This is a genomic window from Bacillus sp. FSL R5-0512, assembly GCF_038593295.1.
GTDB lineage: Bacteria > Bacillota > Bacilli > Bacillales > Bacillaceae > Bacillus > Bacillus safensis.
Genome location: NZ_CP151982.1, coordinates 1,494,054 through 1,609,396, shown reverse-complemented (window position 1 = coordinate 1,609,396; position 115,343 = coordinate 1,494,054). Strand labels below are relative to the sequence as shown.

The 115,343-nt window shown below is 41.3% G+C and carries 118 protein-coding genes (2 of these 118 cut by a window edge); 1 reads left to right on the top strand and 117 read right to left on the bottom strand.

Features of this window, described 5'->3' with window-relative positions:
• The 114 genes from NSQ25_RS08180 to NSQ25_RS07615 all read right to left on the bottom strand — a co-directional run.
• Positions 1-75, bottom strand: the beginning of a protein-coding gene (locus tag NSQ25_RS08180) for a YlzJ-like family protein (RefSeq protein ID WP_008344712.1). The gene continues 162 nt to the left of window position 1, outside the view; only the first 75 of its 237 coding nucleotides appear in the window; it begins with the start codon at positions 73-75; its stop codon lies beyond the left edge, outside the window.
• Positions 72-800: a ClpP family protease gene (locus NSQ25_RS08175; RefSeq protein WP_024424124.1), complete on the bottom strand. Its 729-nt coding sequence runs from the start codon at positions 798-800 to the stop codon at positions 72-74. Before NSQ25_RS08175 ends, NSQ25_RS08180 begins: the two co-directional genes overlap by 4 nt.
• Positions 801-919: 119 nt before the next feature.
• Complete coding sequence (rnjB, locus tag NSQ25_RS08170; RefSeq protein ID WP_034281883.1) at positions 920-2,587, bottom strand: ribonuclease J2; 1,668 nt, start codon at positions 2,585-2,587, stop codon at positions 920-922.
• 171 nt (positions 2,588-2,758) lie between these two features.
• A complete protein-coding gene (dapA, locus tag NSQ25_RS08165; RefSeq protein WP_024427012.1) occupies positions 2,759-3,625 on the bottom strand; it encodes a 4-hydroxy-tetrahydrodipicolinate synthase in 867 nt (288 codons plus the stop codon).
• 30 nt (positions 3,626-3,655) lie between these two features.
• Positions 3,656-4,870, bottom strand: coding sequence for an aspartate kinase (gene dapG / locus NSQ25_RS08160; RefSeq protein ID WP_034281880.1), 1,215 nt, complete (start codon positions 4,868-4,870; stop codon positions 3,656-3,658).
• Between the two features lie 92 nt (positions 4,871-4,962).
• Positions 4,963-5,982: an aspartate-semialdehyde dehydrogenase gene (gene asd / locus NSQ25_RS08155; RefSeq protein WP_070325839.1), complete on the bottom strand. Its 1,020-nt coding sequence runs from the start codon at positions 5,980-5,982 to the stop codon at positions 4,963-4,965.
• A 139-nt stretch (positions 5,983-6,121) separates the two neighbouring features.
• Positions 6,122-6,715, bottom strand: a complete 594-nt coding sequence (gene dpaB / locus NSQ25_RS08150) for a dipicolinate synthase subunit B (protein WP_046311007.1) — start codon at positions 6,713-6,715, stop codon at positions 6,122-6,124.
• Positions 6,712-7,614, bottom strand: a complete 903-nt coding sequence (gene dpaA / locus NSQ25_RS08145; RefSeq protein ID WP_070325838.1) for a dipicolinic acid synthetase subunit A — start codon at positions 7,612-7,614, stop codon at positions 6,712-6,714. Before dpaA ends, dpaB begins: the two co-directional genes overlap by 4 nt.
• A gap of 122 nt (positions 7,615-7,736) precedes the next feature.
• Positions 7,737-8,009 carry a YlmC/YmxH family sporulation protein gene (locus tag NSQ25_RS08140; RefSeq protein WP_326136431.1) on the bottom strand — a complete coding sequence of 91 codons (273 nt, stop codon included), beginning with the start codon at positions 8,007-8,009 and terminating at the stop codon, positions 7,737-7,739.
• A 71-nt stretch (positions 8,010-8,080) separates the two neighbouring features.
• On the bottom strand, positions 8,081-9,004 hold the full coding sequence (locus NSQ25_RS08135) for an aminoglycoside phosphotransferase family protein (RefSeq protein ID WP_070325837.1): 924 nt from the start codon (positions 9,002-9,004) through the stop codon (positions 8,081-8,083).
• A gap of 72 nt (positions 9,005-9,076) precedes the next feature.
• A complete protein-coding gene (locus NSQ25_RS08130; protein WP_070325836.1) occupies positions 9,077-10,306 on the bottom strand; it encodes a pitrilysin family protein in 1,230 nt (409 codons plus the stop codon).
• A gap of 33 nt (positions 10,307-10,339) precedes the next feature.
• A complete protein-coding gene (locus NSQ25_RS08125; protein WP_041117421.1) occupies positions 10,340-11,293 on the bottom strand; it encodes a polysaccharide deacetylase family protein in 954 nt (317 codons plus the stop codon).
• A gap of 124 nt (positions 11,294-11,417) precedes the next feature.
• Positions 11,418-13,535: a polyribonucleotide nucleotidyltransferase gene (gene pnp / locus NSQ25_RS08120; protein ID WP_024424134.1), complete on the bottom strand. Its 2,118-nt coding sequence runs from the start codon at positions 13,533-13,535 to the stop codon at positions 11,418-11,420.
• A gap of 181 nt (positions 13,536-13,716) precedes the next feature.
• Positions 13,717-13,986 (bottom strand): 30S ribosomal protein S15, encoded by a 270-nt coding sequence (gene rpsO, locus NSQ25_RS08115; protein WP_008354438.1) that lies wholly within the window; start codon positions 13,984-13,986, stop codon positions 13,717-13,719.
• A gap of 140 nt (positions 13,987-14,126) precedes the next feature.
• Positions 14,127-15,092: a bifunctional riboflavin kinase/FAD synthetase gene (gene ribF, locus NSQ25_RS08110; RefSeq protein ID WP_326136435.1), complete on the bottom strand. Its 966-nt coding sequence runs from the start codon at positions 15,090-15,092 to the stop codon at positions 14,127-14,129.
• 17 nt (positions 15,093-15,109) lie between these two features.
• A complete protein-coding gene (gene truB / locus NSQ25_RS08105; RefSeq protein ID WP_034281842.1) occupies positions 15,110-16,039 on the bottom strand; it encodes a tRNA pseudouridine(55) synthase TruB in 930 nt (309 codons plus the stop codon).
• A gap of 68 nt (positions 16,040-16,107) precedes the next feature.
• Positions 16,108-16,458 carry a 30S ribosome-binding factor RbfA gene (gene rbfA, locus NSQ25_RS08100; RefSeq protein ID WP_007499525.1) on the bottom strand — a complete coding sequence of 117 codons (351 nt, stop codon included), beginning with the start codon at positions 16,456-16,458 and terminating at the stop codon, positions 16,108-16,110.
• A gap of 17 nt (positions 16,459-16,475) precedes the next feature.
• The gene (locus NSQ25_RS08095; protein ID WP_061109857.1) at positions 16,476-16,754 is read right to left on the bottom strand and encodes a DUF503 domain-containing protein; all 279 of its coding nucleotides are present in this window, start codon (positions 16,752-16,754) and stop codon (positions 16,476-16,478) included.
• Positions 16,751-18,871: a translation initiation factor IF-2 gene (gene infB / locus NSQ25_RS08090; RefSeq protein WP_034281840.1), complete on the bottom strand. Its 2,121-nt coding sequence runs from the start codon at positions 18,869-18,871 to the stop codon at positions 16,751-16,753. The genes NSQ25_RS08095 and infB overlap by 4 nt, the downstream gene beginning before the upstream one ends.
• A gap of 19 nt (positions 18,872-18,890) precedes the next feature.
• Positions 18,891-19,193 carry a YlxQ family RNA-binding protein gene (locus tag NSQ25_RS08085; protein WP_024424138.1) on the bottom strand — a complete coding sequence of 101 codons (303 nt, stop codon included), beginning with the start codon at positions 19,191-19,193 and terminating at the stop codon, positions 18,891-18,893.
• On the bottom strand, positions 19,186-19,470 hold the full coding sequence (locus NSQ25_RS08080) for a YlxR family protein (protein WP_024424139.1): 285 nt from the start codon (positions 19,468-19,470) through the stop codon (positions 19,186-19,188). Before NSQ25_RS08080 ends, NSQ25_RS08085 begins: the two co-directional genes overlap by 8 nt.
• A gap of 15 nt (positions 19,471-19,485) precedes the next feature.
• A complete protein-coding gene (nusA, locus tag NSQ25_RS08075) occupies positions 19,486-20,601 on the bottom strand; it encodes a transcription termination factor NusA (protein ID WP_024424140.1) in 1,116 nt (371 codons plus the stop codon).
• A 32-nt stretch (positions 20,602-20,633) separates the two neighbouring features.
• Positions 20,634-21,107 (bottom strand): ribosome maturation factor RimP, encoded by a 474-nt coding sequence (gene rimP, locus NSQ25_RS08070; RefSeq protein ID WP_003211398.1) that lies wholly within the window; start codon positions 21,105-21,107, stop codon positions 20,634-20,636.
• Positions 21,108-21,808: 701 nt separating this feature from the next.
• A complete protein-coding gene (locus NSQ25_RS08065) occupies positions 21,809-22,630 on the bottom strand; it encodes a class I SAM-dependent methyltransferase (RefSeq protein ID WP_131631251.1) in 822 nt (273 codons plus the stop codon).
• A gap of 25 nt (positions 22,631-22,655) precedes the next feature.
• Positions 22,656-23,321 (bottom strand): CPBP family intramembrane glutamic endopeptidase, encoded by a 666-nt coding sequence (locus NSQ25_RS08060; RefSeq protein WP_170825839.1) that lies wholly within the window; start codon positions 23,319-23,321, stop codon positions 22,656-22,658.
• Between the two features lie 13 nt (positions 23,322-23,334).
• The gene (locus NSQ25_RS08055) at positions 23,335-24,144 is read right to left on the bottom strand and encodes a SagB/ThcOx family dehydrogenase (RefSeq protein WP_326136437.1); all 810 of its coding nucleotides are present in this window, start codon (positions 24,142-24,144) and stop codon (positions 23,335-23,337) included.
• A 24-nt stretch (positions 24,145-24,168) separates the two neighbouring features.
• Complete coding sequence (locus NSQ25_RS08050; RefSeq protein WP_034623592.1) at positions 24,169-25,515, bottom strand: YcaO-like family protein; 1,347 nt, start codon at positions 25,513-25,515, stop codon at positions 24,169-24,171.
• A gap of 2 nt (positions 25,516-25,517) precedes the next feature.
• The gene (locus NSQ25_RS08045; protein ID WP_034281831.1) at positions 25,518-26,498 is read right to left on the bottom strand and encodes a TOMM precursor leader peptide-binding protein; all 981 of its coding nucleotides are present in this window, start codon (positions 26,496-26,498) and stop codon (positions 25,518-25,520) included.
• A gap of 14 nt (positions 26,499-26,512) precedes the next feature.
• Positions 26,513-27,220 carry a protein involved in maturation gene (locus NSQ25_RS08040; protein WP_041117408.1) on the bottom strand — a complete coding sequence of 236 codons (708 nt, stop codon included), beginning with the start codon at positions 27,218-27,220 and terminating at the stop codon, positions 26,513-26,515.
• A gap of 779 nt (positions 27,221-27,999) precedes the next feature.
• On the bottom strand, positions 28,000-28,719 hold the full coding sequence (locus tag NSQ25_RS08035; protein ID WP_326136438.1) for a pentapeptide repeat-containing protein: 720 nt from the start codon (positions 28,717-28,719) through the stop codon (positions 28,000-28,002).
• A 78-nt stretch (positions 28,720-28,797) separates the two neighbouring features.
• The gene (locus NSQ25_RS08030) at positions 28,798-29,568 is read right to left on the bottom strand and encodes an ABC transporter permease (protein ID WP_227001718.1); all 771 of its coding nucleotides are present in this window, start codon (positions 29,566-29,568) and stop codon (positions 28,798-28,800) included.
• 233 nt (positions 29,569-29,801) lie between these two features.
• Positions 29,802-30,695, bottom strand: coding sequence for an ABC transporter ATP-binding protein (locus NSQ25_RS08025; RefSeq protein ID WP_034281828.1), 894 nt, complete (start codon positions 30,693-30,695; stop codon positions 29,802-29,804).
• 21 nt (positions 30,696-30,716) lie between these two features.
• A complete protein-coding gene (locus NSQ25_RS08020) occupies positions 30,717-31,010 on the bottom strand; it encodes a transcriptional regulator (RefSeq protein ID WP_041117404.1) in 294 nt (97 codons plus the stop codon).
• The gene (locus NSQ25_RS08015; protein ID WP_305933642.1) at positions 31,003-31,596 is read right to left on the bottom strand and encodes a hypothetical protein; all 594 of its coding nucleotides are present in this window, start codon (positions 31,594-31,596) and stop codon (positions 31,003-31,005) included. Before NSQ25_RS08015 ends, NSQ25_RS08020 begins: the two co-directional genes overlap by 8 nt.
• Before the next feature lie 298 nt (positions 31,597-31,894).
• Complete coding sequence (locus NSQ25_RS08010; protein WP_305933641.1) at positions 31,895-33,028, bottom strand: cellulase family glycosylhydrolase; 1,134 nt, start codon at positions 33,026-33,028, stop codon at positions 31,895-31,897.
• 24 nt (positions 33,029-33,052) lie between these two features.
• On the bottom strand, positions 33,053-34,282 hold the full coding sequence (locus NSQ25_RS08005) for an endo-1,4-beta-xylanase (protein WP_305933640.1): 1,230 nt from the start codon (positions 34,280-34,282) through the stop codon (positions 33,053-33,055).
• 80 nt (positions 34,283-34,362) lie between these two features.
• Positions 34,363-36,468: a glycoside hydrolase family 48 protein gene (locus tag NSQ25_RS08000; RefSeq protein ID WP_326136439.1), complete on the bottom strand. Its 2,106-nt coding sequence runs from the start codon at positions 36,466-36,468 to the stop codon at positions 34,363-34,365.
• Positions 36,469-36,501: 33 nt separating this feature from the next.
• A complete protein-coding gene (locus tag NSQ25_RS07995) occupies positions 36,502-38,352 on the bottom strand; it encodes a glycoside hydrolase family 9 protein (RefSeq protein ID WP_326136440.1) in 1,851 nt (616 codons plus the stop codon).
• 425 nt (positions 38,353-38,777) lie between these two features.
• The gene (locus NSQ25_RS07990) at positions 38,778-43,031 is read right to left on the bottom strand and encodes a PolC-type DNA polymerase III (protein ID WP_231293996.1); all 4,254 of its coding nucleotides are present in this window, start codon (positions 43,029-43,031) and stop codon (positions 38,778-38,780) included.
• 133 nt (positions 43,032-43,164) lie between these two features.
• Entirely contained in the window at positions 43,165-44,862 is a 1,698-nt protein-coding gene (locus NSQ25_RS07985; RefSeq protein WP_061109848.1) for a proline--tRNA ligase, read from the bottom strand.
• Positions 44,863-44,942: 80 nt separating this feature from the next.
• Positions 44,943-46,208, bottom strand: a complete 1,266-nt coding sequence (gene rseP / locus NSQ25_RS07980; RefSeq protein WP_101677204.1) for an RIP metalloprotease RseP — start codon at positions 46,206-46,208, stop codon at positions 44,943-44,945.
• A 6-nt stretch (positions 46,209-46,214) separates the two neighbouring features.
• A complete protein-coding gene (gene dxr, locus NSQ25_RS07975) occupies positions 46,215-47,366 on the bottom strand; it encodes a 1-deoxy-D-xylulose-5-phosphate reductoisomerase (RefSeq protein ID WP_326136442.1) in 1,152 nt (383 codons plus the stop codon).
• 39 nt (positions 47,367-47,405) lie between these two features.
• Positions 47,406-48,200: a phosphatidate cytidylyltransferase gene (locus tag NSQ25_RS07970; protein WP_070325822.1), complete on the bottom strand. Its 795-nt coding sequence runs from the start codon at positions 48,198-48,200 to the stop codon at positions 47,406-47,408.
• A 12-nt stretch (positions 48,201-48,212) separates the two neighbouring features.
• The gene (locus NSQ25_RS07965) at positions 48,213-48,995 is read right to left on the bottom strand and encodes an isoprenyl transferase (protein WP_034281803.1); all 783 of its coding nucleotides are present in this window, start codon (positions 48,993-48,995) and stop codon (positions 48,213-48,215) included.
• Between the two features lie 130 nt (positions 48,996-49,125).
• Positions 49,126-49,683, bottom strand: a complete 558-nt coding sequence (gene frr, locus NSQ25_RS07960; protein ID WP_024424150.1) for a ribosome recycling factor — start codon at positions 49,681-49,683, stop codon at positions 49,126-49,128.
• 1 nt (position 49,684) lies between these two features.
• On the bottom strand, positions 49,685-50,407 hold the full coding sequence (pyrH, locus tag NSQ25_RS07955; protein ID WP_008344767.1) for a UMP kinase: 723 nt from the start codon (positions 50,405-50,407) through the stop codon (positions 49,685-49,687).
• A gap of 134 nt (positions 50,408-50,541) precedes the next feature.
• On the bottom strand, positions 50,542-51,423 hold the full coding sequence (gene tsf, locus NSQ25_RS07950) for a translation elongation factor Ts (protein WP_024424151.1): 882 nt from the start codon (positions 51,421-51,423) through the stop codon (positions 50,542-50,544).
• A 91-nt stretch (positions 51,424-51,514) separates the two neighbouring features.
• The gene (gene rpsB, locus NSQ25_RS07945; RefSeq protein WP_024426991.1) at positions 51,515-52,249 is read right to left on the bottom strand and encodes a 30S ribosomal protein S2; all 735 of its coding nucleotides are present in this window, start codon (positions 52,247-52,249) and stop codon (positions 51,515-51,517) included.
• A gap of 154 nt (positions 52,250-52,403) precedes the next feature.
• Positions 52,404-52,943, bottom strand: a complete 540-nt coding sequence (locus NSQ25_RS07940; protein WP_024426990.1) for a hypothetical protein — start codon at positions 52,941-52,943, stop codon at positions 52,404-52,406.
• A gap of 21 nt (positions 52,944-52,964) precedes the next feature.
• Positions 52,965-53,732, bottom strand: coding sequence for a FliA/WhiG family RNA polymerase sigma factor (locus NSQ25_RS07935; RefSeq protein ID WP_024424154.1), 768 nt, complete (start codon positions 53,730-53,732; stop codon positions 52,965-52,967).
• 24 nt (positions 53,733-53,756) lie between these two features.
• Entirely contained in the window at positions 53,757-54,257 is a 501-nt protein-coding gene (locus NSQ25_RS07930) for a chemotaxis protein CheD (protein ID WP_024426989.1), read from the bottom strand.
• On the bottom strand, positions 54,257-54,883 hold the full coding sequence (locus NSQ25_RS07925; protein ID WP_065214356.1) for a chemotaxis protein CheC: 627 nt from the start codon (positions 54,881-54,883) through the stop codon (positions 54,257-54,259). The genes NSQ25_RS07930 and NSQ25_RS07925 overlap by 1 nt, the downstream gene beginning before the upstream one ends.
• 12 nt (positions 54,884-54,895) lie before the next feature.
• On the bottom strand, positions 54,896-55,357 hold the full coding sequence (locus NSQ25_RS07920; protein WP_024424157.1) for a chemotaxis protein CheW: 462 nt from the start codon (positions 55,355-55,357) through the stop codon (positions 54,896-54,898).
• Positions 55,358-55,381: 24 nt separating this feature from the next.
• A complete protein-coding gene (locus tag NSQ25_RS07915; RefSeq protein ID WP_041117392.1) occupies positions 55,382-57,409 on the bottom strand; it encodes a chemotaxis protein CheA in 2,028 nt (675 codons plus the stop codon).
• 5 nt (positions 57,410-57,414) lie between these two features.
• The gene (locus tag NSQ25_RS07910) at positions 57,415-58,488 is read right to left on the bottom strand and encodes a chemotaxis response regulator protein-glutamate methylesterase (RefSeq protein WP_326136444.1); all 1,074 of its coding nucleotides are present in this window, start codon (positions 58,486-58,488) and stop codon (positions 57,415-57,417) included.
• Entirely contained in the window at positions 58,485-59,390 is a 906-nt protein-coding gene (locus NSQ25_RS07905) for a MinD/ParA family protein (protein ID WP_326136663.1), read from the bottom strand. Before NSQ25_RS07905 ends, NSQ25_RS07910 begins: the two co-directional genes overlap by 4 nt.
• Positions 59,384-60,493, bottom strand: a complete 1,110-nt coding sequence (gene flhF, locus NSQ25_RS07900) for a flagellar biosynthesis protein FlhF (RefSeq protein ID WP_326136446.1) — start codon at positions 60,491-60,493, stop codon at positions 59,384-59,386. Before flhF ends, NSQ25_RS07905 begins: the two co-directional genes overlap by 7 nt.
• A complete protein-coding gene (gene flhA / locus NSQ25_RS07895; RefSeq protein WP_034281791.1) occupies positions 60,493-62,526 on the bottom strand; it encodes a flagellar biosynthesis protein FlhA in 2,034 nt (677 codons plus the stop codon). The genes flhF and flhA overlap by 1 nt, the downstream gene beginning before the upstream one ends.
• A gap of 29 nt (positions 62,527-62,555) precedes the next feature.
• Complete coding sequence (gene flhB / locus NSQ25_RS07890) at positions 62,556-63,644, bottom strand: flagellar biosynthesis protein FlhB (protein WP_029707677.1); 1,089 nt, start codon at positions 63,642-63,644, stop codon at positions 62,556-62,558.
• Positions 63,641-64,420, bottom strand: a complete 780-nt coding sequence (gene fliR, locus NSQ25_RS07885) for a flagellar biosynthetic protein FliR (protein ID WP_024426982.1) — start codon at positions 64,418-64,420, stop codon at positions 63,641-63,643. The genes flhB and fliR overlap by 4 nt, the downstream gene beginning before the upstream one ends.
• 6 nt (positions 64,421-64,426) lie before the next feature.
• Positions 64,427-64,696: a flagellar biosynthesis protein FliQ gene (gene fliQ, locus NSQ25_RS07880; RefSeq protein ID WP_003211206.1), complete on the bottom strand. Its 270-nt coding sequence runs from the start codon at positions 64,694-64,696 to the stop codon at positions 64,427-64,429.
• A 16-nt stretch (positions 64,697-64,712) separates the two neighbouring features.
• Positions 64,713-65,378, bottom strand: a complete 666-nt coding sequence (gene fliP / locus NSQ25_RS07875; protein WP_008354479.1) for a flagellar type III secretion system pore protein FliP — start codon at positions 65,376-65,378, stop codon at positions 64,713-64,715.
• Positions 65,371-65,991, bottom strand: a complete 621-nt coding sequence (gene fliZ / locus NSQ25_RS07870) for a flagella biosynthesis regulatory protein FliZ (RefSeq protein WP_231293995.1) — start codon at positions 65,989-65,991, stop codon at positions 65,371-65,373. Before fliZ ends, fliP begins: the two co-directional genes overlap by 8 nt.
• Before the next feature lie 57 nt (positions 65,992-66,048).
• The gene (locus NSQ25_RS07865; protein WP_007499584.1) at positions 66,049-66,411 is read right to left on the bottom strand and encodes a response regulator; all 363 of its coding nucleotides are present in this window, start codon (positions 66,409-66,411) and stop codon (positions 66,049-66,051) included.
• A 27-nt stretch (positions 66,412-66,438) separates the two neighbouring features.
• Positions 66,439-67,560, bottom strand: a complete 1,122-nt coding sequence (gene fliY, locus NSQ25_RS07860; protein WP_111927360.1) for a flagellar motor switch phosphatase FliY — start codon at positions 67,558-67,560, stop codon at positions 66,439-66,441.
• Positions 67,550-68,548 (bottom strand): flagellar motor switch protein FliM, encoded by a 999-nt coding sequence (gene fliM / locus NSQ25_RS07855; RefSeq protein WP_024424167.1) that lies wholly within the window; start codon positions 68,546-68,548, stop codon positions 67,550-67,552. The genes fliY and fliM overlap by 11 nt, the downstream gene beginning before the upstream one ends.
• Positions 68,549-68,580: 32 nt before the next feature.
• Positions 68,581-69,009 (bottom strand): flagellar basal body-associated protein FliL, encoded by a 429-nt coding sequence (fliL, locus tag NSQ25_RS07850; protein ID WP_111927358.1) that lies wholly within the window; start codon positions 69,007-69,009, stop codon positions 68,581-68,583.
• Positions 69,006-69,221 (bottom strand): flagellar FlbD family protein, encoded by a 216-nt coding sequence (locus tag NSQ25_RS07845; RefSeq protein ID WP_008344794.1) that lies wholly within the window; start codon positions 69,219-69,221, stop codon positions 69,006-69,008. Before NSQ25_RS07845 ends, fliL begins: the two co-directional genes overlap by 4 nt.
• Before the next feature lie 37 nt (positions 69,222-69,258).
• Positions 69,259-70,053: a flagellar basal body rod protein FlgG gene (gene flgG / locus NSQ25_RS07840; protein WP_034281786.1), complete on the bottom strand. Its 795-nt coding sequence runs from the start codon at positions 70,051-70,053 to the stop codon at positions 69,259-69,261.
• A 17-nt stretch (positions 70,054-70,070) separates the two neighbouring features.
• Entirely contained in the window at positions 70,071-70,517 is a 447-nt protein-coding gene (flgD, locus tag NSQ25_RS07835; protein WP_024426978.1) for a flagellar hook assembly protein FlgD, read from the bottom strand.
• Positions 70,517-71,842 (bottom strand): flagellar hook-length control protein FliK, encoded by a 1,326-nt coding sequence (locus tag NSQ25_RS07830; protein WP_214755214.1) that lies wholly within the window; start codon positions 71,840-71,842, stop codon positions 70,517-70,519. The genes flgD and NSQ25_RS07830 overlap by 1 nt, the downstream gene beginning before the upstream one ends.
• Positions 71,843-72,544, bottom strand: a complete 702-nt coding sequence (locus tag NSQ25_RS07825) for a MotE family protein (RefSeq protein ID WP_056766436.1) — start codon at positions 72,542-72,544, stop codon at positions 71,843-71,845.
• Between the two features lie 12 nt (positions 72,545-72,556).
• Entirely contained in the window at positions 72,557-73,000 is a 444-nt protein-coding gene (gene fliJ / locus NSQ25_RS07820) for a flagellar export protein FliJ (RefSeq protein ID WP_024424173.1), read from the bottom strand.
• An 8-nt stretch (positions 73,001-73,008) separates the two neighbouring features.
• Positions 73,009-74,325, bottom strand: coding sequence for a flagellar protein export ATPase FliI (gene fliI / locus NSQ25_RS07815; RefSeq protein WP_217008594.1), 1,317 nt, complete (start codon positions 74,323-74,325; stop codon positions 73,009-73,011).
• A complete protein-coding gene (gene fliH, locus NSQ25_RS07810; RefSeq protein WP_034281779.1) occupies positions 74,322-75,086 on the bottom strand; it encodes a flagellar assembly protein FliH in 765 nt (254 codons plus the stop codon). The genes fliI and fliH overlap by 4 nt, the downstream gene beginning before the upstream one ends.
• A complete protein-coding gene (fliG, locus tag NSQ25_RS07805) occupies positions 75,079-76,095 on the bottom strand; it encodes a flagellar motor switch protein FliG (RefSeq protein ID WP_034281776.1) in 1,017 nt (338 codons plus the stop codon). The genes fliH and fliG overlap by 8 nt, the downstream gene beginning before the upstream one ends.
• Positions 76,096-76,106: 11 nt before the next feature.
• Positions 76,107-77,699, bottom strand: a complete 1,593-nt coding sequence (gene fliF / locus NSQ25_RS07800; protein WP_024424177.1) for a flagellar basal-body MS-ring/collar protein FliF — start codon at positions 77,697-77,699, stop codon at positions 76,107-76,109.
• A gap of 49 nt (positions 77,700-77,748) precedes the next feature.
• On the bottom strand, positions 77,749-78,066 hold the full coding sequence (gene fliE, locus NSQ25_RS07795; protein ID WP_070325817.1) for a flagellar hook-basal body complex protein FliE: 318 nt from the start codon (positions 78,064-78,066) through the stop codon (positions 77,749-77,751).
• 11 nt (positions 78,067-78,077) lie between these two features.
• Positions 78,078-78,530 carry a flagellar basal body rod protein FlgC gene (gene flgC, locus NSQ25_RS07790; RefSeq protein ID WP_024424179.1) on the bottom strand — a complete coding sequence of 151 codons (453 nt, stop codon included), beginning with the start codon at positions 78,528-78,530 and terminating at the stop codon, positions 78,078-78,080.
• The gene (flgB, locus tag NSQ25_RS07785; protein ID WP_012009952.1) at positions 78,530-78,919 is read right to left on the bottom strand and encodes a flagellar basal body rod protein FlgB; all 390 of its coding nucleotides are present in this window, start codon (positions 78,917-78,919) and stop codon (positions 78,530-78,532) included. The genes flgC and flgB overlap by 1 nt, the downstream gene beginning before the upstream one ends.
• Before the next feature lie 288 nt (positions 78,920-79,207).
• Complete coding sequence (codY, locus tag NSQ25_RS07780) at positions 79,208-79,987, bottom strand: GTP-sensing pleiotropic transcriptional regulator CodY (protein WP_007499612.1); 780 nt, start codon at positions 79,985-79,987, stop codon at positions 79,208-79,210.
• Positions 79,988-80,021: 34 nt separating this feature from the next.
• The gene (hslU, locus tag NSQ25_RS07775; RefSeq protein ID WP_024424180.1) at positions 80,022-81,422 is read right to left on the bottom strand and encodes an HslU--HslV peptidase ATPase subunit; all 1,401 of its coding nucleotides are present in this window, start codon (positions 81,420-81,422) and stop codon (positions 80,022-80,024) included.
• Between the two features lie 16 nt (positions 81,423-81,438).
• The gene (gene hslV, locus NSQ25_RS07770; protein ID WP_034281773.1) at positions 81,439-81,984 is read right to left on the bottom strand and encodes an ATP-dependent protease subunit HslV; all 546 of its coding nucleotides are present in this window, start codon (positions 81,982-81,984) and stop codon (positions 81,439-81,441) included.
• Positions 81,985-81,998: 14 nt separating this feature from the next.
• Positions 81,999-82,916, bottom strand: a complete 918-nt coding sequence (gene xerC / locus NSQ25_RS07765; RefSeq protein ID WP_034281771.1) for a tyrosine recombinase XerC — start codon at positions 82,914-82,916, stop codon at positions 81,999-82,001.
• A 62-nt stretch (positions 82,917-82,978) separates the two neighbouring features.
• Positions 82,979-84,283: an FADH(2)-oxidizing methylenetetrahydrofolate--tRNA-(uracil(54)-C(5))-methyltransferase TrmFO gene (trmFO, locus tag NSQ25_RS07760; RefSeq protein ID WP_024424183.1), complete on the bottom strand. Its 1,305-nt coding sequence runs from the start codon at positions 84,281-84,283 to the stop codon at positions 82,979-82,981.
• A gap of 70 nt (positions 84,284-84,353) precedes the next feature.
• A complete protein-coding gene (gene topA, locus NSQ25_RS07755; RefSeq protein ID WP_061109839.1) occupies positions 84,354-86,429 on the bottom strand; it encodes a type I DNA topoisomerase in 2,076 nt (691 codons plus the stop codon).
• Between the two features lie 193 nt (positions 86,430-86,622).
• Entirely contained in the window at positions 86,623-87,525 is a 903-nt protein-coding gene (dprA, locus tag NSQ25_RS07750) for a DNA-processing protein DprA (protein ID WP_326136450.1), read from the bottom strand.
• A gap of 63 nt (positions 87,526-87,588) precedes the next feature.
• Positions 87,589-88,491 carry a succinate--CoA ligase subunit alpha gene (sucD, locus tag NSQ25_RS07745; RefSeq protein ID WP_007499624.1) on the bottom strand — a complete coding sequence of 301 codons (903 nt, stop codon included), beginning with the start codon at positions 88,489-88,491 and terminating at the stop codon, positions 87,589-87,591.
• Positions 88,492-88,513: 22 nt separating this feature from the next.
• Positions 88,514-89,674 (bottom strand): ADP-forming succinate--CoA ligase subunit beta, encoded by a 1,161-nt coding sequence (sucC, locus tag NSQ25_RS07740; protein WP_024426972.1) that lies wholly within the window; start codon positions 89,672-89,674, stop codon positions 88,514-88,516.
• A gap of 176 nt (positions 89,675-89,850) precedes the next feature.
• Positions 89,851-90,126 (bottom strand): FlhB-like flagellar biosynthesis protein, encoded by a 276-nt coding sequence (locus NSQ25_RS07735; protein ID WP_003211418.1) that lies wholly within the window; start codon positions 90,124-90,126, stop codon positions 89,851-89,853.
• A complete protein-coding gene (locus tag NSQ25_RS07730) occupies positions 90,123-91,862 on the bottom strand; it encodes a hypothetical protein (protein ID WP_046310920.1) in 1,740 nt (579 codons plus the stop codon). The genes NSQ25_RS07735 and NSQ25_RS07730 overlap by 4 nt, the downstream gene beginning before the upstream one ends.
• Before the next feature lie 26 nt (positions 91,863-91,888).
• Positions 91,889-92,653: a ribonuclease HII gene (locus NSQ25_RS07725; protein WP_081124370.1), complete on the bottom strand. Its 765-nt coding sequence runs from the start codon at positions 92,651-92,653 to the stop codon at positions 91,889-91,891.
• Between the two features lie 76 nt (positions 92,654-92,729).
• Positions 92,730-93,578, bottom strand: a complete 849-nt coding sequence (gene ylqF / locus NSQ25_RS07720; protein ID WP_024424188.1) for a ribosome biogenesis GTPase YlqF — start codon at positions 93,576-93,578, stop codon at positions 92,730-92,732.
• Positions 93,579-93,668: 90 nt separating this feature from the next.
• The gene (gene rplS / locus NSQ25_RS07715) at positions 93,669-94,016 is read right to left on the bottom strand and encodes a 50S ribosomal protein L19 (protein ID WP_008354510.1); all 348 of its coding nucleotides are present in this window, start codon (positions 94,014-94,016) and stop codon (positions 93,669-93,671) included.
• Positions 94,017-94,153: 137 nt separating this feature from the next.
• Complete coding sequence (gene trmD / locus NSQ25_RS07710) at positions 94,154-94,888, bottom strand: tRNA (guanosine(37)-N1)-methyltransferase TrmD (RefSeq protein ID WP_024424189.1); 735 nt, start codon at positions 94,886-94,888, stop codon at positions 94,154-94,156.
• Positions 94,885-95,409, bottom strand: a complete 525-nt coding sequence (gene rimM / locus NSQ25_RS07705) for a ribosome maturation factor RimM (protein ID WP_024424190.1) — start codon at positions 95,407-95,409, stop codon at positions 94,885-94,887. Before rimM ends, trmD begins: the two co-directional genes overlap by 4 nt.
• 8 nt (positions 95,410-95,417) lie before the next feature.
• Positions 95,418-95,804, bottom strand: coding sequence for a YlqD family protein (locus tag NSQ25_RS07700; protein ID WP_024424191.1), 387 nt, complete (start codon positions 95,802-95,804; stop codon positions 95,418-95,420).
• A gap of 103 nt (positions 95,805-95,907) precedes the next feature.
• Positions 95,908-96,153, bottom strand: a complete 246-nt coding sequence (locus tag NSQ25_RS07695; RefSeq protein ID WP_024424192.1) for a KH domain-containing protein — start codon at positions 96,151-96,153, stop codon at positions 95,908-95,910.
• On the bottom strand, positions 96,153-96,425 hold the full coding sequence (gene rpsP / locus NSQ25_RS07690) for a 30S ribosomal protein S16 (protein ID WP_008344841.1): 273 nt from the start codon (positions 96,423-96,425) through the stop codon (positions 96,153-96,155). Before rpsP ends, NSQ25_RS07695 begins: the two co-directional genes overlap by 1 nt.
• Positions 96,426-96,530: 105 nt before the next feature.
• Positions 96,531-97,871 carry a signal recognition particle protein gene (ffh, locus tag NSQ25_RS07685; RefSeq protein ID WP_034281763.1) on the bottom strand — a complete coding sequence of 447 codons (1,341 nt, stop codon included), beginning with the start codon at positions 97,869-97,871 and terminating at the stop codon, positions 96,531-96,533.
• 13 nt (positions 97,872-97,884) lie between these two features.
• Positions 97,885-98,217, bottom strand: coding sequence for a putative DNA-binding protein (locus NSQ25_RS07680; RefSeq protein WP_012009935.1), 333 nt, complete (start codon positions 98,215-98,217; stop codon positions 97,885-97,887).
• A 142-nt stretch (positions 98,218-98,359) separates the two neighbouring features.
• On the bottom strand, positions 98,360-99,346 hold the full coding sequence (gene ftsY, locus NSQ25_RS07675) for a signal recognition particle-docking protein FtsY (RefSeq protein WP_070325813.1): 987 nt from the start codon (positions 99,344-99,346) through the stop codon (positions 98,360-98,362).
• Between the two features lie 21 nt (positions 99,347-99,367).
• Positions 99,368-102,928, bottom strand: a complete 3,561-nt coding sequence (smc, locus tag NSQ25_RS07670) for a chromosome segregation protein SMC (RefSeq protein WP_070325812.1) — start codon at positions 102,926-102,928, stop codon at positions 99,368-99,370.
• Between the two features lie 105 nt (positions 102,929-103,033).
• Entirely contained in the window at positions 103,034-103,777 is a 744-nt protein-coding gene (gene rnc / locus NSQ25_RS07665) for a ribonuclease III (protein ID WP_034281759.1), read from the bottom strand.
• 181 nt (positions 103,778-103,958) lie between these two features.
• Positions 103,959-104,192 (bottom strand): acyl carrier protein, encoded by a 234-nt coding sequence (gene acpP / locus NSQ25_RS07660; RefSeq protein WP_008344853.1) that lies wholly within the window; start codon positions 104,190-104,192, stop codon positions 103,959-103,961.
• Positions 104,193-104,273: 81 nt separating this feature from the next.
• The gene (gene fabG, locus NSQ25_RS07655) at positions 104,274-105,017 is read right to left on the bottom strand and encodes a 3-oxoacyl-[acyl-carrier-protein] reductase (RefSeq protein ID WP_024424196.1); all 744 of its coding nucleotides are present in this window, start codon (positions 105,015-105,017) and stop codon (positions 104,274-104,276) included.
• Complete coding sequence (gene fabD, locus NSQ25_RS07650) at positions 105,017-105,961, bottom strand: ACP S-malonyltransferase (RefSeq protein ID WP_214755217.1); 945 nt, start codon at positions 105,959-105,961, stop codon at positions 105,017-105,019. Before fabD ends, fabG begins: the two co-directional genes overlap by 1 nt.
• A gap of 15 nt (positions 105,962-105,976) precedes the next feature.
• Positions 105,977-106,975 (bottom strand): phosphate acyltransferase PlsX, encoded by a 999-nt coding sequence (gene plsX / locus NSQ25_RS07645; protein ID WP_034281756.1) that lies wholly within the window; start codon positions 106,973-106,975, stop codon positions 105,977-105,979.
• 15 nt (positions 106,976-106,990) lie between these two features.
• Positions 106,991-107,557, bottom strand: coding sequence for a transcription factor FapR (fapR, locus tag NSQ25_RS07640; protein ID WP_024424199.1), 567 nt, complete (start codon positions 107,555-107,557; stop codon positions 106,991-106,993).
• 112 nt (positions 107,558-107,669) lie between these two features.
• Positions 107,670-109,718 carry an ATP-dependent DNA helicase RecG gene (recG, locus tag NSQ25_RS07635; RefSeq protein ID WP_070325811.1) on the bottom strand — a complete coding sequence of 683 codons (2,049 nt, stop codon included), beginning with the start codon at positions 109,716-109,718 and terminating at the stop codon, positions 107,670-107,672.
• Positions 109,696-110,598 (bottom strand): L-serine ammonia-lyase, iron-sulfur-dependent, subunit alpha, encoded by a 903-nt coding sequence (gene sdaAA, locus NSQ25_RS07630; protein WP_024424200.1) that lies wholly within the window; start codon positions 110,596-110,598, stop codon positions 109,696-109,698. Before sdaAA ends, recG begins: the two co-directional genes overlap by 23 nt.
• Before the next feature lie 20 nt (positions 110,599-110,618).
• Entirely contained in the window at positions 110,619-111,281 is a 663-nt protein-coding gene (sdaAB, locus tag NSQ25_RS07625; RefSeq protein ID WP_024424201.1) for an L-serine ammonia-lyase, iron-sulfur-dependent subunit beta, read from the bottom strand.
• A gap of 148 nt (positions 111,282-111,429) precedes the next feature.
• The gene (locus NSQ25_RS07620) at positions 111,430-113,103 is read right to left on the bottom strand and encodes a DAK2 domain-containing protein (protein WP_070325810.1); all 1,674 of its coding nucleotides are present in this window, start codon (positions 113,101-113,103) and stop codon (positions 111,430-111,432) included.
• A 15-nt stretch (positions 113,104-113,118) separates the two neighbouring features.
• Entirely contained in the window at positions 113,119-113,481 is a 363-nt protein-coding gene (locus NSQ25_RS07615) for an Asp23/Gls24 family envelope stress response protein (RefSeq protein WP_008344871.1), read from the bottom strand.
• Between the two features lie 271 nt (positions 113,482-113,752).
• Between NSQ25_RS07615 and rpmB the strand changes: the two genes are divergently transcribed.
• Entirely contained in the window at positions 113,753-113,941 is a 189-nt protein-coding gene (rpmB, locus tag NSQ25_RS07610; protein WP_003212514.1) for a 50S ribosomal protein L28, read from the top strand.
• 72 nt (positions 113,942-114,013) lie between these two features.
• Here rpmB and spoVM read toward each other — a convergent pair whose 3' ends face one another.
• The 3 genes from spoVM to rpe form a co-directional block, all read right to left on the bottom strand.
• Complete coding sequence (gene spoVM / locus NSQ25_RS07605) at positions 114,014-114,094, bottom strand: stage V sporulation protein SpoVM (RefSeq protein WP_008354550.1); 81 nt, start codon at positions 114,092-114,094, stop codon at positions 114,014-114,016.
• Between the two features lie 71 nt (positions 114,095-114,165).
• Positions 114,166-114,810: a thiamine diphosphokinase gene (locus NSQ25_RS07600; RefSeq protein ID WP_070325809.1), complete on the bottom strand. Its 645-nt coding sequence runs from the start codon at positions 114,808-114,810 to the stop codon at positions 114,166-114,168.
• A 60-nt stretch (positions 114,811-114,870) separates the two neighbouring features.
• Positions 114,871-115,343, bottom strand: the 3' portion of a protein-coding gene (rpe, locus tag NSQ25_RS07595; RefSeq protein WP_070325808.1) for a ribulose-phosphate 3-epimerase. Its footprint extends 178 nt past the window's final position; the window shows 473 of its 651 coding nt (coding positions 179-651); its start codon lies beyond the right edge, outside the window — the gene reads right to left on this strand; it ends in the stop codon at positions 114,871-114,873.

Below are 115,343 nucleotides of genomic sequence, written 5' to 3'. Positions count from 1 at the left end.
TACCTGCTGGAGCTTGCGTTCTCCCTGTTCCTCAGCGTAAATGGCTTCATATGGCATAGGCGTATATAAAATCATTGGATCAGCCCCTCGTTTTGAGATGCCCTGTCTCCAATAAGTTCGTTCAACTTTTTAATCGCTTGTCCTACACCGCCCACTTCATTCATGAGTCCGTATTCTGCTGCCTCATGACCAACGACATTTGTTCCGATGTCTCTCGTCAAATTGCCTTTTGAGAACATGAGCTCTTTAAACTTCTCTTCTGTAATGTTGGAGTGGCTTGTAACAAAGTTAATGACTCTTTCCTGCATTTTATCTAAGTATTCAAAGGTTTGCGGAACACCAATCACAAGACCTGTTAATCGCACAGGATGAATGGTCATTGTGGCTGTTTCTGCAATATACGAATAGTCACACGATACAGCAATCGGGACACCTATCGAGTGGCCGCCGCCAAGCACAATCGAGACAGTTGGTTTCGATAAAGAAGCAAGCATTTCTGCAATCGCGAGTCCCGCTTCAACATCTCCTCCTACTGTATTTAAGATGATCAGAAGACCTTCTATTTTCGGGTTTTGTTCAACAGCTACGATTTGTGGAATGACATGTTCGTATTTGGTTGTTTTATTTTGCGGTGGAAGCTGCATGTGGCCTTCAATTTGTCCAATAATGGTGAGGCAATGGATATTTGTATCTTGCGGCAGCTGCGGAACGGCTGTTTCACCAAGCTGCTGTATTTTGCTCATAATGCTGTCTTTTTCTTCTGGCTTTCGCTCAGGCTGCTGTTCATTCTTTTCGTCCATTTGTCTCCATCCTTTCCTCAAACTCTTCTCCTATTATGAACAAATAGGGCATATTCCATCCGCATTCCTCATGCCACATCAAAAAAGCCCAAAGAGCTTATGCTCCTTGGGCTTTATCATCACACTTCCATAATAATTGGAATGATCATCGGCTTACGTTTTGTTTTTTCATATAGGAATTGATTTAGCACATCGCGCATGGATTGTTTCAATGTTGACCATTCAACAATTGAGTTTTCCGTTTGCTCTTTGACAATCTCTTTGACCATTTCTGTTGCTTTCACAATCAGCTCTTCGGATTCTCTTACATAGACAAATCCTCTTGTGATGATTTCAGGTCCAGAAATTAATTGTTTCTTTTGTTTATCGAGCGTAATGACAACAATCAAGATACCGTCTTGAGACAATAGACGTCTATCGCGTAACACGATGTTTCCGATATCACCAACGCCAAGACCATCGATCAAAATGTTTCCTTGGTGAACTTTTTCACCGATTTTGACGTTCTGTCCTCTAAACTCAACAACATCTCCTTTATCAATCAAGAAAATGTCACTGCGTTTCATACCTACTTCTTCAGCAATACGAGAATGTGCTTTTTGCATACGATATTCGCCATTCACCGGAATTAAATACTTCGGTTTTAGTAAGTTCAGCATCAGCTTTAACTCTTCTTGGCACCCATGTCCAGATACATGTACACGTTTTTGCGCAAAAATGACTTGTGCTCCGCTCCTTGTAAGGAAATCCACTGTTTTAGAGTATGTGAGTTCTTGTCCAGGAAGAGGTGTAGATGCAATCACAACCGTGTCATCTTTTTCAATATGAAGCTGTTTGTGATTTTGCTTCGCCATTTTTGTTAAAGCAGCAAGCGGCTCTCCGTGGCTTCCAGCGGTCAGGATGACCACGTCGTTTTTCGCCATTTTCTTCACTTCTTGAACGGGTACAAACAATTCTTCGTCTGCTGTAACATAACCAAGCTTGATCGCCAGCTGAAGGGTTGTCATCATATTTTTCCCTGCAACGGCAAGCTTACGGCCATTTTGATTTGTTGCATTAATGATTTGCTGCACGCGGTTAATATTAGATGAAGACACAGCAACAATCACACGATTTTCAGCATTGTACATCGCATTTGAGATTTCGTCTTGGACGAGCGCCTCAGAAGGTGTATAGCCTGGTTTTTCAGCATTTGCACTGTCTGAAAGTAGTGCTAAAACGCCATTGTTTCCAATTTTCGCAATCTCTCCGATGTCACAGGCTTGGTTAAGCGCTGGGGTTTGATCAAATTTAAAATCACCTGTGCATACGATTGAACCAAGAGAGGTTTTGAAGCTGATCCCAACTGAATCAGGAATGCTGTGATTCGTTCTAAAGAACGATACTTTTGTTGTTTCAAAAGTAATAACTGATTTTGCATGTACCTCACGCAAATCAGCTTTTTGATTGAAGCCATACTGCTTTAATTTTTCTCGAAGTAACGCAAGGGTCAGCTTCGTTCCGTAGACTGGTACAGACAATTTGCTCAAGCAATGGAATACGCCTCCGATTGCTTCATCATGTCCGTGGGTAAGAAAAATTGCTTTCACCCGATCAGCACGCTCTGTTAAATAAGAGATATCAGGAATGACGACGTCAATGCCCAGCATTTCATTTTCTGGATGCATTAAACCTGCATCTACTACATATATGTCCGAATCAATTTCAATGACATATAGGTTTTTTCCGATTTCTCCAACGCCTCCGAGTGCAATAATTCTTACGTTCTCTGTATTTTTCTTTTTCAAAATTCTTATCCTCCTAGTCTCAAGCCCGTCCATCATCGCTTAATGCTATTATAACTGAATCTAATTTTAGAAAACAAGATGAAGTCACATTTTAAGAAAGTGTTTATGTATAAAAAACGGTCATACTCAGGGACATCTGAGAATGACCGCTTACGAAATCTTTTGTTTTGATCAGCTGTTTAAAACGCTGCTTAAATCCAGTCTCTCTTCTTCTGACAAAGGCAAAAGCGGAAGACGAACAGATCCGACATCTAGTCCTTTCAGCTGAAGGGCTGTTTTGACAGGTGTTGGATTTGGCGCTGAGAAAAGCTGTTTCATGATTGGAAGCAGCTTTTGATGGATCAATGCTGCATTCGCTGTCTGGCCTGAAGCATAGCTTTTCAGCATTTGCTGCATATCCAGCCCTACGATATGAGACGCAACCGAGACAACTCCTTTTGCACCAACAGATACAGCCGGAAGTGTTAAACTGTCGTCCCCTGAATATACGTCGAAATCTTCTGGCGTCTCTGCAATGATTTTTGTCATGGCATCAAGATCGCCGCTTGCTTCTTTGATGGCAACAATGTTAGGTATTTGCGCAAGCTTAATCGTTGTTTCTGGTGCTAATGACGCAGCCGTTCTTCCTGGTACATTGTAAAGCATGACAGGAAGAGATGTAGACTCGGCAATGGCTTTAAAGTGTGCATACATGCCTTCCTGTGATGGCTTGTTGTAATAAGGTACGACAAGCATCACTGCATCAACGCCCGCTTCTTCTGCTTTTTTCGTTAGTTTGATAGACGCATTTGTATTATTACTGCCTGTTCCTGCAATGATTTTACAACGACCATTTGCTAATTTGACCGATTGCTGAAAAAGAGCGACTTTTTCTTCATTCGATAAAGTTGGCGATTCGCCTGTTGTCCCTGCAACGACTAAGGAGTCACTGCCGTTTTTTAACAAGTAATCAATGAGAATTGATAGCTTTTGGAAATCGATGTTGCCCTTTTTATCAAAAGGTGTAATCATAGCTGTTGCGATATTTCCGAAATTCATTTTTTTCACCTCATCATGATTCAATCACATTTATCTTGAAAGTTCAAACACTTCATGCAGGGCATTGACAGCCGCTCTCATGTTTTCTTCGTTCACTAACACCCAAATGGTCGTATGACTGTCAGCCGATTGTAAAATCGGAATGTTTTGCTCGGATAGAGCCGTTACAATTTTAGATGTGACACCTGGTACACCCATAATGCCTGCGCCAACAGCTGATACTTTCGCACAATTTGTTGTCACAATTGGTGTATAGCCAAGATCTTTTAGGATCGACGTTGCCTTTTCAGTCATTGCACCTGTCACTGTATACACAATTTCACTCGGTGTGATATTGAAGAAGTCGACACTGATTTGTGCGTTTGCCATTGCTTTGAAGACCTCTGTTTGTACGCTGTACTGACCTTCTTTTGCAGGGACTTTGATTTGTGTCACATCATTGACATGTGCAATACCCGTAATGAGGCGGTCATACACATCATGGCTCATTTTATCTGAGTAGTGTGATGTAACGAGCGTGCCCTCATCATCAGAGTATGTTGAACGGACCCTCATTGGTACTTTTGCCTGCATCGCAATTTCAACAGCTCGCGGGTGAATGACTTTTGCCCCTTGATATGCGAGGTTGCAAATTTCCGTATATGTCACGACTCTCAGCGGTTTTGCATTTTCAACAATGCGGGGATCTGCTGTCATAACGCCTTCTACATCTGTAAAAATATCAATAAAGTCTGCCTGCAATGCAGCGCCTAAAGCTGCTGCGGACGTATCACTGCCACCTCGTCCGATTGTTGTCACGTCTCCATTTTTCGCCGCTCCCTGGAACCCAGCGACAACGACAACATCATGTTCAGACAGTGCTGCTTCCAGACGTTCGCACTTCATGTCAATAATTTTCGCACTTGTATGCTCCTTATCTGTCACAAAGCCCGCCTGAGCTCCAGTCATCGCTACAGCCTTTAGACCGTTTTCATTCAGCATACTTGAAAACACAACAGCTGAGATATTCTCCCCGCAGGAAACAAGTAAGTCTTTTTCTCTGTTTGTCATATGCTGCGCGCTGCCGTAAAGCAGACCGAGCAGCGTATCTGTCGCATAGGGATCGCCTTTTCGTCCCATTGCAGAAACGACAACAACCGACTTATAGCCTTTCTCTTTTGCAGATAAGATATGTGCAAGTGCCCTTTTTCTACCTTGATCATCTTTGACAGATGTACCGCCAAATTTTTGGACAATTATTTTCACTGTTTTCACTCCAAGTTCATTCTGACGTAACAGAAGAGAGCAGGCGAAAGATGCCTAACTCTCTTCTGTTCGTCCTCATCATCCATTGAATGTTAAACTAATTTTAATGCTTTTAAGCTTTCTGCAATTTGAACAGAGTTCCATGCAGCGCCTTTAAGCAGGTTATCAGATACAATCCACATATGGAACCCGTTTGGACGGTCCAAATCTTTCCGAATGCGGCCGACAAATACGTCGTTTTTCCCAACAGCATCTGCTGGCATTGGATAAATTTGCTGAGACGGATCATCTTGCAGCGTAATTCCTGGTGCATCTTTTAGAATTGATTTGAGGTCTTCCACTGTTGCATCATTTGATTCTAGTTCGATGTAGACAGATTCTGAATGACCTGTTTCAATTGGAAGCCTTACGCATGTTGCCGCTACTTCCAGCTCAGGCATATGCATGATTTTTTTCGTTTCGTTGATCATTTTCATTTCTTCGAATGTATAACCGTTGTCTTGGAATTTATCAATTTGCGGAATCGCATTAAATGCAATTTGATAAGGCATGACTTCTGGTGTTACATCCTCTTTATTTAAAATGGCTTGTGATTGGCTGTATAGTTCGTCAATGGCTTCATGTCCCGCACCTGATACTGCTTGATACGTAGAGACAATGACTTTTTTCATTCCATATGCCTGACGAAGCGGTTCTAATGCCGCTACCATTTGAATCGTTGAACAGTTAGGGTTTGCAATGATCCCTTGATGATCATGCAAATCTTTTTCGTTTACCTCTGGTACGACAAGAGGGATGTTTTCGTCCATACGAAAAGCACTTGTGTTGTCAACAACAATCGCACCTCGTTTGACTGCTTCAGGAGCCAGCGCTTTAGAAACATTTCCTCCAGCACTGAATAATGCAATGTTCACTCCTTCAAAGCTTTCAGGTGTTGCTTCCTGAACAGTGTACTCTTGACCTCTGAATGTCACTTTTGTTCCAGCAGAACGTTTTGAGGATAGTAGAGTAAGTGTATCCATTTCAAAATCTCTGTCAGCTAGTGTTTTTAACATTTGTTGACCGACAGCTCCAGTCGCTCCAACTACAGCTACATGCAATCCTCTTCCCATCAGTAAAACTCCTTCCGACCCATCCATGATTCTTTTCTTTCGGATGGCCATCCTATGACTTTTTACATTTTATTTTACCATAGAAAAGCAAGGCTTGAAGCATCTTTTTTGAATCTTTCATGATTTTCTAGTGAATCTATTATTCGTTTGGTCCAATTAAAATTGGCTGAATTTGTCTATGCTGGAGTGCCTCTTCTACTGTTTGAGTTAGCAGATTCATGTTCGCGACCATAGAGGTCGGTTTTTTGAATGGATCATCCTGACCAAACGGAATAAAGAAAATATTCTTTGTCGACATGAGCCTCATCAGATTTGTACCATTTAAACCTAACGCATCATTTGTTGAGATTCCTAAAACGACAGGTCGATGATTCCGTATGGTTGCTTTAGCAGCCATTAAAACAGGACTGTCTGTCATGGCATTTGCAAATTTCGCCATCGAGTTTCCAGTTAAAGGAGCAATGACCATACAATCAAGCGGCAGCTTAGGCCCGAGCGGCTCTGCTTTCACGATTGAGTCAATCGCTTGAAATCCAGTCAGCTTCTCAATCCGCTCGATCCACTCGGCTCCATCTCCAAATCTCGTATTCGTGCTCTGCACCGTGTACGACACCACTGGACGCACCTCTGCCCCTTCTTTTACAAGCGCTTCGATTTGCGGAAAAACAGCCTCATACGTACAGTGGGAACCTGTTAAACCAAAGCCGATTCTTTTCCCTTTTAATGTTGTCATGATTCCATCCCCCTTTTTTCCTCCGCAAGTTCACATAAAAGCCCGGAAAGCACTTTTGCAATGATTTGTCCTGCTGTTTTTGGTGCAACAATCCCCGGGAGTCCTGGTGCAAGAAGTGCCTTCACTCCGTGCTTTTGTGCAAAGTCAAAGTCTGTTCCGCCTGGGCGGGAGGCGATATCCAAAATGAGTGTCTTTGGTGTCATGCTGACGATGACAGATGAATCTAATACAAGACTTGGAATGGTATTGATGATAATATCAACATCCGTTACTTCCTCTTTTAACTGGTCCATTGAAAATGGATGAAGTCCCATCTCAAAGGCCCGCGCTAAATGTGCTGTGTCTGCCGCCCCTACTTTTACGTCTGCCCCTAGTGCCCGAAATGTGCGGGCAATGGTGAGTCCTGTTCTTCCAAGTCCGAGGACTGCGACATGAGACCCGTGAATCGTATAGTCCGTTTGCTGAATGGCCATCATGATAATTCCTTCAACTGTTGGAATAGAGTTATATATGGCAATATCATCTCGCTCAAACAGCTTCACAAGCTTCCGGTTCACCTGCTTTGCCAGATTGTCTAAGTACGTATTTGAAATACCTGAGTACAAGGTACAATGGGCAGGGGTTCTTTCTAAATATTTAGCTTCCAGCAAAACCTGCTCGTTTGAAAAAACTGTAGCAACAGCGCCTTCATCCGTTGTCCCAGATACTGGCAGGATCATACTGTCTACTTGTTCGAATGGAAGTTCAGACATTTTCAGCTTTTCAGCACCGATAAATCCATGATCCAGCTGGTCAAATCCAACCAAAAATACTTTGGCATACTGCTGTGACAACTTGCGAATAATTTCAAGCTGCCTTGCATCTCCCCCGATCACCGCAACCGTTAAACCGCTCAACATACTGACCGTTCACCTTCTTTATTTAAAAAAGTCTGTAATATTTTCTGAATCTCCCTTTCAGCATATGAGGAGAGGATTCAGCCTGTGAACAAATCAGAGAGAGAAAAGAAAAAGAGCACCCATTATTGCTGGTGCTCTTTTTCTCCGTGCAGCTGAAGTTCTTCAGGCACATCGAGAATGATCATATCTGATCCTATTTTTTGAATGTGATTCCACGGGACGCGGATGTCATTTCCTTGTTTTCGAAAGCCAAACCACTTCACGGAAGGTATAATGAGTGCTGTAATTTGACCGTCCTGTTCATTGATTTCAAGGTCGGTTTGTCCAAGCACGCCAAGCCGCTCCGCTCTTTTAATATCGACGATCTCTTTTCCTGACAGTTCACTCAGCCTCAAAATCGCATCACTTCCCTTCCGTATCATATATGCAGCAAAAGGAAGAAATAGACCGTCCTGCTCTTTTCAAGTTATGTATGATGTGAGTTGGTATACCAAACAGGCTTAAGTTGATGAAAGTAATTATGATCTTTTAGCATTCTCTCCACTCGTTTCACCATGTCTTTTACATGTCGCGGATCATAGGAAAGCGTCCAGATGATAGATGAAAAGCAGCTCATTGCTGTATAGATGGAAAAAAGAAGCCAAAAATCGTTTGTTGACTGCGTACTCACGTATTGATCCAGTTGTCCAGCTGAGAACGGAATGCTGCTTTCTCGACTAAATAAGGACAATTTATAAAAGTCATGAACCGGGTCGCCCCAGTCGGATTGATCGAAATCAATCACACCGGCATATTGATTACCTTGTATGATGATATTCCCTAAATGAAAATCATCATGCTGGAACTGGTTAGGCCTCTCTTTTACCGCATCAACATGCGACTTGATAAAATCTAATACAAACTGATCATTGGAAAACGTCACGCCACTTGATTGATAGGCATGTACATACCGTTCATGTTTTGCCATGACTTTCTCATCCCACGGACGAATATGAGAAGGTGCACGGCATGTATGCATCAAACTTAGCTCTCGCGCTGCCCGCCTCCCGATTTCATACTGCTCTTCATTTGTAAGTAGATGGATGGAGTCTCTAGCATTCTCGCCTTCGATAAAGGAGAAAATACGATAGGTACAGTTTAGTTCAGCACTCATTCCAATCTCAATCACTTCAGAACAAAGAACCCCTCGATCTTTTAAATTCCGCTGAAATAATGCTTTTCTTTTATAGCGCGAATACGTTTGAATGTCTGATAACTTAAGCACCAGCTTTTCACTAGATGATATTGTAACCAAAAAGGTGCGATCTCCCGAAAAACCAGATGTCATGGCTTGGAAAGAAATAGCTTGTGTCAGAAGTGGAGAGAGCTGTTTCAGCTTTTCATGTTCCATGAAAGCAGAACCCCTTTCTTCTTTACCTACAATAAAACGGCAGACTTTTTTGAGTCTGCCGTGTTGTTTACATTATGATGGCTGATCACCCGTCGGACTAATAAGCGAGAGCGCATAATCTTCTGTAAAGATGCGTTTAGATAAGTTATTCACGCCGTCTAATGTGACGCTGTTGATTTCATCAATAATTTCATCGAGTGTCCGATGTTTGCCAAGGAGCAGTTCATTTTTACCGTTTCGGCTCATTTTGCTGTTTGTGCTTTCAAGGCTGAGCATAAGGTTGCCTTTCATTTGCTCCTTAGAGTTCTCTAGTTCTTTCTGCGTGATTCCCTCACGTTTTAAGACGTCTAATGTTTGTAAGATGGTCTCAGAGAGCAGGTTTAGCTGTTTCGCTCCAGTTCCGCCATAAATCGTCAGCATTCCATTATCTGCAAATGAACTGTGATAGCTGAAGACGGAATAAGCAAGTCCTTTGTCCTCTCTTACATCTTGGAATAATCGGCTGCTCATGCTTCCGCCAAGAACATTATTTAAGACGATTAAGTCATAGATGCCCTTATCTCCAGCTGGAAGGCCATTAAAGCCCAGGCATAGGTGCGCTTGTTCCGTTTCCTTTTTGCGTGTGAGCTTGCCATAATGAAATGCTGGAGCTTCTACAGGCTGCTTTTTCCCTTTTCCTTCATAAGAACCGAACAGCTTTTCAACCTCGCGAATAAAGGTCTCATCTACGTTCCCTGCAACTGAGATCACGACGCGGTCCGGGGTATAGAATTCATCCATGTATTTTCTAAGTGAGTCTCCGTTAAAGGTTGAGAGTGTTTCCTCTGTTCCTAAAATCGGATATCCTAATGAATGATCACCATAAATGGCTTTGCTTAATAAATCATGAACGATGTCATCAGGAGTATCCTCATACATTTTAATTTCTTCGTACACCACATTTTTTTCTTTTTTCAGCTCTTCTTCATCAAAAGCTGAGTGAAAGAACATGTCGCTTAATACATCGAGGGCGTAGCCAGCATGTGAATCAAGCACCTTCGCATAGTAGCAAGTGTATTCTTTTGATGTAAAGGCATTCACCTGACCACCAATGCGGTCAAAGGATTCTGCGATATCACGTGCAGATCTTGTCTTTGTTCCTTTAAAGAACATATGCTCTAAAAAGTGTGAGATTCCATTAATTTCAGGTGTCTCATGTCTAGAGCCTGTTCCAATCCAGACGCCAATTGCGACAGACCTTACAGTGGGATTGTTTTCGAGTACAATTCTTACTCCGTTTTGGCATGTATACGTTTTGACCAAGTTTTGCTCCTCCTATTCAACAAACAGATCGCATCACGGATGTCTTTTTTCACTTAGGAGGTCAGAAACCGTCCCTAATTCATATCCTCTTTCTTTAATTTGAGTGATAAGTGCGTCAAGACTTTTCGCTGTTGCATCTGTTGGATGCATTAAAATCATCGCCCCATTGTGAATTTTCCCAAGCACCCGCTTTTGTAAAATAGCCGGGGATGGTTTTTGCCAGTCGATGGTGTCTACTGTCCACATAATGGTTTCCATGCCTTCTTGTTTGGCAAGCTTGACTGTTTCTTCTTTAAAGCTGCCGCTTGGAGGCGCAAACCATTTTGGTTTCTTCCCAAGGGATTCTTCAATTTGGCGATTTGTTTTCGTTATCTGCTCTAATGCTCGTTCTCTTGTCAGTGTGCGCATATCTGGGTGATTGTATGAATGATTTCCAATTTCATGACCATCTGCCGCGATTTTTTTAGCAAGCTCTGTGCTTTTTTTCACCCATTTGCCTTCTAAGAAAAAGGTCGCCTTGACTTGATGCTTATCCAGCGTCTTTAACATGTTGATTAAATGCTCGTCACCCCAAGCTACGTTGATGAGGAATGCATTCATTTTTTTATCTGGATGCCCTTTATAAATGGGCTCTGCACCAAGCTCATGTAAATGAATAGATGGTTTTGTTTCATTAAAAACAAGCAGCTTTTCATCGAATGACCCCTGTTTCTTCATTTTTTCATAAGAGGCATCGATATCAACTGTCTGTCCATTTAAGCCAGGCATCTTTTTCCACACTTTATCAATCTTAGCATTTTGCGCCTTTACTTCATAGTCAGAAGACTTCGATTCAATTTCCTGAAATAAAATATCTTTTGACACAGATGCAACCTCGGCATGCTCTTTCATTGATTCAATATATGTAACAGCAGCCGGCTGCTTCATCGTTTGATATGACACGAGCAGTAAAAATACAAACACAATGAATGGTAACGTTTTTTTCAATGGTTGTCCCTCCCCTATATCACAAATTATGATGGGGAGAAACAAGCTAGAACTATTGTTAGCGCAAGAAAAGAAAGAAGCCTGGCACGGATACCTGGCTTCTAACACATTTTATTTGATCTCATTAAGACTGCTTTTCTTCTTTTTCCTTCTCTTCACGTAAAACAGCTTTCCGAGAAAGGTTCACACGGCCTTGTTTATCGATTTCAGTGACTTTGACAAGTAATTCATCGCCAAGTTTCACGACATCTTCTACTTTGCCCACACGCTCAAGCGCAAGCTCAGAAATATGAACAAGTCCATCTTTTCCACTGAAGATTTCAAGGAAGGCACCGAATTTTTCAATGCGTTTGACTTTACCTAGGTAAAGCTGTCCTACTTCAACTTCTCTCACAAGATCTTCAATAATTTTCTTCGCTTTTTGGTTCATATCTTCTTCTGTAGAAGAAATAAAGATTGTACCATCTTGTTCAATATCGATTTTCACACCGGTATCTTCAATGATTTTATTGATTTGTTTACCGCTTGGTCCAATGACATCGCGAATTTTATCCGGATTGATTGTCATCGTTAAGATTTTAGGTGCATAACGAGACAATTCTCCTCTAGAAGCAGGAATTGTTGACAGCATACTGTCTAAAATTTCCATTCTTCCTTTTTTCGCTTGTTGAAGAGCCTCTTCTAAGATGTCTTTTGATAGACCATCGATTTTGATGTCCATTTGAAGGGCTGTTACACCTTTTGATGTACCTGCAACTTTAAAGTCCATATCTCCAAGTGCATCTTCCATTCCTTGAATGTCTGTCAGCACTGTGTAGTATTCACCAGATTTCACAAGTCCCATTGCAATCCCTGCAACTGGTGCTTTAATTGGAACACCGGCATCCATCATCGCAAGTGTGCTTGCGCAAATACTTGCTTGTGAAGTAGATCCGTTAGATTCTAATACCTCTGAAACGAGGCGAACCGTATAAGGGAAATCTTTTTCGGATGGAATGACTGGTTCTAGTGCACGTTCACCTAGTGCACCATGTCCGATCTCACGACGGCCTGGACCACGCATTGGACCTGTCTCGCCAACACTGAATTGCGGGAAGTTGTAATGGTGCATGAAGCGTTTTGATTCTTCAACACCTAAACCATCAAGAATTTGCACATCACCAAGTGCACCTAATGTACAAATACTGAGCGCCTGTGTTTGTCCTCTTGTAAATAGGCCTGAACCGTGCGTTCTTGGCAGAAGTCCTACTTCTGAAGAAAGTGGACGGATTTGATCTACGCCGCGTCCATCTGGACGTACTTTCTCTTCAGTAATCAGACGGCGAACTTCGTTTTTGACAAGCTTGTTTAATACATCTTTCGCTTGTTTAATCGTTGCTTCGTCACGTTCTTCTGCTTCAAACTTCTCAACTACAGCTTTTTTCACAGCACTGATTGCATCCTCACGCGCATGCTTCTCATGTACTTGAATCGCTTTCAGCAGGTCAGCTTCAGCAAGTGCTTTTACTTCGTCTGCTAACGTTTGATCTACTTCATATAAAGGAATATCGATTTTTTCCTTACCGACTGCCTTCACAATTTCTTCTTGGAATTCGATTAAGCGTTTGATCTCTTGGTGACCGTACATGATCGCTTCAAGCATTGTTTCTTCCGGTACTTCATCAGCACCAGCTTCTACCATGTTGATCGCATCTTTTGTTCCGGCAACCACAAGATTGATGTCACTTTGTTCAAGCTGCTCCACATTCGGGTTAATGATCAGCTTTCCATCCACTCGTCCTACTGTAACGCCGGCGATTGGTCCCTCAAATGGAATGTCAGACACACATAAAGCTAAAGATGAGCCAAACATTGCAGCCATTTCAGATGAGCAATCTTGATCCACACTCATGACGATACTAATGACTTGTACTTCGTTTCTAAATCCATCTGCAAACAGCGGACGAATTGGTCTGTCAATTAAGCGGCTGGCAAGGATCGCCTTTTCACTTGGACGGCCTTCTCTTTTAATGAAGCCGCCAGGAATTTTACCTACTGCGTATAGTCTTTCTTCGTAGTTCACAGTGAGCGGGAAGAAATCAAGTGGTTTTGGTTCTTTAGAAGCTGTTGCTGAGCTAAGCACAGCCGTATCTCCGTAGCGTACGAGGACCGCTCCGTTTGCTTGCTTTGCAAGCTGGCCAGTTTCAACTGTCAGTTGACGTCCAGCCCAGTCTATGGTGAAGACATGTTTCTCTTGTCCCATTCTGAGATAAACTCCTCTCTTATCGTAAAGTTTTAGTTAGTTCTTATTATGAACAAAATGATTTTCACATATCAATGTGAAAGCTGTATGTAGAAGGGTTTTTGCCATTCTTTCAACATTTTAACCATAAAATATTAGTGATTATACGATAAAAAAGCGGGAATCCTCCCGCTTTTTACGATTATCGACGTAAGCCTAGTTTGTTAATTAACTCACGGTAACGAGTTACGTCTTTATTACGTAGATACGTAAGAAGATTACGACGTCTACCTACCATTTTCAAAAGACCGCGACGTGAGTGGTGATCTTTCTTATGAGTACGTAAATGCTCGTTCAAGTTGTTAATTGATTCTGTTAGGACAGCGATCTGAACTTCTGGAGATCCAGTATCAGATTCGTGTGTTTTGAACTCATTAATTAATTGCGTTTTACGCTCTTGAGTAATAGCCATCCTGTTTCACCTCCAAATCATGTTAGCCCCATCTACCTCGCAACCGTCGGTGAAGTCGGCCTGCCAAGTAAGTGGTTTTAAAGCTACAGGAATAATCATACTAAAAATATGCTGAATTTGCAAATGGTAGAGCAGTTTTTCTATGATTTTTTTGTTTGCTTGAGCTGATCTTGAAAAAACTGAATCGCTTCTTCTTTATCTTGACTGATTTGAGCCGTCAGCTCCTGGATTCCGTTAAATTTTCGTTCACTGCGAATGCGCTTGAACCATTGTAATTTAATCGGCTGGCCATATATTTCTTCGTTAAAATCAAAAAGGTTTACTTCAATGGCAGGCTGATCAGGACGTTTTTCATAAAATGTTGGTTTATAGCCGACATTACAAACGCCGTCATATACTTTACCTTTTACTTCTGCTCTTACTGCATATACCCCTGTTGGCGGAATAATGTATTCAGCAGATAAGCCGACATTAGCTGTCGGAAATCCGATCGTCCGTCCGCGTTTGTCTCCATGGATGACAATGCCGCGAAGCTGATAAGGTTTTCCTAAAAGCTCGCTCACATATTCAACATCCCCATTTTTTAATGCGGAACGGATGAGAGTGGAACTGACTTTTCGGTCTTGATTGGACAGCTTAGGTACGATGGTTGCATTGATACGGCCTTTTCCGTATTCATCGAACGTTTCCATTGTGCCTGCACCAAAACGGCCAAACGTAAAATCAAACCCCGCTACTGCGTGCTTCACATTCAATTCATCCAAATATTGATCCACAAACTCTCGAGGAGATAGAGCTGCAAAGCTCTCGCTGAATTGTACGATGTATAAATAGTCAGCGCCCAGCTGTTCGATAAAATCAATTTTATCCTCAAGCGGTGTAATTAAGTCTTTTGGTTCCCGTGCCTTTTGCAAAACATGTGATGGATGCGGATGAAAGGTCATGACTGCTAAGGCCAATCCTTCTTTTTTCGCAATGCTTTTCGCTTCGTCAATGACTTTTTGATGCCCGAGGTGAACACCGTCAAAGTACCCTAAAGCCATGACAGACGGGACTTGATCTTTTTGATTCAATGTATGTGGGTGTGAAATATGTATAGTCTTCACGAGATGTCACCTTTTCTTTAAGATTGCTTGTCCTGAGATAAGATCTTCGCCGGCTTCATCAGGTTCTGTTTGGTCGGGTGCTTCATATATATTGCCAGACAACGACCTGAAGGAGCAAAAACAGCGACACGATCCTCCTCTGCGAAATGAGCAAATTCATCAGGCATTGGCAGGACTGCACCGTTTTCCACTTTACTTGCTAATGTATCATTTATCTCCCATTTCGGCAAATGATTGAGCGCGCGCTCGATCGGGACAAGGTGCTCATCTACAGTTCCTTCCTCGCTTATATCTCGCAGCTCATCCAGCGTAATACATTCATCAAGTGTAAAATCACCAGACCCTGTACGAATAAGATGTGACATGTGGGCTGGAAACCCTAGTTTCTTCCCGATATCAACCGCTAAGGTCCTCACATACGTTCCCTTTGAGCATAGAACAGTAAACCTAAATGACACGCTGCCATCCTCATATGTGACAGGTGTAGTCCGCTCGATACGGTGAATAGTAATTTCTCGGCTTGGCCGCTCAATTTCGATGCCCTCTCTTGCATACTCATAGAGCTTTTTCCCGCCAATTTTCACAGCAGAAAACATGGGAGGAATTTGTTCAATGGTTCCTTCAAACTGCTTCAGCGCCGCATCAATTTCTTTTTCTGAGATCGGTTTTTCCACCTTTTTTTCTTCTACGATCTCACCTGTTTGGTCTTCTGTTGTTGTAGAAAAGCCAATCGTGATTTCTGCATCGTATGTTTTCGATTTATCTGTTAAGTATTCTACAATCTTCGTTGCTCTTCCGATACAAATAGGCAGAACACCTGAAACCTCTGGGTCGAGGGTGCCTGTATGGCCGACTTTTTTTGTGTGTAAAATTTTTCTTACTTTAAACACACAGTCGTGTGAGGTCATGCCTCTTTCTTTATGTAATAAAAGAACACCATTTATCATCTGCGTTCTCTCCTTTCATAAACGATGAAAAAGGACAGACGATCATCGCCTATCCTTATTTCAACGTCTTATTCGTGATCTTTTGTGTTTAACTCAGCAATCAGGCTTTCAATTCGGTTTCCGTAGTCTACGGATTCGTCGAATTCAAAATGCAGTTCTGGTGTTTTGCGAAGTCTGATTCGATTGCCAATTTCAGAGCGGATATACCCTTTAGCCTTTGCAAGACCTTTTAAGGTTTCCTCTCTTTTCTTCTCGTCGCCAAGAACAGAAATGTAGACTTTGGCAATTTGCAAATCACCGGATACTTCGACATCGGTTACAGTCAAAAAGCCGATTCTTGGATCTTTTAGCTTTCTGCCTAAGATGTCGCCCAATTCTTTTTTCATTTGCTCACCCACACGGGTTGCTCTCATACTCATGATCTTATCACCTCTAATTAAAACCACTCAGTTTTCGTGATCGTTCGTTCAATTTCAGGAAAAGAATCGATAAAGCCTAATACACGCTGAAGCTCCTTTTCCACTTGAACCCGAGATGAGGAAATCACGGCGATTCCAATTGATGTACGCTGCCATGTATCCTGGTAATCCATTTCAGCAATGGTTACATTGAATTTATGACGCGTTCTTGTCAATATTCGCTGAAGAACCGCACGTTTTTCCTTCAGTGAGGATGCATCATAGATCATGCACTCACATTCGGTATAACCGATCATTTTCTTTCGATTTCTTGCATAACGAATGATTCCATGACATCACCTTCACGGATATCATTGTATTTCTTTATGGTAATACCACATTCATAGCCTTGTGAAACTTCTTTCACATCATCTTTAAATCGTTTTAACACGTCAACTTCGCCTTCAAAAATAACGACGCCGTCACGGATTAAGCGGATTCCGCTATCTCTTGTAATCGTTCCTTCAGTTACATAGCCGCCAGCAATTGTACCGATTTTAGATACTTTGAACGTTTGACGAACTTCAACTTGACCGATGACTTTTTCTTCATATTCAGGGTCAAGCATTCCTTTCATCGCAGCTTCAATTTCATCGATGACTTTATAAATAATGCGGTGCAAGCGGATATCAACGTTCTCAGTCTCAGCTGTGCTCTTCGCATTTCCATCAGGACGTACGTTAAAGCCAATCACGATGGCATTAGAAGCACTTGCTAAAATGATGTCTGATTCTGTAATCGCTCCAACACCCGTATGGATGATTTTCACTTTTACGCCTTCGACTTCTATTTTTTGAAGAGCTGCTGTTAATGCTTCAGCAGAGCCTTGTACGTCTGCTTTCACGATCAAGTTGATATCTTTTACGTCACCTTGTTTGATTTGCTCAAATAGGTCGTCTAGAGATAATTTTGCTTTATCTGAACGCTGTTCGTCCAGCTGTTTAGAAGCACGCGCCTCACCGACTTGACGAGCTGTTTTTTCATCTTTGAATACGAGGAACTGATCCCCTGCATTCGGTACATCGTTTAAACCAGTGATTTCAACAGGTGTAGATGGTCCTGCTGTTTTCACGCGGCGGCCGATGTCATTGACCATTGCACGTACACGGCCAAATGTATTTCCGACAACGATTGGGTCACCTACTTGAAGTGTACCTGTTTGAACAAGAAGGGTTGCAACAGAACCTCTTCCTTTATCAAGCTCAGCCTCGATGACAGTCCCTTTTGCCGCACGATTTGGGTTGGCTTTCAGTTCTGCAACTTCGCTGACAAGAAGGATCATTTCGATCAATTCGTCGATGCCTTCACCTGTTTTCGCAGATAGTGGAACGAAAATGGTTTCGCCGCCCCAAGCTTCTGGTACAAGACCATGCTCAGTTAATTCCTGCATCACGCGGTCAGGGTTCGCTGTTGGTTTGTCAATTTTGTTCACAGCGACAATGATTGGCACTTCTGCCGCTTTCGCATGGTTAATCGCTTCAATTGTTTGCGGCATGACGCCATCATCTGCTGCAACGACTAGAATTGTTGTATCCGTTACTTCGGCACCACGTGCACGCATCGTTGTAAATGCTGCGTGTCCAGGTGTATCAAGGAACGTAATTTTTTTGCCATTTTCTTCGATTTGGTATGCACCGATATGCTGCGTGATTCCACCTGCTTCGCCTTCGACGACTTTTGTCTTACGGATGCTGTCAAGAAGAGTTGTTTTCCCGTGGTCAACGTGTCCCATGATCGTTACAACTGGAGGGCGTACTTGCATATCTTCTTCTTTATCTTCAACTTCATACTTTTCAAGTTCAGTTTCTTCTAAAATGATGACTTCCTCAACTGGAACACCATATTCAGAAGCGATTAATTCAACTGTATCTTTATCAAGTTCTTGGTTGATTGTTGCCATGACACCAAGCATCATCAGCTTTTTAATGATTTCAGCTGATTCTTTTCCAAGCTCATCAGCCAGCTGGCCGACAGTCATTGAATTTGTAAATTCAATTTTTTCAGGAAGCTCTTTTTTAGGCTTCACAGGTCTAGCTTGCTGATGCTGCGGTTTGTTATTTCCACCGCGTTTGTTTTTGTTTTTATTTTGGTTGTTGTTTTTTTTGTTTTTATTAAATTGATTATTCTGCACGTCATTCTTCTTTCTATCATTGTTTTTGTTAGATGATTGTTTTTTTTGTTCTGCGGGTTTCTCGTTAGCTGTCTCTTTTGCTTTGGCTTTTTTATAGATAGCGTCTAGCTTTTTCACAGTGTCGTCTTCAAGCGTCGCCATGTGGTTGTTCACTTCCACGTTCATATCCTTAAGCGCTGCTATAATATCTTTACTTGAAACATCTATGGCTTTTGCGTATTCATATACTCTCACTTTAGCCATTCGTTCACCCCCAAATAAATTAATCGAGCAAGCTTATGAGCTTCTTAGCGAAGCCTTGGTCAGTGACAGCGACAACTACGCGAGCTTCTTTCCCAATAGAACGTCCGAGAACGGAACGGTCTTCAACTTTTCTAACCGGAACATTATAAAATTTGCATTTGTCAGATACCTTTTTCTCTGTGTTAGATGAGGCATCTGCTGCAAGAAGAACCAGCTTAGCACGCGCATGTCTAATTTCTTTGATCACCAGATCTTCTCCTGACACGACTTTACGAGCTCGATTTGCTAGACCAAGCAAAGGATACCATTCAGATTCATTCATTAGGTTTTTTCACCTTTTCAGCTAGTTCTAGTAATTCTTCAAATATGTGTTCGTCAATCTGTGTCTGAAATTGCTGCTGTAAACTGCGTTTGTTCTTTGCCGCAAGAATGGTTTCTTTATCGAGAGAAAGGTAAGCTCCGCGTCCGTTCATTTTTCCGGTAGCGTCAACAGACACTTCTCCTTCTTTAGAACGAACAACACGGATCAGTTCTTTCTTTGGTTTCATTTCTCCCGTCACGACGCATTTTCTAAGCGGGATTTTTTTTCGGCTTTTCACCTTTAATATCACCTCTTATTCGTCAGATTCCTCAGCTACTGGTTCAGCCTCTAAGAAAAGAGATTCAGAGTCTTCAGTTCTTGGGAAAATACCGAGTTCCCTTGCATCTGTTTCGCTTTTAATGTCGATTTTCCAGCTGGTCAGCTTCGCTGCAAGGCGGGCATTTTGACCTCTTTTACCAATCGCTAATGACAGCTGATAATCAGGGACAATAACTGTTGTCGCCTTGTCTTCTTCATTCACAATGACATCAAGTACTTTTGATGGACTCAGCGCATTGGCAACAAATTCAACCGGGTCATTAGACCAATGAACAATGTCAATCTTTTCGCCTTTTAGCTCGTTGACAATTGCTTGTACACGCTGGCCCTTTGGACCAACACAGGAGCCAACTGGATCAACATCAGGATCATCTGTACGAACAGATATTTTAGAACGGTCCCCAGCTTCTCTAGCAACCGATTTAAGCTCTACAGTACCATCATAAATTTCTGGCACTTCAATTTCAAATAAACGCTTTAAAAGACCTGGATGTGTTCTAGACACATAAATTTGTGGTCCTTTTGTTGTTTTTTCTACTTTTGTAATGAACACTTTAATGCGGTCATGCGGTTTGTATTCTTCATTTGGCATTTGTTCATTGACAGGAAGAAGGGCTTCAATTTTGCCAAGTGACACGTAAATAAATTTACTGTCAATCCGCTGAACGATTCCCGTCATAATGTCTTCCTCGCGGTCGATGAACTCAGTGTAGATCACACCACGCTCTGCTTCTCTCACACGCTGCGTCACAACTTGTTTCGCTGTCTGAGCTGCAATACGTCCAAAGTCTTTTGGTGTGACTTCAATCTCAACGACGTCACCAACCATGTAATTCGGGTTAATATTGGCTGCATCATCTACAGAGATTTCAAGGCGAGAATCATACACTTCATCTACAACATCTTTTCTTGCGAACACACGAATCGTTCCCGTTTCGCGGTTTAAATCAACACGAACATTTTGTGCTTGATTAAAATTACGCTTATATGCAGAAATGAGTGCAGCTTCTATCGCTTCAATTATAATTTCTTTACTAATACCCTTCTCTTTCTCAAGAACAGTCAGGGCATCTAACAACTCACTACTCATTTTTATGGTTCCCCCTTATATCAATGAAAAGGTTAATTGAACGAAACTGCTAATCTTGCGTTAGCTATTTTCTCGTATGGAATATTGATCTCTTTCTTTCTTGTCTTGATCTTCACTGTCACTGTTGCAATCTCACCATCAAAGCTTGTAAGCTCACCTTCAAATGCTTTTTCACCATCAATTGGTTCATATGTTTTCATGAAAACATTTTTTCCAAGTGCTTTTTCAAAATCAGCTTTTTTCTTTAATGGGCGCTCCGCTCCAGGAGAGGACACTTCAAGAAAGTAGTTTTGGCTAATCGGATCTGCCTCATCAAGCTTTTCGCTCAAGGCTTCGCTCACTTTGGCACACTCTTCGATATCGACACCTTTATCAGAGTCAATAAACACGCGAAGGAACCAGTTTTGACCCTCTTTGACAAATTCAACATCAACGAGTTCAAGCTGTAAGCCATCTAAAATTGGCTGCACCATTTCGCTTACGACATCCACTACTTTTTTGCTCATTCTCTTCCTCCTTGTGCTTTCGATAAACGCTCTTATCAATCATTCTGCATAAAAACCCTGCTTTATGTGAGCAGGGGGAGCAGAAAACGGATGAATAATGTCGAGACAAAAATTGCCTGTTCAATACAAAAGAGCGGGTTTCCCCACTCTTGTCTCGGTAATCGTTAGCATTTCCATAAAAACTATACCATATCCAATTTTTTTATGCAAATGAAGTTCCTCCTTATAATAGGTACTCGCTTATCGATTAATGCAGCATGTTCAGTACCATTAATACCTCTCTCTTCCTTTATATATAAACGGAAAGCCACTATGAACAGAGCGGACTGATAATAATGCACCTGAATACAATGAGCGAACAACAGAGCTCCCTATGAAAGAAAGTAACATCTACACTAAGTCATCTCTAATTCCAAAAAACTTTGTATGACACAGTATGGTTATTCATATAGAAGCAAAGAGTGTATCAGTAAACAGCCTTCACTTTCCACTTTCTCAAAACCCCCTAATGGATAAGTACTTCAACGTTAAAGAAATAAGCAGTTCAATTTTAATCACACTGCCTTTCTCCTTCACTTCAGAGAAACACGTTCTCATTTTTAGGGAATCGCAATTTAAAAATCATTCATATTGAACTCCCCGAAAAGCAGACAGAGACTAAACGGATAACCTTCATATTATACATAGAGAAAGAATCATGTTTATATGGAATGAATGTATCCAGACTGTTTAATCAGCCATGCATGTAAAAGTAAAGGTGTCTTCTGTGCTGAACTGCTATATTCATCTGGAACCTGCCTTAAGGTGTGCTGTAAATTTTCATTTCCTATTAACGATAAAAATTCCATACTAAATGGGCTGAATCCTCCAATTATAGAAGTACCAATCTTATACTTTACATCTTTTCTAGGTTGGGTAATATAGGTGAGTAACTGCTCGAACTCAGATAATGTCAATGAGGCGTGATATTGATCATATAAATACAGTTCTTCTTCTTTGTTCTGAACTGAACTCATTCCACTTTCTATACTATCTCGATTTAAATCAACTATATAAATAATAGATTCATTTGATAAATAAGGAAGGAACTGTTCTAATAATGCTACAGGATCTTCAAATAGCCCAAAACACAGATGTATTAAAATCGCATCATAACTTTTCGCATGTGATGAAAAATTTTCGATATCTGTACAAATAAAATTAGCTTTTATATTCAATTGATTTGCACAATGTATGGCTTCCTCTGATGAATCAATTCCTGTCAAATCAGCTAGAGGTAATTGCTTAGATAAATACTCAAGCATCTGCCCTTGTCCACATCCTATATCTAAAATAGAGGCAGGCTTTTTTTTGAATGTTAGTTGATAATAAGAAATGAAAGTTTCAGCTGATAGACATCGAGTAAATGGCGTTTCTCGATTATCATAATTTGAACTTATTTTTCTTTTTTCTGGATCCAAAAACCATGACTGAGCCAGCGCTCTTTTTCCTTTAAGCTCTTTCATCTTTTCTAGTATTATCACAGGGTTTACCACCTTTATAAAAGCCTCACCAATCAGTTTCAGATAATACGGGAGGTTTCGTTTTGAAGTTGTTTATTTTGAGAGGTTGAAAAAAATGAATGAACAGATTATGTGAAATATGAAATGCTATCGCTGCTAGAATACCAAATGTTAAGTATGAAATAACTGTGATGAATGTAAAAAGCGACATATAAGCAATAGACTTAACACCGCCTATTGGTATATGCAGCAAGATAAATCCTATTGAACTGATACAAATCGATACCGCCACAGATTCCACAGAATTTGTTAGTAATAATAACGGAAGAAAGAACCGCCAAATCAATTCTTCTGATAGAGCAGTTAATGGAAGAAAAAAGATTGAATCAACATTGACAGCATATCTGCCTCTAAATGCAACAACTTTGTTTTTTAATTTCCATAGAACTGACGGTAATAGGACACCTAATAAAAAGAAGAATAAAATACCATACACATTTTTATTATTAGACATTTCAACTAAGAGCTCTTGAGAAAATGCTCCACAGCATATAGATGCTCCGATTATCGTGAATCCATCATAGCTCCTCTGAGGAGTGATATATGTTATTAACTTTCGATCGGATATTGGTTTATCTCTCTTGATTTTGATAACCATTTTAGAGCTTAAGGGACCCAAAAAGTGAAGGAGGATCCCTAAAGCTGCTACCATTGAAATCATCTATTTAAGTACCCGCAATCAATGTATAAATTGGAGCGTCATCTACTCCATTAAATCCACCGATCAGTTCCATTAACTCATCATCGATAAACCCTCCGAATGGTCGGCTATTAATCTTCTGTGCAGTAGATAGCAAAATCATATTTTGCATGACATGTCCTGCCTCCATAAAAACGAAGCGATAAGAACGATGTCCATACTTAAATCGAGAACGCCAAAAATTCGCTGAAATGACTACGGCAAATGCAAAATCTTGAACGGAATCTTCTTGTAACATTATTTTCTCAAATTCTTTTTCAGAGTAATCACCCATTTTAGTCAATCCTTTTCTATACGGATCGAAATGATAAATACCTTTGTCTAAAGAATCCACTTTGTTGGCTACAATAAATAGATCTAGAGGATAAAGTGCCCCACCAGATGGTATAGGGCGTCTAGGTCCTTCTTTACGCTCTACCAATCCATAACTCTTCTGTAAAACTGTTGAGAGTTGTTCTAATGAAACACTCCCCCCGCTAAAATAATCTGCACTTCTTCGTTCCTGAATGACATCGTCTAAAGATATATTTGTATTTAATGGTTTAGGTAGTAAAATTAAAGGCAGGTCATCAAATCTTTTACTTGCATGTGTAGCAATCTTTTGCAAAGTTTGAGATCGCAGCAGCCCTGCAACACCAGGTGCGTCCCATGCCATTGAACCCCTATAGATTTTTGTTGCCTCAAACCAATTTTCAGAAGGATCATCAAACCGTAATGCTTCGTTTCCATACACAACATCAGCCAAATTAGTAGCATGTCTTTCAATACTATTCATATATTTAATCACCTTTCTACGATATTAAGGAAATGGATGCGGAATTGGATTCAGTTCTTCTAACTTAAAAGGTTTATCTACTAAACCTAAATGATAAGAATGTTTTAAAATTCGTTCTCCGCCCAACATTCTACCTCTATAAAGAACATCAATCGGTTTATATCCAGGAATAATTGATTTTACGACATAGGCACCAGCATCTTTTATATCAGGGCTGGTTAAATCAAAAGTTGCCACATGATATCCTTGTTTTGATAAATGACTGACAAGGTTAGTCCATAAAATGTCTGGAGAACGATCATCAAACGGTGCATAGTCTTTAACGTCCACTAATTTCTCACTTGCTGTTAAAAAATCAGCTTCTTTCACAATAGCTGTTCCCGCATAGAGTTTAATATGATCTTCAAAACTGTTAATATCTCGATGATAATCTACATCCACTAAGGCGTTCCCTAATCGTTGTTCTGTTTTTACCCAAGTTCTTGTATACATTCCCTCTATCGCAGCTTTCTCACATGCTCTTTCAATTGAATGAGCAGAGGCCGCGCCAATAGCAAATGGAGCTAAATCTGTATGAGGATTTCTTATCACTGCCAAAATAGTAGGAACACCAGAAAAAATGCTCATGTCTACTAAATGCAAATCAAGAGAAGTAGGTTTAATATATCTTTCATAGAAGTGTTTTAATCTAGGTGAGGTATTAATATCGATCTGCGGTAAACTTAACTTATTGTACCAAGTAAGCATAAATGCATCTCTTTCAATTGTTTCAAATAAACCTGAGATTGCCGCTTCTTGATATGTAATACCACAAGCTAGTCCATTACTAGTTGCATGACCAATATTGGGGTCTCCTGGCCACTCAGTATAGTTTGCAATATGAATTAATTGAGCAGGCGTCCAAACTTCTTCATTATTTTCAGCAATATGACCTTTTCTCCACCATAATTTTGTATCTTCATTCCATCTATCATGAGGAAAATTCGGGTCTTCATATTGAGTGACAGCATACATCTCCCACTTATCAAAGCCAATTACTGATTTGCCTTCATTGATTAAGTCCTTTTGAGTACCAAAACATACAACATCAGAGTTTAAAGGTAAATAAGCGGCACTATATCTTTCCACCGTTTCACCTATAGCTGCTAATCTGGCTGCAGCTGGATTAGCAGATCCTCCCCCATTATATGAATTAGACGGTACCCCAAATAAAATATTGCTGTCTGTACCATGCGCTCCATATGAATGACCCCATATATCATCAACGTCTCTGAGTTTTCTATACTCTCTACGGACTATCCCAACATAAGGATCTGCCAATTGGTCGAGTATTTCCCATGACTCTTCTAACGTTGTCCATTTATTAGCCATAATTAATTATTCACCTCACCATGAAACCAAACTTGAGGAAAACCTGTATCTGCAGCTGGGGAACACTTCGGGCATCTAGGTACTCTATAGACACGATGATGATTAAATGAGACACCTTTATCATCTAAATTAATTGTTGTAAATCCACCTGGTATTGCACTTGGTGCGTAATCTTTTAGTGTGAGCCATTCTAAAATTAAATTACTTGCAATTCCGATTTGAACTAAATGAATCGGCATATGATAAACCGGTTTCTTTTCAGGATTTATAGGCTTTATTTTCATTAAGTCTGAACGCAATACTTCGTCAGAAAAGTTTGCTGACTTTCGAAGGTTATAGCAATGTAAACAAGCTGATTGATGTGGTATGAAAAATGGACCTACCCAAGATGTCTGTCCATCATATGGCACAATGCTCAACCAAGGTATGTGGTCTTCTAATGCTAGATCATTTATTTCTTCAAAAATCGGGTCTAAATGAGAGTTGCCAATAGCAACCCTGATATCCGGCTGCTTATTTAATTCTCCTTTAAGCACTACATGTAGCCCTGCCTCTTGCAAATGACGAATAAATTCAGCAGCAACTGGATTATGATCTCGCGTAATAACTTCAACAATTCCTGTTTTTAAACGATCTAGTATATCTTCAACCAATACTTGTCCACCGGCTCTTTCATAAGACAAAAGAGCCGTCAAATCAAAGTTCATATCCGTCTTAACACACATTCCGTTTGTAACTAAAAATTCGAGGACATGTTTTAATTGATCACTCTCTACTTCGAAATTCTCCTCTAGTTCTTTAATCGAAACCCCATTATCTTCCGTGAGATAATTAGAAATTTCTTGAATAAATTCAATAATTCCGTCACCTTCAATTTTGGTGACAGTTTGCGCTTTTAAACCAATCAAACTGTCTTCTAGTTTACCTAGCGTAATGTGTGGTGCTAATTTATACCTCGTCATTTCTTGATCTTTGACAAACATATATTATTCCTCCTTTAAGAATAATTAATTTGTATTTTAGATAATTGGGCCCGAGTTGGGGGGTGACCAATTATTTGTTCAAGCGTGTTCGTAAATGGCTGTAAATGTTTTGAAGAAGAAGCTTCTTGAAAACCGACTAACCATTCTAATACGTCTAAAGGCATATTGTTCTGGGACAATATTGATATGACCTCTTCTTTACTTTTACAATATAATTCAATTTTCATATTTAAATCCTCTTCAAAAATATCCTTCAGCCTACTCATACTTACTAACTCTGGTCCTGTTAAATCATATGCCTTTCCAGCACGATTCCTAACATCTTTTTTAGGGATTAAACATGCCTTTACAACATCTTTTGTATTGATCCAATTAACTCCCTCGGGAGAAAATGCAGTTATTAATTTACCAGTAGCACCTGCCCATCCTCTATAAAGTTCTATATTGATATCAAGCGGTGAAGTCCTATAAAGTATGCTATTCTGATAGATTTTCAATAATTCACTTTCAAGAGAACCTAGTTCATCCTCAACAGTATGCCTTCTATTAGATAAAATAATCGTTTCCGTTTGAAAATCAGTATTATTTATAAAGTATTCTTTGTCATAACTAACAGCCCCGCCCAAATCGATTATTTGAGCAGGATAGTCTTCATACTCAACTTTCATCTTCTCTAAATAGGCTTTGATTGGTTCTCTAATACCGACATAATGAATACTCATAAAGAGCCCCCTCTTTCCCGATCACATTGGGATAAAATGGTTAAAATCTAAGTGAATCAACTTATAATAGAAAAAGTAATCTTCTATTCGAGTTCTTCATAACATAGTAACCTCAACTTTTTTCATACATTTAATTAACTTAATATCTAAATACCCAAAATATTTGATCCAAAATAACGCCGCCCTTCAATCAAAAAAACAACATTAAGACCATATAAACCCTTTAAATACATAAAATTTTAAATATAGTATTATTTTCCATAGTCATATTAAACCACACTTTTTCAGGGTTATCAACGAACTTTTCAGAAAATATAAAACTTTCACACTTAATCATTGACAAATAAAGACTTATGAACCATCATATGTAATATATCAACTACATATCTATGTTGATAAATTTTAAATAAGGAGGTCTAAAGATGACTAAAATTACAATCCCAACTGCTTTGGCCGCTAAGGTACATGGGGAAGGTCAACATTTATTCGAACCAATGGCTGCGCGCTGCACTTGCACAACAATCATCTCAAGTTCTTCAACTTTCTAATCAACTTTAGTTTTTCGACATATCATTGAAAAGATCGCTCGCCCACCTAGCAAAGAAGACTTAGCTGGGTGGGTGGGCATCTTTTATTTGAAAATAGAAGTTCTCCACATTTATTTTGCTTAACGAAAACCTTGCATTAAACTTTCATATCATGTTAATGGGGCAGCAAGAGATAGTGAATAAAACAAAAATAAAAGGCTATTGAGATTTTTCTCAATAGCCCCTGCTGTATTAAATATCGATTACTTCCACACCCCTTAAATCTGCCCCTTCTCCTTCTAAAATATGATAAGTCAATTTATCCATTGTCACTCCAATAAAGTTTAATTTTTTAATCGTACATGATTTAAAATTAACATTGATTAATTTAGAATTCTCAAAAGAAATGTTTTTAAAATAACAATTTTCAAATAAAACATTGATTAAAGATGATTCATCCATACTAATGTTGGGTAAATGACAGCCATATAAGGATGAATTCGTTATCTCACAATGTTCAAAATGAGATTGAGTCAAATCACTCTTTTCAAAGGTAGTTGAGGAAATTTTAGAATGGCTAATATTAACTTTTCTCAGATAACACCCATTAAAATCTGAATGGCTCATTACTTTTTGTACAATCGATAGTCCTTTAAAATCGCACAACTTATATTTAACATTTATAAATGTTAACCATTCTAAATCAGCATTAACAAATATTTTTTTCACGTGCTCTACGCGGTTATGATCATCAATTACTAATGTATGGTTATCAATGCTTATTTCGCCTGATTTCAGCTTTTCAATAAGCATATCCTGAACCTCTGCATCTTTTAATCCATCATTTTCGAGTTTTAATTTAACATTTCCAAGCAGCTCTAATAATTCTTTTTTCTTTTCTTCATATGTTTTGTCTTTTTTATATGGGCGAAAACAACTTTCAACATACAGTTCTAACTCTTCACTTAACATTGCCTCACTCCTTTTTCTACAGACAGCATACATGCATTGATTTGGCGGTGCATAACATTTAGCTGAAATTTTTAGTGACTAGCCTCTGGCTCTCTTTATATATTTTTTATAGCCAACCAACGAAAGAATAAACCCTAACAGTGTATAGCCTATAAGGACTGCTGTTACTAAGATCAAATTCTCTCCTCCTGGTAGTGTTGATACTGATTGCACTAAGCCTTGATGTGCCCAATACTGCGGGAAGAGCATACCAATTATTTTGAGATAACTAGGTAATTGATCAAATGGAGTCCATAAACCACAAGCAACTGCTGTCCCTAAAGCAATCATGTTTGTCATCACTAAGCCTGTATTCTCAGTTTTAGCAAATGCAGCGATGGCAACTCCCCATGAAGTCACTTGCATTGATAATAGGACAACTACTAAGAAATACGAGCTGTATTGTGTTATTTCAATACCATATAAATAAACCCCTAAAATGGTTAACAACAAAACTTGAAATAAGATAATGATAAAAAACGGAACGCACTTTCCAAGAAAAAAATGATGCGGCTGTAAAGGAGTACTTGCCAGCCTTGCCACAATTCCTTTCTCACGATCTTTTACAAAACTAATGACAATTGAAATAATGACAAATGTGGAGAAAAACACGCTCATCCCTGTCACTGATTGAGAAGCAACCAATGTTTTTTGTGCTTGAGAACTACCTGATGTAAATAATTCTATTAAAAGAATAATTGAAGCAACTGGTAATAAAATGGTCCAGAACAACAATGATCGATCTTTCACCTGTTTTATAGATTCGATGCGGACTAGTGGCCACATAAAAATCACTCCCGTTATATTCATTTGATTCCCTTCTATACAACTCTTAAATAATCACATTTTTTATTTATTTTACCATTTGCGGATGTGGCGAATTAGAATTAGTCAAATAATGTTGACTAATTACTTATGATTTTAAATCTACGGTACACACAAATTAATTCTGTTCGTTAGATTTATGTTCTTTCTACATCAGTCACTCTTTTAAGTTATTTTCATTGAAATACGAGAGTGGTTTTCATTCATAAAGGGCATTTTTATTGTAATTGATCACGTAAATCTGTTCCTGTTAATTGAAAAAAGACATCTTCAAGTCTCGGTCTGTACAAAGATAATTGTTGGGGAACCAATGATTCCTTCTTACTCAGTTTAGCCAAATCTTCTAAAGTATCTAATGGTTTTGTAGTTTTAACTAACACTCCACCTTGATAAGTTACAAAATCATACCCGAGATTAGTTAATGTTTTATTAGGAATCTTAGATTCAAAAAAGACTGATGTTTCTGCGTAACGATTCAAAAGCTCATCTATTTTGCCTTCTTCAACAATGTTCCCTTTATCAATGAAAGCCACATAATCACATAAACTCTCTATTTCCTCCATATAATGACTAACATAGATAATAGTTCTTCCCTCTTCCTTCAATTTGTTAATGATGTCGAAAATATAACGTCTTGATTGAGGATCTACCCCCACTGTCGGTTCATCTAAAAGAATTAACTTAGGAGCATGCATTAAAGCGCAGCCAATATTCAAACGGCGTTTCATTCCTCCTGAAAAGCTTTCAACGATATCATTTGCTCTTTCCCACAATCCTACATCTTTTAGTGTTTTTTCTACTCTTTCATCTAATGTTTTCCCTTTTAAACCATAAATTTGTCCAAAAAACTCCATATTTACTTTCGCTGTTAATTTTTCCTCTAAGCTGATGTCTTGCGGTATGTAGCCGAGCGCACTTTTAGATTCACCAACATGCTCAACTTTGCCTTCATATGATTTAATGATGTGAGATATAATTTTCATCAAGGTTGATTTACCAGACCCATTTGGACCTATTAATCCATAACAAACTCCTTCTGGAATCGTTAATGTAACACTTCTTAACGCTTGGGAAGTTCCATATTTTTTACTGACGTTTTCTATTTGCAACATTCGGCACCCTTTCCTTTCATCTCATTTATTTTTTAAAATGGCTTCAATAACACTCAAATATTCTTTGTAGGCTTGCTCTCCCAAATCTGTTATACTAACGATTGTTTTTGGTTTTTTATCCACAAAGGTCTTTGTAATTAGCACATAGCCTGCTTCCTCTAATTTTTTTAAATGCGAGCCCAAATTACCATCTGTTACAGATAAAGAACCTTTTAAGAAGCTAAAATCACATTTTTCATAAATCATTAATAAACTCATAATCCCTAACCGAACTTTTGGATGGATTAAATCATTTAAACTATTGACATTACTCATTTCCTTGTCCTTTTCTTTTTAAAATCACACCAGTTAATAACAAACTTCCTCCACCTATAAAAGCGAAGATAATGTTCATTAAACTAGGAAATAATAAAAATGTAGTTACACCTAAAACACTTAGCCAGAACCCCATAATAAAGATCTCTTTAGCCAGAACAATACCTAAGAGTAAATACATGATGGAAACCAATAAAACAACATAGAAGGGTAAATTATTTAATGTATATGGTAATAAACCAACACATATTAAAAAAATAAAGATACCTAAAATGATTCCAATACCAAGCCATGTGTATTGCAATTGAGTTCTTAAAAACAAGGGCATCGGTATCATTTTCTTTTGTTTAAAATAAGTAGTTAAAGTGATAACCCAGCCAGCAATGCCTAAAATAAGCCAAAAGACAGCTGCAGTTATAGAATGAGCAAAAAGGAAAGGTATTGAATATCCCATTATCCAAATAAGGCCCCAAATGATAAAATAAATACTGGTTTGTTTACAATACTCTGTTTTATAGTTTGTAATCGTCTTGATATGAGATAAATTCTCTAATATTTCTGAATTATTAAATTTTTCATTAGACATAAATAAACTCCTCTTCCACAAAGAACTCTGTACTACAGAGTATAGAATTAAATTTCCATTTAGTCAAGTTATTGGAAATACCTTTTTATGAATTAAAATAAATATAACCACCCCCTTCCTTTCAACGAAATCTCATAAATACCTTCTGCTTCTTGATCGTTTCTGGAACTTGGTCTCATAACCGCTTCATATTTCAAGAAATTTAAATATAGAAAAAGTGATAAATATTCTGTCTGAAAAGTAAGAATTACTAATTGGAGTGAGCGGTATAAACAGTTCCTTATTCAGCAGGCATTCGTCATCGGTTCTTTTTATTCATTCTTTTCGCATGTTCACTGATAAGTGCTGCCTCCCTGCTCCCTTTTATGATGCGGAAACCGTCATAATCCGGATAGAGCGAATCATCGTCCTGAATGCTTGTTAAAATCCAAAATTGACTGCCAGCCCCTCCGAGCCGCTCAACTGCTGACAGCCAGCTTTGGTATACGTCAGGACGAGCTGATTGATTTTGATAGCCAAACTCTTCTAGCACAACTGGCTTTCCGATTGAATTCCCGCGGGTGATATGGTCTTCGATCCATTTCACTCCCCAGGCAGCAGACTTATTCCAGTGATCTGGGTACAGATGATAGGTTCCATAATCGATATTAGGAAGAGATGTTAAACGGCCCCAATCGACGCCTTCTCCTCCACCGTAAAACCAATCTTCATGTCCTGGTATGCGAAAGAATCCTTCATCTCCTACTGCAACAAGATGGTGACGATCCAGCGATTTGATCCATGTACTCATTTCATCTGCCCATTTGACAAGTACATTTCCCGTGGGATCTGACTGCATCCGCGGCTCGTTGGCTAATTCCCAAGTCATAATAGCTGGATCGTCTTTATATTGAACACCTGTATACGTATTGGTTCTTTCTAATACATAACGCACATAATTTTTGTATGCTTTTTGAATACGAGGATCTGTATAAAAAGCATCATGCGATTCTGCCCCGAACCACTTCACGTATTGATTCATCCCGCCAAAGTCATCCCAATTGTTCACTAGTGGGATCACAAGCTTTATTCCTTCCTGTCCTGCTTTATAAATCGCATAATCTAGTTTTTGAAAACCAGATTCTTCATAGACGCCTGGACTAGATTGTAAGACTGAGTTTTCTTGAGGGGCCCCGTCGTGAAAGCCCCAAATCCGTATGACCTTTAAATTCATTGCTTTCATATCATCGAACACAGCATCTACCATTTTTTTAGATTTATAATGGAAATAGTAATTATTTGTGCCGGCGAAGTAAAATGGTTGATTGTTCAGCGTAAATTGTGTACCAGACGTCTGCACATAAGCGGCGGCCTTCATCGTAAGCGAAAACCAGCCAGACCATATAGCCGCTACAAGTATGAAGCAAGACACTCTTTGAGCCAACTTTTTCATTTACATTCTCCTCACAATCTATCTCTATCCTTCTTGAGGCAGGATCACATCTAGTTGATACGGTGTTTGTTCATTTGAATCAAGTGCAATCGTCTGCTGTTTGAGCATTTTATTTTCTTTACCGATTCGAATCTCATATGTTCCGTGAAATGCTGGACATTTCACATGGCCATTAGCATCTGTTTTTTCAACTCTTTGGGTCGTCCACTCATTTAGAAGCTTTTCATAACGTCGGCCTGCTTCATTTAAAGACCAATCATAATTCACGATGGCTGCATGTTCACCTCTCCAATGGGCACCTGCCCAAAATCCCCACATCAGCACTCCTTTTACGGCTGGATGACTAAATGCGACGCGATATAAAGCCTCCAGGTTATCCGCTCTTCTATTAGGGTCAGGGTGAACAGAATCGTACTCTGTGACCCATATTGGAAGACCAAGCTCAGCCAGCACATCGAGCCTCTCTTTGACAATGACTGGATCGACCCGTTCTTCAAAATGGCCTTGAACCCCAATCGCCTCAATAGGTGCGCCTAACTGACGCAGTTCATTGATATGCGCTTTATAGGCATGGTGTTCACCATAAGAGATCACATTATAATCATTCACAAACAATAGTGCTTGAGGGTCAATTTTTTTCGTTTCTTCATACATCCACTTCCAAATAGTTTTCCCAAAGCGATCTTTAAAAAATGAACCATGCATCATTTCATTGTTTACATCCCAATGACGGAACCTTCCCTTAAAGTGATTGCCCGCATGCTCAAGCCGGTTTTTCATGGCTTCATATACTTCGTGATTCGGCAGTGACCTCAGCCAGCTTGGATTCGCATCCTCTACCTCCCAAAATAAAGCGTGCCCCCTCACTGGAAGCTGATGTCGATCTGCAAAATTCAGCATCGCATCTGCTTTTTCGTAGGTGATTTTCCCTCTTTCTGGCTCATTCGCATACCATTTTGCTTCATTTTCAAAAACTGCCCAATTAAAATGCTTTACGAAAAAATCAGCATATTGTTGATTAAATAACACTTGATCATTCATCGCTGAACCAAAGGCGAATTCATGTCTGATTTGCTTTATTTCAACCTCTATACCTGCTATTGGCTTTTTTTCGCCGTTTGTCACGTTGATCACAAGATCTCTTTGTCTATGCTCTGAGATTCGATCATCCGCCTCTTTTTTCCACATCAGATTTTCCTGCCCATTTTCGCCTCTATTGAATGAATGATGAAGAAAGCTTCTTTCTTTGACCATGTGAAATCACCCTTATCTTCATTGGATTGATATTACTAATCAAACTGCCGGCTAGAAGCCGGCAGCTTGATTTTAACCTCTTAGTTGATCAGACGATGGTATTCTGCATAGGCAGTGGCCATATCCACTTGAGACCAGAAGCGGTGATAAGTGAAAACTGGTGCGCCATTCTCCCATTTGCCTGTAGCTTCATTAAATGAAGACTGATATTTACTTTCGAGTGAAGACCATGCTGGATCTTGTTTAATCTTCGGACGAAGATCAGCAAAACTCGTATAGACCCCATTCCCTCCTCGCTGCGGGTCAGAAGGAATGGTGCTGGCTCCAGGAATCTGATTTCCTTGACCAAATGTCCCATTCCATCCATTTGGGAAATACACTTCTTTTCTAAAGAAACGGTCATAGTCTTCTCTATCTTCCTCTGTCACTATGCCGACGCCATCATTGTAATTCCATGCAACCTCTAGGAGCTGCGCGGCTGCATCTTTCGCTCTTGCACCAAGCGCTGTATAATCACCTGTTTCCTGCTTTGTGGCTGCAGCAAAGAATATCAAAGCTTTGGCTAGACTTCCTAATACGCCCGTATCCTGAGTCGGATCTTTAGTTACAGCTGTTAAATTTGGATTTCCTGTTGCAGACTGGAACCCATTCCAAGTATCAGGCTGTCCGCTCCAAGCAATATTTCCAGGAAGCCAAAACTCTCCAGGCGCACTTGTTGTAGCAACCGAAACATTCGTTCCCCCTAGAATTCTCTGTCCTTGCTCATCTAAGAAATAACCCTCTTCATCCGACACAGGACGGTTGCCGATAAAAATGTAATCTAAGGCATAGCTGACCCATTTTGTTATGACAGATTTGGCCATTTGGACATTTTCAGATGTTTTGTCGCCATCTTTTACAAAAATATAATAAAGCTCTGCTACGCGCTCCATTGGCCACGCCTGCATTCCAAACCAGTTATTTGAAGGCGGGTCAAGGTAAACAGGTGCATCTTCATATGCCATATCATAAAAAGTACTTCTTCCTGCTGGATAAGCGCTATAGTCTCCATTCCAGCTATTGGTTGCGCCTCCTGCTATGGCTCCTTCTTTCGATTGAAGCCATACGTAAAATTCAAGCTGTCTCTTTAAGGTTTTTTCCCAATCGCTTGCCCCTGTTGACGAAGATGGCTTTAAGCCTCCTTTATCAGAGGATAAAGCATAAGCGGCGACAGGATTTTGATATCCCTGATGACAATGGCTCGCTCCGATACGCCATGACCAGTTTGCATACTCCCCAAGTCCTCCGCCCCAAGAGGTATACCACGCCATTAAGTAATGACAGGCGCCCTTTCCGTTTCCAGGATATGGATTCCCCTGCTTCCCGCTTCCAATCGTTTGAAAATATTTATCGTACATACCGTAACGGAGGAAATCCCCCATTTTTTTCGCTTTATCAAGATAAGTTGACTGATTATAGCCGAGCTCCTTTGCCCAATACATCGCTTGTATCGCACGCGCATCAGCATCCGTTGCATTCGTATAGCGCCACTGGGCAGCTGGAGCTTGATTTTCTTTTGTGAACAAGCTCATAAAGCCTTCATTCGGCTTACCAAAAGATTTATCGTCCTGTGATGGATGAGGGATGGACTCCCATACAGATTCTTGCGGACCACGCTGGAATGTGTTCACATAGGCGGCTGTATGTGATGGGTTGAGCAAGTTGCCATAGCCATACCAGTTATCTACGTCAAGGAGCCAGTGCATTAAATACGTTTCATTCGTCCCATAGGTTGATTTCAATTCACTATCAATTGGATCTTGACCAGCAGGACGAGCACCGGTCAGCTGGCTTGGATATTGATCCGGAAATGGTTTCTCTGCTGCGTATGTGGCTGGGCTGGACGGATTATAAGCGTTCATATGCGGCTGCTCATCATGTCCATCTTCATTGACTGGGATGATGTACTTCTCCATATTGTCCCAAGCTGCCTCTAATTTGCTCCAGTCCCCTGTGTAATGTCCGTACAGCACCTCAAGCCACAGCCAATAGCTATACGCTTCTGAAGTTGTCATATGTCCGTAATCAGGTGCTTCACAAATGAGCGTCTCAATTGAATGATACGGAATTCCTTCTGGTGAAAAATATCCATTCGCATCGCTTTTGATTTGATGATAAAGCGTTAAAAACCGTTCTTTGTTTGACAAGTCCTTCACCCTTTCAATAAAATCATTGTTTTTTTATTTGTCTGGAAGTATGCCAAATACTAAAACACCATCGTCAAAGACAGGAATCTTCGTTGTTTTTTGCATATTGGATGTTAATCCTTGATAGGAATAATCATTTGAGGCATCCCATATATTCGATCCATTTGGAGCAGATAACCGAAATTGTATTTCCTTCTTATGCTCAGATTCTCCCCTAGGAGAAATAGCTACGCCTGTAAAATCGATTTCTGCAAAATAGACGCGGCTTGATGCGTCATATACCTTTAAAGGTGATAAGGAAGCGCCTTCATTGTAGGCTGCTGTCACTTGAATATCCTTTTCAGTGAACCCCTTTGCAAAGACCTCACTCAGATTAACGTAATATTTAAAGGACAGTGTTTGACTGCTTCTTGCCGGCCAGCCTGACCTGTTGTATAGCACTGCTTTCACTTGAGTAGATGTTGTATCGTTATGCATCACAGCTGCTTCTACAAAAAACTCATCCTCCACTAGTTCTTTAGGCGGGAAATTGGGCAGCTTTGATTGCCCTTGACCAAACAGCTGCACCATTTTGGCGATATTTCCAGTAAAGGCGGCATTATAATCAGTCGCCACTTCGTTTGATACATAATCCGAGATATCATCGTCATATTGATCCTGTGCATTAGGGCCCCCAACAAGTGCTCCATAAAGTGTGTGCCGATGAACTGGAGGATTTGTCAGCTGGTTCGACCATGAGCCATGTGCAGTACGGTGGTGCGGGTGCTTCGGCGGATTCTGGCCAAAACCAACGACATAGCTTCTATTCAGCGGATTATCACCTAGCATATAGTGAGTTTGCTTGATCGCAAACGATTGGTATCGATTTTTCTTTTCTTGATCAGATACCCAATCAGCATAGACAAAGGCTAAAAATGCTGCATTGGCGGCATAACGAAGTGAACCCCATTGATCAAGCCATGCCAAACCGCCAGGCGTATAGGTGATTCTTTCTACTTTTCCATTTTGAACAAGACCTGTAGTCCAGTAATCAAGATTGCGCTCTGTCGATTCTATAAATCTGTTTTCTTTCGTGATTCTTGCTAGTAAGATTTGTGAGGCAAAAAAAGTATTGTCCCATGACATGGTAAACGTATAATCCCAATCCTTCGGCCATTCCTCTACCGCTTTTAATGCTTTGTTTAAATAGGTTTCTTCATTTGTCGCCAAGTACAGCCAGATCCCGCCCCAAATAAGTTCGTCAACATAGCCGCTCCAGGAGTTGTAAAATGGCTGCGCATTGGTGACACAATCTGTATATTTGCCGCGATACCTGTCAGCAAATGCATATAGCTGTTTGGCGTGTGTTAAAAGCTTTGCTGCATAGGACGCATCTGTTTCTTTAAAAATGATAGAACCTGCTGCTAAAGCCGCCGCAGTTTGTGCAGCTACTTCTGTGCCAGGACAATGTTCATCAATTTTAAAAGCTGGCCGGTTCATCGGCATCACTTCTGCTGGACCCCACCAAGCATGATCGGCGTTTCCATCACCTACTTGCGCCCAAAATTCATTCGGTCCTGTATGTGCTTTCAAAAAATAATCCGTTGCCCACTTGATTTGATCTAAGATCTCATCAAGCAATTCTGCTTCTTCATAAGCTTCCCGGTATTCATATACTGTCCATGCAAGCACGGCTGCTGAATAAGCCATCGGAAGTCCAAATTTCACATGATCTCCTGCATCATACCAGCCGCCAGTTAAGTCATGCCCAACATCCTTCCCGTCCTCTAGTCCAGAATCTCCCCGCCAGTTAAGACGATTACTTTCCGGAAGCCGGCCTGACCGCTGCGCTTCATAAAACAGCATGGATTTTTGGAGAACCTCTACATAGTTGTAAGATGCCATTTCTCTATTGCTCACCCCTTCTTTTTAGTGAAACATTGATCAATAGACGCGACCGCCTCCTTTCTATCCTTCATTTCGTGATCTGTACAGTTTTGAAAAGAATCAAATATGTTTCAAAAATAAGCATAGTAAACAGCAATCAGCTTTACGCTCATCGAAGGTTTTCTCTTGATTCTCCTTCTGACTGTACCCAGAATGATCATATGTCGCTTGAGAACATTTCAGACGGCGAAATTCTCTTTTGAGCTCTATTTGGGTAGAAAGAATGACATACAATCTCTTCTCTTAAAACATCACGCTAAATCAAGATATATGAATGAATAAGAAAATAATTCCAATTGATGAGAAATCTTTATTAGTTAACATAATAAAATTATTGTATATAGAGAAAAGAACGCCCTTTTAGGGCGCTCTTATTTATCACATTAAAATAAAGAAAGCTGGTTTTGATCAGGAAGTGCTTCTAAACAGCCTTGACGATCTAAATATTCAAGGATGGTCTTCGACACTTTTCCGCGTTTTTGTAAATCTTCTTTTGAGAGGAATTCCCCATCTTGCCGCGCGCGGACAATATTTAACGCAACGTTTGTACCAAGTCCGGGGATTGAGTTAAATGGCGGTATTAAACCGTCTCCATCAATGATAAACTCCGTTGCACTTGAGCGGTAGAGGTCAACTTTTTTGAAGTGGTAGCCTCTTTCACACATTTCAAGTGCAAGCTCTAGTACAGTTAATAGGTTCTTTTCTTTCGGTGATGCATCTAGACCTTTAGAGTTAATGTCATCCATAACAGCTCGTATCGCATTCGATCCTTTTGTCATCGTTTCAATATCAAAGTCATCCGCACGAACGGTAAAGTAAGCTGCATAGTACAGGAGTGCATGATGCACCTTGAAATAAGCAATCCGAACAGCCATTAACACATAAGCAGCCGCGTGGGCTTTAGGGAACATGTATTTGATTTTTTTACAAGAATCAATATACCAGTTTGGTACATTATTATTCTTCATTTCTTCTTCCCATTCAGGAGGAAGTCCTTTTCCTTTACGAACAGATTCCATGATTTTAAAGGCAAGGGACGGCTCTAAGCCTTGATAGATGAGATAGACCATAATATCATCACGACACCCAATTACTTCACTTAGTTCACACGTTTTATTGTGAATGAGCTCTTGCGCATTTCCGAGCCAAACATCCGTACCGTGTGATAGTCCAGAAATCTGAACAAGCTCTGAGAAGGTCGTTGGTTTTGTATCCTCTAGCATTTGCCGAACAAATCTTGTCCCAAATTCTGGGATACCGAGTGTACCTGTTTTACAGCCAATTTGCTCTTCTGTTACACCTAGTGGCTCTGTCCCTTGGAAAATCTTCATTACTTCAGGGTCATCTGTTGGAATCGTTTTTGGATCGATTCCGCTTAAATCTTGAAGCATACGAATGACCGTTGGATCATCGTGCCCAAGAATATCCAGCTTGAGCAAGTTATCGTGGATCGAATGGAAATCAAAATGTGTCGTCTTCCAATCGGAACCTGTCGCATCTGCTGGGTATTGAATAGGTGAGAAATCGTAAATGTCCATATAATCAGGCACAACGATAATCCCGCCTGGATGCTGGCCTGTTGTTCGTTTTACCCCTGTACAGCCTTGTACAAGCCGGTCGATTTCAGCGCCTCTCATATGAAGGTTATGATCTCCTGCATAGCCTTTTACGTAACCATATGCTGTTTTTTCTGCAACGGTACCAATCGTACCTGCTCTGTATACATAATCTTCACCGAACAGCTCTTTCGTATAGTTATGTGCGATCGGCTGATATTCGCCTGAGAAGTTTAAGTCAATATCAGGTACTTTGTCTCCTTTAAAACCTAAGAACGTTTCAAACGGAATATCATGTCCATCTTTTTTATACGGCGTTCCACATTCTGGACAGTCCTTATCAGGAAGGTCAAAGCCTGAACCAACAGATCCATCATTAAAGAACTCAGAGTGCTTACAGCTTGGGCATACATAATGAGGTGCAAGTGGATTTACTTCAGTAATCTCTGTTAATGTCGCAACAAGAGATGAGCCGACAGATCCCCTTGAACCAACAAGATATCCATCATCAAGTGATTTTTTTACGAGCTTATGAGAGATTAAGTAAATAACGGCGAAGCCATGACCGATAATACTTTTTAATTCTTTCTCAATGCGGTCTTCTACGATTTTCGGCAAATCATCTCCGTAGATGCTGCGCGCCATTTGATAGCTCATTTCCCGTATTTCTTCATCTGCACCTTCAATTTTTGGTGTGTAAAGATCATCTTTGATAGGTTTAATGCTTTCGACCATCTCAGATACCTTTTGCGTATTTGTTACGACGATCTCTTTCGCTTTTTCGTCTCCTAGGAAGGAGAAGGCTTCGAGCATTTCATCTGTCGTTCTAAAATGAACTTTTGGCAGTTCATGGCGGTTCAGCGGATTCGCTCCACCCTGTGATGAAATTAAGATTTTACGATAAATTTTGTCCTCTGGATGCAGGTAATGTACATTTCCAGTCGCCACAACTGGTTTATTCAGCTTTTCGCCAAGCTTGACAATGTTTGTGATGATTTCTTTTAACGCACGCTCATCTCGAACTAGCTCAAGCTGCAGCAGGTGCTGATACACTTCTGGCGGATGTACTTCTAAATAGTCATAAAATGCTGCAATGTCTTCCACCTCATCAGGTGACTTTTGCATCATTCCTTCAAATACCTCACCCTTATCACAAGCAGATCCAACAATTAAACCTTCACGATATTTCTCAAGCTGAGAGCGCGGAATACGCGGGACCCGGTAGAAATAATGTATATGAGAAAGTGAAACAAGCTTAAATAAATTCTTAAGGCCAGTCTCATTTTGAGCAATCAAAGTCGCGTGGTAAGGACGTGAGCGCTGGTAAGCATTCGACTGCCCCATGTTTTCATTCAATTGATCGTGATAGGCAATCTCTTTTTCAGCCGCATCTTTTAGCATTTTCAGCATGAGATAGCCTGTCGCCTCTGCATCATAAATCGCCCTGTGATGCTGCGTCAGTTCAATATCGAACTTTTTACAAAGAGTGTTCAGCCGGTGATTTTTAAATTCTGGGTAAAGGAACCGGCCAAGTTCAAGTGTATCAATGACAGGGTTTGACGCTTTATCTGTTTTTAGCAGGCGTTTATACGCTGCATTTAAAAAGCCCATATCAAAGCTCGCATTGTGCGCAACAAGGATATCTTGTCCAATCCATTCTTTGAAATCCCGCACGACGTCGACGACATCTGGTGCATCTCTCACCATATCATCGGTGATACCTGTTAATTCGATGGTGGTCGCTGATAACGGGTGATGAGGATTAGCAAATGCCTCAAAGCGGTCAATGATTTCCCCGCCTTTTATTTTCACTGCTGCCAGCTCAATGATCGTGTCATAAACGGCTGAAAGTCCAGTTGTCTCTACGTCGAATACGACATACGTCGCATCCTCTAACAAGCGGTGCTCTGGGTTATATGCAATCGGTACCCCGTCGTCTACTAAGTTGATTTCCACACCGTACATCATTTTGATGCCATGCTTTTTACTTGCTGCATACGCATCTGGGAAGGATTGTACAACGGCATGATCCGTCAGGGCAATTGCTTCATGTCCCCATTTTTTTGCTTGTTCAACAAGTCTGCCAATGCCAGTCACAGCATCCATTTGGCTCATAGGGGAATGTAAATGAAGCTCCACACGCTTTTCACCCTCAGGTGCTGTATCTTCTTTCAGCTGCGGTTTCATTTCATTGACATCATTGGCGATCATGACAAGATCTCTGACAAACGTATCATTTTGAATGCTTCCTCTTGCTTTCACCCACATGCCTTTTTTCAATGATTTCATCAGCTGAGCATCTTCTTTTTCTCTTGCAAACATTTTGATCAAAATACTGTTTGTATAATCTGTGATCTTAAAGATACAAAGCGTTCTCCCGCTTTTCAGCTCACGCGTTTCTGCATCGAATACGTAGCCTTGAACGGTAATTCTTCTTTCCTCGTCCATGATACTATCAAGCGTACGAATTTCTTCATTGTCTTTGATTTGATAGCCAATCATCAGAGGGCCTGACGGAGCTTCATTCTGCTCCTCACTTTCTTTCTTCTCCATCTCAGTGAGGGCTTGCATGGCTCTTTCTTGATCTTCAGCAAGCTTTTGTTCTCTGAACTTCTGAATCTCTTGATCTGATACAAAAATTTCTGTATCGAATTGCAGCTCTGGAAAGCCCACTTGTTTAAATGCGGCCTGAAGCATCGGGCTGTACTTCTTCTTAATAGCGAGTGCCTCTGTTTCGCTTTTTGTTTTAATGATGATTTTATGTCCAGACAGCGATGGTTTTTGCTGCTGAAGCAAGCTGATGATTGGGGGAGAAATTCCTTGAAGTTCTTCCACACAATGTGACCAGTACGATTGCACGAGTTCTTCAGATATGTGCGGATCACTCACTTCAATCGTACAAGTGATTTGTGCAATATGTGAAAATGCATTTGTCAGCCTGCTGAGAAACATGGCGTATACTTTGTAAGGCAAAAGCGCTTTAAATTTAAAAAGGAAATGCCATGTTTTCGTCGCCTTATGCACCGTCAATTTGACGATTTCTCCTTCTTCAAAGTAACGACTGAGGTCATCATCTGTCATTTGAATCTGATTGAGTAATATATGAAATTGCCGCCGTGTGATCGGTAATTGTTCATCCAAGACAGGACCCTCCTTTTGTCAATCAGAAAGGTACCTCTTTTCTACAGGAGGTACCTTCATTTTTTTGTTCGCTTTATGCTTGGCGTATAAATGAAATCAGATCATCAACAGATACTTCATGTGATTCACCTGATTTTCTAAACTTCACTTCTACTATACCTTCTTCTGAACGTTTTCCGCAGCTAATACGAATTGGCAGTCCAATTAAATCACTGTCTGCAAATTTTACTCCTGCACGCTCCTGGCGGTCATCGAAAAGTACGTCAAAGCCTTCATCTTCTAAGCGCTCGTACAACGTTTCAGCCAGTTCTTTCTGCGCATCGTTTTTCATATTTAATGCAAGGAGGTGAAGGTCATATGGTGCCACTGTTTCCGGCCAAATGATTCCTTTCTCATCGTGATGCTGTTCAACAATCGCTGACAGCGTTCTAGAGATGCCGATGCCATAGCAGCCCATAATCATTGGCTGCGCACGACCATTCTCATCGAGGTACGTTGCATCCATCGACTCAGAATAACGAGTGCCCAGTTTAAAGACTTGTCCTACTTCAATCCCTTTTGCAAATTGGATTGTGCCTTCCCCATCTGGAGAAACATCTCCTTCTTGAATCAAGCGAAGATCTGTGAATTCTTTTACTGACACGTCACGTGCAGGATTGACATTGACATAATGATAATCCGCTTCGTTTGCACCAGCGACAGCATTTGTCATTCCCTTCACAGCAAGGTCAGCATAAATATCGACTTCTGCTTCCAGTTTAACAGGTCCAACAAATCCAGGCTCAGTTCCAATAACTTTCAGCACTTCTTCGCGTGAAGCAAGCTCGACAAGCTGTGCTCCTACCAAGTTTTTCACTTTCACATCATTTACTTCATGATCGCCTCTAGTTAGGATCAGAACATACGCATCATCTGCTTTAAACAAAACAGATTTAATGCAAGCAGAAGGTTCAACTTCTAAAAAGCCAGCCACATCTTGAATGGTTTTCATTTGCGGCGTATGGACTTTTTCAAGCTCTTTGAAGTCCGCAGGATTTGCTTCTTTTCCGTGATATACAGCCTCAGCCATTTCGATATTAGCGGCATATGAGGACGTATCAGAATAAGCGATGGTATCCTCTCCGACTTCTGAGAGCGCCATGAACTCATGCGTATCTTTTCCACCCATTGCCCCTGAATCTGCAATGACTGGTCTAAAATTGAGACCCACTTTTGAGAACACATTAGAGTAAGCCGTAAACATTTTGTTGTATGTCTCATCAAGGCTTTCTGGTGAAGAATGGAATGAGTATGCATCCTTCATGATAAATTCACGTCCGCGCAGCAGTCCAAAGCGTGGTCTCTGTTCATCACGGAATTTTGATTGAATTTGATATAGTGTTAAAGGTAGCTTCTTATACGATTTCACTTCGCTGCGTACTAATGATGTGATCACTTCTTCGTGGGTTGGGCCAAGCGCAAATTCGCGTCCGTGGCGATCCTTCATACGCATCAGTTCTGGACCGTATGTATACCATCTTCCTGACTCTTGCCACATTTCTGCCTGCTGCAGCACTGGCATTAGCAGCTCAGCCGCGCCTGCCTTTTCCATTTCCTTGCGGACGATCGATTGAATATGCTGAATGACTTTATGCGCAAGCGGCAGATAATGATAGATTCCACTTGTATTTTGTCTAATAAACCCAGCTCTTACTAAGAGTTGATGACTTTTTGCCTCAGCATCTGCCGGCACCTCTCGAAGAGTTGGAATAAAAGTCAGGGATTGTCTCATGTCGTTACACCTCATTTATGAAATAGGACTTCTCACAAAAACTCTTGTTTCCCGGAATGAGAAACAAGAGAGAATGGTTTTTATAAAAATAACCGCTGAATGTCATTCCACGTTACCACTAACATTAACAGCATGAGGAAAGCAACACCGATAAAGACAACAAGTGCTTCCTTCTCACGATTAATTGGTTTACCGCGAATGGCTTCAACAAATAAGAATAGTAAACGTCCTCCGTCTAATGCAGGAATCGGTAACAAATTCACGATGCCTAGGTTGATACTGAGGAACGCCGCAAACTGCATTAATGTTAACACACCTTGTTTGGCTACTTCTCCTGTCATGTCATAAATTCCAACAGGACCTGCTAACATGTCTAGTGAAAATTGTCCTGTGACAATTTTTTGCAAGTTCGTTAAGATCAGACCTGCCGTTGAAACGACAGTTGTTCCAGAGGATGAAATAACTTTCAAAAATCCATTTTCCGTTGGCGGATATGATCCGAAACGGCCAATGCTTTTCCCATCTGCTTTCACAGCTTCTGGTACAACCTGCACAGTGCTTTCCTTGCCGTCTCGGTCAATGACGACATTCATTTTTTTCTCAGGGTTCTTTTGAACTGTTTGAACGACGTCTGTCCAAGAATTCATTTTCTCGCCGTTAATGGACACGATGTGATCTCCCTGCATGAGTCCAGCCTCAGCCGCCCGGCCGTCTTTCGTCAGCTTACCGAGTACAGGATCATCAACGGTTACCCCTTGAATAAAACCTAAAGCAACCAAAATCACATACGCTAGAATAAAGTTCATAATCGGTCCAGCTGCGATAGCTTTAATTCGCTGCCAAACCGTTTTTGAACCGAATTGACGATTGTATGGTGCGATTTGAATTTCTTCACCATCTGCAATATAGAAGCTTGTTTGACTGACATTGTAGCCAGTCAGAATATCTTCATTTCCAGCTTCATATCCCGAGATTCTCATAGCATGATCTAAATCAATCTGCTCAACTTCGATGACAAGTGCATCAGGATATTTTTCTTTATCATTTAAAATGATCTTTTCTACTTCATTTTGCTCATTGAATAAGAGCCCCACTGTATGACCTGGTTTAATTTCGATAACTTCAGGGTCCTCTCCAGCCATTTTAACAAATCCGCCAATAGGGAGAAGTCTAATGGTATAAACGGTTTCTTTTCGTTTAAAGGAGAAAATCTTCGGCCCAAAACCAATTGCGAACTCGCGGCATAAAATCCCCGCGCGCTGCGCCATAATTAAATGGCCAAGCTCGTGGAAAAAAACGAGCGTTCCAAAAATAATAATAAACGCAATCACTGTATTCACGAACATACCACCTTATGTGAGGATTGATTGAACAAAGTCTCGTGTATCTTTGTCCACTTCATGGATATCTTGCAAACTAGGCGTTGAAATCACATGATGTCTGATTAGTGCCTTTTCAATCAATTCTTCAATTTGCAGGAACGTTACTTTGCCTTTTAGAAATGCATCGACTGCCATTTCATTTGCTGCATTAAGTACAGCAGGCATTGTCCCTCCTATTTTACCTGATTCATAAGCAAAATGTAAGCAGCGATACCTGTCAAAATCCGCTTTTTGGAAATTCAATTGTCCAATCTCCCAAAGGTTCAATGATTTCGCTTCTTGTAACGGCACCCGGTCAGGGTATGTGAGTGCATATTGAATAGGCACTCTCATGTCAGGTGTCCCTAACTGAGCCATGACGCTTTTGTCGTGAAATTCCACCATCGAATGGATAATGCTCTCTTTATGTAGCAGCACATCAATTTGTTCATAAGGGATATCAAACAACCAATGTGCCTCGATCACCTCGAGACCTTTATTCATCATCGTCGCTGAATCAATGGTGATTTTCGCTCCCATCGACCAGTTCGGGTGGTTCAGCGCTTCTTCAACCGTAACACCTTCAAGTTCAGTTCGTTTTTTATCTCGGAAACTACCACCTGAAGCTGTCACGATTAAGCGTTCAATATTTTTAGCTTGTTCACCTTGCAGGCATTGAAAAATAGCGGAATGCTCACTATCGACAGGAAGTAAAGGTACATCATATGTTTTAGCGTACTCTTTTACTATATGACCAGCTGTCACAAGTGTTTCCTTATTTGCGAGAGCAATCGTCTTTTTTTGTTCAATGGCCTTTAATGTTGGAACAAGTCCAACACTCCCTACAAGTGCATTGACCACTACGCCCACTGCATCATAGGTCGCTGCCTCGATGTTGGCTTCATCACCAGCAGCCAGCTTCACATCGTATGCAAATGAATGATTTTTTAGCGTGTGATAGGTTTCTTCGTCTACACAGCCGACGAATTCAGGCTGAAAGCGCTCAATGATCGGAATCGCCTTTGCTATATTTCTGCCAAATGTCATGGCTTTCAGCTTAAACTTGTCCGGGTGCTGACTGATCACATCTAACGTTTGTTCTCCAATTGATCCTGTTGCGCCTAATAGCGAAATATATTTCAAATTGCCACTCCTTCTCTCGTTCAATAAGTTTCTATGAGGTTAGCTGGCAAACGTTGCGAGCAGTAAGTATAAAAACGGCAGAACGAATAAAAAGCTGTCAAACCTGTCCAAAATCCCGCCATGGCCAGGGAGAATTGTCCCTGAATCCTTCACGTGATAATGACGCTTTAAAGCAGATTCCACAAGGTCGCCTAGCTGTCCAAAGGTACTGAGTAAAAGAGTAATAAACATCACAAGCAGATATGATGGCAAAAATCCTGTAACCGCCTGAAACACAAGTGACAACACGACCGCTGTGACGATTCCGCCGATAAATCCTTCTACTGTTTTGTTTGGGCTGATTTCTGGCCAAAGCTTTCGTTTCCCCATAGATTTCCCAATAAAATAGGCTCCTGAGTCAGTAGACCAAATAATCACTGCTGCGAAGAAGATCGCACTCATGCCATATAAGCCTCTAATTTGGATAAAATAATAGAAACTAACGCCAATATATAATGTGGCTAATACAACAAAAGCAACCTCATCGAATGTGAAAGAGTTTTTGCTCAAAACTGTATAAGTTAAAAGTATTAAGACTGCAAATAAAGCAATCTGCATTTTTGATGCGTCCACGTTTGGGAAGAAGCTGTTGTCTCCGCCCATTAAAAGCCAAAGCAATATTAAGCTGACAATACCAGGAAAGCTGAAAATCGAGATCTTTTTCATTCTTAAAAGCTCAAAGAGAGCGACACTTCCCATTAAATAAATCAGCAGGGTAAATGGCATCTGTCCATATATAACTGCAAGCAAAAAGACTGCAGCTGCCAAAACACCCGTCAAAATTCTTTGTTTCATCTGCACCACCCTCTAAATTCCACCGAACCTCCGGCCGCGGCGCTGGTACTCTCCGATAGCGCCTATAAGGTGCTCATCAGAAAAGTCAGGCCAAAGCACATCCGTAAAGACAAACTCGCTGTACGCAATTTGCCAAAGCATAAAGTTGCTTAATCTAATTTCTCCACTCGTGCGAATGAGCAAATCCGGATCTTGAAGAGATTCTGTCATTAAATAAGCTGAAAACATCTCTTCTGTGATGTCTTCTGCTCGAAGCTTACCTTCTTTGACCTTTTCAGAAATTTGTCTGCATGCGGAGACGATTTCTGTGCGCCCACCATAGTTGAGCGCAAAGTTCAAAATGAGTCCGTCGTTGTTCGCCGTACTCTTTACTGCGTTCTCTACCGCTTTTTTCGTATGCTGCGGGAGGCCGTCTGGATCACCTGTTAAACGCACACGGACATTTTCTTCGATGAGTTCAGGCAGGTAGATGTTTAAAAATTCTTCAGGAAGTTTCATTAAAAAGTCTACTTCTAATTTTGGACGTTTCCAATTTTCCGTAGAGAAAGCATACAAAGTCAGCACTTTGACATTCAGCTCATTTGCAAGCTTTGTCATGCGCTTGACGACTTTCATTCCTTCATGATGACCTGCTACCCGTGGAAGAGCACGTTTTTTCGCCCATCTTCCGTTCCCATCCATGATAATGGCGATATGTTCAGGAATTTCTCCATTTAATATGTCTTCTTTTGTCAGGCTTTCTAAGTTGGAAGCTGCTGTTTGCTGATTCTTCCAATTTTTGAGTATATTGAGCATGAGATTCCTCCATCACCCAAAAAGGTTGCGTTCCCGCTAAATAATATAGTCATCAACAGTATTAACAAAAAAACCCCCTGTAAACATGAAGAGGGTCTTTTCACTATTATCTATTGTACATAGTTTTTTCTTAAACTTCCATGATTTCTTTTTCTTTATCTTTCGTCACGTCATCAATTTTAGCGACATATTCATCTGTCAATTTTTGAACATCCTCTGTCGATGATCTTAATTCATCTTCAGTGATCTCCCCATTTTTCTCAAGCTTTTTCAAATCATCGTTTGCATCACGACGCACGTTACGAACAGCTACTTTTGCTTCTTCTGAGTATTTTTTCACGACTTTCACAAGCTCTTTACGTCTTTCTTCTGTCAGCGCAGGAATCGCAATGCGGATCACATTTCCGTCACTTGTTGGCGTGATGCCAAGGTCAGACTTTTGGATCGCTTTTTCGATATCACCGATCGCTGTTTTATCGTAAGGTGTGATAATCAGCATACGTGCTTCTGGCACTGTGATCGACGCAATTTGGTTAAGCGGTGTTTGTGCACCGTAATAATCCACTGTCACTTTATCAAGCAGTGAAGCATTTGCACGGCCAGCACGAACAGTTGCAAGCTCACGTCCGTAGGCTTGTACGGCTTTTTCCATTTTTTCTTTCGTTTGGTTCAACACTTCTTTTGACACGTTATTTCCCCCTCACGATCGTTCCGATTGATTCGCCGTTTACGGCACGTTTAATATTTCCTTCTTCCATAATGGAGAAGACGATTAATGGAATGTCATTGTCCATACATAATGAGGACGCAGTAGAATCCATTACAGCAAGCCCTTCTTTAAGTACATCAAGATATGAAAGCTTATCATATTTTACTGCATCCGCATCTGTACGAGGATCAGCACTGTAGACACCATCTACATTATTTTTCGCCATTAAAATGACATCTGCTTCAATTTCTGCTGCACGAAGTGCTGCCGTAGTATCTGTAGAGAAATAAGGGTTTCCTGTTCCTGCAGCAAAAATGACGACACGTTTCTTTTCAAGATGACGGATCGCTTTTCTTCTTATGTATGGTTCTGCAACCTGTCTCATTTCGATAGAGGTTTGCACTCTAGACTGAATGCCAAGCGTTTCTAGGCTGTCCTGTAACGCCAGTGAGTTCATCACTGTTGCCAGCATCCCCATGTAGTCTGCTGTTGCACGGTCCATTCCTAGATCACTGCCTGTCTTTCCGCGCCAAAGGTTTCCTCCGCCTACAACGACTGCAACTTCAACATCGAGCTCTGCAATTTCTTTTACTTGCTTTGCAATTGATTGAATGACAGTTGGGTTAATTCCATTTCCAGCATCACCCGCTAGTGCTTCGCCACTTAGCTTCAGTACAATGCGATTATATTTCGGTTTGCTCATGATAACCTCCAAGTGTAAACTATACCGTCTCTTATTATGCGTAAGAAACTGTCTTTTGTAAATCAATATCCTCTAAAAAATAGGGAACACAGTGCTTGTGCTCCCTAAAAAAGCCCCAGAGAGCTTTTCAAACATTATTTTTTCACTTGGCTCATAACTTCTTCAGCAAAGTTGTCTTGACGTTTTTCGATACCTTCGCCCACTTCATAGCGAACATAAGTTTGAACAGTTGCGTTTTTCGCTGCTACAACTTGTTTCACTTTTTCATCTGGGTTTTTAACGAACGCTTGGTCAAGTAAGCAAATTTCTTCGAAGAATTTGTTTAGACGGCCTTCTACCATTTTAGCTACGATGTTTTCAGGCTTTCCTTCTTGAAGAGCTTGCTGTGTTAATACTTCACGCTCACGGTTTGCTTCTTCTTCTGACACTTGGTCACGAGAAATGTATTTAGGGTTTACAGCTGCAACGTGCATAGCGATGTCTCTTGCAAGCTCTTCGTCAGTTGTTCCGTTAAGAACAGCTAACACACCGATACGTCCGCCCATGTGCAGGTAAGAACCGAATGCAGCATTATCTTCTTTTGTGATGACAGAGAAACGGCGTAGAGTGATTTTCTCTCCGATTTTCGCAATTGCAGATGTGATATGCTCTTCAACTGTTGAACCGTTTTCCATTTTAGAAGCATGAGCTTCTTCAAGTGTTGCAGGTTTAGCAGCAAGCAAATGATCAGCAAGTTCGTTAAGAAGTGCTTGGAATCCTTCGTTTTTCGCAACGAAATCAGTCTCAGAGTTCACTTCTAGGATCACGCCTGTGTTGCCGTCAGTTTTGATAAGAGTTAATCCTTCTGCCGCAATACGGTCTGCTTTTTTCGCAGCTTTTGCGATTCCTTTTTCTCTTAGAAGGTCGATTGCTTTCTCGATGTCACCATCAGTTTCTGTTAACGCTTTTTTACAGTCCATCATACCTGCACCAGTTTTTTGACGCAGTTCTTTAACTAATTGAGCAGTAATTGCCATTTTACATTTCCTCCTTCTATGTTAAAACACGGATTACTAGGTGAAAAAAAGGTGATAAAAGGCATTTCCCTCTTATCACCTTTTGAATAGGTTACGCAGTTGTTGTTTCAGTTTCTGTCGTTTCTTCTACAACAGCTTCTTCTTCGCCTTGTTTAGACTCAAGAATCGCATCTGCCATTTTAGCAGTTAGAAGTTTTACAGCACGGATTGCATCATCGTTTGCAGGGATCACAACATCAATTTCGTCTGGATCACAGTTTGTGTCAACGATACCGATGATTGGGATATTCAATTTACGAGCTTCTGCAACTGCAATACGCTCTTTACGAGGGTCGATAATGAAAAGTGCATCCGGAAGACTCTTCATGTCTTTGATTCCGCCTAGGAATTTTTCAAGACGCTCTAATTCTTTTTTCAGTTGAACGACTTCTTTCTTAGGAAGAACTTCGAACGTACCGTTTTCTTGCATTTTTTCAATATCTTTTAAACGTTTAATACGTTTTTGGATTGTTTCAAAGTTTGTTAAAGTTCCACCAAGCCAGCGTTGGTTCACATAGAACATACCAGAACGGATTGCTTCTTCTTTCACTGAATCTTGTGCTTGCTTTTTCGTACCAACGAAAAGGATTTTTCCTCCGTCAGCAGCAAGGTTTTTCGTGAAGTTGTAAGCTTCTTCTACTTTTTTCACCGTTTTTTGAAGGTCGATGATGTAGATACCGTTACGCTCTGTAAAGATGTAACGCTTCATTTTTGGGTTCCAACGGCGAGTTTGGTGACCGAAGTGAACACCAGCTTCTAGCAATTGTTTCATAGAAATAACTGACATTTTGTTGCCTCCTAATATAATGGTTTTTTTCCTCCGCTTAAGTCATGTTCACATAAAACTGCGCCACGGCAGCACCTTCATACGAATCATTAAGCGTGTGTATTTAACACCAAGAAATAATATAACACATGATGGACTGACAATCAAGAAACCTTTACAGCTTTCCGCTAAATTTTAATAAAAGCTCGATTTCTGTCTTGCCAGTTTTCATTTCTTTCGCTATTTCTTCTAGTGACCGCCCTTCATCATATAGGGTCTTCACTTGGTCCTCGAATGTTTCTTCTATTTCACTTTTAGAGGGCATAGAAGCCTCTGTTTCGAGTTGTGGAACGGGTTCGTTTACCTTCTCTTCCTGGACCTCAACTTCGCTAAGGAGAGCCGACAGGTGCTCTGGTACGGGATCTTCACTTTCGACCGATTGCTGGGATTCAATTGGTGGTTGTGGCTGCTTTGGTGTCTGAAGATCCGATTTCAGCTCTTCAGCAGAAAAATCAGGGGAAGCGGCTGCCACTTTTGATAGTTTGTCATTCTCTTCTTTGACCTCCATCAAAAATGCAGCCAGGGTATTTTCCGTTTCTTCTAGAAGTTCTCGCTGCTTTTGTTCTGTTGCCTTCAGCGAATTCATTCTCGTATATAAAATAATCACAAAATAAATAAGTGCAGCATGAAGCATGAAGCTAATCAGCCATAACATATTTTTTCACTCACTAACTCTTTAAGATTGAATGGCTTTATCAAGCAGATGCTTAAGCTTGAACAAGGCCTTTGAATGAATTTGCGAAATGCGCGAGGTAGATAAATTGAGCACTTGACCGATTTCCGTTAATGTCAGTTCTTCTTTATAGAAAAGACTGATCACAAGCTTTTCTTTTTCTGAAAGCTCTGTGATTTTTTCAGAAAGCTGTTCAATTAATTCATCTTTCAGCATTTTCTCTTCTGGAGTCACAGACTTCTCGTCGCGAATCATGACTTGGACGTTCTCTCCGTCTTCTTGATCATGCAGCTTCTCATCAATTGAGAGCAGATTTGCAAAGAATCCTTCATTCATCGTTGTGACGACATCCTGTTCACTCATGCCGAGTTCCTCAGCCACCTCTGTCGGCGTCACATTACGCAAATACCGCTGTTCAAGCTTTTCAATAGCCGCTTCTACTTTTTTTGTTTTTTCTCTTGATGTACGAGGCAGCCAGTCCTCTTTACGAAGACCGTCGATAATGGCCCCGCGGATTCTGAAGGATGCATATGTATCAAACTTCAGATCTCTTCCGGGATCAAATTTTTCAAGGGCATCATATAAACCGAGCATCCCTAGACTGATCAAGTCTTCTTTATGCACTGACTTCGGGAGACCGATGGAAATTCTTCCAACATGATATGTGACGAGCGGCATATAGCGGCGCATAAGATCATCTCCAGCAGCTGGGTCTTTCCACTCTTTCCATCTAGCCCATAGCGCCTGATCTTCGTAATTTAAGGATTGCATCTTTATCCCCCTATACTTCCTTAGTTATATCTTCATAATGCCTTGCTTCACAGTACGGATCTCAAGCTCTGCCGTAAGCGGATCGAATTCAATTGTACGGCCACTGTTTCCGCCTGTATCCTCACTAATAATCGGGATATGATGAAGAGACAGATGTTCTTTTACAGCTGAAACGTTTCTAGGTCCAATTCTCATTAGATCATTGGTTGACTTAAACTTAAACATTTCCGCCCCGCCAGCAAGTTTTGCCTTTAGCGCATGTTTGCGTGCGCCTGCTTTTAGGAGCAGATCAATTGTATGCTTGACACCTGTATCTGCATATTTAGCCAAGTTCTCCACCGCCCCTTTTGAAAGAGAGGAGTCTGGAAGCATAACATGGACAAGGCCTGCCAGCCTTTTGTCTTGATCAAACAAGACAAGCCCTACGCAGGAACCAAGACCGGATGTCCGAATGCGGTCCGGTGATTTAACAAGCTGAACATCCGCAATACCAACCTTTACAACTGCCGGAATTTGCACGTTCATTATAGGTTACCTAATGCTTTGAATAGTTTTTCAAACGATTCAAAGTCTGGTAATAGAAACATATTTCCTTTCAGCTCTTGCTTATTTTGATCATCAAAAATAGATGTATCAATCACAATCGCCTGATCGCCAAGAGGACTGAATTGCATCAACCCTTCACTAATGACAGCCCCGAACATATCGAGCGTCACATCTGGAACACTTGGGTGAAGCTGCAATTTTGTTAAATCGGCAAGGGCTGATAAATAAGAGCCCGCTAAAATATTTCCCAGTTCATGAAGTGCTGACGTCCCCATCTCATGTTCATGAATCGTATCAATATCAAATGCAGGGTCCTGGACAAGCTCTCTTACAAATTGCTCCGCTTGCTCAAACGGCATAATGAAAAAGATTGAGCCGGTTAAATCCCCTTCCATTCGCAGGAAAATGCTTGCAACAGGAAGGTCTGCACCGCCAAAGAAATCCATTAAATCTTCAAACGAGAGAACCTTGACAAAAGGAACAGCCATATCTATTTTGCGATCCAATAGGTTGGCAAGAGCAGACGCTGCGTGGCCTGCTCCGATATTCCCAACCTCTCCTAAAATATCTAGCTGTTCATCTTTAATTTCGTTGAAAATGCTCATTTCACATCCCCCTTAATGAACAGGTGCACCTTGAACGCTCTTGTCGAGGACAGCACCGGCATGAATGATATTGAAAAGACGCTGATCATGCTTAATGATACCTGTCACCCATGACTGTCCTTCTTTTTCAGCTGATTCAGGAGAAGATTCTACTTCTTCCTGATGGACGGTAATAACATCATTTGCTTCATCAACAATCCAGCCGACTTCAATGTCACCAACTTGTACAATGATCATTCTTGTTTCATCTGTAATCTCGTTGTCAGTAGAACCAAGTCTGACTCTCAGGTCAATGACAGGCGTCACGACACCGCGTAAATTAATAACACCGCATATATAAGGGGCAACGCCAGGAACTCTTGTCGGCTGCTGCCATTTTTCAATGGACTTTACTTCTGATACTGAAATGGCGTATTCTTTTTTGTTTACGATAAACACAATCATCTTTTCGCCAGTTTTGATATCTGTACTCATTTCAGACCGCTCCTCTATTGTTTTTTACTTGATCAGTGCATTACAGTCAACGATGAGTGCAACTTGACCGTCACCTAGGATCGTTGCGCCGGATATCGCAAATACGTTTGGCAGATAATCTCCTAGTGATTTCAATACAACCTCTTGCTGACCAATAAATGAATCGACCACAAATGCTGTCAGCTTGTCTCCTTTACGAACAACAATGATGTGCAGTTCTTCCTCTAATTCATTCGCATTTGGTACGTGGAATTGTTTCTTCAAGTACACGACCGGTACGATAAATCCGCGGAAATCAATCACTTCACGATCATGCGTTTGCAGGATGTCACTTTTCTTAATGACCGCCGTTTCAATAATAGAAGAAATCGGAATCGCAAATGTTTCCTCTTCTAGTTTTACAAGAAGAACGGAAATAATCGATAATGTAAGCGGAAGCTGGATCGAAAATAGTGAACCCTGTCCTTCTGTTGAGTTAATGCTCACAGATCCGCCAAGTGATTCCAGCTTGTTTTTCACAACGTCAAGACCTACACCGCGGCCTGAGATGTCAGAAATCGTATCAGCTGTAGAGAATCCTGCTGCAAAGATCAATGAATCAATTTGATGATCTTCAAGCGTTTCTGCTTCTCTTTCTGTAATAACCCCGCGCTCTAACGCTTTTTCAAGCACCTTTTTACGGTTAATCCCGCCTCCATCATCTTCTACTTCAATGAAGACATGGTTTCCGCTATGATACGCTTTTAATAGAACCGTACCTTTTTCCGGCTTGCCTTTTTTCACACGTTCTTCTGGTGATTCAATCCCGTGATCTAGACTGTTTCTAAGTAAGTGCAACAGCGGATCTCCAATCTCGTCGATCACTGTTCGATCAAGCTCTGTCTCAGCACCCTCAATAATCAGTTCAATTTTCTTATTAAGCTCTTTCGTCAATTGACGAATCATACGCGGGAATCTGTTAAAGACAGTTTCCACAGGTACCATTCTCATGTTCAGGATGATTGATTGCAGGTCTCCAGAAATACGAGTCATTCTTTCGACTGTGTCTGTGAGTTCGTTATTTTCTAGTTCTTTAGCAATCTGTTCCAATCGGCCTCTATCAATCACAAGTTCTTCAAATAGATTCATAAGAGAATCAAGACGGTCGATGTTGACACGAATTGTTTTCGTTCCGCCGGCAGCTGCACCGTTATTGCCATTTGCTTTTGGCGCATCATTTGCTGGCGCTTTTACAGCAGGAACGGATGTTTCTTCTTTTTTCTGTTCAGGCTGCACCTCTTGCTTTTCAGCCGGAGCTGCTTCTTCAAATGCGGAGACTTCAGAGATCTCAACCTTCTCAACCTCTGAGATCGCCGTGACGATTTTCTGCACTTCGTCCATCGGCTGTTTAGAAAGATAAGAAATGCTGAATTCAGATTCAAAATCTTCTGATTCTAACAGTTCTGCATTTGGAACGGTTTTGACAACCTCGCCTGCTTCATTTAGTCTTTCAAAAATCATATAGACACGAACAGCTTTTAGTAAGCACGCTTCGCTTAATGTCACGTTAAGTTCATAGCATTTGAAGCCTTGCTCTCTCGCTTCATCAAGAACCGTACGTTCAAATTCGTTATAATCTAAGTCATTAGCAGCAGCTGATGCATCTGCTGTTTCAACGCTAGAAGCTGCTTCAGCATGGCTTCCTGTCACATCTAGCTTTTTACTAATCTCTGTGACATCACGTTTCCCGTCTCCTCCTTCTGCAATCGATTGAACCATTGCTTCAAGATGATCGAGTGCTTCAAACATCGTATCCATTGACTCAGGAGTGACAATCATTTGTTCATTACGGATAGCATCAAACATGTTTTCTAAATGATGCGTTAAATGAGCCATATCATCAAAGCCCATCGTTGCACTCATTCCTTTCAATGTATGAGCCGCTCTGAATATATCATTCACTAGCTGCAAGTCGGTTGGGTTCTTTTCTAAATCAAGAAGTTTTTCATTACAAGTTTGTAAGTGTTCTCTGCTTTCATCTAAAAAGATATCTAAGTATTGGTTTACATCCAACGTGTTCACGCCCTCTCTTTTTTCATGGAGCTAATAATTGCATGTGCGATGTCATCCACATGCCTTGTTTCATGTGCAAGGCCTGCTTTAATGACTGATTTAGGCATTCCGAAAACAACACATGATTCTTCTTTTTCTGCAATGACTTTCGTATGACCGCTTGCGACCATTTTTTTGACACCTTCAGTACCATCACTGCCCATACCTGTCATAATGACAGCGATTTTCTCGTAACCCTTTATGCTGCTGATGGATTCAAATAAATAGTTAACAGATGGTTTGTGCCGGCTTTCCGTGTCTTCAGGGGACAGCCTGATGACAAGTGACCCCCCTTGGTCATGAAGTGACATATTCATTCCACCAGGAGCTATGTAAGCCACTCCATTTTTCGCGATGTCTCCATCTTGCGCTTCTTTAATCGTAATTTGTGATAAATGATCTAACCTAGTAGCAAGTGATGCCGTGAATCCTGCTGGCATATGCTGCACAATCAATATAGGGGCCTCGATGTCCTTAGGCAGCTTCGTTACGACTCGTTGAAGTGCCCTTGGTCCCCCTGTAGATGTTCCGATAGTAATAATCTTTCGGAGTGAGTTGCCTTTTACAGATGGCAGCCGGGGTGCAGCCACTGGACTTGGCGGCTTTATCACCGGCTTAGGAGACACCTTCTCTTCAGTGCGTTTCCTTGACAGTCCTGCTGCAAGTACCCGCTCTACAATTTGCCCCCTCACTTTGTGCAAATCGAGCGAAATGCTTCCCGAAGGCTTTGTCACAAAGTCAAAAGCACCGAGTTCTAAGCAATGGATGGTTAAATCTTTTCCTTGCTTTGTCTGGCTTGACACCATAATCACGGCAAGGTCGTGTTCAGCCAGAATTTGTTTTAATGCTTCTGTTCCATTTAAAACAGGCATTTCCACATCTAACGTGACAACATCTGGATTCAGTTCCTTGATCCGTTTTAAGGCATCTTCCCCATTTCGCGCCGTTCCGACGACTTCTATTTCTTGCTCGGCACTTAGAAAATCACTAATGAGCTTTCTCATAAAGGCCGAGTCATCTACTACTAGCACTCTAATCATGAGTCCACCTTCCTCCTTTTAAAAAAAGAGGACAACTTATCTATAAACGTATGCTGTTCTCTCCGTGCCTCTCTTATCTGCTGATGATATAGTGTTTCTGCCAGCATCTTAATGGTTTTACTCAGCCTTGAATGAGGCTGCTTCATATAAAATGGAATTTGTTCTGATACTGCTTTAGGAACCGCAGGATCATCAGGCACAGCGCCAGCAAATACAAGTTTTCTGTGAAGAAAAGATGTGACCACTCCTGCTAATTTCCGGTAGGTTTCAGACCCTTCTGACGGGGTTTTGCACCGATTGACAATGATTTGCACAGACCGTTCAAACTGATGAATGGCTAAGTGTTTAATCGCGCTGTAGGCATCCATGATGGATGTTGGCTCTGGCGTAGTCACAACGACCACTTCTCCTGCCGATAAGACAAAAGGCAGCTGATCTTTTGACAAGCCGGCACCCATATCGAAAAAGATACAATCGAAGTCCTGCATGATTCTTTCCATCTCTTCCAAAAAGAACGACCATTGATCTTTATCTAAAGAAAACAGCTGTTCAAGCCCGCTTCCGCCAGAAATGTAATATAGGTTGTCCGTTCCTTTTGTCATGGCTGCTTGGAAGGATTTTTTTCTAACGAGAACATCTAATATAGAACTAGTCGATGTTTTCCCTAGTAAAATATCAATATTCCCCATCCCAAAATCAAGATCAATCACTAACACTCTTCTCTCTGTACTTGCGATAGACAGTGCCATATTCAGGGTCAAATTCGATTTACCTACCCCGCCTTTACCGCTCATGACGGCAATGGTCTTTGCCTGTCTGCTGGCGTTGAGAGGAGCCGGTGTGATGATTTGACTCTGCTGAACTAGTTTTCTTAACCCTTCTGCTTGGTCAGGCTTCATGATTGTAAAACCATCCTTGTAAGTTCAAGAGGAGAACCTTCAAGAATATCCTCAGGCACATTTTGACCATTTGTTAAAAAACCAAGTTTGATTTGAGAGTCAGCAATGATTTGAAAAATGGTTCCCATCGTGTCCGTTTCATCTACTTTTGTAAAAATGAATTGATTGATTGGAACGTGCTCAAAGCGTTTGACCATGGCTTTCATGTCTTGATACTTCGATGTGGCACTCATCACGAGAAAACTTTGAATGCTCTCATCAAATGGAATAATGTCGATCAGCTCTTTGATATACGCTTCTTCTTTAAAGTTACGGCCTGCTGTATCGATGAAAATATGATCATATTCTTTAAAGGTCTCTTGGGCTTTTACAAAATCCTCTCTCGAATAACAAACCTCAAGCGGTGCATTCAGAAGTTCAGCATATGTTTTCAGCTGTTCGATCGCTGCAATCCGGTACGTATCGGTTGTAATAAAAGCGATTTTCTTTTGCTGCTGAATAGCCGTTTTAGCAGCCAGCTTTGCAATTGTTGTCGTTTTACCAGCTCCGGTTGAACCGAACAGTACAATGTATTTTGAAGAAATCATCGGCTCATCAGAGGTTTTAGCTGGCAGCATATCTGTCAGCAGTTGTTCAAGCTCTTTATTTATGTGATCATCTTTAACTGCGCCCTTTGTTAAAAGACCCTTCAGGCATTCGTCTCGAATGGCATCATCAAGCCCTTGATCCTTTAGCTTTTGATCGATTGCTATAAGAGGATCAGGCAGAATACCCGCATGCCGTTCATTCCTCACATATTCTAAAGGCAGGGTATGAGAAGGCGCTGGTTTCGACGCCTTGGGAACAAATGAAGGCTCTTCGGGGAGCTTTTCCTTTTTTGGCAACACTGGAAGAGGCGGTGCAGGGTTTAACCCTTTACCAGCTCTTTCCTCGAAATCTTGATCCAGCACTGCAATCACTTCGACCATTTGCTGTTTCTTCAAACCGAACAGTTTGCGTTTGACAACGGTTTTAGAATTTAAAATAACGGCATCTTTCCCAAGCTGCTGCCTGATTTGAATCGTTGCCTCCTGCATAGAATTTGCTGTGATTTTTTTCATTTTCATTAGATATCCACCACTCCGATGCTCTGTACTTCCACATTCGCTTCTAGTTCGTTATAAGATAGTACCGGTAAATCTGGGAAATATCTTTCTAACAACTGCTTAACGTACATTCTTATAGGAGGTGAGCATAATAGAACCGGCGTTTCCTGACGAAGCGAAAGCTGTTCAATTTCTCTCGCCACTGATTGAATCACACTTTCAGAGGATTCTGGATCTAACGATAAGTAGTTACCATGCTCTGTCTGCTGAACGCTGTCTGCAATCACCTTTTCTACTCGGCCTGAGCATGTCACGACTTTGAGTGATTCATTTTCTCTTGCATACTGTGCGGTAATCTGTCTTGCCAGCGCCTGTCTCACATACTCTGTTAATAAATCTGTATCAGTCGTTAATTTTCCGTAGTCTGCAAGCGTCTCAAAAATAGTGACAAGGTTTCGGATAGAGACCTTTTCTTTCAGCAGCTTCGCCAGTACTTTTTGAATATCACCGACTGCCAGCGGATTTGGCGTTACCTCATCCACTAAGACAGGGTAACTTTCTTTCAGATGATCGATTAATTGCTTCGTTTCTTGGCGTCCGAGCAGCTCGTGTGTGTTTTGTCTAATCTTTTCTGTGATGTGAGTAGACACAACAGACGCTGGATCCACAACCGTATAGCCTAGCATCTCAGCCTGATCTTTTTCTGCTTCTGATATCCATTTAGCCGGCAGGCCAAAGGATGGTTCGATTGTTTCAATTCCTTCAATCGGATCATCATCAGGCGTTGGGGACATCGCTAAGTAATGATCAAGCAGCAGCTCTCCTTTTGCTACTTCGTTCCCTTTAATTTTCAACCGGTATTCATTTGGGTTCAGTGCAATATTGTCCCGGATTCGGACGACTGGAATGACGAGACCAAGTTCAAGGGCAAGCTGCCTTCGGATCATCACAATCCGGTCTAACAGGTCACCGCCCTGGTTTGCATCAGCGAGCGGGATGAGGCCGTAGCCAAATTCAAATTCAATGGCATCCATTTGCAGGAGATGAATGACACTTTCTGGACTTTTCATCTCTTCTACCTCTGCCTGTTCCTCCAGTACCTCTTCAATTTCTTCTTGGTCTTGTTTGTTTTTCGACATCAAGTATGCGCCGAGGGCAAGTAAACCTGCGATCGGTCCTGTCAAAAGTACGCCGATTGGCGTAAACAGCCCAAGAAGGAAGATCGTGCCTGCTGTGACGTAAAGCATAGCAGGGAATGCAAACAGTTGTTCAGTGATATCTGAACCAAGGTTCCCATTAGAAGCAGCCCTTGTGACGACAATCCCTGTTGCTGTTGAAATGAGAAGTGCAGGAATTTGTGAAACAATCCCGTCTCCTACCGTTAATAGCGTAAAGTGGGAAGCTGATTCTTGAATCGACATTCCTTGCTGAAGCATCCCAATAATGATTCCAAAAATAATATTAATAATGACGATGATAATACCTGCGATGGCATCCCCTTTAACGAACTTACTTGCACCATCCATCGCTCCATAAAAGTCTGCTTCTCTCGCTACTTTTTCACGGCGGTTTCTTGCTTCACTTTCTGTCAGCATACCTGCATTTAAATCTGCGTCAATACTCATTTGTTTACCTGGCATCGCATCGAGAGTAAATCTTGCCGCAACCTCTGATACACGCTCTGCCCCTTTTGTGATAACAATAAACTGAATGATAATCAGGATAAGGAAAACAACGAGACCAACGAGGATATTTCCTCCAACAACAAATGAACCGAACGTTTCTACAACCTTTCCAGCATCTCCTGTTGAAAGAATAGAACGTGTTGTAGAGATGTTAAGCCCTAAACGAAACAGCGTTAAGAGCAAAAGCAATGATGGAAAAATTGAAAATTGCAGTGGTTCTTGCATGTTCATTGTGGTGAGAAGCACGATAAGCGCAAGAGAAATATTAATAATGATTAAAATACTTAATAGCATTGGCGGAAACGGTATGACCAGCATCGCCACAATTAAAATAACACTGAATAAAACAGATAAATCTCTTGCTGACATGCCTGTTCTCTCCTTTTAAAACCAAAAATTCATAAAATCTTTTGTTTCGTTTTATAGACGTAAGCTAAAATTTCTGCGATGGCCTTAAAGTATTCTTCCGGCACCGCTTGGTCGATGTCGACCTGATCATAGAGCGCGCGGGCGAGCGGCCGGTTTTCTACGGTCATGATATCGTGCTCTTTCGCAATCGTTCTAATTTTCAAAGCCAAAATATCCGTTCCTTTTGCCACAACAAAGGGCGCGTCCATTTTTTCTTCATCATACTTTAAAGCAATGGCATAGTGGGTTGGGTTTGTAATGATGACGTCCGCTTTAGGGACTTCCTGCATCATCCGTCTCATGGCCATTTCCCGCTGACGCTGTTTAATCTTTGATTTGATGAGCGGGTCACCCTCTGATTTTTTATACTCATCTTTGATGTCTTGTTTGGACATCCGCAAGTTTTTTTCATAATCAAATTTCTGATACATATAATCAAGCCCTGCTAAGATCAGAAGAGCACCAGCAGCATACAGCCCCATAATTAAGGTCATATTTGCAACGAAATGAAGGGTTTCCTCTGCTGTTAATAAAGGAAGCCGCAGAATTTCGTCAAAGTGCATCCAAAGAGCAATAAATGTCGCAAAGCCTACAAAGCCAATTTTCAAAATGGATTTTAATAGCTCTACGAGGGCTCGAATACTGTATATCCGTTTAAACCCTTTGATTGGGTCAAGCTTTTCTAATTTCGGTTTGATCACTTCTGGTGAAAAGAGAAAGCCGACTTGTAAATAGTTACTGATAATGCCCGCCAGCATACCAACACCAAGGATTGGCATGAGGAGGAGCCCTGTTTCCTGAAGCAATTCCAAGAATAATTGATGAATATTAGATGTGCTAACCTTCATTAGCATGGTTGTTGAATAAAAACGTTCTATGAGCGCGATAATCCGCTCTTTCATAAAAGGCCCAATAAAAAAGAATGATAAAAAGATTAATAGAAATGAGATGGCTGTATTGACGTCGGTGCTTTTGGCAACCTGTCCTTTTTTACGTGAATCCCGCCTTTTTTTCGGCGTTGCTTTTTCTGTTTTTTCACCTGCGAAAAATTGCAAGTCTAGTCTAAGCCTTGTCATCATGACGAACCACCGACCAATGCTAAGAAATTCCTCATGGTGAGTACAATCGTTTCAAATGTATTTTGGACAACACCGAAGATGACGCCCATACAGATGATGATCATAATAAAACTCACACCCATTTTAATAGGAAGTCCAACCACAAATACGTTCATTTGCGGAACTGTACGTGCCACAATCCCCAGCGCCAAGTCGACTAAAAACAGACTTGCCACGACAGGTGCCGAGATTTGAAAGGCGATGATAAACATTTGGTTGAAGCTCTTTGCGATAAAGTAAGCAAAGGATTCACTGCCGAAATTCAATGCGTATTGATCAACTGCAATGTATTGAAAGCTGTAATAGATTCCATCAAGCAGCAGGTGATGTGCGTTTGTTGCCAGCATCAACAGCAATGTGACCGTATAAAAAAACTGTCCCATCAGCGGCGTCTGCGCCCCTGTTTGCGGATCAATAATATTGGCAATCGCAAAACCCATTTGAAAATCAATGAATGAGCCGGCAATTTGAACAGCGGACACCATGATGTATGCAATCAGCCCAAGCAGAAGTCCGACCATTGCTTCTTTCACCGCAAGCATCATATAAAGACCGTCTATGTCGAGTGCTGGCGGTTCTTTTATGGTGCTAAAACTAATGACAGCTAAAAACAGTGAGAATCCAACTCTGTGTACAGCCGGGATCGTTCTATGCGCTAAAAGCGGTACTGTCACAAAAAAAGCGGTGATCCGAATAAAAACTAAAAGAAAAGCAGGGAATAATTCTATAATTGACATCGCTTATTAACCTGCAAATCGATCTAAATTCGAGAACAGCTCTGTCGTAAAGGACACGATTGTTGAAAGCATCCATGGACCAAACACAACAAGTCCAATGAGTACTGCAACAATCTTAGGAATAAACGCAAGCGTCTGTTCTTGAATTTGGGTTGTCGCCTGAAACACACTGACAATCAGTCCCACAATGAGTGCGAGCGCTAGAAGCGGCCCACTCACAAGCAATACCACATACACTGATCTTTCAGCCATCGTAATGACAAATTCTGAACTCATGTTTTAAGCACCTACTCTAAAAGCTTTGCAGCAAAGATTTAACGATCAAATACCATCCATCGACTAAAACAAATAACAATATTTTGAAAGGGAGCGATATCATAACCGGCGGAAGCATCATCATCCCCATTGACATCAGAACACTTGCGACCACCATGTCAATAATTAAAAATGGAATAAAGATCATAAAACCAATTTGAAATGCCGTCTTTAATTCTGAAATGGCAAAAGCGGGAACCATCGCCGTTAAAGGAATATCTTTAATCGATTCAGGTGTATCCATTTTTGCGTAGCTAAGAAATAAAGCCAAATCTTTTTGTCTTGTATGTTTACTCATAAACTCTTTAATAGGCACTTCGGCTTTTTCATACGCCTGATTTAACGTGATGTCATCATTTAAAAGCGGCGTCAGCGCCTCTTTATTAATCTGTGAGAACGTGGGTGCCATGATAAAAAATGTGAGAAACAACGCAAGTCCAACAAGCACTTGGTTTGGCGGCATTGAGTTGGTTGCAAGTGATGTTCTGACGAATGAAAGAACAATCACAATCCGTGTAAAACACGTCATTAAAATGAGAATGCCCGGTGCAACCGAAAATACTGTTAAAAGTAAAAGAAGACGGACAGATGTGCTGATATTTCCTGCACCGCTGGAATTAAATAAATCGATAAACTCATTCATTTTGTTTCGGGCCTTTCTTTCTGACTTCTGATTGGGTCTTTTTCAATTCGGCTAGCTGCGCCTTTAAATTGGCTGAAAAAGAAGAAGTGGTCGGCTGATCATGTTTCTTTATCTGCGATGTGAATTTTTGAACCATTTTTGGTAAATCGGTTTTGCTTTCCATCGCTTCTTCATATTGTTTCACGATCGCTTCACATTCTTGTTCATCATCAATTTCTTTTAGTAGCTGGATTGAGTCTGCTACGCCGACAACTAATACTCGTTTTCCCACTTTGATCAGCTGGACTGAACGGTTTTGTCCGACTGTCGTTCCGCCGATATTTTCAACATAGCGAAATGGTTTGAGTAAGCGGTTTTGCTTACCAACAAATCTCACTAAACCATAAATAAGCAGGATGACAAAAAGTAAGGCACCAATCATTTTGACAAAATCCATAATGGAGACAGAAGAAGAGGGAACTTCTTCTGCCGGATTCGTTTGATTGTCAGTGGTTTTCTTCTCTGTATCCTTTTTGCTTTCTTTCTCACCTTTGAGCCAGTCATTCACTGTGCCATTCTCAGGATCTTTCGTTTCGGCAAACAGTGAGGCAGGCTGCATCGTCAAGAAAAGCATAAAACTGATCATTGCTATACATATCAAACGTTTTTTCAACAAATCTTACACCCTTTTTTAGCCTAACGTTTTATTAATTGCTTCAAGTACGCGGTCTGCCTGGAATGGCTTCACGATAAAGTCTTTTGCACCTGCTTGGATCGCGTCAATAACCATTGACTGCTGCCCCATTGCAGAACACATGATGATTTTTGCAGAAGCATCGATTTGTTTAATTTCTTTTAGTGCAGTGATTCCGTCCATTTCTGGCATTGTGATATCCATTGTGACAAGATCAGGAGATGTTTCTTTATATTTTTCAACTGCTTGTGCACCGTTTTCTGCTTCTCCTACTACATCAAATCCGTTTTTTACAAGAATATCCTTGATCATCATTCTCATGAATGCTGCATCATCTACGATTAATACCTTAGTAGCCATTTACTTATTCTCTCCCTGTATGTTTGTTTATTTTAAATTAGAAAGTCTTTCTGACTGGCTTAAAATGTCAGTCACACGAACACCAAAGTTCTCATCAATGACAACGACTTCCCCTTTGGCGACGATTCGTTTGTTAACTAGGATGTCTACTGGCTCACCAGCAAGTTTGTCCAGTTCAATGATACTTCCTGCTGAAAGCTCAAGAACTTCTTTTACACTGCGCTGAGTTCTTCCAAGTTCCACCGTAATGGAAAGCGGAATGTCCATCAGCATGTCAAGGTTTCCAAGCTGGTTTGTTGTATGCTGAGGCTCACTGAACGATTCAAATTCAACTGGCGCCACATTTACAGGTGCTGCCGGCTTTGGCTTCGCCTGTCTTTTCGGCGGTGCTGCTTGCTGCGCTGGGGCAGACTGCGTTTGCGGAGCTGCCGGCTGAGGTTCAGGTGCACTCACTTCTTCTTGAACCGGCTCTTCTTCTTGCGCAGGATCTGTTAATTCTGCGATTAAATCCTTCGCAAATGTAATAGGATAAAGCTGCATAATATTTGAATCGATGAGTTCACCTATTTTTAATCTGAAGGATACTTTGACAAGCATTTCTTCAGCTGGAATGCGGTCTGTCCCTTCTCCTTCTTTCACATCAAGTAATTCGACGCGCGGCGGAGAAATATCAATCTTTTTATTAAAGACAGTCGACATGGATGTCGCAGCAGAACCCATCATTTGGTTCATTGCTTCTTGTACTGCACTTAAGTGAATTTCGCTTAAAGAAGGGTCAGCATTTGTCCCGTCTCCACCCATCATTAAGTCCGCAATAACTGCTGCATCTGTTTGCTGGACGACAAGCAGGTTACTTGCGCTGAAGCCTTCCGTATAATTCACTTCAATAGCAACATACGGATGAGGAAATTCCTCATTCAGCATACTTTTTTGAATCACTGTAACAGTTGGAGTTGTAATCTCCACTTTTTGATTTAATAGGGTTGAAAGTGCTGTTGCAGAGCTGCCGAATGAAATATTTCCGATTTCTCCAATAGCATCTTGCTCCATTGCAGAAAGGACTGTATCAGGCTCTATATCGTCATTGCTGCCTCCTTTAAGGAGCGCATCGATTTCGTCTTGTGATAATTTACTTCCGTTATTCTCCATCTTCTTCACCTCTTATGTCGTGATCTAGAATTTGAATCGCCTGTTTCCGATTCACGCGGCCGGCCTGTCCCAAGAATTTCGGTTTATTTCCGACCATAACAGTAAGAGGCGCATTTACTGGTTTGTCCAAGGCAATACAATCACCAATTTCCAAATTCAAAAACTCTTCCACCGTCATTTCCGATTGTCCCAGCTCTGCGACTACCGGTATTTTTGCCTTCATAATCCGTTTTTCAATGGCCTTTGTTTCTTGCTGTTTTGGTTCATTTCGTTCAGACTGCATCCAGTAGTGTACAGACAGCTTCGGAATAATAGGCTCTAATACAACGTGAGGAATACATAGGTTAATAACCCCGCTTACCTCGCCAATCTGTGTATTAAGAGAAATGACGACAACTGTTTCGTTTGGTGACACCATTTGAACAAACTGGGGATTTACCTCGAAATCTGCCATTTCAGGCTCGATGTCGGTTATGGACTGCCACGCTTCTCTGTAATTTTCCAAAGCTCCCTCAAACATGTTTGAGATAATCTTTGTTTCAATTTCTGTAAGTGATTCTGTCTTATTATGACTAATGCCAATCCCGCCCATCAGCCTGTCCATCATCGCATAGCCGATTGTTGGGTTTACTTCAAGCATGATTCTTCCTTCAAGCGGGCTGACATAAAATAAGTTTAATAATGTCATATTAGGAATCGAACGAATAAATTCTTCGTATGGTACTTGGTCAACCGAGCTGACAGTAATTTGAATATATGATCTTAGCTGCGCTGAAAAATGCGTGGTGAGCAGTCTAGCGAAGTTATCATGAATCCTTGTTAAACTTCGAATCTGGTCTTTTGAAAAGCGCAGTGCACGTTTAAAGTCATACACCTTCACTTTTTTCGTCGTTTCCTCTTTTTTCAGCTCTTCTGCATCCATTTCGCCTGTTGAGATGGCGGATAATAATGCGTCGATCTCATTCTGGGAAAGCACTTCTCCTGACATTTCTTCACCTCCATCGCGTTAATTAATCGCCTCTATTGCAGATTAAAGGAGGTTATATATACTTCTTTCACCTTGCCATCTTGCAAATAGTTATTCACTTTGTTTTTGACTTGTGTTTTAAAATGTTCTCTGCCTTTTTTGCCATCAAGTTCATCTGCATTCGTGTCTGATAAAATGTCGATTACAGCATCTTTTACCTGGAAACTTCTTTTCTCAAGCTCTGATTTTGCTTTTTCAGAGTCCGTTTCAATATTCAGGACAAGTTTGACAGCATTTCCTTCAGACTTTAAATTGGTGATAATCTCAGGAATTTCAACAGAAGCTTTTACGACTTCATCTGCTGTTGGCTCTTTTTCAGCTTTTGCTTCGTCTGATCCATTCAGCAGAAAAAAGATGCCTGCTCCAATTCCGACGATGGCAATAACCATGATTAGCATTACTACGACTAATTTCTTCTTCATTCAAACTCCTCTATTCCTTGATTCAATGAAATGACTTGGATTTTTCTGTAGAAAGAAATGATTTTCTCTTGAAGCTGCTCTTCATCTTCTTTCACAACGAATTTCTTTCCATTGGCCAAAGTAATGGTCGTGTCTGGAAAACTTTCGATTTGCTCGATATGGAGAGCGTTCAGCATAAATCCTTTGCCATTTAATCTTGTCACTTCAATCATATTAAGCAGAGAAGCGAGCATCCGCTCCCCCTACCTCCTATCGTTTCAGATTCACAAGCTCTTGCAGAATTTCATCAGATGTTGTAATCGTCTTTGCATTCGATTGGAATCCACGCTGCGCGATAATCATTTCGGTAAACTCGTCTGTTAAATCAACGTTTGACATTTCAAGTTTCCCTGTTTGAAGTTCACCTGTTCCTTGACTTCCAGGAGCAATGGCATTACTTGGCGCACCGGAACTGAGCGTTTGGCGGTATAGGTTATCCCCAACTTTGTCTAATCCTCCTGCATTACTGAATGACACAAGTGATACTTGCCCAACAGTACGAGAAACGTTGTTCTCAACAACAGAAACGGTCCCATCTGGCCCAACACTGACACTTGACACATTGTCGCTTGGAATGTTGATTCTTTGCCCATCCATGCCAAGTAGATAGTTTCCATCAGGTGTTGCCAAATCCCCATTTGAATCAGGTTTGAAGTTCCCTGTTCTTGTAAATAGGATTTCACCTTGCTTTTGAATACGGAAAAATCCATCTCCATTAATATAGAAATCAAATGGTTCGTCTGTATTTTGAGAAGAACCTGATTTCATGATTTTATCAATAGAAGATAAAGATGATCCTAAACCAATTTGTTTTGAGTTGATTGAACCAGAGTTGTTCGTTGGTCCACCTGAGCTTGAAATGGTTTGGCTGACCATATCTTTAAACGTGATACGGCTTTTTTTGTATCCGTGTGTATTGACGTTGGCTACGTTGTTGGCTACCACATCTAATTTTGATTGGAAGTTTTTCATTCCGCTAATTCCTGAGTAAAGTGAGCGTAACATTTATTTTCCTCCTCGAATTACTTCGTTTTTTCTCCAACTGCTGTAACATCCCAAGGGCTGATTTTCGTTCCATCTTCTAAAACAAGTAAGTATTCATTGTCTATGTTTTTAACAGACTTCACAGTGCCCGATATCTCTTTATCATCCAATTTGCCCGATACTTCTTTACCAATCCAGCCTACATACGTCGTAAACGGATCTTGGTGTGCAACAAATGTAGACATGAGCTGATTCAGCTTGGTGATCGAATCGTTCATATTGGTTTGCTGTTCTAAAGATGAAAATGTCGCAAGCTGCGTGACAAACTCACGGTCATCAAGCGGGTTTGTCGGATCTTGGTTTTGAAGCTGCGTGAGCAAAATTTTCAAGAATTGATCTTTGCCAAGCGTATCTGTTTTCTTTTCTGCTTTTGAAGAAGTGTCTGCTTGTGCGGCTGTTCTATTCGTAGCATCAACTGTTGCCATTAGATCTCCTCCTCTTCTTCATCTGACCCAACAAGAGCATCCAGTACATCTTGGAATTCTGTTTCCTGTTCATCAGTCTGCTGGAAATTCTGTCCTTTTGGCTGCTGCTGCTTGTTTTCTTCACTAAACTGTCCAAATAACGGCTGCTCATTTGATTGAAGCGGTATATGGAAACGGTCCACTTGAACCGACATATTTGGAAGCGCCTGCTTGAGCTGCGGCAGATGATGCTCTAACAGCTCTTTCGCTGCTTGCGTCGAGGCTGTAATTTTACTCGCATACATACCGTTTTGCTTCGTTAGCTGAATGGTAATGAATCCAAGATTTTCAGGATTTAATCGAACGGTAAAGCGTCCGCTTGAATTACCAAACGGCGTGAATTTCATTTGCTTCCACGTGTTTAGAATTTGCTGATCAACCGTTCCTGGCTTTTCATCAGTCGTTTGTGTCTGCTGAACAGGACCCGCTGACTGCAGTTGGAAAAACTGCTTATGACCTGGCAGAAGCGAGTGGGTCATTATTTTTTCAGAAGCTGGTGCAGCAGCGCTTTGTCCTTTAACGACTTCTTTTTTGATGAGCCACTCAAGAGATGCATTCCCTTTTGCCGGAGAAGCGAGTGTAGATTCTTGTTTTGGAGAGATTAGTTCCTTCAACTCTCCTAGTGAAATTTTCCACTCTTTGTCAGACCCTTTCGCATTCGCCATCATATGGTCGATTAGCTGATTAAAGTGCTTTAGCTCACTTTGAGTCATCGAATTCAACTTTGGCGCTGAACCCTGCGAGAAGAACTGCTCTTTTACTTGCTGAATGAGTTTTTCATCTACCCCGTTTTTCGAAAGAAAGTGGATAAAGTCTTGACCTTTCCCTTCAATATCCTGCACAAGTTTCGCATCAAAGCTGAGCGGCTGTTGATTGAGCAATTGATAGATGAAGAAGTGGACTTGTATGAGCTGTTCACTATGCTCAGAACCTGGCTTTTCAGCTTGATCACCGTAAATGGAAGATTCCATTTTTTGAAATAGTTCTTCAAGTGACTTGAGATCAGATGATTCAAGCGTTTGACCTTGTAGTGTTTGAAGCGCACTGAGTAAGTCTGCGCTCATTCCTTCTTCAGGTGATTGCATCCATTTTTCAACAATTTGCATCGCATCATTGATAGAAAGAGAGGCAAGAGCGGCTGTTTCAGCATGAACAGGACCGCTTTGAGCGCCTGCTCCGCTAAGCAATTGTTTAAACAAACCGCGTGCAGATGCAGCGCCGTCTCCTTTTAGCCCTGAGAGACCTTGAGAAGATTGCTGTAAGGCTCCAATATCCAATAGCTTCACTTATTGTCCACCCCCATTTTCACTTTCTTCTTTTTTGGCAAGCTCTTTTGTAAACGTTGCTGCCTTCTGAGGTGTCAGTTTTGCTAATATGTCTGTCAGTTTATTTTTGCTCAGCTCTTCAAGGATTTTTAACGCCTCTTTATCACTTAGTTCTGATAAAATTTTGGCGGATTTCCCTGGGTCCATGCTTTCATAAATGCTGGCGACCTTTCCTTTTGTCTGCTGATTAGAGGATGCCGCTGCATCAGGGGAGGTCCCTGCTGAGTTATTATCTGACGTGTTATTTGATGAGCTGTTATTCGATGAACTGTCATTGGCAGACGTATTCTTTGCATCATTTTCAGATGTTTTTTCAAGTGAGTTGATTTTTTGATTCAATCTTTTAATCTCTTCATCACTTGTTTTCAAATCTTTTTGTGCAATTTCGAGCTCATTTTTTTGCTCTTTAATGGTCTTTTTCAGTTCTTTCAACTCTGCATCGCTTTGATCATTAGGTGAAGATGACGTTTTTGAGGTGTCATCTGAACCAACTAAGCTGCTAATCACCGGAATGTTTTGGAGCGGTTTTTTTAGATCAAAACCTGCCATATAAAGGATCGTGCCAGTGACAATCACAAGCACAATCAATGGGATGATGACAATAAACAAGATCCATTGAAATTTCCCGCCGCCTGATTCCTTCGTTTTTTCCTTCTTAGGCATTCATCTCGACTCCTAATGTCCTTGAAACATGAATTGGCTGATAGAGATATCATCCATTTCTTTCATTTCAATTGCCTTATGTTCAAGGGAGAACTTTTCAAATTGCTTTTCTTTCATTTTTTCAAACTTTTTAAACTCAATGTTTTTTTCAGTTAAATCAGATTGTTTTTCATTCATTTGGTGACGTTTCATGATCACAAGCTGCTGATAATGCTGAATGGTGTTATCTAAGTTGGTCACAAATTGCTGGTAATGACGCATTTCTTGAACACTCATTCCACTTCTCAGCTTTTCTTCTTTGCTTTTTTCCATTAGCTCTTTTTTACTCATATTTTCATAGAGTTTTTCAGCGACTTGCTCAAATGCCGAAACGGATTGTTGGTACGCTGCGAGTGACTTGTCTTTTTCACTTTCTTTCAGTTCTAAGAGCTTTTGAAATTTGTATTGATATCTCACTGTTTTTGTCAATCCTCTCTATTCATCAAACTGAGCAATAAACTCACACTGTCTTCAATAGATACAGCCTCTTCTACATCCTGCTTCAAAAATGAAATCAGATGAGGATAAGCCTGCATGGCCTCATCAATATCTTTGGAGGAGCCTTTTTTATATGCTCCAATATTAATGAGGTCTTCAGCGTTTTGATAAGTGGACAAAAGCTGGCGGAACCGGTTAGCCGCTTCCTTGTGATCATGACTTGCGATATTACTCATGACACGGCTGATACTTTTCAAAATGTTAACAGCGGGAAATTGTCCTTTGTTGGCTAAAGCACGATCAAGTACAATGTGCCCGTCAAGGATCCCCCTCACTGTATCAGCGATCGGCTCGTTCATATCGTCTCCATCAACAAGCACTGTGTAAAACGCTGTGATGGAACCAAGCTGATTTGTCCCAGTTCGTTCGAGCAATTTTGGCAGTATAGCGAACACTGAAGGTGTATATCCTTTTGTTGTTGGCGGCTCGCCAGTTGCGAGTCCTATTTCCCTTTGCGCCATGGCGACCCTCGTAACAGAATCCATCATGAACATGACATTTTTGCCTCTGTCCCTGAAATACTCCGCAATAGCTGTTGCTGTATACGCAGCTTTCAGTCTCGTCAGTGCAGGCTGGTCAGAAGTAGCAACGACAACAATTGATCGCTTCAGTCCTTCAGAACCTAAATCCTTTTCAATAAACTCACGAACTTCACGGCCACGCTCTCCAACAAGGGCAATGACATTCAGGTCTGCTTCTGTCTGCTTTGCAATCATCCCCATTAAGGTACTTTTTCCAACACCACTTCCGGCAAAAATCCCGATCCTTTGACCAGTGCCAACTGTGAGCAGACTGTCGATGACTCTAACACCAACACCCATCTTTTCTCGAATAGGCGGCCTGTCCATTGGATTTGGGGGTGACTGATCTGTCGAAACAGGTGCAAGTCCCTTTGGAAGCATACTGCCATCAAGCGGATGACCGAAGGCATCAACGACTTCACCTATTAATCCAGTTCCTACTTTGACCTTCAGCGACTCACCCGTCGCTTCAACAAGACTTCCTGGTGAAATATTGGATGCTTCTACATAAGGCATGAGCAGAATGTTTTCATCTCTAAACCCTACGACCTCTGCTTTTATTGGATGGTGCTTGCTCCCTTTTTTATGAATGAGACAAACATCTCCGATCGAACTCTCCGGCCCCTTAGATTCAATCATGAGCCCAACCACTCGATTGACTTTACCAAATCGTTTATAAGGATCGGCAGTTTCAATCGTTTCTTTTAGTACATCCATTTTCATTTGTGATCACCTGAATCAATGACTTCTAATAATTTTTCTTTCAACTGATTCATTTGGGTATCAACACTCGCTTCCACTTTTCCAAAACTTGTTTCTACGTAACAAGTTCCTTTTGGCGCTTTTTCATCCGAGTAAATGGCAAGGTGTGTATCCTTTTGAAGGATTCTAATCAATTCGTCTTTATATTCCATCACATGCTCGTAATGTTCAGGGTCAACATAGATGGAAATATCATCATATTCTTTCACTTCTGAAATGACCTGCTTCACAAGAGCCAAAAATGGATCTTTCGTGTCCTCAGCTGCATTCCAAACGCGTTTGGCGAGTTCAAAAGCGAGTTCTACAATTTGCTCAGCAGAGCTTTCAATTTTTTCTTCGTAATCCTGCCTTGCAAGACTGACGATGTCATTTGCTTGATCAAGAATAGCTTGGTACTGCATATTCGCATCTGCTTCGCCCTTTTGGAAGCCTTCTTGATAACCTGCTTGTTTCGCTTCTTCAATGAGCTGCATTCTTTCCTCTTCAAAATCAGTCCGGCGCTGATTGATTTCAGCCATTGTTTTTTCCAGCTCACTGTTTGCTTGTTCTAATATGCGGCTCGCTTGATCTTCTGCATCACTGAGTACTAGCTGCGATGCTTCAGTTTCATTGACAAGCTCTTCTTCGTGATGTTCTCTTTTAAAGTTTACTTGCTGTAAAGGAATCGTTTGCCGCCCTTGTTCAGGAATAACAGATGTTTCATGTTTGATAATCCTAGACAATGATATCGTCTCCTCCGCCTCGAGCTATGACGATTTCTCCAGCTTCCTCAAGTCGTCTTACGATGCTGACAATACGGGTTTGTGCTTCCTCGACATCTCTAAGCCGGACAGGCCCCATAAACTCCATTTCTTCTTTGAATGTTTCGACCATCCGCTGTGACATGTTGCGGAAGACAATTTCTTTGACTTCTTCGCTTGCCACTTTGAGTGCGAGCAATAAGTCATCATTTTCAACATCTCTGATGACACGCTGAATCGCTCTGCTGTCAAGAGTGACAATATCTTCAAAGACAAACATACGTTTCTTAATTTCATCAGCAAGCTCTGGATCTTGAATTTCAAGTGTGTCTAAAATGGTTTTCTCAGTTGCACGGTCTACACCATTTAGCACTTCTACAACCGCTTCGACTCCGCCCGTTTGCGTATAGTCCTGCGTAAAGGTTGAAGAGAGCTTTTGTTCAAGAATACGCTCCACCTCATTGATGATCTCTGGAGATGTACGGTCCATTAAGGCAATACGTCTCGCAACCTCAGTTTGTACTTCCTCGCCTAACTCAGATAAAATTTGCCCAGCCTGCACTGGATCCAAGTAGGAAAGGATAAGTGCTATCGTTTGTGGATGCTCATGCTGGATAAAGTTTAAAATTTGTTCTGGGTCAGCCTTTCGAGCAAAATCAAATGGTTTCACTTGAAGAGAGGATGTCAGCCTGTTTAAGATGCTGTCCGCTTTGTCCTCACCAAGCGCTTTTTCAAGCACTTGTCTTGCGTACATAAGACCGCCCTGCGATATGTAGTCCTGCGCGATGGCAATGCTGTGAAACTCTTCGATGACTTCATCTTTTTTAGCAGTATCTACACTTCGTACATTGGAAATTTCTAATGTTAATTTTTCTATTTCGTCTTCAGACAGATGTTTGTATACAGATGCTGACACGTCTAGCCCTAAGGAAATCATTAGGATTGCTGCTTTTTGTCTGCCTGTTAGTCGATTTGGATCTTTTCTCGACATGTGTATTCCTCCTAATCCTCGGACAGCCAGCTGCGTAGCAATTTAGCAAAGTCTTCTGGTTTTTCTTTTGCCATTTTTTCAAGCTGATTTTTTCTCACCATTTCTTCTGTTTCTGGTTCAGTGTCGATATCAGGAACATCGATTGGTGTACGTTCATCAAACTCAAACTCTTCTTCCTCATCTCTTCTACGCTTGCGTACAAGAAGAATGATAAGAGCGATAATTGCAAGTAGAAGCACACCGCCTACAATATAAACCCAAATTGGAATATTGTTTGAAGGGTTATCTGCCGCAGTTTGCTGTTTACCGTCTAATTTTGATACAGATAAAACGATTTTGTTATCTAAGTCGGCTTGAGTGAGCGCTTGACCATTTGTGTATTCTTTATCAATCGATGTGCTAATGATCGTTGAAAGAATCTTTTTGATATCATCTTGTCTTTCAGCCGTTAAAGAGTTTACATCGTTTGCAGTTGGTGGTTCGACCAATGCTTGAATGCCAACATCTCTAATTTTATAAGGGCTTTCTTTGATATCTTTATGAATGCGGTTGACTTCATAATTGATGCGATCTTCGCTCTTTTCGTAATCTCCGCTTCCATTCGCTCCATCGGCACCTTGATAATTTGTGACATCATCGTCACCTGTTCCAGCGGTGCCTCCAGCTGCTGCGCCGTTACCTGAATAAGTTTCAGCAATCTTTTCAGCGCTGACAGCAATCCCCTGCATGTTTTCTTTATCAACAGGTTCTACTAGGTCTTCTTTTCTTTTTTCTTCAGTAAAATCAATGTCTGTTGTGACCGATACAGCCACTTTATCTTGACCCATCATTGTTCCGAGCAGCTGCTGAATTTTTCTTTGAAGATTCTTTTCGATTTCCTCTTTTTTCTGCTGCTGTGCATCCATTCCACTTGCATAGGAATCGGAGCTGGTGTTTAAGTCGTAGTAGTTGGAATCTTGGTCCATAATGACAATGTTTTCTGTTTTTAAATTCGGCACACTTTTTGAAATAAGATGATAAAGGCCTTTTACTTGCTGCGGTGTGAGCGTGTAGCCCGGCTCAACTTGCAGCACTATGGATGCTGATGCATTACTTTGCTCTTCTCCAACAAAAACGGAATCTTTTGGCAGGTTAATCATCACTTTTGAATCTTTAATCCCATCAATTGTGTTGATCAGATTGGATAGTTCTGTCTGAGTTGCGTCTACTTTCAGAACATCAAATTCATTATCTGTTAAACCGAAGCCTGAATTGTTTGCAAAGAAGGAATAATCAATGTTGCCTGTCTTAGGGAGCCCTTCGGATGCGAGTGTTACTTTTAAAGAATCTGCTTGCTTTTCTGGAACGAGAATCGTTGTTCCATTGTTTGCAAGTTCCGATTTAACGTTTTTGCCATCTAGTTCCTGTTTGATTTGTCCAGCTTCTGCCTCAGACAAGTCTCTAAAGAGCGGAACCATTTTTTCAGAAGAAGCAAAGATGCTAACAACCGTAATAATGATTGCTAGGGCAGCAACGCCGCCAATCATGAGTATTTTTTGTAATTTTGATCGATTTCGCCAAAACTCAACTGTTTTTGTTCTTAATTGCATTAAAGTACGATTCATCTTAACCCCCGGTCATTCCATTCAGTCTTTTTTTGTCCACCAGCACCTCCTACATCTGCATTCTCATAATCTCTTGGTACGCTTCGACTGCTTTATTTCGAAACTCTGTTGCAGCTGTGAGTGTGACACTCGCTTTTTGTGAAGCAATCATGACTTCATCGAGATTGACATCTTTTCCTTGTGCAAGCGCATTTGTATACTGGTCTGATTTCAGCTGTGATTGATTTAATGCCTCAATGGAATTCTTCAGCACATCAGAGAAATTCGTTTGACTTTTAGGTGCAGCCGCATGAATGGGCGTTGCATTCGTCAATTCACTTGCTTGCTGAGCAGTTTGAAGCTGGAAAGGAGATATTGCATTAACCAATTGTTTTCACCTTACTTTCCTATTTCTAAAGCTTTCATCAGCATGCTTTTATTCGCATTTAGAGCAGTCACGTTTGCTTCATATGATCTTGAGCTGCTGATGAGGTCGACCATTTCTTTTAATGGATCGACATTTGGTGTTTGAACATATCCATTTTCATTGGCATCGGGATTTGTAGGATCATATTGAAGGTTGAATGGAGTTTCGTCTTCAGTAATCTTTGTTACTTTGACGCCGTTTCCTAATTTGCCGCTCGAATTCATACTTGAGTTCAATATAGATGAAAACGATTCACCTGACGGCTGTAATGTGACAAGCTTACGTCTATAAGGCTCCCAGTTGCCATCGACCTGTTTAGCTCTTGTCGTATCCATATTTGCAAGGTTTGAGGATACAACGTCCATTCTGAGCCTCTGTGCCGTTAATGCTGAGGCCGAAGCGTTCACTCCTGAAAAGATCGACATCACTTACCTCCTGTCAAAACTGTTTTAAGAGAATTGAATTTCCCGCTCATTCTTTCCACCAGCGCATTATACTGAATTTGGTTTTTAGCGAGTTCACTCATCTCTTGATCAATATCGACATTATTTCCGTTTTCTTGATAAGAAGTACGGTTGCTCGAAACAACTGAATAATTAGACCCTGTTTTTGAAAAATCAATGTGACCTTGGTACGTTTTTTTAGCATCTAATTTGATTGACGCATCATTTAGCATGTCATGGAATGCGACGTTTTTCGACTTGTAGTTCGGTGTATCTATATTCGCGATATTATTGCTTATGACTTTTTGCTTAACATTCGCTCTGCCCAAGGCATTCTCAAGGTTGCTTATCGTTCCAGAAAATATATCCAAAACCATATACCTCCAATCATATGTATTTCATTCCATTTAATCATGTCGAGATTTGTAAAACCATATGTTCATTGTAAGAAATAATAGGATTAAAGTCTATGATGTATATGTAAAAAAAACTCGTAATATATATCTATTTTATGAATAGGTATAAAGGCCTAGATTCAAAGCACTACAGATTTGTAAGGGGTTTCTTGGAAAAAAGAGTGACATTTTTCGGACAAATCCTCATTTTTTCACATAAAAAAACCCTTTTCAGCATTTATTTCGGCCAAAAAGGGTTTTTGATTAATGAGATTTTAAATTTTCGAGTTCAATTAAAAATTTGTTGTTTAACACTTTGATGTACGTTCCCTTCATTCCAAGAGAACGAGATTCGATTACGCCTGCACTTTCTAACTTACGTAAGGCGTTTACGATCACTGAACGCGTAATCCCTACACGATCTGCAATTTTACTTGCGACAAGAAGACCTTCGTTTCCATCCAGCTCTTCAAAAATGTGCTCAATCGCTTCAAGCTCACTATATGAAAGAGAGCTAATCGCCATTTGGACAACCGCTTTGCTTCTTGCTTCTTCTTCGATTTCTTCTGCTTTCTCGCGAAGAATCTCCATTCCAACAACTGTTGCCCCGTATTCAGCAAGAATTAAATCATCATCTGTGAATGTATCTTGTAAGCGGGACAGGATTAACGTACCTAAACGATCTCCTCCGCCGATAATTGGGACAATTGTTGTTAAGCCTGATTGGAATAAGTCACGGTTCTCAATCGGGAAAGCTGTATATTCACTGTTAATATCAAGGTTTGAAGACGTTTCAGGGACATTGAATAGACTCTTTGTATATTCCTCAGGGAACTGACGATCTTCAAGCATTTTTTTCATACGTGCATTTTCGATCTGCTGATTAATGGAGTAGCCAAGAAGCTTTCCCCTTCTGCTTAATACGAAAATGTTTGAATCAATGACATCTCTCAGTGTTTCTGCCATTTCTTTAAAATTAACTGGTTTCCCCGCTGCATCTTGCAGCATTGAGTTAATAATCCTTGTTTTTTGTAGTAACGCCATAATAATGATCCTCCTAGATTACTTTATTCATTTGTTAAAGTATAAATTGACTTAAATCTTTGTTATTTGCAATCTTTCCTAGCTTCTCTTCGACATACTGAGGGGTAATGGTCACTGTCTCCATCGTAATATCAGGCGCCTCAAATGAAAGCTCTTCAAGCAGCTTCTCAAGTATGGTATGAAGCCTTCTTGCACCGATGTTATCTGTCTCCTGATTGACATGATAAGCCACTTCGGCAATCTTATGAATAGCATCGTCAGAAAATTCAAGAGATATACCTTCTGTTTCAAGTAAAGCTTTATATTGCTTTAATAATGCATTATCTGGTTCCGTTAAGATTTTCACAAAGTCTTCTATACTTAATTTATCTAATTCTACACGGATTGGGAAACGTCCCTGAAGCTCCGGAATCAAATCTGATGGCTTTGCCATATGAAATGCACCTGCTGCAACAAACAGCACATGATCAGTTTTAACGGCACCATATTTCGTCATCACAGTTGAACCTTCTACAATCGGTAAAATATCACGCTGAACCCCTTCACGAGAAACATCTGCAGATGATGCACCACCGCTTTTGGCAATTTTGTCGATTTCATCGATAAAAATAATTCCTTGCTGCTCTGCTTTGTAGACCGCTTCCTGACTGACTTCATCCATATCAATCAGTTTTGAAGCTTCCTCAGCCGTTAACGCCTTTCTTGCTTCTCTGACAGTCAGCTTTCTGCGTTTTTTCTTTTTAGGCATGAGATTGCCGAGCGCATCCTGCATGTTCATACCCATTTGCTCCATACCCGAGCCTTGAAGCATATCAAACATGGAAGGCTGCTGTTCTTCTACTTCAATCGTGACGTAATGATCTTCAAGTTCTCCCATAGCCAGCTGATGAGCGATTCGCTTTCTTGTCGATTCGAGTTCCACTTCTTCATTTGAATGATCTCGATCACGGTCATCTTCATCAGAACCGCCAAACAGCATCTCAAAAGGATTTTTCACAGACTGGCTCTTTTTCTTACCAGGAACAAGTAAATGAACAAGACGTTTATTTGCTTGTTTTTCTGCTTCTTCTTGAACATCTTTCATCTTTTCTTCTTTGACAAGTCTAATCGCTGTTTCAACTAAATCTCTCACCATGGACTCTACGTCACGGCCGACATAACCCACTTCAGTAAACTTCGTCGCTTCCACTTTAATAAAAGGCGCACCAGAAATTCGAGCAATTCTGCGGGCAATTTCTGTTTTCCCCACACCTGTTGGGCCGATCATTAAAATGTTTTTAGGAACGACTTCATCCTTTAGCTTATCATGTAAAAGACTTCTTCTGTAACGGTTTCTTAAAGCCACCGCCACTGCTTTTTTCGCATCAAGCTGACCAATGATGTATTGATCAAGCTTTTCAACTATCTCTCTTGGGGTAAACGGCTTTTTCTCCATACGTCTCATGTCCTTTCTATTCAAGCTCTTCTAAAGTGATTTGATCGTTCGTGTAGACACAGATTTCTCCGGCCGTTTCAAGAGCGGCCTTTGCAATTTCTCTCGCTGTGAGATGATCACCTGCATGGGTTTTGAGAGCTCTCCCGGCGCTAAGCGCATAGTTGCCGCCTGAGCCAATTGCCAAAATCCCATCATCTGGTTCAATGACCTCTCCAGTTCCAGAGACGAGCAAAATACTTTCTTTATTCATGACGATGAGCATAGCCTCAAGCTGCCTTAGCATCTTGTCACTTCGCCATTCCTTCGCTAGTTCTACGGCTGCCCGCTTTAAGTTACCACCATATTCTTCAAGCTTTGTTTCAAACTTTTCAAAGAGTGTAAAAGCATCTGCTACTGAACCTGCAAAACCTGCAAGCACCTTGCCTCCGAAAAGACGGCGCACTTTTTTTGCTGTGTGTTTCATCACGACAGCCTGCCCGAAAGTAACTTGACCGTCGCCAGCCATTGCACTTTTTCCTTTATGTTGAACGGCAAAGATGGTTGTTGCATGAAATGATGACATGAAAAAACCTCCTTTTAGGATCGTTTAAAAGCCCTTGGGTGATGAGACATGTACGTGTTTCTTAAAGAATCTTTTGATACATGCGTGTACACCTGTGTAGATGATAAATTTGAATGACCGAGAAGTTCTTGAACACTTCTCAAATCTGCTCCCTCGTTTAAGAGATGCGTGGCAAAGGTGTGCCTCAACATGTGAGGATGGATATGTAATGTACCTGACGCCTTTTTCATTAATTCAGTGAGAATGAATCGAACACCTCTGTCTGTAAGAGGCGTCCCGCGCTGATTCAAAAACACATGAGTATCAGCACGGTCTTTCCCCTTAGCTTTCAGCTTTTGCCTTCCATCCTCTAAATAAGTAATGAGCGCTTCATGAGCATATGACCCGAAAGGAACATACCGCTGTTTGCTGCCTTTCCCATGAACAAGCACTGTATCCATCGATAAATCAAGATCAGATTCTTTTAATGAACATAACTCACTGACCCTCATACCTGTTGCATAAAGAAGTTCTAAAATGGCTTGATTTCTTTGCCCAAGTGGTGTGCTGACATCAGAAACTGTAAAAAGCTCTTTTAGTTCCTCTTCATACAGAAATGAAGGAATCCGCTTATCCTGCTTTGGTAAGCTAACGAGTAAAAAAGGATTTTCTTTCACAAGCTGTTCTCTTAATAGAAATTTATAAAAGCTGCGAAGCGCAGAGACTTTCTTACTAATCGTTCTTCTTGTCAGGCCTTTTTCATAAGCTTCTGTTAAATAAATTCTCGTATCTTGATAGGATACCTCTTCAAAACCGTCTATTCCTTGAATGTTCATAAATCTGACAAACTCTTCAATGGCTTCTGTATATCCTGAGATCGTTAAAGCTGAATAGTTTTTTTCAATTTGCAGATATTCAATGAATAAGTGGACAAGACGCTGTTTATTCGTCATTTTTACACCTCTTTAAGGCTTTTAAATGGTATCACATATCTTGCTTTCCGTGCAATGTTTTACTACAGAGATTTCGAAATAGTTTGAATAGTTTCGATTGCACGCTTAGCGTACTCTGCATAACGTTCTTGTTTGTTTTTAATTCGAACTCCTAGATCTTTCAGCAAACCAAAATTCGCATTCATCGGCTGGAAGCTTTTCTTGTTTGTCGATGTGATGTAGTGAGCCATACTGCCAATCGCCGTTTCCTCCGGAAGTGTCACAAGCTCTTCTCCTTTGACAAAACGAGCGGCGTTAATACCAGCCACTAGTCCCGACGCTGCGGACTCGACATACCCTTCAACGCCTGTCATTTGTCCGGCAAAGAATAGATCATCTCTATTTTTAAACTGATAAGTCGGTCTTAAAAGGCTTGGCGAGTTAATAAATGTATTACGGTGCATCACGCCGTAACGGACAATCTCTGCTTCTTCAAGACCTGGAATCAAACGGAATACTTCCTTTTGATCGCCCCACTTCAGATGTGTCTGGAAGCCAACGATGTTATATAAAGTACCTGCTGCATCATCCTGTCTTAATTGAACAACAGCGTAAGGTCTTTTGCCTGTTTTCGGATCTTCAAGTCCTACTGGCTTCATCGGACCAAACAGCATCGTTTTCTTTCCTCTTTTCGCCATGACTTCAATTGGCATACAGCCTTCAAAGAAGATTTCTTTTTCAAATTCTTTTAATGGTACAGTTTCAGCAGAAATGAGCGCCTCATAAAAACGATCGAATTCTTCTTCTGTCATTGGACAGTTTAAATAAGCAGCTTCTCCTTTGTCATAGCGAGATTTCAAGTACACCTTATCCATATCAATGCTGTCTTTCTCTAGAATAGGTGCTGCTGCATCGTAGAAATAGAGATATTCTTCTCCTGTTAACGATTTTAATTCTTTGGAAAGTGCTTCAGATGTCAGCGGGCCAGTCGCGATAATTGTCGGACCTTCTGGAATGCTCTGCACCTCTTCTTGAAAGACAGTAACATTCGGATGATTTTTCACGCGGTCTGTCACGTTTGCTGCAAATTCATGACGGTCTACTGCAAGCGCGCCGCCAGCAGGAACTGAGCTTTCATCTGCTGCTGCGATAATAGCTGAATCTAAATGACGCATTTCTTCCTTTAATACACCTACTGCATTTGTCAAAGCATTCGCACGCAGTGAGTTGCTGCATACAAGCTCCGCAAATTTATCTGTGTGGTGAGCCGGCGTTTGTTTCACAGGTCTCATTTCATATAAATTGACTTTAATGCCTCGTTTAGCGATTTGCCATGCTGCTTCACTTCCAGCTAAACCGGCTCCGATCACATTTACAAATTGACTCATTGTACAACTCTCCTATTTCGTAAGGTCTGTTTGATGACATAAAAAAGCAGGTGAACAAGGCTGCTCACCGCTATTTTTGTTGTTCCTCTTTATAATCACAGTTCACACATTGAACTTGAACGCCTTTTTTCAGCTTTTTCTCTACAAGCATATTTTCGCATTTTGGACACTTTCTTTCAATTGGTTTGTCCCAAGAGACGAATTCACACTCTGGAAAACGATCACAGCCGTAAAAAATGCGGCGTTTCTTCGATTTTCGTTCAACAATGTTTCCTTCATGACATGACGGGCATTTGACACCGATATCTTTGACAATTGGTTTTGTGTTACGGCAGTCAGGAAAGTTAGAGCAAGCCATGAACTTACCGTATCGACCCATTTTGTACACCATCGGATGTCCGCACTCTTCACAATCAACTCCGGCGTATTCCGGCTCAATCTCAACTTCTTGCATCTCTGCTTCAGCTTTTTCTACCCGTTTTGCAAAGTCTTGATAGAAGCTGTCGATAATACGAACCCATTCGGTCGTACCTTCTTCAACACTATCAAGTTCCTTTTCCATTTTCGCTGTAAATTCAACGTTAATGATTTCAGGGAAGAATTCAATGATTAAGTTGAGTACAATCTCTCCAAGCTCTGTCGGAGTAAATCGTTTATTATCAAGTGCGACATAGCCGCGCTTTTGAATCGTATCTAATGTTGGTGCATACGTAGATGGACGGCCTATACCGAGCTCTTCAAGTGTTTTGACCAATCTTGCCTCAGTGTAACGCGGAGGCGGCTGTGTGAAGTGCTGTTCAGGTTCGATATCTTTTGAAAGAACTGTATCCCCTTCTTTGAGATCAGGAAGCATTTTGTCCTTTTCCTCTAGCTGGTCGTCCTTTCCTTCCACATAAACCTTCATAAACCCAGGAAATTTCACTTTACTGCCATTCGCACGGAAAGTAAGACCGTTATGATCAAGATCCACACTCATTGTATCAAGAACAGCAGGCGCCATTTGGCTTGCCACGAATCGTTCCCAAATCAATTTATACAGACGAAGCTGATCGCGGCTTAGCACATGCTTGACATCTGCCGGTTTTCTTAACGTAGAAGTCGGGCGGATGGCTTCGTGAGCATCTTGTGCATTTTCATTCTTTTTGGCCGGTCGTTTTGTTGTGTTTAAGAAATTCTTGCCGTACGTCTGATCAATGAAAGCAGATACTTCTTCAATCGCCGTATTGGAAATACGTGTTGAGTCCGTTCTCATATATGTAATGAGACCGACTGTACCTTCTTTACCAAGATCAATTCCTTCATATAATTGCTGTGCAATCATCATTGTTTTTTTCGCACGGAAGTTTAATTTTCTTGCAGCTTCCTGCTGTAAAGTAGAAGTCGTAAACGGAACGGCTGGATTACGTTTCCGCTCTTTTTTCGTTACTTTCTCTACAGAGAATTTGCTTCCTTTTAATTTCGAAAGGATTTCTTTTACATCTTCTTTTGTTTTCAATGGATGTTTTTTGCCATTGAGGCCAAAGAAACTCGCTTCGAAGCTTTCTTTTCCTTTAAGGAATGTACCGTCAATAGTCCAGTATTCTTCTGGTTTAAATTCATTAATTTCATTCTCGCGATCAATAATCAGGCGGAGTGCAACTGATTGAACACGTCCGGCACTTAAGCCCTTTTTCACTTTCTTCCATAAAATCGGACTGATTTTATACCCAACGAGACGATCTAAAATCCGTCTTGCCTGCTGCGCATCAACTAAGTCCATATTGATCATACGTGGATGCTTAAAGGAATCCTTAATCGCATCTTTTGTAATCTCGTTAAAAACAACGCGGCAGTCAGAAGAGAGGTCAAGGTCAAGGCTGTGTGCTAAATGCCAAGCAATCGCTTCTCCCTCTCTATCGGGGTCAGCTGCGAGATAGACTTTTTTTGCTTTTTTCGCCGCTGTTTTTAATTCTTTTAAAACCGGGCCTTTCCCGCGAATCGTAATATATCTCGGTTCGAAGTCATGCTCAGTGTCAACACCGAGCTGACTTTTCGGTAAATCCCTTACGTGCCCCATTGAAGCTTTTACTTTATACTTTTTTCCTAAATAACGCTCAATCGTTTTCGCCTTTGCTGGCGACTCAACGATGACTAAATAATCAGCCATACTCAAAATCCCCCTTAAGAGGTGTTCTCTCTTTATACATTTCACAATTCATATTTATGTTAATTGCACCTATCTAACAGGCAATCATTAAAAATTCTTTATGATGAACATCATTATAAACACGAAAAACAAAGTGTAAACTTAAATCCTCACTATTATTAAATATTCCGATGTCTTTTGTCAAACGATATTTTTATGTTGGTTCAGTATATTGAACGCTGCGGAAGGAGAATTCCTCTAAAATATCTTTTGTTGAATGAACAAGCTTTGCTCCCTGCTGAATGAGTCTTGCCGGACCTGTGGAATTAGGATCAAAGATGGATCCAGCAACCGCAAATACCTCTTTTCCTTGCTCAAGTGCTTGATAGGCTGTAATAAGAGAACCGCTCTTTTCTTTGCACTGTATCACGATGGTTCCTTTCGTCAGTGCACTAATTAAACGATTTCTCATTGGAAAATGCCACTTTTCTGGTTTGACATAAGGAGGGTGCTCTGACAAAAGCAAATGATGCTCGCCCATGTATTGAGCCATTTGCTCATGCTCTTTTGGGTATAAATGCTGAAAACCGCCTGCTATAATGCCGATCGTTTTTCCTTTTTTCCTGATGCACTCTTTATGTGCAAGTCCATCAATTCCTTTAGCTAAACCACTGACAATCATCCAATCTTCCTTTACAAGCTCACCAACAATTTTCTTCACACATGCTTCTCCATAAGACGATGGAACTCGCGTGCCGACTACACCTAAACTTTTTTCTTCATTTAAATATGATACGTTTCCTTTTAGGAATAACACAGGGGGAGGATCATAAATATTTTTTAGTGTGCTGGGATATAAGGGTGATGTGATGGGAATCATGTGAATGTTTTGCTTTAAATAGGCTTGAACGATGTGTTGAAAAATGGGGAATTCATTTTCTTCAGCTTGTTTTAAGCGGGTAAGGTCGATCGTTTGTAATGCTCGATCCTGTTTAAAATGATGTGTTTCTTCATTTATATATAGCTCAGGATCGACTTTCCACCATTTTGTTAATAATGAGGGTGAGATGAGGCCTTTTAAGCGGTGAAAAATCATTCTTTCGGACAAGTTGTACATACCATTCCTCCAGTTTAAAATAGAAAGAAGAAGACTTGCCAAAGAACAAGTCTTCTTGTGTCATTAATGCGTTTTACAAGCTTCGAAGAGATTCTTCTCTTTTAATACTTTAATCAACGTTTCTCCCATGACAGATGGTGTTTCTGCCACTTCAATTCCACATTCACGCATTGTTTTTACCTTTTCATCAGCTGTTCCTTTACCACCAGAAATAATGGCACCAGCATGTCCCATACGTTTTCCTGGAGGCGCCGTTTTACCGCCAATAAAGCCAACGACTGGCTTAGTCATATTTGCTTTTACCCATTCAGCTGCTTCTTCTTCAGCCGTACCGCCGATTTCACCGATCATAATCACAGCATGCGTTTCAGGATCTTCATTGAATGCTTTTAAAACATCAATAAAGTTTGTCCCATTTACCGGGTCTCCCCCGATTCCTACAGCTGTCGATTGTCCAACACCAGCTTCTGAAAGCTGATGTACCGCTTCATATGTAAGCGTTCCAGAACGAGAAACAACACCCACATGACCTTTTTTATGAATGTAGCCAGGCATGATACCAATTTTACATTCTTCAGGTGTGATGACACCTGGGCAGTTTGGCCCAACTAGTCTTGTCTTTTTCCCTTCCATATACCGTTTCACTTTGACCATGTCAAGCACTGGAATATGTTCAGTGATACAAATGACGAGATCGACTTCTGCGTCAACAGCCTCTAAAATGGCATCTGCCGCAAATGGTGCTGGTACATAGATAACAGAAGCGTTCGCTCCAGTTGTCTGCACTGCTTCAGATACAGTATTAAATACAGGAACTCCTTCTACTTCAGTTCCACCTTTTCCAGGTGTGACACCGCCAACGATATTTGTTCCGTACTCAATCATTTGTTTTGTATGGAACAATGCGGTTGAACCGGTAATCCCCTGAACAATTACTCTCGTATTTTTATTAATAAATACACTCATTTAGGTTCCCTGCCTTTCTGCTCTACTTGACTAAAGATACAATCTTTTCTGCCCCGTCAGCCATAGACTCAGCAGAAGTGATATTTAAGCCTGAATCACTCAGGATTTTCTTCCCTAATTCAACGTTTGTTCCTTCAAGACGTACAACAAGTGGTAATGTTAAGCCGACCTGTTTCGTCGCTTCAACAACACCTTCTGCAATCACATCACATTTCATGATGCCGCCAAAAATGTTCACGAAAATCCCTTTGACATTTTGATCAGATAAGATGATTTTAAATGCTTCCGTTACTTTTTCAGCTGTTGCACCGCCGCCAACATCTAGGAAGTTTGCAGGGTCCCCGCCGTAATGCTTGATGATATCCATTGTAGACATCGCAAGTCCTGCTCCATTAACCATACAGCCAATATTTCCATCTAAAGAAATGTAGCTTAAGTCATATTTAGATGCTTCAATTTCTTTTGGATCCTCTTCATCAAGGTCACGGTATTCTAATATATCTTTTTGTCTATATAAGGCATTGCTATCAAAGTTTAATTTTGCATCAAGTGCCATGACTTTTCCATCGCCTGTTACAACAAGTGGATTAATCTCAGCAATTGAACAATCTTTTTCAATAAACGCATTGTAAAGGCTTGTCATAAACTTAACAGCTTGGCCAACTAATTTTGTTGGAATATTAATTTTAAATGCTACTTCTCTCGCCTGATAGCCTTGCAGGCCAATCGCTGGGTCGATGACCACTTTGACGATTTTTTCTGGCGTTTTTTCTGCTACTTCTTCAATTTCAGTACCGCCTTCTTCAGATGCCATCAATACAATTCTTGATGTCGCTCTGTCCAAAACTAGTCCAACATAGTATTCCTTTTGAATATCGCAGCCTTCTTCAATAAGTAAGCGTTTTATTTCGCGCCCTTCAGGCCCTGTTTGATGTGTGACAAGTGTCTTGCCGAGCAATTCCTCTGCAAACCCTTTCACTTCATCTTTCGTTTTTGCAATTTTTACCCCGCCTGCTTTACCACGGCCGCCTGCATGAATCTGTGCTTTTACGACATATACAGAGCTCCCTAGCTCTTCTGATGCTTTCACTGCTTCATCAGGTGTAAATGCTACTTTACCATTTGGAACTGAAACCCCATATTTTCTTAGGATTTCTTTTCCTTGGTACTCATGGATATTCATTTCCCATCCTCCCAACATATGTAGAAACAAAAATTATAAAATAGACTGCGCTTTCATTTTAAAGAATAAAAAAGAGAATGTCTAGGGTTCTATGTAAAATCGTAAAATCCTTCTAAACATTCAAACTTTTATTTTATTAAAAATATAAATTTTTCAGCCAAATCACTTTTTTTACCTTATTTTTTCATTTTTTGATCTAATCTGTAGATAAACGAAAAAATTTCTGCTACAGTATCGTATAACGCTTCGGGGATCTCCTCATCTAATGTTAAGTGGCGCATGAGTTCGACTAAATTACGGTCTTCCTGGATTGGGACTCCCGACTTTTTTGCTTCTTCAATAATATGATCTGCCACATAGCCGCTGCCTGTTGCAACGACTTTTGGCGCCTTTTGTTTTTCTTCATCATAATGCAGAGCGACCGCTCTTCTAAGCGGTTTTGAATCCTTCATACTCGTAAGTCCAGCCCTTTCTCGCTGATTTTATGAAAGTGTTCATCTAGAAATTGAGACGGATCTACTGGCTCTTGTCTCTTTTTTGCTGTAATTCCCGTTAAACTGTATCCTAGAGCATTTAAATTCTCCCGAACAGCCGGAATCATCGGATTAATGGTTCCTTGCAGTTCATGGGCTGTCTCGACAGTAATGGACATGACCTTTTGCTGAATCGTACAGTCTATTAAGGTTTCTTCAAGGTTTTCCATGTTTAGATAAAACATCAGGCGGCACTGAGAAATATCAATAGAGCCATCTTTTTTCTTATGTCCCTTTAGTATAAAGGTTAAATCTTGAACACTATGTTTTGAGAAAAGAGGATAGGAAACCATCATTTGACTGACGGTTTGGTTCTCCTGCTGCACAAATAACTGCCCATTCAATCTATGAAATAATTGATCCACTTCTTTTTTAATGGGCTCTGGTAAATCCGCCTGCTTCACATCATTCAGCACAAGCTTTAATTGGTGCAGCTCCTGACTTTTGACATCCTGGCTGCCTTTTTCGAGCAGTTTCAGCATACCGATTTCATCACGTACACCAATTGCCTTTTTCATCGTCATAAGTAAATCGAGCACATCAGTTTTATTGCTTAATGTTGGTTCAGTCTGCTGCACCACCTGGGCCAAAGCTTTTGCCTCTCTTTTTGACAGGAAGGGAAACTCTTTTTGAAGCACAGCTCCTTTTGCGTCAGGCTGAGATCCTGCCTGCTGGAGCTCTTGCAGCAATGCTGTGAGCTGTTTTAAGTTGGGCTCTTTCTGCCCGTCTGCACCTTGTTTCATCAAGCTTGTCAGTATCCGCTCAATTTGCTGAAGCGGAATTTGCAGCGCTGTTGGACTTGTTGACTGCTGCTGCACGTTTGTCTGAAGGACTTGGGACGGCTGACGCTCTTGAACAATTGAGGCAAGACTATTTTCTTTTTGCTGAGACGGATTGAGCGGAGTCGTTATTGGTGAATTCCCGTCTTGCTTCGCCACGCCTTCTCTCGCTGCTAGAAGGACCGATAAGAGCTTTTCTGCATGGACAGCTGTCTCTGCATCTACAACTGACCGAACGGCTTGTATAAGGGTCTGTGTGGCATCTGTGTGCTTCGGAAGCTGTGTTAATTGATTTAATAGCGCTGTTATATCCTGGTGAAGGGCAGAGGATGATTTTACGGCTAAAATAGATTGAAGCACCCCTTGCTGGATCGGTAAATCTTTCTTTAAAGCAAAGAGAAGTGCCTGGAGCCCTTTCTTCACATCAGCTCCTTGAAGCTGTTCGATCCACTTCACTGCCGTTTTTAACTCTCCTTCGTTGATGACCGGCTTTTCCTTTAAAAAAGCTGTAGCCGTCAGCATGTTTTCAATCCCATTTTTCAGTGAGAGACCTTCTAATAGTTTGGCTGCTGCATCCTTTAATGTCTTAGGATCTTGATCAAATTGCTGAACGGGTCTTAGTTTATTGAGGCTGCCTCCACCCTCTTGTTCAAATTGGAACCAATAAAACGCGTCTGCTTTAAGCTGAGCCGCCAGCTGTGCTTTTATTTTCGTTGAGCCTATTTGAACAAGGGCTGTATCATCTCCAAGCATTTTTAGTACCTTGCCGAGAATCAGCCGATGAACATTATCCTTCCCTTCGGTGTTTAATGGAACCGATTCGGCCGTATTCAGCCGGCTATTCAGTGCTGTATGTATGTCCTCAACTCTTGTCATCACAGGCAGCCTCCTTAGATTAAAATTTATGATATAACAGATTTCACCGGCGCAAACGATAATCGGTGGATTGGGGTAGCACCATGTGTTTGAATCGCAGCCAGGTGCTCTTTTGTTCCGTACCCTTTATGTTTTTCAAATTGATACTCAGGATATTTACGCCCGTACTCTTCCATCATCTGATCCCTTGTCACCTTCGCAATACATGCACCTGCTGCAATGGATGCACTTTTTGCATCTCCTTTGATGATATTCTCTTGGTGGGTAGAAAGCGGGAGTGTCATGGCATCTATGAGTAGATAATCAGGTGTATGAGTTAACTGCTCTACAGCTCTTACCATCGCCAGTCTTGATGCTTCATAAATATTGATTTCATCGATCGTAGCCGCATCAACAATGCCGATTCCGATATCAAGTGCTTCTTTTTGAATTAAATCATAATAAGCCAATCTTTTTTTCTCAGATAATTGCTTTGAGTCGTTTAAACCGAGCAGGACTGTCTCTTCCTTTAATATAACGGCTGCTGCCACAACTGGGCCGGCAAGCGGTCCTCTTCCTGCTTCATCTATTCCAGCAATACATGTGTATCCCTGCGCCTTTGCTTTGTTTTCAAATTGCAGCATGTCATGCCATGCTGCGTGAAGTGCTTGCTGCTTTTCTCTCTCTTTGCGCCATTTTTCTATCAGTTTTTGGACACTTTTTCTCGTATCATCTTTCACAAGCTCGCGAATGTATGACTCGTCGCCTGCATGCTTTTCTATTAGTTCTTTTATTTGCTTCACCGTGTACATAGGCTTTTTCGCAGCCTCCTTCTTTATATCGGCAGTTTTTCGCAAAAAATAAAGACCCGCATGAGCTGCGTGTCTTTTAGCTTTCAGGCTTCTCAAATGTGAGGGGACCAAATTTTTCTGTTCGAATATCCCGAATAATGATTTCGGTGGTTTTGTCATAGTTTATGAATCCCCCGCTCATTAGACAGCCGCGCTTAGTGCCAATTGCATCAAACAGCTCAACCGTATCTTCAGGTATCTCCGCTAGGTCATAGCGTTTTTTTAATCGCTCTGGGTAATTCTCTTCTAGAAAACGAAGTGCATACACAGCGACATCCTGTAAGTTGATGATCGAATCTTTGATCGCTCCAGTCACCGCAAGCCTGAGTCCTACCTGCTCATCTTCAAACTTTGGCCAGAGGATTCCAGGGGTATCGAGCAGTTCTAGTTCTTTCCCTACCTTCACCCATTGCTGTGATGTCGTAATACCAGGCCGGTCTCCTGTTTTGGCAATGTTCTTTTTTGCTAAACGATTGATTAAGGTCGATTTGCCGACGTTGGGAATCCCGATAATCAGTGCTCGAATGGCACGTGGTTTGACGCCTTTTGCTTTCATGCGGTCGAATTTTTCTTTTAAAATTTCTTTTGAAGTCGTGATGATCTGATTTAACCCTTGTCCATCGACTGAGTTAATGGCAAGTGACCGAACGCCTTGCTGCTCAAAGTGCGCCTGCCACTCCTTTGTCATACGAGGATCTGCTTTATCTGCTTTGTTTAAGAGCATGATTTTTGGTTTATTTTGAAGGATTTCTTCGATCATTGGGTTTCTAGAGGACATCGGAATTCTTGCATCGGTTAATTCAAATACGATGTCGATGAGTTTTAATTTTTCTGTGACTTCACGTCTTGCTTTTGCCATATGGCCTGGAAACCATTGAATCGTCATATGTGCACCTTCTTTCTTCTACCTGTTATCTCTATACATTGTACAAAAAAAGAGCCTGTTACAGGTAACAAGCTCTTTCCTTTGATATCATTATCGTCTGATTTCTTTGATACGAGCCGCTTTACCGCGAAGTTCACGTAGGTAGTAAAGTTTCGCACGACGTACCTTACCGTGACGTACAACTTCGATCTTAGCGATTTTTGGTGTGTGTACAGGGAATGTACGCTCAACGCCTACACCGTAAGAGATCTTACGAACTGTGAAAGTTTCGCTGATTCCACCACCACGACGCTTAATTACAACACCTTCAAAGATCTGGATACGCTCACGAGTACCCTCGACAACTTTAACATGTACACGTAAAGTGTCACCAGGACGGAACGCAGGAAGATCAGTGCGTAATTGTTCTTTTGTGATTTCTTCAATCAAATGTTGCATCGTTTTCAACTCCTTCCAACAGATGCTCATGTCCTCTTTCTTCATTGCAGCGGAACATCGTTTTCAAACTTGGATCAGCAAGCCGTCCAAGTCACAAGTAGTATCATATCATACCTCTATGCCGTGTGCAATACAATCTAGTCATTATGAAGCTGCCAAAGCCATCTTTTTTCTTCATCCGTTAATGTTTTGCAAGAATCGATCAAATCTGGCCGTCTTGTATAGGTTCGCTTCAAGGATTCTTTGCGCCGCCACTCTTCAATTTTGGCATGATTTCCAGAGAGGAGCACATCCGGCACTTTTAGTCCTTTATAATCCGCCGGCCTTGTATAGTGCGGGTGCTCAAGCAGACCTGTACTGAATGAATCTTCGATGTGAGACGCTTCTTTTCCAAGCACATGAGGCAAAAGCCTGACCACACTGTCTGCAATCATCATCGCTGGCAGCTCTCCGCCTGTGAGGACGAAATCTCCGATTGAGATCTCATCTGTGACAAGATGCTCCCTGATGCGCTCATCGTAGCCTTCATAGTGGCCGCAAATGAACATAAGATGCTCTTCTTTTGCAAGTTCTTCTGCTTTCTTTTGTGTATATCTTTCCCCTTGAGGACAGACAAGAATGATTCGGGGTTTCGTGCTTGCTTTCTTCGTTAAATCTTCTACCGCATCAAATACGGGCTGCGCTTTCAGTACCATACCAGCACCGCCGCCATACGGATAGTCATCCACTGTTTTATGCTTATGATCCGAATACTCTCTAAAATTGACGACTTGAAATGAGACAGCTTCTTTCTCCTGTGCTTTTTTTAAGATCGATGAGTGAAGCACACCTTCGAACATTTCAGGAAAAAGGGTTAAGAAATCGATTTTCATTCGTCAATAAGTCCTTCCATCACTTCAATGTGTACGGTTTTGGATGAGATATCGATCTTTTTGACGACAGATGGTATATATGGAATGAGGGCATCTTTTTTGCCTTTTCTTCCAACCACCCACACATCATTTGCCCCTGGCGTAAGGATTTCTTTGATTTGGCCGATCAGCTTGTCCTCTTCATCGTATACTTCACAGCCGATGATTTGGTGGAAATAAAATTCTCCTTCGTCTAATGACCCAAGATGTTCTTTTTCTACCTTTAAGATTGATTCTTTCAAATGCTCTGCTTCATTTAATGAGTTGATTTCTTCAAATGTGAGCAAATCAAACTGTTTGTGCTGGCGATGCGATGCGACAGTCACTTTCAGCGGCTCGCTTTGACCTTGCTTAAAAATATAGAGGACGCTTCCCTTTTTGTAGCGCTCTTCTGGGAAATCCGTCTTTGACACGACGCGTACTTCTCCGCGCACTCCGTGTGTATTGACGATCTTTCCCACATTCAACCATTCTAGCTCCATGTTCTCAATCACCCCTGACGTATTTCCACAATGGTGCCGTCTTTCACGACGATGACATTATCTTGCATCTTGTCATCCCATTTATCACCTATTTTTACTTCAACCAGTGCATCCACTTCTGTTTCTTTCATTTCACTTCCAAGCGGCAAAATATGCAGCTGCTCTACTTGAAAATCAATTTGCCGGATCTTCTCTTGCCTTTTATCGATCGCTTTTTGAAATTGAGGGATGGCTTCTTGCTGATGTGGTTCTTTTTCATGTTTTTTTAGTTGAAAATATAGTTGATTGCATTCACGTTCTAGTCTTTCTTTTTTCTCCAAAAAAGTCGTTAACAGTTTGTCCTTACTGCTTTCAGTTAATACTTGCATCACGGTGACATGTTGAATGATCTGCATCTTCCTTTTTGTCCCCCTATCCGAAGGCATTTGTCCTCTACAGTATAACGAAAAATAGATTTAAACGTGTAAAAAAAGGGGAGGTCCTAAGCCCTCTCCCTTTTTAGTCAGCAATCTCAAGTTGAACTTTCTTAGAAGACTCTGCACTTGCTGCAAAAATGACTGTTCGTATCGCTTTTGCTGTACGTCCCTGCTTTCCGATCACTTTTCCGGTATCTTCAGCATTGACAGACAGTGTGTAAATCACCTGCTCATCTTTTTCTAATGAAGATACGTGAATATCTTCAGGGAAATCAACAAGTGGCTCGACGATGGACACAATCAATTCTTCCAAGGACAGCTCATTCATTATTTGCTGTTTTTCGCATTATGAAATTTTTCAAGAATTCCTTGGCTTGAGAAAAGATTGCGAACTGTATCAGATGGTTTCGCACCATTTTGAAGCCATTTAAGCGCTAATTCTTCGTTGATTTTCACCTCAGCTGGTGATACCACTGGGTTGTAAGTTCCAACTGTTTCAATGAAACGACCGTCACGTGGTGAACGAGAATCTGCTACAACAATACGATAGAAAGGAGATTTTTTTGCTCCCATACGTTTTAAACGAATTTTTACTGCCATTTTACTAGCACCTCCGAAAATATTTCAACAAGATAGTATATTAACAATGATAAAAGGGTTTGTAAAGTGTTTTTTCTTAACAACGGTTTTATCATGTATAACCAATTACATAAATGGTAATTTAAAGCCCTTTTTCTTTCCTTTGGACATGTTGGTCATTTGCTTCATCATCTTTTTCATTTCATCAAATTGCTTTAAAAGGCGATTGACTTCCTGTACAGATGTTCCGCTTCCTTTTGCAATCCGTTTTCTTCGGCTTGCATTGATGACCTCTGGCTGTTCTTTTTCCTCGGTCGTCATTGATTTAATGATCGCTTCGATATGATTGAGCTGCTTTTCGTCTACTTGGACGTTTTTGAGCCCTTTCATTTTACCGGCTCCCGGCATCATTTGGATCAGTTCATCAAGTGGACCCATATTCCGAACTTGGCCAAGCTGCTCGAGGAAATCATCGAGCGTGAAGCTCATTGTCCGCATTTTTTGCTCAAGCTCTTTCGCTTTATCTTGGTCGACGTTTGCCTGTGCTTTTTCAATCAGCGTGAGCACATCTCCCATGCCAAGAATTCTTGATGCCATCCGCTCCGGATGGAATGGTTCAATCGCATCAAGCTTTTCTCCTAGCGCAGCGAATTTAATCGGCGTGTTGGTGACAGCTCGAATAGAAAGTGCTGCACCGCCTCTTGTATCACCGTCTAGTTTTGTTAGAACGACACCTGTTAAACCAAGCTGTTCATTAAAGCTTTTCGCGACATTGACCGCATCTTGACCTGTCATAGAGTCAACAACTAGGAAAATTTCTTCTGGATTTGCTACTTCTTTTACTTGCTGAAGTTCATCCATTAATTCTTCATCGATATGAAGACGTCCTGCTGTATCTAAAATGACATAATCATGGTGTTCTTCTTTCGCTTTTTCAATTGCCTGTTTGGCAATTTCGACAGGGCTGACTTGATCACCTAATGAAAACACCGGCATATCAAGCTGTTTCCCAAGCGTTTGAAGCTGCTGGATCGCTGCTGGTCGGTAAATATCAGCAGCTACCATCATCGGCTTGCGATTATGTTTTTTGCGAAGTAAATTGGCAAGCTTCCCTGTTGTGGTTGTTTTACCTGCCCCTTGAAGACCAACCATCATAATGACTGTTGGAGATTTTTTCGCTACAGCGATCTTACTCTCTTCTCCGCCCATTAATTCAGTGAGTTCTTCTTTTACAACTTTAATGACCTGCTGTCCAGGGGTAAGGCTTTTCATGACCTCTTGTCCAACTGCCCGCTCACTTACTTTTTTCACAAAGTCTTTGACTACTTTAAAATTGACGTCAGCTTCAAGAAGGGCAAGGCGTACCTCGCGCATCATTTCTTTTACATCTTGTTCTGACACTTTTCCTTTGCCGCGGATTTTTGAAATCGTCTGCTGCAGTCGGTCGGCTAATCCTTCAAATGCCATACTGTGCCGCCTCCTAATCTAATTTCTCAAGCGATTCAATTAAAGCTTCTGCTTCTTCTGTTTGCGCAGAATCAGCTACAAGCTCTCTCATTTTTTTGAGAAGTTCTTTACGCTCTTTAAATTTCTTAAACAAGAGCAGCTTTTCTTCATATTGTTCAAGCATCGCTTCAGTCCGTTTAATATTATCATAAACAGCCTGCCTTGATACTTCATATTCATCCGCAATTTCACCGAGGGAAAAATCGTCTAGGTAGTAAAGCGACATGTAGCTCTTTTGCTTTGCGGTCAACAACGATTGATAGAAGTCAAACAAGTAATTCATTCTCGTTGTTTTTTCAAGCGTCATGGGCTCTCTCCCCTTTGTTAAGTTCATTCCCTTTACATCAACTAAGTTTACACGGTTCTCTTCTGTGTGTCAAGTTTTTATCTTGTCACTTCATGAAGCTACGCATAAATAAAATGCCAGCAGATTTGCCGGCATTTTTTTGTTAGTCTTGTTGATCAATTACGTCTGAAAATAATCCATACACATACGATTCTGCATCAAACTCTTGCAGATCGTCCACCTTTTCACCTAAACCGACAAGCTTCACGGGAATGTTCAGCTCATTTCGAATCGCAAGAACAATTCCGCCTTTTGCAGTACCGTCAAGCTTTGTTAAAGCAATCCCTGTCACATTTGTCGCTTTAGAAAATTCCTTAGCTTGTGCCATTGCGTTTTGACCCGTTGTCGCATCAAGAGCGAGCAATACTTCATGAGGTGCATCTGGAACCTCGCGTTCAATGACTCTCTTGACCTTCTCCAGTTCTTTCATCAAGTTGACTTTGTTTTGAAGTCTTCCTGCTGTATCGCAGATGAGGACATCCGCATTTTTCGCTTTTGCTGATTGAACGGCATCATAGATCACCGCTGCTGGATCAGAGCCTGCCGTTTGTTTGACGACAGGAACACCTGAACGTTCTCCCCACACTTCAAGCTGCTCGATGGCACCGGCACGGAACGTATCACCTGCTGCTAAAATGACGGATTTCCTTTCATTTTTCAGCTTATTTGCAAGTTTGCCGATAGTCGTTGTTTTTCCAACACCGTTGACGCCTACAAATAAAATGATATTCAAACGCCCATCTTCAATGTTCAGAGCAGAGATTTGTTCCTCTCCGCTATTGTAGATGTCAACCAGTTTTTCAGAAATGACCGCTTGTACTTCACTTGGATCTTGAATGTTTCTTAATTTCACTTCTTTTTTCAGCTCATCAATCAGTTCCATCACAGTTGTGAAACCGACATCAGCGCCGATCAGAACCTCTTCCAGCTCTTCAAAAAAGTCTTCGTCGACTTTGCGGTAGCGGGAAATCAGTTCATTTACTTTTCCTTGGAAGGAGTTTCTCGTTTTTTCGAGTCCATCTTTAAACTTTTCTGATACTGAATCGGTTTGCTGCGTAAATTTTTCTTTTAATTTCTTAAAAAAGCTCATTGGTTCAAAAACCTCCTTTAATTACTGGACAAGCTCTTTCGTTTCTTCTAGTTTGACAGATACGAGCTTAGAAACACCTGATTCCTGCATGGTCACGCCGTAGAGCACATCTGCTTCTTCCATTGTTCCCTTGCGGTGCGTAATGACAATGAACTGTGTTTCCTGGCTGTATTTCTTTAAATATTGCGCAAAACGGAAAACATTTGCTTCATCAAGCGCCGCTTCTACCTCATCTAACACGCAGAATGGAACAGGTCTCACTTTTAAGATAGAGAATAGTAAAGCGATCGCTGTTAAGGCTCTCTCTCCGCCTGAAAGAAGGCTTAAGTTTTGCAGTTTTTTCCCTGGCGGCTGCGCGACAATATCAACGCCAGAGTTAAGTAAATCATTTGGATCTGTCAGTTTAAGATCTGCTCTTCCGCCGCCAAATAATGCTTGGAAAACAGATTCAAAGTGCCCGCGGATTTGAGAGAATGTCTCAGAGAAACGCTTTGTCATCTCTTGATCCATTTCTTCGATGACTTGGAATAATGTATTTTTCGCTTCTGTCAGATCATTTCGCTGTTCTGTTAAGAAAAGATAGCGTTCATTCACACGTTCATACTCGTCAATGCTGCCTAAGTTTACTGTTCCAAGCTCTTCAATGGCTAGTTTGATCAGCTTCACTCGTTTTCTTGCTTCATCTGGCGATAACGTCAACTGATACATCTCTTTTGCTCCTTCAAATGAAAGAGCATATTCATCGTTCAAATAAGCGATCAGGTTATCGAGCTCGACTTCCATACGGCCAAGCTTAATTTCTTCATCTTTTAAGCTTGTGGTGAGCTGCTTATACAAACGTTTTTGTTCTTTAAGCTCACGTTCAGCAAATTCTAATGTTTCAGAAAGAGCGAGACGCTGCTTACGGCGCTCTGAAATGAGTGCGGTTGTTTTGTTTTTGTTTTCCAGCTTCTCTTTCGCCGCTTCTTCCAGTTGTTCGGCTCCGCTTGAACTAGATGACATTTCACTTGTTAAGAGTGACAAATCTTCTTTTGTTTCCATTAGCGTCTGTTCAGCTTCTTCTAATTCAGCCATTAAGCTCGAAAGCTTTTCTTGTTCATTCGCTAAGGACTGCTCTTTTTTGGCAAGCGAGATTTTCAGCTCAGTTAATTCAGCAGAAATGGTTTCTTTCGTTGAGCTTTGCGTCTGCTTACGCTTTGTTAATGTATTGATTTCTTGATCAAGAGCCGTCAGTTTCTCACCTATAGAGGCTTCAAGAGCGACCTGCTTTTTGTCCTTCTCCGCGAGTTCAGTAGAACGCTGCTGCAATTCTTCTTTTTCTTGATCATAGAGTTCAAGATGAGCATTGATATTTTTTTCTGCAACTTGCAGTTCGTATAGCTTCCCTTTGAGATCTTGCTGCTTTTCACGAAGCGTTTCGCCGCGCTGACGCAGTTCGTTTAATTGGCTTTCGTTTGCTCCGATCAATTGCTTCGTTTCTTTTGTTTCCTTTTCAAGGATCGTTGTTTTCTCTTCCATTTCAACGAGTTGCTTTGTTAACGTTTCGATCTCCCGGTTTCTTGAAAGAAGAGAGTTGTTCTTTTTCTTTACGCCGCCACCGGTCATTGAACCGCCGGGGTTTACGACATCTCCATCAAGAGTCACGATGCGGTAACGATGTCCAAGCATTTTCGCCAGTTCATTGGCGCCTTTTAAGTCTCTAACGATCAGCACGGTTCCAAGCAAATTCTGAATCACCTTTTGATACTTTTCGTCAAAGAAAACAAGGTGACTCGCTACGCCGATAAATGCAGCATGCTGCTCTGCTGTTTGAACATCTCTGAGCTGAATGGTTCTTTCTTTGATCACGTTCATTGGCAGGAAGGTTGCACGTCCAAAGGAATGCTGCTTTAAGTATCCAATCGCTTGTCTCGCAGCTGCTTCATTTTCTGTAACGACGTGCTGCGTGGCTGCACCCAGCGCAATTTCAATCGCTGTCTCATGCTGCTGATCCGTTTGAATCAGCTCTGCAATGGCACCATGAATACCGCCTAACCGTTCTTTTGCCTTTAAGACCTCTTTCACTCCTTGGAAAAAGCCTGAGAAGTCTTCCTGCATGGATTCAAGCATTTCTTTTTTGGATTTTGCCTGCTGTACGTATTGATAGGCTTGGTAAAGAGCCGTTTCTTTTTTCTCGTATTGACGTTTCATTTGCTCAAGCTTTTGTTCTGCTTCTCTAAAGCGTTTTACTTGAGCCAGAATGTCTTCTTCCAGTGCTGAAAGCTGCTGCTCAGCTTCTGTTTTCTTTTCTTTAACAGACACTCGTTCTTCGATATGTTTTTGGTTATTTTGCGTCAGCCGCTCTAGCTGCATGGCAGCTTGGCGCTGCTGTTCTTCTAGTAATTTACGTTCATTACGGATGGAAGCCTGTTCATTGAGCAGATCAAAATAATCGCTTTTCAGCTGTTCAATTTGACCTTCCACATCTTCACTATGAAGCGACAGTTGATGCTGCTTTGTTTTGACTTCATCTTTTAGCTGCTGCACTTCTTTTTGCAGGCTGTCCCGCGTGATTTTCTGCTGCTCAATCTTTTCGGTTAACAGCGCTTGCTTTTCAGTTAAACGAACGAGCGTTTCCTCAAGCTGTCCTTGGTTTGCGGCCGCATTTTTTTTCCGCTCTTTTAGCACTTCTTTTTTTCCTTCAAGCTTTTCTAATTCCTCACTTGTGAAAAGAAGAACTTCTTGCAGGTCATTAATTGATTCGTCAAGCGCTTGAATGCGGTCTCTTGACTCTTCAATTTTGGCTTCTTTTGCTTGGATATCTGTAGACTGCTCCATTTCATCTTGTTTGAAGCGCTCGACTGCTTCACCAAGTGTTGTCCATTTTTCATGAAGTGCTTCGATGTCATGGACAGTTAGGGCGATTTCGACATTTTCAAGCTCTTCTTTTTTTTGCAAATAGTCCTTTGCAATGGATGCTTGCATTCTTAATGGTTCTACTTGATCTTCTAGTTCATGCAGAATATCTTCTACTCGGTTTAAGTTGTCCTGCGTTTCAAACAGTTTATTCTCGGCTTTTTTCTTTCTTGTTTTATATTTCAAAACGCCAGCCGCTTCTTCAAAGATGCTTCTTCTCTCTTCTGCCTTACTTGATAGAATTTCCTCTACCTTTCCTTGGCTGATGATGGAAAAAGCTTCCTTTCCAAGACCTGAATCCATGAAAAGATCAATAATATCCTTTAAGCGGACAGATTGATTGTTTATGAGAAATTCACTTTCTCCTGAGCGATAGACCCTTCTTGTCACACTGACTTCGTGAAAATCGATCGGTAAAAAGTGATCTTCGTTATCTAATGTTAAAGTCACCTCTGCTAGATTGACTCTTTTTCTTGAGTCACTTCCTGCAAAAATGATATCTTCCATTTTTCCTCCGCGGAGGCTTTTCGCTGATTGTTCTCCAAGTACCCAGCGGATAGCATCGGTAATATTACTTTTGCCGCTCCCGTTTGGTCCAACCACAGCTGTGACCCCTTTAACAAAGTCCACGGTCACTCGCTGTGCAAATGATTTGAATCCTATCACGTCTAAACGTTTGAGGAACATGAGAGTGATCCTCCTTATGTATTTAAAGTACTATCATCTTACCATATGAAGTGAAAAAAGATGATGGAAAACAGAGTGAAATCCCCCTGAATAACGAGGGGGATTTTATTGGTTCATATGATGTTTCTGCAATTTAGCAAGTGCTTCCTGTGCAGCGTGCTGTTCTGCTTCTTTTTTAGAGCGTCCATTTCCAATTCCGAGCACTTCACCTCGAAGGGATACATTTGCTTCAAATTCCCGGTTATGTGCAGGCCCTTTTTCATGCAGGATACGGTATTCAAGCACACCTTTTCCATCGCGCTGCACAAATTCTTGCAGCTGGCTTTTAAAGTCCATGACGTGCGAGAATGCTCCATCGTTAATTTTCGGATAGACGTACGCTTCTAGGAAACGTTCAACTGGCTCAAGCCCCTGATCTAAATAAAGTGCGCCGATAAACGCCTCGAATACGTCCGCTAAAAGTGCTGGGCGTTTTCTGCCGCCTGTCATTTCTTCGCCTTTTCCTAAAAGTACAAGGTCTCCGAAGGACAGCTCATGCGCTAGTGATACAAGTGACGGTTCACATACGATCGCCGCTCTTAGTTTCGTTAAATCTCCCTCGCTCATCGCTGGATATTTTGCAAATAAAAATTGAGAGATGGTCAATTCTAAAACAGCATCTCCTAAAAATTCAAGTCTTTCATTATCCTCGTATGGCTTTTTCCGGTGTTCATTCACATAAGAGGAATGGGTAAAGGCTTGATATAGAAGCTTTTCATTTTTAAATTGTACAGAAATGCGCTGCTGGAATTCTCTAAATTGCTCTAGTTTTTTGCTCTGTTTCTGTTTGTCTTTATATTGTTTTGGCATAGCAACCTCCAGGTAGGCGTAATCGCCTTTAAGGATACTGATTATATGGAGTCTCTCTTTCTACATGCAGGGAAACATTGCTCCCAGCATCTGAAAAAGGCTGACAATTGATCAGCTGAATGTGATGAAACTAACATAAATTTTCAAAGTCCCGTCAAAAGTAGACGGGACTTTGTTACACTTATTGCTGGTTATTTATGTAGTTCACAGCGTCACCGACTGTTGCAATTTTTTCAGCATCTTCGTCAGAAATTTCCATATCGAACTCATCTTCAAGTTCCATAACTAGCTCAACTACATCAAGGGAATCAGCGCCTAAATCTTCTTTAAATGAAGCTTCCATTTTCACGTCAGCCTCATCAACGCCAAGGCGGTCTACAATAATTTTTGATACACGCTCTAATACGTCTGCCATTGCCTTTCACCTCCCCTCAAAGTATTATAGTTGAATTGTTTTTAAAAAACTAGAGAAAACCTAATGAAATTTTGATATTTCTTAGGACATGACCATTCCGCCATCTACTTGGATGGTTTGGCCTGTAATATAACCTGCTCCTTCTGAAGCTAAAAAGACAACGACGTTGCTAATATCTTCAGGTGCACCAAAGCGTGCGAGCGGAATTTGTTTGAGCATTTCCGTCTGTACATTTTCATCAAGCTTGTCTGTCATATCTGTTGAAATAAAGCCTGGTGCTACTGCATTAACTGTAATGTGACGAGTTGCCAGCTCTTTTGCTGTTGTTTTCGTTAATCCGATGACGCCAGCTTTTGCTGCAACATAGTTTGCTTGTCCAGGGTTACCACACACACCAACGACTGAAGCCAAATTGATAATTCTTCCGCTTCTTTGCTTCATCATTTGACGTGTCACGGCTTTTGTACAGTTAAAGACACCTTTTAAGTTTATGTTAATGACATCATCCCATTCATTCTCTTTCATTCTCATGAGCAGGTTGTCCTTTGTGATCCCTGCATTATTCACAAGAATGTCAATTGAACCAAAGGTATCAATTGCTTGTTTCATCATGGCTTGTACTTCTTCAGCATTTGAGACATCAGCTTTCACAGCAAATGCCTGCTGGCCGAGTGCTTTGATTTCATCTACGACTTCATTTGCTTTTGCTTCGTTTCCAGAATAGTTCACGACAACATTTGCACCACTTTTCGCTAAATCAATCGCGATGGATCGGCCAATCCCGCGTGATGCTCCTGTTACCACTGCTGTTTTATTTGTAAGCATCAAGAATCCCCCTTCAATGTTTGAATGGCTGCTTCAATTGTTTCTTGATCTGAAACGGAAATCGTCGTCAGGCGGCGATTCACTTTTTTCACAAGACCTGAAAGCACTTTGCCAGGACCAATTTCAATAAATGTTGTGACGCCTAAATCAATAAGGCGTTCCACACTTTCTTCAAAACGAACTGGAGAATACAGTTGTTCAATGAGCTTTGTCTCAATTTCATCACGAGAAGTCACGATGTCTGCTGTTACGTTTGAGATGACCGGAGTTTTCGCATCCGCAATATCCAGCTTTGACAAAACATCTGTAAATTTTTCAGCGGCTGGTTTCATTAATGCAGAATGGAAAGGTCCGCTTACTTCAAGGGCAATTGCACGTTTTGCGCCTTTTTCTTTCGCTTTCTCTGAAGCAAGTTCTACTCCTTTTGCTGTACCAGAGATCACGATTTGACCAGGACAGTTTAAGTTAGCGAGCTCTACAAGGTGACCACTCTCTGTCACTTCTTTTGTCACTTCTTCAAGTGCCGCTTTGTCTAAGCCAAGAATTGCTGCCATGGCGCCTTCTCCTGCTGGAACAGCTTCATTCATTAATTCTCCGCGCTTTCTGACTGCATAAACAGCATCTTTAAACGAAAGTGCGCCTGCTGCAACGAGGGCCGTGTATTCACCAAGACTGTGTCCTGCTGTATAATCTGCTTTGATTCCGCTCTCTTCAAATTTCTTTAAGATGGCGATACTTGTCGTTAAAAGAGCTGGCTGCGCGTTAAAGGTGAGCGTCAGTTCTTCTGCATCCCCTTCAAAAATCAGAGAAGATAAGTCAAACCCGAGGGTCTTGTCTGCTTCTTCAAAAACAGCTTTAGATACTGCTTCTTGGTCAAATAAATCTTTTCCCATGCCAATTTTTTGAGAGCCTTGGCCAGGGAATAAAAATGCAATTTTAGTCATGCTGCTTTACCTCCATTAAGACTCATTCGTTGTTTCTTTTTGGACTTCTTGATGAATGATGGCTGAAACGTCTTTTTCTACGATATCACGTGCCTGACGAATTGCATGGAAAATGGCATTTTCGTCAGAGGAGCCGTGCGCTTTAATGACAGGTGCCTTTAAACCAAATAAAGCGGCACCGCCATATTCGGAGTAATCCATTTTAGATTTCATCTGCATTAATTTCGGCTTCATCATGCCTGCTGCTATTTTTGCTGTAAAACTGGATGTTAATGTTTCTTTCAGCATTTTAAAGACAGAAAGGGCTGTGCCCTCAATCGTTTTAAGCGCAATATTTCCAGTGAAACCATCTGTGACAACAACGTCAGCAACACCTTCTAATAAGTCACGAGACTCTACATTTCCTACGAAATTCAAGTCTGATGCTTTTAATAATTCAAAGGTTTTTTTCGTTAAATCGTTGCCTTTTTTATCTTCTGTTCCTACATTTAACAGTCCAACACGCGGATTGCTCTTTGGGAAGACACGCTCTGCGTAGATTGATCCCATCATGGCATATTGCACGAGATGTTCTGGTTTAGCATCAACGTTGGCACCAACATCTAGTAACAAGAAGCCGCTGCCATCCAGTGTTGGCAAAGTTGGGGCAAGTGCCGGTCTGTCAATACCGTCAATTCTGCCTACGATAAACAGTCCAGCTGTCATGAGGGCGCCAGTATTTCCTGCTGAGATGCAGGCATCTGCTCGTCCCTCAGATACTTCCTGCGCCATTTTCACCATAGATGAATCCTTTTTACGTCTAACTGCACGCACTGGTTCATCCGTCGGTTCAATCACTTCTTTTGCATCTAAGATCGTGATGCGGTCATTGTTTGTTATGTATGGTTTGATTTTGTTTTCATCGCCGACAAGTGTAATCTCGATATCTGAAAATGCTGTTAAGCTTTTTTGCACACCGTCAATAATGGCTTTAGGGGCATGATCTCCCCCCATTGCATCGACTGCAATTCTCATATTACGTGCCACCTTTTACTTTTGTTTTGAGCGATACATGACGAAGTCACCTGAAAAGACAACTTCCTCACCAACATAGCTGTTTACTTCAACTACGGTTCTTCCTTTTTCTTTATCATGTGAGGCTACTTTGGCTTTAGAGACGACTCTTTCGCCTTGTTTCACCTGCCTTGTAAACCTGATATTCGCTTTTGCTGTCAAAGCCAGTTCATCGTCGATGACGGCAACTGCCAGCGAATTTGCCTGGGCGAAGAGATGATGTCCCCTGGCAATTTGGTTTCGGCTGAATACATGCTCTTTTCTCACTTCTAAAATGGAAATGGCTTGGTCATCAAGTTCTACATCAATCATTTCTCCAATCACTTCATCCAGTGGAAGTGACTTTACTTCATCCTCTAATGTCTTTTCGGCCACATGCTTAATTCTTTCGCGTAATTCAGGGATCGACAGCTCTAAACGATCAAGACGAACCGTTTGTATGCTGACACCGAATTTACTTGCCAATTCTTCATCAGTAATGAATGGAGTCGAGCTGATCGTTTGCTGGAGAAGCTTTTGACGTTCTTTTTTATTTAGTTTCATATGCAGACACCATCCGTACATTTATGACTAGGTACTAATAGTAGTATATAATCTCATAGATGATAAATCAATCCTTGTTTCAAAAAGACAAGAAAATTCCTCCAGCATTTGATCAGCTTAATTTATCTCCTCCCAGCACACCGCTGTCTATCAGCGTTTGCCGGAGTTCTTTGTATTCGGGATCAGTCCAAAAGGCGTCCGATTGGACAAGGTCAGCTGCATCTTTTCTAGCCGTTTCCAGCGCTCTATAGTCGTGAACCATATCTGCTACCTTAAATTCAGGCATCCCGCTTTGTTTTTTACCGAAGAAATCGCCGGGTCCTCTTAGTTCTAAGTCCTTTTCGGACAGCTCAAAGCCATCAGTTGTTTCGGACATGATCCGCATCCGCTCTTTCCCCGTTTCGGATTTTGGATCAGCCATTAAAATACAAAATGATTGATGCTCTCCTCGTCCGACCCGGCCTCTTAGCTGATGAAGCTGAGACAGTCCGAAGCGGTCTGCATCATAAATGACCATGATGGTTGCATTCGGTACGTTGACCCCGACTTCAACAACTGTGGTTGAAACAAGAATTTGTACTTCATTTGCGGTAAAGGCTCTCATGACCTGATCTTTTTCATCACTCGCCAGCTTCCCATGCATTAAGCCAATCGACCACTTGCCGCGGTATGCCTCAGTGAGCATGCTATGGACATCAAGCGCATTTTGGACATCCAGCTTGTCTGATTCTTCAATGAGCGGACAAATAATATATGCCTGTCTGCCTTTTCTCAGCTCTTTATCCACAAAAGCAAGAATTCTCTCAAGCATGTCATGCTTCACCCAATACGTTTCAATTTGTTTTCTGCCAGCTGGCAATTCATCAATGACGGAGACGTCCATTTCTCCAAAGACAGTAATCGCAAGTGTTCGCGGAATAGGTGTGGCCGTCATAAACAAGACATCTGGGTCCTGCCCCTTGCTTCTTAGTTTTTTCCGCTGCTCTACGCCAAACCGGTGCTGCTCATCTGTGATGACAAGGCCGAGCTGCTGAAATTCGACTTCGTCTTGAATGAGTGCGTGCGTGCCGACTAATATGTCAATCTCGCCTTCTTTTAAACGTTCAAGCAATTCTCTGCGTCGCTTTCCTTTCACAGAGCTTGTCAAAAGGGCAATATTCAGCCCCCATTTTTCAAACAGCTGGTAAAGTGAATCGGCATGCTGTTCTGCCAAAATTTCTGTTGGGACCATTAATGCACCTTGAAAACCTGATAAATGAGCGGCATAAAGCGCAATGGCCGCAACAGCTGTTTTCCCTGAACCTACATCTCCTTGGAGCAGCCGGTTCATTCGATATGGAGACACCATGTCCGACATGATTTCATCAAGCACTCTTGATTGTGCCTTCGTCAGCGGAAATGGCAGGCTGTTAACAAACTCAAAAACAGCCTCTTTGGAAAACGGATGCTGGATGCCTGATGTTCTCTCTCGTTCTTTCTTTCTAATCGCCTGCATCTTCAGCTGAAAGATGAGAAATTCCTCGTACACAAAACGGCGTCTTGCTTGCTTGAGCGAGTCTCTTGTTTCTGGGAGATGAATGGTTTTTAATGCTTCCTGATAGGACATGAGTTTATAGGCAGAGACAAGCTGCTTTGGCAATGGATCTTCAGCTTTGTCTGCATAAAGTGACAAGGCTTGCTTTACAAAGCGCCTCATCATTTTCACGGTCACATTTTCTTTTACTGAATAAACGGGCTCTATACTGCCATCTTGCTCGTGCGTCCCTTTTTTAAATTCCTGCACCATGATAGATTGACGGTTTTTATCCCATTTTCCTGTGACGGAAACTGTATCACCTAACACAAGGCTTCGTTTTAAATACGGGCGATTGAAACAAATCGCCGTAATGAGAAAACGTCCGACAAGCAGCCTGAATGTCAGCCTGCTTCGTTTTTTGCCATAATAGGTGAGAACGGGCTCACTATGTACTTTCCCTTCAACTGTGACACGTTCGTCATGCCTTACTTCTTCTAAGTTACGAAGCTCATAGTCGTCATATCGATAAGGAAAGTAGCCGAGTAAATCGGCTACTGTGTAGATTCCAAGTTCATTGAGTGTTTTTTCGGTTTCCTCTCCAATCCCTTTCAGGACAGAGACATTATCTTGCAGTTTCTGTATCACGAGATGAGGTCACACCTCCGAAAATCTTCTTTTCAAGCTCTCTTGCTGTCGGTGTCGCTGCGAGACCGCCTTGGGCTGTTTCGCGAAGAGCCGTTGGCATCGTTTGACCGATTTTGTACATCGCATCAATGACTTCATCACATGGAATGCGGCTTGTGATGCCGGCAAGAGCCATGTCTGCTGCAATCATAGCGTTAGATGCACCCATTGCATTTCGTTTCACGCAAGGTACCTCGACAAGTCCCGCTACAGGATCACAAACAAGTCCAAGCATATTTTTCAGTGTAATCGCCATCGCTTCTGCAGATTGCTGCGGTGTCCCGCCTGCCATCTCAACAATAGCTGCTGCCGCCATCCCTGATGCAGAACCTACCTCTGCCTGACAGCCGCCTGCTGCACCGGAAATGCTGGCGTTATTCGCCACAACAAAACCAAATGCGCCAGAAGTAAATAGGAATCTGACCATTTGTTCCTTTGTTGGCTTTAATGTTTCTTTTACTGCAAATAACGTACCTGGTACAACACCTGCAGAGCCTGCTGTAGGCGTGGCACAAATGGTTCCCATTGCGGCATTGACTTCATTTGTTGCAACTGCTTTACTGACAGCATCTAATATCGTATGACCAGACAGCGTTTTGCCTGATGCGATATAGGCTTGAAGTTTGACTGCATCTCCGCCTGTTAAGCCTGATAATGATTTCACACCCTTCAGCCCGTTTTCAACGGCCTGCTCCATCACTTCTAGGTTGCGGTACATCTGGGAGAAAATTTCCTCACGTGACTTCCCTGTCACTTCCATTTCTTGCACAATCATAATTTCTGAAATGGAGGTATTCCGTTCTTCTGTTAGCTGCACGAGTTCTTTGACGTTTTTAAACATCATTCATAACCTCCTTGTTGTTACTCTGCAATTTGTGTGACTTGAATAATGTTTGGCAGCGTTTCTAGCTCTGATAGGACAGCTGGGTCAATATTTTGATCTACTTCAATCGTCATCAGTGCCTCTTGCCCGACATCTTTACGCGCCACTTCCATATGACCGATGTTGATGGCGAATTTCGCTAAGACATTGGCAACTGCCGCAATCGTCCCGTAGCGATCGTTATGAACCACAAGAATGGCAGGATGATTCCCTGAGAGCCTGAGCTCAAAGCCATTTAATTCTGTGATTTCAATTTTACCTCCGCCGATGGAAATCCCGATTAGTTCAAGGCTTCCGTTCGCATCTGAAATCTCTACTTTTGCTGTATTCGGATGCGCCGGCACCGCCTCTTCTTCTTTAAATTCAATGTCAATCTCTTTGCTTTTTGCAATATCAATCGCTGTTTTGATTCGTTCATCAAATGTATCAAAGTCAAGAACACCGCCGATAATGGCGACATCTGTACCGTGTCCTTTATACGTATCTTTAAAAGAACCATAAAATGAAACGACAATTCGTTTCGGTTCTCTTCCAAATAAGCTGCGGGCTACTCTCCCTATACGAGCCGCACCCGCTGTGTGCGAACTTGATGGCCCAATCATGACAGGTCCAATAATATCAAACACACTTCTAAATTTCATAGGTCTTCCCCTCTCATCACCACTCGCGTATGGTTTGGTTCTTTCTTTAGACTAATGGATTCATTCGTTTCCCGCAACTCATTTCACCGTGGAATGGCTAGTAAAAAATTGCAAAAGAAGAAGAAGGGCTTTATTTGCCCTTCTTTCGTTATTCAACCGCTAAAATATATGAATAAAGCGGCTGTTTTCCATCGTGGACTTCAACTTCTACATCTTCAAATGTTTCTTCAATAAAGGCTTGTAACGCATCCAGCTCATCAGATGATGCATCTTCTCCTTTAATGATGGTGACAATCTCATCATCTTCTGTCACCATTTTGGCGAGAAGTTCTTTTGCTGCATCTAATTGATTTTTCGCTGTTAACGTGATTTTTCCGTTGAACAGACCCATATAGTCACCTCTCGCAATGTCGATTCCATCAATTTGAGTATCTCTCACTGCAAAGGTAATCTGCCCGCTTTTCACATGGTCAATCGCTTCTAGCATCGCTCTTTCATTGTCTTCATTTGAAGCTGCTTCATTGAGAGAAAGAAGTGCCGACATTCCTTGAGGAACGGTCTTCGTCGGAATGACAACGACCTCACAGCTTGAGACAGTTGCCGCCTGTTTAGCTGCCATGACAATATTAGAATTATTAGGTAAGATAAAGACGGTTTCGGCATGTACGCTTTCTATTGCTGTGACAATGTCTTCTGTGCTCGGATTCATCGTCTGCCCGCCTTCAATGACGACGGAAGCTCCGATGCTTTTGAACAAGTCAGCAATTCCTTCTCCCATTGCGACACTGACCACGCCAAAGCGCTGTTTTTCAGCAGCAGGTGCTTTTGGTGCAGCAGGCACATGTTCTCTTTCTTCGTTCACAATTGAGCTATGCTGCTCTCTCATGTTCTCTATTTTCATATTAATTAAGCTGCCGTAGCGCTGTGCATAGGATAAGACATCTCCTGGCTGCTCTGCATGAATATGAACTTTCGCCAGTGTATCGTCAGACACCACAAGAAGTGAATCTCCGAATTCGCTTAAGTCTTCTCTGAAGGCATTCTCATCAAAGGACTGTTTGTCTTCTTCAAATTTCACCATAAATTCAGTACAGTAGCCAAATTCGATATCTTCTGTGTTCATATGGCTTTGTGCACTTTTATGATGCTCTGCACTAACGAGTTCTTTTAGCGTAGGTAAAGAAGCCGATTTAGGAGGAAGCTCTTCACCTCTTAATGAAGCAAGGAAACCTTCATATACGCATAGAAGTCCTTTACCTCCACTATCGACAACACCCACTTCTTTTAAGACAGGAAGCAGATCTGGCGTTCGATCAAGTGATGCTCTTGCTTCCTCAATCGTTAACTCTAGAACGCGGTCAATTTGATCCTCTGCTGCCGAAACAGCAACCGCTTTCTTTGCTGCATCCTTTGCAACTGTTAAGATCGTTCCTTCAATCGGTTTCATCACGGCTTTATATGCTGTATCAACACCCGCCTGTAAGGCAAGAGCAAATTCTTTTGCATCAATTGTTTCTTTTTGTTCAATATGTTTACTGAAACCTCTAAAGAGCTGTGACAGGATCACGCCAGAGTTTCCTCTTGCGCCCATCAATAACCCTTTTGACAGGGCCACGCCGACCTTCCCAATATGATCGGTGTTTGTTTCTTCAACTGCTTTTGCCCCTGAAGTCATCGACAAATTCATATTTGTCCCCGTGTCTCCATCTGGCACTGGAAAAACATTTAACGCATCCACAATTTGTGCGTTTTGAGAAAGATGGTGAGCACCTGCAAGAATCATTTTTGCAAATGAGCGGCCATCAAGATTTCTAATAGACAATATATTTCCTCCTTACTACGGGTTCGTAACTTTTACTCCTTGTACATAAATGTTGACCGAGTCAACAGAAAGTCCAATTGTGTGATGAATCGTGTATTTGACTTTCGTTTGAACATTATGTGCGACTTCTGATATTTTTGTACCGTAGCTGACGATGATGTACATATCAATATGAATGCGGTCTTCTTTCTGACGCACAAGAACACCCCGGCTGAAGTTCTCTTTGCGGAGAATATCCGTCAAGCCGTCCTTAATTTGGTTTTTGGACGCCATGCCAACAATACCATAGCAATCGATCGCAGCGCCTCCTGCCACCATTGCAATGACTTCATTTGATATATCAATTTGTCCGTATTTCGTTCTAAGTTCAATGGACACATTGGTTCCCCCTTTTTGAGAAATTGCCCTGAGTTATCACTATTTTACTATAAGACCCTTCTTTTTAAAAGAAATCATTCAATCCGACCCAATCCTACTTATACTATAGCCTCGATTTTTTATCAAGATGTCAAGGTATTTTTCTTGAAAGAGGAGTAAACAATCCTTGCAAACCCCTTGAAGCTGTGGTAAATTATTAAAGTATCTTGAGGCATCTCTAAGTACGTATATGAAGAATATGATGATGTTTTCGCAGTTAGGAGGGAAACAAATGGCACGTAAATGCGTTATTACAGGCAGAAAAACAAAAGCTGGGAACAACCGTTCTCACGCAATGAACTCTACAAAACGTACATGGGGCGCGAACCTTCAAAAAGTTCGTATTCTAGTGGACGGTAAGCCTAAAAGAGTATATGTATCAGCTCGAGCTTTGAAATCTGGTAAAGTTGAGCGTGTATAAGCAAGAAGAGTAAACGCCTGCTACAATAAACTGTAGCAGGCGTTTTTATGTGGAAATAAAGGAGATTACTCATTAATCTTTTTTAAATGAACCAAGCATCGCACGGACAATGCCGCCAAGAAATCTAGGCAGTTTGATTGTATAAAATTTCATTTTGTCCCCCTCCTAAAAGTACCGCTTGCAGCACAATTGAGCTTAATCAGCCATCCACATTGATAGGTTGGTCAATCTTTGCTTCTTACCATTATTAATATGCCTTCATGAAAAGAAAAAGTACCATTTGAGTGGATGAGTTCGTTACTAATACATAGTGTGGAACCAGGCTCAATATGACAATTTTTCAGAGGATATTTGAAACCTTTTAATGTCAGCTTTTCAACCGATGTACCAAAGGGCAGAAACGACACATATTTTTTATCAGGGTCTTCTTTTATTTCGTATGTACCAGGTCCAAACATTTGAATGATATTTTGCTTATCTACAAGAGTGATGTTCTGCTTGTGCTGAATGCCTTGATATAGAAGGTGAATATTTCCTAGAAAGTGATCAGCCCTTCCTCCTGTAATGCCGTAAATGTGAATATGCGCAGGGTGCTGGTGCATGGCCCAGTTCAGCGCAAGCTCTAAATCGGTTTCATCTTTTTCAGCCTGAAATACATTCAAGGCAGGCAATTTCTTTTTCAGCTCGCAAAGCTCTTCTTCTGTCACACTGTCAAAATCACCAAAAGCCTTGGCAGGCATGATGCCGTGCTCTAGTAAAAAGAGCGTCCCCCGGTCTACACCGACCCAGAGAATATCGTCCTGTGATGCTTCATGTTCAAGGGGCGGGATGTAATCAAAAGGACCGCCAGCTACGATATGTATGTGCATGATATACGCTCCTCTCCATGTAAAAAGAACCAAAGATCAGAGTGACTTTGGTTCCTTTTTTTACGCTTCTCGAATGGCCTGAATGGCTGCTGCACGGTTGTCTTTACCGTATACCGCTGAGCCGGCCACAAGTAAGTTAGCGCCCGCGTCTTTACAGCTCTTTGCAGTCTCTACATTGACACCGCCGTCTATTTCTATGAGTAAGTCTGATAAGCCCTTTTGTTCGCTAAGGGTCTTCACTTCTTTTACCTTCGTGAGGACAGATGGAATAAACGCCTGTCCGCCAAAACCGGGATTTACCGTCATGAATAAGACAAGGTCTACGTCCTCTAATACATGCTCAATCTGAGAAACAGGTGTGTGCGGGTTCAAGACGACACCTGCTTTTACACCTTGTTCCTTTATGTGCTGTATCGTTCTGTGCAAGTGCGGACAAGCTTCTACATGGACAGAAATAATGTCAGCACCTGCTTTTGCGAATGCAGGAATATACCGGTCTGGCTGCTCAATCATTAAGTGAACATCGAGCGGCA

What these genes read in the sequence shown, in the direction of transcription:
- NSQ25_RS08175 (WP_024424124.1), bottom strand. Translation starts at nt 800, where the DNA reads ATGGACGAAAAGAATGAACAGCAGCCTGAGCGAAAGCCAGAAGAAAAA.
- dapA (WP_024427012.1), bottom strand. Translation starts at nt 3,625, where the DNA reads ATGAATTTCGGAAATATCGCAACAGCTATGATTACACCTTTTGATAAA.
- asd (WP_070325839.1), bottom strand. Translation starts at nt 5,982, where the DNA reads ATGGGAAGAGGATTGCATGTAGCTGTAGTTGGAGCGACTGGAGCTGTC.
- dpaB (WP_046311007.1), bottom strand. Translation starts at nt 6,715, where the DNA reads ATGACAACATTAAAAGGGAAAAGAATCGGCTTTGGTTTAACAGGTTCC.
- dpaA (WP_070325838.1), bottom strand. Translation starts at nt 7,614, where the DNA reads ATGTTGAGCGGTTTAACGGTTGCGGTGATCGGGGGAGATGCAAGGCAG.
- NSQ25_RS08135 (WP_070325837.1), bottom strand. Translation starts at nt 9,004, where the DNA reads ATGGAACATGAAAAGCTGAAACAGCTCTCTCCACTTCTGACACAAGCT.
- pnp (WP_024424134.1), bottom strand. Translation starts at nt 13,535, where the DNA reads ATGGGACAAGAGAAACATGTCTTCACCATAGACTGGGCTGGACGTCAA.
- rpsO (WP_008354438.1), bottom strand. Translation starts at nt 13,986, where the DNA reads ATGGCTATTACTCAAGAGCGTAAAACGCAATTAATTAATGAGTTCAAA.
- truB (WP_034281842.1), bottom strand. Translation starts at nt 16,039, where the DNA reads ATGATAAATGGTGTTCTTTTATTACATAAAGAAAGAGGCATGACCTCA.
- rbfA (WP_007499525.1), bottom strand. Translation starts at nt 16,458, where the DNA reads ATGAGTATGAGAGCAACCCGTGTGGGTGAGCAAATGAAAAAAGAATTG.
- NSQ25_RS08095 (WP_061109857.1), bottom strand. Translation starts at nt 16,754, where the DNA reads ATGATCGGTTATACCGAATGTGAGTGCATGATCTATGATGCATCCTCA.
- infB (WP_034281840.1), bottom strand. Translation starts at nt 18,871, where the DNA reads ATGGCTAAAGTGAGAGTATATGAATACGCAAAAGCCATAGATGTTTCA.
- NSQ25_RS08085 (WP_024424138.1), bottom strand. Translation starts at nt 19,193, where the DNA reads ATGAATGAATCTGAATGGTATCCTTTGCTTGGTCTAGCAAATCGAGCT.
- nusA (WP_024424140.1), bottom strand. Translation starts at nt 20,601, where the DNA reads ATGAGTAGTGAGTTGTTAGATGCCCTGACTGTTCTTGAGAAAGAGAAG.
- rimP (WP_003211398.1), bottom strand. Translation starts at nt 21,107, where the DNA reads ATGAGCAAAAAAGTAGTGGATGTCGTAAGCGAAATGGTGCAGCCAATT.
- NSQ25_RS08060 (WP_170825839.1), bottom strand. Translation starts at nt 23,321, where the DNA reads ATGGTAGCAGCTTTAGGGATCCTCCTTCACTTTTTGGGTCCCTTAAGC.
- NSQ25_RS08055 (WP_326136437.1), bottom strand. Translation starts at nt 24,144, where the DNA reads ATGAATAGTATTGAAAGACATGCTACTAATTTGGCTGATGTTGTGTAT.
- NSQ25_RS08050 (WP_034623592.1), bottom strand. Translation starts at nt 25,515, where the DNA reads ATGGCTAATAAATGGACAACGTTAGAAGAGTCATGGGAAATACTCGAC.
- NSQ25_RS08045 (WP_034281831.1), bottom strand. Translation starts at nt 26,498, where the DNA reads ATGTTTGTCAAAGATCAAGAAATGACGAGGTATAAATTAGCACCACAC.
- NSQ25_RS08040 (WP_041117408.1), bottom strand. Translation starts at nt 27,220, where the DNA reads ATGAGTATTCATTATGTCGGTATTAGAGAACCAATCAAAGCCTATTTA.
- NSQ25_RS08035 (WP_326136438.1), bottom strand. Translation starts at nt 28,719, where the DNA reads ATGTTAAGTGAAGAGTTAGAACTGTATGTTGAAAGTTGTTTTCGCCCA.
- NSQ25_RS08030 (WP_227001718.1), bottom strand. Translation starts at nt 29,568, where the DNA reads ATGAATATAACGGGAGTGATTTTTATGTGGCCACTAGTCCGCATCGAA.
- NSQ25_RS08025 (WP_034281828.1), bottom strand. Translation starts at nt 30,695, where the DNA reads ATGTTGCAAATAGAAAACGTCAGTAAAAAATATGGAACTTCCCAAGCG.
- NSQ25_RS08020 (WP_041117404.1), bottom strand. Translation starts at nt 31,010, where the DNA reads ATGAGTAATGTCAATAGTTTAAATGATTTAATCCATCCAAAAGTTCGG.
- NSQ25_RS08015 (WP_305933642.1), bottom strand. Translation starts at nt 31,596, where the DNA reads ATGTCTAATGAAAAATTTAATAATTCAGAAATATTAGAGAATTTATCT.
- NSQ25_RS08010 (WP_305933641.1), bottom strand. Translation starts at nt 33,028, where the DNA reads ATGAAAAAGTTGGCTCAAAGAGTGTCTTGCTTCATACTTGTAGCGGCT.
- NSQ25_RS08005 (WP_305933640.1), bottom strand. Translation starts at nt 34,282, where the DNA reads ATGGTCAAAGAAAGAAGCTTTCTTCATCATTCATTCAATAGAGGCGAA.
- NSQ25_RS07995 (WP_326136440.1), bottom strand. Translation starts at nt 38,352, where the DNA reads ATGGCATCTTACAACTATGTAGAGGTTCTCCAAAAATCCATGCTGTTT.
- NSQ25_RS07990 (WP_231293996.1), bottom strand. Translation starts at nt 43,031, where the DNA reads ATGACAGATGATGACCTCAGTCGTTACTTTGAAGAAGGAGAAATCGTC.
- NSQ25_RS07985 (WP_061109848.1), bottom strand. Translation starts at nt 44,862, where the DNA reads ATGAGACAATCCCTGACTTTTATTCCAACTCTTCGAGAGGTGCCGGCA.
- rseP (WP_101677204.1), bottom strand. Translation starts at nt 46,208, where the DNA reads ATGTTCGTGAATACAGTGATTGCGTTTATTATTATTTTTGGAACGCTC.
- NSQ25_RS07970 (WP_070325822.1), bottom strand. Translation starts at nt 48,200, where the DNA reads ATGAAACAAAGAATTTTGACGGGTGTTTTGGCAGCTGCAGTCTTTTTG.
- NSQ25_RS07965 (WP_034281803.1), bottom strand. Translation starts at nt 48,995, where the DNA reads ATGCTCAATATACTCAAAAATTGGAAGAATCAGCAAACAGCAGCTTCC.
- pyrH (WP_008344767.1), bottom strand. Translation starts at nt 50,407, where the DNA reads ATGAGCAAACCGAAATATAATCGCATTGTACTGAAGCTAAGTGGCGAA.
- tsf (WP_024424151.1), bottom strand. Translation starts at nt 51,423, where the DNA reads ATGGCAATTACTGCTCAATTAGTTAAAGAACTGCGTCAAAAAACTGGT.
- rpsB (WP_024426991.1), bottom strand. Translation starts at nt 52,249, where the DNA reads ATGTCAGTTATTTCTATGAAACAATTGCTAGAAGCTGGTGTTCACTTC.
- NSQ25_RS07940 (WP_024426990.1), bottom strand. Translation starts at nt 52,943, where the DNA reads ATGTTATGGCTGATTAGCTTCATGCTTCATGCTGCACTTATTTATTTT.
- NSQ25_RS07935 (WP_024424154.1), bottom strand. Translation starts at nt 53,732, where the DNA reads ATGCAATCCTTAAATTACGAAGATCAGGCGCTATGGGCTAGATGGAAA.
- NSQ25_RS07930 (WP_024426989.1), bottom strand. Translation starts at nt 54,257, where the DNA reads ATGAACGTGCAAATTCCGGCAGTTGTAAAGGTTGGTATTGCGGATGTT.
- NSQ25_RS07925 (WP_065214356.1), bottom strand. Translation starts at nt 54,883, where the DNA reads ATGAGCATTTTCAACGAAATTAAAGATGAACAGCTAGATATTTTAGGA.
- NSQ25_RS07920 (WP_024424157.1), bottom strand. Translation starts at nt 55,357, where the DNA reads ATGAGTACAGATATCAAAACTGGCGAAAAGATGATTGTGTTTATCGTA.
- NSQ25_RS07910 (WP_326136444.1), bottom strand. Translation starts at nt 58,488, where the DNA reads ATGATTAGAGTGCTAGTAGTAGATGACTCGGCCTTTATGAGAAAGCTC.
- flhF (WP_326136446.1), bottom strand. Translation starts at nt 60,493, where the DNA reads ATGAAAATGAAAAAAATCACAGCAAATTCTATGCAGGAGGCAACGATT.
- flhA (WP_034281791.1), bottom strand. Translation starts at nt 62,526, where the DNA reads ATGTCAGCAAGAGATTTATCTGTTTTATTCAGTGTTATTTTAATTGTG.
- flhB (WP_029707677.1), bottom strand. Translation starts at nt 63,644, where the DNA reads ATGATGACAAGGCTTAGACTAGACTTGCAATTTTTCGCAGGTGAAAAA.
- fliR (WP_024426982.1), bottom strand. Translation starts at nt 64,420, where the DNA reads ATGTCAATTATAGAATTATTCCCTGCTTTTCTTTTAGTTTTTATTCGG.
- fliQ (WP_003211206.1), bottom strand. Translation starts at nt 64,696, where the DNA reads ATGAGTTCAGAATTTGTCATTACGATGGCTGAAAGATCAGTGTATGTG.
- fliP (WP_008354479.1), bottom strand. Translation starts at nt 65,378, where the DNA reads ATGAATGAGTTTATCGATTTATTTAATTCCAGCGGTGCAGGAAATATC.
- fliZ (WP_231293995.1), bottom strand. Translation starts at nt 65,991, where the DNA reads ATGCTTTTCTTGACGATGCAGCCTGCCTCACTGTTTGCCGAAACGAAA.
- NSQ25_RS07865 (WP_007499584.1), bottom strand. Translation starts at nt 66,411, where the DNA reads ATGGCTACTAAGGTATTAATCGTAGATGATGCAGCATTCATGAGAATG.
- fliY (WP_111927360.1), bottom strand. Translation starts at nt 67,560, where the DNA reads ATGGAGAATAACGGAAGTAAATTATCACAAGACGAAATCGATGCGCTC.
- fliM (WP_024424167.1), bottom strand. Translation starts at nt 68,548, where the DNA reads ATGTCAGGAGAAGTGCTTTCCCAGAATGAGATCGACGCATTATTATCC.
- fliL (WP_111927358.1), bottom strand. Translation starts at nt 69,009, where the DNA reads ATGAAGAAGAAATTAGTCGTAGTAATGCTAATCATGGTTATTGCCATC.
- NSQ25_RS07845 (WP_008344794.1), bottom strand. Translation starts at nt 69,221, where the DNA reads ATGATTGAAGTGACAAGATTAAATGGCAAAGGATTTATGCTGAACGCT.
- flgG (WP_034281786.1), bottom strand. Translation starts at nt 70,053, where the DNA reads ATGTTACGCTCACTTTACTCAGGAATTAGCGGAATGAAAAACTTCCAA.
- flgD (WP_024426978.1), bottom strand. Translation starts at nt 70,517, where the DNA reads ATGGCAACAGTTGATGCTACGAATAGAACAGCCGCACAAGCAGACACT.
- NSQ25_RS07825 (WP_056766436.1), bottom strand. Translation starts at nt 72,544, where the DNA reads ATGCCTAAGAAGGAAAAAACGAAGGAATCAGGCGGCGGGAAATTTCAA.
- fliI (WP_217008594.1), bottom strand. Translation starts at nt 74,325, where the DNA reads ATGAAAATGGATGTACTAAAAGAAACGATTGAAACTGCCGATCCTTAT.
- fliG (WP_034281776.1), bottom strand. Translation starts at nt 76,095, where the DNA reads ATGTCGAGAAAAGATCCAAATCGACTAACAGGCAGACAAAAAGCAGCA.
- fliF (WP_024424177.1), bottom strand. Translation starts at nt 77,699, where the DNA reads ATGAATCGTACTTTAATGCAATTAAGAACAAAAACAGTTGAGTTTTGG.
- flgC (WP_024424179.1), bottom strand. Translation starts at nt 78,530, where the DNA reads ATGTCGATCTTTTCAGGAGTGAACGCTTCGGCCTCAGCATTAACGGCA.
- codY (WP_007499612.1), bottom strand. Translation starts at nt 79,987, where the DNA reads ATGGCGTTACTACAAAAAACAAGGATTATTAACTCAATGCTGCAAGAT.
- hslU (WP_024424180.1), bottom strand. Translation starts at nt 81,422, where the DNA reads ATGGAGAAAAAGCCGTTTACCCCAAGAGAGATAGTTGAAAAGCTTGAT.
- hslV (WP_034281773.1), bottom strand. Translation starts at nt 81,984, where the DNA reads ATGTCATCATTTCATGCAACAACCATCTTTGCCGTTCAACATAAAGGA.
- xerC (WP_034281771.1), bottom strand. Translation starts at nt 82,916, where the DNA reads ATGACGAATAAACAGCGTCTTGTCCACTTATTCATTGAATATCTGCAA.
- trmFO (WP_024424183.1), bottom strand. Translation starts at nt 84,283, where the DNA reads ATGAGTCAATTTGTAAATGTGATCGGAGCCGGTTTAGCTGGAAGTGAA.
- topA (WP_061109839.1), bottom strand. Translation starts at nt 86,429, where the DNA reads ATGGCTGATTATTTAGTCATCGTTGAGTCGCCAGCAAAGGCGAAAACG.
- dprA (WP_326136450.1), bottom strand. Translation starts at nt 87,525, where the DNA reads ATGTACAACTTGTCCGAAAGAATGATTTTTCACCGCTTAAAAGGCCTC.
- sucD (WP_007499624.1), bottom strand. Translation starts at nt 88,491, where the DNA reads ATGAGTGTATTTATTAATAAAAATACGAGAGTAATTGTTCAGGGGATT.
- sucC (WP_024426972.1), bottom strand. Translation starts at nt 89,674, where the DNA reads ATGAATATCCATGAGTACCAAGGAAAAGAAATCCTAAGAAAATATGGG.
- NSQ25_RS07735 (WP_003211418.1), bottom strand. Translation starts at nt 90,126, where the DNA reads ATGAAGGATTCAAAACCGCTTAGAAGAGCGGTCGCTCTGCATTATGAT.
- NSQ25_RS07730 (WP_046310920.1), bottom strand. Translation starts at nt 91,862, where the DNA reads ATGACAAGAGTTGAGGACATACATACAGCACTGAATAGCCGGCTGAAT.
- NSQ25_RS07725 (WP_081124370.1), bottom strand. Translation starts at nt 92,653, where the DNA reads ATGTACACGGTGAAGCAAATAAAAGAACTAATAGAAAAGCATGCAGGC.
- ylqF (WP_024424188.1), bottom strand. Translation starts at nt 93,578, where the DNA reads ATGACGATTCAATGGTTTCCAGGCCATATGGCAAAAGCAAGACGTGAA.
- rplS (WP_008354510.1), bottom strand. Translation starts at nt 94,016, where the DNA reads ATGCAACATTTGATTGAAGAAATCACAAAAGAACAATTACGCACTGAT.
- trmD (WP_024424189.1), bottom strand. Translation starts at nt 94,888, where the DNA reads ATGAAAATCGATTTCTTAACCCTTTTTCCTGAAATGTTCGAAGGTGTG.
- rimM (WP_024424190.1), bottom strand. Translation starts at nt 95,409, where the DNA reads ATGGAGCTAGAATGGTTGAATGTGGGAAAGATCGTCAATACACACGGA.
- NSQ25_RS07700 (WP_024424191.1), bottom strand. Translation starts at nt 95,804, where the DNA reads ATGCAGATCATTCAACATGTCACCGTGATGCAAGTATTAACTGAAAGC.
- NSQ25_RS07695 (WP_024424192.1), bottom strand. Translation starts at nt 96,153, where the DNA reads ATGAATGAGCTGTCCTTGGAAGAATTGATTGTGTCCATCGTCGAGCCA.
- rpsP (WP_008344841.1), bottom strand. Translation starts at nt 96,425, where the DNA reads ATGGCAGTAAAAATTCGTTTAAAACGTATGGGAGCAAAAAAATCTCCT.
- ffh (WP_034281763.1), bottom strand. Translation starts at nt 97,871, where the DNA reads ATGGCATTTGAAGGATTAGCCGACCGACTGCAGCAGACGATTTCAAAA.
- NSQ25_RS07680 (WP_012009935.1), bottom strand. Translation starts at nt 98,217, where the DNA reads ATGACGCTTGAAAAAACAACGAGAATGAATTACTTGTTTGACTTCTAT.
- ftsY (WP_070325813.1), bottom strand. Translation starts at nt 99,346, where the DNA reads ATGAGCTTTTTTAAGAAATTAAAAGAAAAATTTACGCAGCAAACCGAT.
- smc (WP_070325812.1), bottom strand. Translation starts at nt 102,928, where the DNA reads ATGTTCCTCAAACGTTTAGACGTGATAGGATTCAAATCATTTGCACAG.
- rnc (WP_034281759.1), bottom strand. Translation starts at nt 103,777, where the DNA reads ATGCCAAAACAATATAAAGACAAACAGAAACAGAGCAAAAAACTAGAG.
- acpP (WP_008344853.1), bottom strand. Translation starts at nt 104,192, where the DNA reads ATGGCAGACGTATTAGAGCGTGTATCAAAAATTATTGTAGACCGCCTT.
- fabG (WP_024424196.1), bottom strand. Translation starts at nt 105,017, where the DNA reads ATGCTTACAAATAAAACAGCAGTGGTAACAGGAGCATCACGCGGGATT.
- fabD (WP_214755217.1), bottom strand. Translation starts at nt 105,961, where the DNA reads ATGACTAAAATTGCATTTTTATTCCCTGGCCAAGGCTCTCAAAAAATT.
- plsX (WP_034281756.1), bottom strand. Translation starts at nt 106,975, where the DNA reads ATGAGAATTGCAGTCGATGCAATGGGGGGAGATCATGCCCCTAAAGCC.
- fapR (WP_024424199.1), bottom strand. Translation starts at nt 107,557, where the DNA reads ATGAAACTAAATAAAAAAGAACGTCAAAAGCTTCTCCAGCAAACGATC.
- sdaAA (WP_024424200.1), bottom strand. Translation starts at nt 110,598, where the DNA reads ATGTTTAAAAACGTCAAAGAACTCGTGCAGCTAACAGAAGAACGGAAT.
- sdaAB (WP_024424201.1), bottom strand. Translation starts at nt 111,281, where the DNA reads ATGAAATTTAGAAGTGTGTTTGATATTATTGGACCTGTCATGATTGGG.
- rpmB (WP_003212514.1), top strand. Translation starts at nt 113,753, where the DNA reads ATGGCACGTAAATGCGTTATTACAGGCAGAAAAACAAAAGCTGGGAAC.
- spoVM (WP_008354550.1), bottom strand. Translation starts at nt 114,094, where the DNA reads ATGAAATTTTATACAATCAAACTGCCTAGATTTCTTGGCGGCATTGTC.
- NSQ25_RS07600 (WP_070325809.1), bottom strand. Translation starts at nt 114,810, where the DNA reads ATGCACATACATATCGTAGCTGGCGGTCCTTTTGATTACATCCCGCCC.